Origin of the sequence: Halobacillus hunanensis, from assembly GCF_900166655.1 — a bacterium.
Classification (GTDB): domain Bacteria; phylum Bacillota; class Bacilli; order Bacillales; family Halobacillaceae; genus Halobacillus_A; species Halobacillus_A hunanensis.
In genome coordinates this window covers 1,266,857-1,382,199 of sequence record NZ_FVZB01000006.1, presented here as the reverse complement: position 1 = coordinate 1,382,199, position 115,343 = coordinate 1,266,857, and the positions used below count along the sequence as shown (strand labels likewise).

107 protein-coding genes, 3 tRNA genes, 2 pseudogenes and 1 riboswitch (2 of these 113 running past the window's edge) are annotated in these 115,343 nt (G+C 40.8%); of the genes and pseudogenes, 64 read left to right on the top strand and 48 right to left on the bottom strand.

Going from position 1 to position 115,343, the window contains the following annotated elements; genetic code table 11:
* The 7 genes from gyrA to dnaA form a co-directional block, all read right to left on the bottom strand.
* Positions 1 to 1,933: the 5' portion of a DNA gyrase subunit A gene (gyrA, locus tag B5354_RS12285; RefSeq protein ID WP_079529053.1), read on the bottom strand. Its footprint begins 602 nt before the window's first position; the window shows 1,933 of its 2,535 coding nt (coding positions 1-1,933); its start codon is at positions 1,931 to 1,933; its stop codon lies beyond the left edge, outside the window.
* Positions 1,934 to 2,020: 87 nt separating this feature from the next.
* Positions 2,021 to 3,943 carry a DNA topoisomerase (ATP-hydrolyzing) subunit B gene (gene gyrB / locus B5354_RS12280; protein WP_079529052.1) on the bottom strand — a complete coding sequence of 641 codons (1,923 nt, stop codon included), beginning with the start codon at positions 3,941 to 3,943 and terminating at the stop codon, positions 2,021 to 2,023.
* 54 nt (positions 3,944 to 3,997) lie between these two features.
* Positions 3,998 to 4,282: an extracellular matrix regulator RemB gene (gene remB / locus B5354_RS12275; protein ID WP_079529051.1), complete on the bottom strand. Its 285-nt coding sequence runs from the start codon at positions 4,280 to 4,282 to the stop codon at positions 3,998 to 4,000.
* 9 nt (positions 4,283 to 4,291) lie between these two features.
* Positions 4,292 to 5,410: a DNA replication/repair protein RecF gene (gene recF, locus B5354_RS12270; RefSeq protein WP_079529050.1), complete on the bottom strand. Its 1,119-nt coding sequence runs from the start codon at positions 5,408 to 5,410 to the stop codon at positions 4,292 to 4,294.
* A 14-nt stretch (positions 5,411 to 5,424) separates the two neighbouring features.
* Entirely contained in the window at positions 5,425 to 5,646 is a 222-nt protein-coding gene (gene yaaA, locus B5354_RS12265) for a S4 domain-containing protein YaaA (protein WP_079529049.1), read from the bottom strand.
* A 172-nt stretch (positions 5,647 to 5,818) separates the two neighbouring features.
* Entirely contained in the window at positions 5,819 to 6,952 is a 1,134-nt protein-coding gene (dnaN, locus tag B5354_RS12260; protein ID WP_079529048.1) for a DNA polymerase III subunit beta, read from the bottom strand.
* Between the two features lie 162 nt (positions 6,953 to 7,114).
* Positions 7,115 to 8,470 carry a chromosomal replication initiator protein DnaA gene (gene dnaA, locus B5354_RS12255; RefSeq protein ID WP_079529047.1) on the bottom strand — a complete coding sequence of 452 codons (1,356 nt, stop codon included), beginning with the start codon at positions 8,468 to 8,470 and terminating at the stop codon, positions 7,115 to 7,117.
* A gap of 666 nt (positions 8,471 to 9,136) precedes the next feature.
* Here dnaA and rpmH point away from each other — a divergent pair.
* The 7 genes from rpmH to rsmG all read left to right on the top strand — a co-directional run bounded on the left by rpmH (position 9,137) and on the right by rsmG (position 15,608).
* Positions 9,137 to 9,271 (top strand): 50S ribosomal protein L34, encoded by a 135-nt coding sequence (rpmH, locus tag B5354_RS12250; RefSeq protein ID WP_079529046.1) that lies wholly within the window; start codon positions 9,137 to 9,139, stop codon positions 9,269 to 9,271.
* A gap of 163 nt (positions 9,272 to 9,434) precedes the next feature.
* On the top strand, positions 9,435 to 9,788 hold the full coding sequence (gene rnpA / locus B5354_RS12245) for a ribonuclease P protein component (RefSeq protein ID WP_079529045.1): 354 nt from the start codon (positions 9,435 to 9,437) through the stop codon (positions 9,786 to 9,788).
* A gap of 133 nt (positions 9,789 to 9,921) precedes the next feature.
* Positions 9,922 to 10,686 carry a YidC family membrane integrase SpoIIIJ gene (gene spoIIIJ / locus B5354_RS12240; RefSeq protein WP_425432119.1) on the top strand — a complete coding sequence of 255 codons (765 nt, stop codon included), beginning with the start codon at positions 9,922 to 9,924 and terminating at the stop codon, positions 10,684 to 10,686.
* Positions 10,683 to 11,300, top strand: a complete 618-nt coding sequence (gene jag / locus B5354_RS12235; RefSeq protein ID WP_079529043.1) for an RNA-binding cell elongation regulator Jag/EloR — start codon at positions 10,683 to 10,685, stop codon at positions 11,298 to 11,300. The genes spoIIIJ and jag overlap by 4 nt, the downstream gene beginning before the upstream one ends.
* Positions 11,301 to 11,535: 235 nt before the next feature.
* Positions 11,536 to 12,912, top strand: coding sequence for a tRNA uridine-5-carboxymethylaminomethyl(34) synthesis GTPase MnmE (gene mnmE, locus B5354_RS12230; protein ID WP_079529042.1), 1,377 nt, complete (start codon positions 11,536 to 11,538; stop codon positions 12,910 to 12,912).
* Between the two features lie 67 nt (positions 12,913 to 12,979).
* Positions 12,980 to 14,869, top strand: a complete 1,890-nt coding sequence (mnmG, locus tag B5354_RS12225) for a tRNA uridine-5-carboxymethylaminomethyl(34) synthesis enzyme MnmG (RefSeq protein ID WP_079529041.1) — start codon at positions 12,980 to 12,982, stop codon at positions 14,867 to 14,869.
* A gap of 19 nt (positions 14,870 to 14,888) precedes the next feature.
* Positions 14,889 to 15,608 carry a 16S rRNA (guanine(527)-N(7))-methyltransferase RsmG gene (gene rsmG, locus B5354_RS12220; RefSeq protein WP_079529040.1) on the top strand — a complete coding sequence of 240 codons (720 nt, stop codon included), beginning with the start codon at positions 14,889 to 14,891 and terminating at the stop codon, positions 15,606 to 15,608.
* A 147-nt stretch (positions 15,609 to 15,755) separates the two neighbouring features.
* On the opposite strand, the gene B5354_RS20770 is transcribed toward rsmG, so the two are convergent.
* On the bottom strand, positions 15,756 to 15,911 hold the full coding sequence (locus tag B5354_RS20770; protein WP_245804767.1) for a hypothetical protein: 156 nt from the start codon (positions 15,909 to 15,911) through the stop codon (positions 15,756 to 15,758).
* 33 nt (positions 15,912 to 15,944) lie between these two features.
* Entirely contained in the window at positions 15,945 to 16,193 is a 249-nt protein-coding gene (locus B5354_RS20765) for an alpha/beta fold hydrolase (RefSeq protein ID WP_245804766.1), read from the bottom strand.
* 97 nt (positions 16,194 to 16,290) lie between these two features.
* Here B5354_RS20765 and B5354_RS12210 point away from each other — a divergent pair, with 97 nt between their 5' ends.
* A complete protein-coding gene (locus B5354_RS12210) occupies positions 16,291 to 16,794 on the top strand; it encodes a metallophosphoesterase family protein (RefSeq protein ID WP_079529039.1) in 504 nt (167 codons plus the stop codon).
* Positions 16,795 to 16,815: 21 nt separating this feature from the next.
* On the opposite strand, the gene B5354_RS12205 is transcribed toward B5354_RS12210, so the two are convergent.
* Positions 16,816 to 17,685: an SDR family oxidoreductase gene (locus B5354_RS12205; protein WP_079529038.1), complete on the bottom strand. Its 870-nt coding sequence runs from the start codon at positions 17,683 to 17,685 to the stop codon at positions 16,816 to 16,818.
* Between the two features lie 468 nt (positions 17,686 to 18,153).
* Between B5354_RS12205 and B5354_RS12200 the strand changes: the two genes are divergently transcribed.
* Together B5354_RS12200 and B5354_RS12195 are read left to right on the top strand one after the other, a co-directional pair.
* Positions 18,154 to 18,651, top strand: coding sequence for a hypothetical protein (locus B5354_RS12200; protein WP_079529037.1), 498 nt, complete (start codon positions 18,154 to 18,156; stop codon positions 18,649 to 18,651).
* Between the two features lie 260 nt (positions 18,652 to 18,911).
* Positions 18,912 to 19,973, top strand: a complete 1,062-nt coding sequence (locus tag B5354_RS12195) for a dipeptidase (protein ID WP_079529036.1) — start codon at positions 18,912 to 18,914, stop codon at positions 19,971 to 19,973.
* Between the two features lie 187 nt (positions 19,974 to 20,160).
* Here B5354_RS12195 and B5354_RS12190 read toward each other — a convergent pair whose 3' ends face one another.
* A complete protein-coding gene (locus tag B5354_RS12190) occupies positions 20,161 to 20,460 on the bottom strand; it encodes a hypothetical protein (protein ID WP_079529035.1) in 300 nt (99 codons plus the stop codon).
* A gap of 173 nt (positions 20,461 to 20,633) precedes the next feature.
* On the opposite strand from B5354_RS12190, the gene msrB reads away from it, so the two are divergent.
* The 5 genes from msrB to B5354_RS12165 all read left to right on the top strand — a co-directional run bounded on the left by msrB (position 20,634) and on the right by B5354_RS12165 (position 25,095).
* Positions 20,634 to 21,206, top strand: a complete 573-nt coding sequence (msrB, locus tag B5354_RS12185; RefSeq protein WP_079529034.1) for a peptide-methionine (R)-S-oxide reductase MsrB — start codon at positions 20,634 to 20,636, stop codon at positions 21,204 to 21,206.
* A gap of 507 nt (positions 21,207 to 21,713) precedes the next feature.
* On the top strand, positions 21,714 to 22,595 hold the full coding sequence (gene noc, locus B5354_RS12180; protein WP_079529033.1) for a nucleoid occlusion protein: 882 nt from the start codon (positions 21,714 to 21,716) through the stop codon (positions 22,593 to 22,595).
* A 111-nt stretch (positions 22,596 to 22,706) separates the two neighbouring features.
* Positions 22,707 to 23,480, top strand: a complete 774-nt coding sequence (locus tag B5354_RS12175) for a ParA family protein (RefSeq protein ID WP_079529032.1) — start codon at positions 22,707 to 22,709, stop codon at positions 23,478 to 23,480.
* Positions 23,461 to 24,303, top strand: coding sequence for a ParB/RepB/Spo0J family partition protein (locus tag B5354_RS12170; RefSeq protein WP_079529031.1), 843 nt, complete (start codon positions 23,461 to 23,463; stop codon positions 24,301 to 24,303). The genes B5354_RS12175 and B5354_RS12170 overlap by 20 nt, the downstream gene beginning before the upstream one ends.
* Before the next feature lie 87 nt (positions 24,304 to 24,390).
* A complete protein-coding gene (locus B5354_RS12165) occupies positions 24,391 to 25,095 on the top strand; it encodes a DUF554 domain-containing protein (protein WP_079529030.1) in 705 nt (234 codons plus the stop codon).
* 16 nt (positions 25,096 to 25,111) lie between these two features.
* On the opposite strand, the gene yyaC is transcribed toward B5354_RS12165, so the two are convergent.
* Positions 25,112 to 25,720, bottom strand: coding sequence for a spore protease YyaC (yyaC, locus tag B5354_RS12160; protein ID WP_079529029.1), 609 nt, complete (start codon positions 25,718 to 25,720; stop codon positions 25,112 to 25,114).
* 112 nt (positions 25,721 to 25,832) lie between these two features.
* On the opposite strand from yyaC, the gene B5354_RS12155 reads away from it, so the two are divergent.
* From B5354_RS12155 to rpsR, 7 genes are all read left to right on the top strand, one after another.
* A complete protein-coding gene (locus B5354_RS12155; RefSeq protein WP_079529171.1) occupies positions 25,833 to 26,828 on the top strand; it encodes a YkvI family membrane protein in 996 nt (331 codons plus the stop codon).
* Between the two features lie 54 nt (positions 26,829 to 26,882).
* A complete protein-coding gene (locus B5354_RS12150; RefSeq protein ID WP_079529028.1) occupies positions 26,883 to 27,767 on the top strand; it encodes a mechanosensitive ion channel family protein in 885 nt (294 codons plus the stop codon).
* A 24-nt stretch (positions 27,768 to 27,791) separates the two neighbouring features.
* Positions 27,792 to 27,989: a DUF951 domain-containing protein gene (locus tag B5354_RS12145; protein ID WP_079529027.1), complete on the top strand. Its 198-nt coding sequence runs from the start codon at positions 27,792 to 27,794 to the stop codon at positions 27,987 to 27,989.
* Between the two features lie 227 nt (positions 27,990 to 28,216).
* Positions 28,217 to 29,314: a redox-regulated ATPase YchF gene (ychF, locus tag B5354_RS12140; protein ID WP_079529026.1), complete on the top strand. Its 1,098-nt coding sequence runs from the start codon at positions 28,217 to 28,219 to the stop codon at positions 29,312 to 29,314.
* Between the two features lie 144 nt (positions 29,315 to 29,458).
* On the top strand, positions 29,459 to 29,749 hold the full coding sequence (gene rpsF, locus B5354_RS12135) for a 30S ribosomal protein S6 (protein WP_079529025.1): 291 nt from the start codon (positions 29,459 to 29,461) through the stop codon (positions 29,747 to 29,749).
* Between the two features lie 12 nt (positions 29,750 to 29,761).
* Positions 29,762 to 30,247 (top strand): single-stranded DNA-binding protein, encoded by a 486-nt coding sequence (gene ssb, locus B5354_RS12130; RefSeq protein WP_079529024.1) that lies wholly within the window; start codon positions 29,762 to 29,764, stop codon positions 30,245 to 30,247.
* Between the two features lie 22 nt (positions 30,248 to 30,269).
* Positions 30,270 to 30,497 (top strand): 30S ribosomal protein S18, encoded by a 228-nt coding sequence (gene rpsR, locus B5354_RS12125; protein ID WP_079529023.1) that lies wholly within the window; start codon positions 30,270 to 30,272, stop codon positions 30,495 to 30,497.
* Between the two features lie 87 nt (positions 30,498 to 30,584).
* Here the strand turns inward: rpsR and B5354_RS12120 are convergent, their stop codons facing one another.
* Positions 30,585 to 31,022 (bottom strand): Rrf2 family transcriptional regulator, encoded by a 438-nt coding sequence (locus tag B5354_RS12120; protein WP_079529022.1) that lies wholly within the window; start codon positions 31,020 to 31,022, stop codon positions 30,585 to 30,587.
* 187 nt (positions 31,023 to 31,209) lie between these two features.
* On the opposite strand from B5354_RS12120, the gene hmpA reads away from it, so the two are divergent.
* Positions 31,210 to 32,430 carry an NO-inducible flavohemoprotein gene (gene hmpA / locus B5354_RS12115; RefSeq protein WP_079529021.1) on the top strand — a complete coding sequence of 407 codons (1,221 nt, stop codon included), beginning with the start codon at positions 31,210 to 31,212 and terminating at the stop codon, positions 32,428 to 32,430.
* A 55-nt stretch (positions 32,431 to 32,485) separates the two neighbouring features.
* Here the strand turns inward: hmpA and B5354_RS12110 are convergent, their stop codons facing one another.
* Positions 32,486 to 34,150 (bottom strand): peptide ABC transporter substrate-binding protein, encoded by a 1,665-nt coding sequence (locus B5354_RS12110; protein ID WP_342743008.1) that lies wholly within the window; start codon positions 34,148 to 34,150, stop codon positions 32,486 to 32,488.
* 283 nt (positions 34,151 to 34,433) lie between these two features.
* Here B5354_RS12110 and B5354_RS12105 point away from each other — a divergent pair.
* A pseudogene (locus B5354_RS12105) lies at positions 34,434 to 34,701 on the top strand (phosphoglycerate dehydrogenase); the annotation flags it as partial.
* 76 nt (positions 34,702 to 34,777) lie between these two features.
* On the opposite strand, the gene B5354_RS12100 reads toward B5354_RS12105, so the two are convergent.
* Positions 34,778 to 35,593, bottom strand: a complete 816-nt coding sequence (locus tag B5354_RS12100; protein WP_079529020.1) for a histidinol-phosphatase — start codon at positions 35,591 to 35,593, stop codon at positions 34,778 to 34,780.
* Positions 35,594 to 35,743: 150 nt separating this feature from the next.
* Between B5354_RS12100 and B5354_RS12095 the strand changes: the two genes are divergently transcribed.
* Genes B5354_RS12095 through dnaB form a run of 4 tightly spaced genes read left to right on the top strand, consistent with a single transcriptional unit; the run spans position 35,744 to position 40,539 of the window.
* Positions 35,744 to 36,691 (top strand): YybS family protein, encoded by a 948-nt coding sequence (locus B5354_RS12095; RefSeq protein ID WP_079529019.1) that lies wholly within the window; start codon positions 35,744 to 35,746, stop codon positions 36,689 to 36,691.
* Positions 36,692 to 36,726: 35 nt separating this feature from the next.
* A complete protein-coding gene (locus tag B5354_RS12090) occupies positions 36,727 to 38,700 on the top strand; it encodes a DHH family phosphoesterase (RefSeq protein WP_079529018.1) in 1,974 nt (657 codons plus the stop codon).
* Positions 38,697 to 39,143, top strand: coding sequence for a 50S ribosomal protein L9 (gene rplI / locus B5354_RS12085; protein WP_079529017.1), 447 nt, complete (start codon positions 38,697 to 38,699; stop codon positions 39,141 to 39,143). The genes B5354_RS12090 and rplI overlap by 4 nt, the downstream gene beginning before the upstream one ends.
* Positions 39,144 to 39,177: 34 nt before the next feature.
* Positions 39,178 to 40,539: a replicative DNA helicase gene (gene dnaB / locus B5354_RS12080; RefSeq protein WP_079529016.1), complete on the top strand. Its 1,362-nt coding sequence runs from the start codon at positions 39,178 to 39,180 to the stop codon at positions 40,537 to 40,539.
* A 180-nt stretch (positions 40,540 to 40,719) separates the two neighbouring features.
* Here the strand turns inward: dnaB and B5354_RS12075 are convergent, their stop codons facing one another.
* Both B5354_RS12075 and B5354_RS12070 read right to left on the bottom strand, forming a co-directional pair.
* Entirely contained in the window at positions 40,720 to 41,580 is an 861-nt protein-coding gene (locus B5354_RS12075) for a Cof-type HAD-IIB family hydrolase (RefSeq protein WP_079529015.1), read from the bottom strand.
* Between the two features lie 2 nt (positions 41,581 to 41,582).
* Positions 41,583 to 42,350 (bottom strand): DeoR/GlpR family DNA-binding transcription regulator, encoded by a 768-nt coding sequence (locus tag B5354_RS12070; protein WP_079529014.1) that lies wholly within the window; start codon positions 42,348 to 42,350, stop codon positions 41,583 to 41,585.
* A 226-nt stretch (positions 42,351 to 42,576) separates the two neighbouring features.
* Between B5354_RS12070 and B5354_RS12065 the strand changes: the two genes are divergently transcribed.
* The 16 genes from B5354_RS12065 to B5354_RS11990 all read left to right on the top strand — a co-directional run bounded on the left by B5354_RS12065 (position 42,577) and on the right by B5354_RS11990 (position 60,834).
* A complete protein-coding gene (locus tag B5354_RS12065; RefSeq protein ID WP_079529013.1) occupies positions 42,577 to 43,866 on the top strand; it encodes an adenylosuccinate synthase in 1,290 nt (429 codons plus the stop codon).
* Positions 43,867 to 43,935: 69 nt separating this feature from the next.
* Positions 43,936 to 44,487, top strand: a complete 552-nt coding sequence (locus B5354_RS12060; protein WP_079529012.1) for an LOG family protein — start codon at positions 43,936 to 43,938, stop codon at positions 44,485 to 44,487.
* 100 nt (positions 44,488 to 44,587) lie between these two features.
* Positions 44,588 to 44,664 (top strand) — tRNA-Asp (locus tag B5354_RS12055).
* Positions 44,665 to 44,923: 259 nt separating this feature from the next.
* Positions 44,924 to 44,996 (top strand) — tRNA-Phe (locus B5354_RS12050).
* A gap of 486 nt (positions 44,997 to 45,482) precedes the next feature.
* The gene (locus B5354_RS12045; protein WP_139377116.1) at positions 45,483 to 46,883 is read left to right on the top strand and encodes a peptidoglycan DD-metalloendopeptidase family protein; all 1,401 of its coding nucleotides are present in this window, start codon (positions 45,483 to 45,485) and stop codon (positions 46,881 to 46,883) included.
* A gap of 242 nt (positions 46,884 to 47,125) precedes the next feature.
* On the top strand, positions 47,126 to 47,830 hold the full coding sequence (gene yycF, locus B5354_RS12040) for a response regulator YycF (protein ID WP_079529011.1): 705 nt from the start codon (positions 47,126 to 47,128) through the stop codon (positions 47,828 to 47,830).
* Positions 47,831 to 47,836: 6 nt separating this feature from the next.
* Entirely contained in the window at positions 47,837 to 49,678 is a 1,842-nt protein-coding gene (walK, locus tag B5354_RS12035; RefSeq protein WP_079529010.1) for a cell wall metabolism sensor histidine kinase WalK, read from the top strand.
* Complete coding sequence (locus B5354_RS12030; protein WP_079529009.1) at positions 49,675 to 51,012, top strand: YycH family regulatory protein; 1,338 nt, start codon at positions 49,675 to 49,677, stop codon at positions 51,010 to 51,012. Before walK ends, B5354_RS12030 begins: the two co-directional genes overlap by 4 nt.
* Entirely contained in the window at positions 50,993 to 51,877 is an 885-nt protein-coding gene (locus B5354_RS12025) for a two-component system regulatory protein YycI (RefSeq protein WP_176142475.1), read from the top strand. Before B5354_RS12030 ends, B5354_RS12025 begins: the two co-directional genes overlap by 20 nt.
* 21 nt (positions 51,878 to 51,898) lie before the next feature.
* Positions 51,899 to 52,693 carry an MBL fold metallo-hydrolase gene (locus B5354_RS12020; protein ID WP_079529007.1) on the top strand — a complete coding sequence of 265 codons (795 nt, stop codon included), beginning with the start codon at positions 51,899 to 51,901 and terminating at the stop codon, positions 52,691 to 52,693.
* 78 nt (positions 52,694 to 52,771) lie between these two features.
* Positions 52,772 to 53,989 carry a S1C family serine protease gene (locus B5354_RS12015; RefSeq protein ID WP_079529168.1) on the top strand — a complete coding sequence of 406 codons (1,218 nt, stop codon included), beginning with the start codon at positions 52,772 to 52,774 and terminating at the stop codon, positions 53,987 to 53,989.
* Positions 53,990 to 54,533: 544 nt separating this feature from the next.
* Complete coding sequence (ltaE, locus tag B5354_RS12010; RefSeq protein ID WP_079529006.1) at positions 54,534 to 55,562, top strand: low-specificity L-threonine aldolase; 1,029 nt, start codon at positions 54,534 to 54,536, stop codon at positions 55,560 to 55,562.
* A 379-nt stretch (positions 55,563 to 55,941) separates the two neighbouring features.
* Positions 55,942 to 57,855, top strand: coding sequence for an asparagine synthase (glutamine-hydrolyzing) (asnB, locus tag B5354_RS12005; protein ID WP_079529005.1), 1,914 nt, complete (start codon positions 55,942 to 55,944; stop codon positions 57,853 to 57,855).
* 189 nt (positions 57,856 to 58,044) lie between these two features.
* On the top strand, positions 58,045 to 59,301 hold the full coding sequence (locus B5354_RS12000) for a M48 family metallopeptidase (RefSeq protein WP_079529004.1): 1,257 nt from the start codon (positions 58,045 to 58,047) through the stop codon (positions 59,299 to 59,301).
* A 172-nt stretch (positions 59,302 to 59,473) separates the two neighbouring features.
* The gene (gene rlmH / locus B5354_RS11995; RefSeq protein WP_079529003.1) at positions 59,474 to 59,953 is read left to right on the top strand and encodes a 23S rRNA (pseudouridine(1915)-N(3))-methyltransferase RlmH; all 480 of its coding nucleotides are present in this window, start codon (positions 59,474 to 59,476) and stop codon (positions 59,951 to 59,953) included.
* Positions 59,954 to 60,381: 428 nt separating this feature from the next.
* Complete coding sequence (locus tag B5354_RS11990; RefSeq protein ID WP_079529002.1) at positions 60,382 to 60,834, top strand: helix-turn-helix domain-containing protein; 453 nt, start codon at positions 60,382 to 60,384, stop codon at positions 60,832 to 60,834.
* Positions 60,835 to 61,045: 211 nt separating this feature from the next.
* Here the strand turns inward: B5354_RS11990 and B5354_RS11985 are convergent, their stop codons facing one another.
* The 4 genes from B5354_RS11985 to dapA form a co-directional block, all read right to left on the bottom strand.
* Positions 61,046 to 62,044: a tRNA dihydrouridine synthase gene (locus tag B5354_RS11985; RefSeq protein ID WP_079529001.1), complete on the bottom strand. Its 999-nt coding sequence runs from the start codon at positions 62,042 to 62,044 to the stop codon at positions 61,046 to 61,048.
* Between the two features lie 379 nt (positions 62,045 to 62,423).
* The gene (gene fdhD / locus B5354_RS11980) at positions 62,424 to 63,233 is read right to left on the bottom strand and encodes a formate dehydrogenase accessory sulfurtransferase FdhD (RefSeq protein WP_079529000.1); all 810 of its coding nucleotides are present in this window, start codon (positions 63,231 to 63,233) and stop codon (positions 62,424 to 62,426) included.
* 67 nt (positions 63,234 to 63,300) lie between these two features.
* Entirely contained in the window at positions 63,301 to 63,822 is a 522-nt protein-coding gene (locus B5354_RS11975; protein WP_079528999.1) for a divergent PAP2 family protein, read from the bottom strand.
* A gap of 154 nt (positions 63,823 to 63,976) precedes the next feature.
* Positions 63,977 to 64,864, bottom strand: coding sequence for a 4-hydroxy-tetrahydrodipicolinate synthase (gene dapA, locus B5354_RS11970; RefSeq protein ID WP_079528998.1), 888 nt, complete (start codon positions 64,862 to 64,864; stop codon positions 63,977 to 63,979).
* 123 nt (positions 64,865 to 64,987) lie between these two features.
* A riboswitch (Lysine riboswitch) is annotated at positions 64,988 to 65,166 on the bottom strand.
* 383 nt (positions 65,167 to 65,549) lie between these two features.
* Here dapA and B5354_RS11965 point away from each other — a divergent pair.
* The 4 genes from B5354_RS11965 to B5354_RS11950 are packed head-to-tail and all read left to right on the top strand — an operon-like array spanning position 65,550 to position 68,546.
* Positions 65,550 to 65,936 carry a YwqH-like family protein gene (locus B5354_RS11965; protein WP_079528997.1) on the top strand — a complete coding sequence of 129 codons (387 nt, stop codon included), beginning with the start codon at positions 65,550 to 65,552 and terminating at the stop codon, positions 65,934 to 65,936.
* Positions 65,937 to 65,950: 14 nt separating this feature from the next.
* Positions 65,951 to 66,223: a DUF5344 family protein gene (locus B5354_RS11960; RefSeq protein WP_079528996.1), complete on the top strand. Its 273-nt coding sequence runs from the start codon at positions 65,951 to 65,953 to the stop codon at positions 66,221 to 66,223.
* Positions 66,224 to 66,278: 55 nt separating this feature from the next.
* On the top strand, positions 66,279 to 67,874 hold the full coding sequence (locus tag B5354_RS11955) for an LXG domain-containing protein (protein ID WP_079528995.1): 1,596 nt from the start codon (positions 66,279 to 66,281) through the stop codon (positions 67,872 to 67,874).
* A gap of 27 nt (positions 67,875 to 67,901) precedes the next feature.
* Positions 67,902 to 68,546, top strand: coding sequence for a hypothetical protein (locus B5354_RS11950; protein WP_079528994.1), 645 nt, complete (start codon positions 67,902 to 67,904; stop codon positions 68,544 to 68,546).
* A 151-nt stretch (positions 68,547 to 68,697) separates the two neighbouring features.
* On the opposite strand, the gene B5354_RS11945 is transcribed toward B5354_RS11950, so the two are convergent.
* Complete coding sequence (locus tag B5354_RS11945) at positions 68,698 to 71,385, bottom strand: DEAD/DEAH box helicase family protein (protein WP_079528993.1); 2,688 nt, start codon at positions 71,383 to 71,385, stop codon at positions 68,698 to 68,700.
* A 138-nt stretch (positions 71,386 to 71,523) separates the two neighbouring features.
* On the opposite strand from B5354_RS11945, the gene B5354_RS11940 reads away from it, so the two are divergent.
* The 7 genes from B5354_RS11940 (at position 71,524) to B5354_RS11910 (ending at position 77,928) form a co-directional block, all read left to right on the top strand.
* Positions 71,524 to 72,336, top strand: a complete 813-nt coding sequence (locus B5354_RS11940; protein ID WP_079528992.1) for a hypothetical protein — start codon at positions 71,524 to 71,526, stop codon at positions 72,334 to 72,336.
* Between the two features lie 85 nt (positions 72,337 to 72,421).
* Positions 72,422 to 73,249 carry a YihY/virulence factor BrkB family protein gene (locus B5354_RS11935; protein ID WP_079528991.1) on the top strand — a complete coding sequence of 276 codons (828 nt, stop codon included), beginning with the start codon at positions 72,422 to 72,424 and terminating at the stop codon, positions 73,247 to 73,249.
* Between the two features lie 361 nt (positions 73,250 to 73,610).
* Positions 73,611 to 73,982, top strand: coding sequence for a YbaN family protein (locus B5354_RS11930; protein WP_139377115.1), 372 nt, complete (start codon positions 73,611 to 73,613; stop codon positions 73,980 to 73,982).
* A 242-nt stretch (positions 73,983 to 74,224) separates the two neighbouring features.
* On the top strand, positions 74,225 to 74,542 hold the full coding sequence (locus B5354_RS11925) for a DUF3870 domain-containing protein (protein ID WP_079529166.1): 318 nt from the start codon (positions 74,225 to 74,227) through the stop codon (positions 74,540 to 74,542).
* 102 nt (positions 74,543 to 74,644) lie between these two features.
* Positions 74,645 to 75,811 carry a DUF819 family protein gene (locus B5354_RS11920; protein WP_079528990.1) on the top strand — a complete coding sequence of 389 codons (1,167 nt, stop codon included), beginning with the start codon at positions 74,645 to 74,647 and terminating at the stop codon, positions 75,809 to 75,811.
* Positions 75,812 to 75,829: 18 nt separating this feature from the next.
* Positions 75,830 to 76,894: a dipeptide epimerase gene (locus tag B5354_RS11915; protein ID WP_079528989.1), complete on the top strand. Its 1,065-nt coding sequence runs from the start codon at positions 75,830 to 75,832 to the stop codon at positions 76,892 to 76,894.
* A gap of 23 nt (positions 76,895 to 76,917) precedes the next feature.
* The gene (locus tag B5354_RS11910; RefSeq protein WP_245804782.1) at positions 76,918 to 77,928 is read left to right on the top strand and encodes a C40 family peptidase; all 1,011 of its coding nucleotides are present in this window, start codon (positions 76,918 to 76,920) and stop codon (positions 77,926 to 77,928) included.
* Positions 77,929 to 78,011: 83 nt separating this feature from the next.
* Here B5354_RS11910 and B5354_RS11905 read toward each other — a convergent pair whose 3' ends face one another.
* The 5 genes from B5354_RS11905 to B5354_RS11885 all read right to left on the bottom strand — a co-directional run bounded on the left by B5354_RS11905 (position 78,012) and on the right by B5354_RS11885 (position 85,091).
* Positions 78,012 to 79,340 carry a YjiH family protein gene (locus tag B5354_RS11905; protein ID WP_079528988.1) on the bottom strand — a complete coding sequence of 443 codons (1,329 nt, stop codon included), beginning with the start codon at positions 79,338 to 79,340 and terminating at the stop codon, positions 78,012 to 78,014.
* Positions 79,341 to 79,408: 68 nt separating this feature from the next.
* Positions 79,409 to 80,395 (bottom strand): agmatinase family protein, encoded by a 987-nt coding sequence (locus B5354_RS11900; protein WP_079528987.1) that lies wholly within the window; start codon positions 80,393 to 80,395, stop codon positions 79,409 to 79,411.
* The gene (hutI, locus tag B5354_RS11895) at positions 80,392 to 81,666 is read right to left on the bottom strand and encodes an imidazolonepropionase (protein WP_079528986.1); all 1,275 of its coding nucleotides are present in this window, start codon (positions 81,664 to 81,666) and stop codon (positions 80,392 to 80,394) included. Before hutI ends, B5354_RS11900 begins: the two co-directional genes overlap by 4 nt.
* A 19-nt stretch (positions 81,667 to 81,685) precedes the next feature.
* Complete coding sequence (gene hutU / locus B5354_RS11890) at positions 81,686 to 83,350, bottom strand: urocanate hydratase (protein WP_079528985.1); 1,665 nt, start codon at positions 83,348 to 83,350, stop codon at positions 81,686 to 81,688.
* Positions 83,351 to 83,633: 283 nt separating this feature from the next.
* A complete protein-coding gene (locus B5354_RS11885) occupies positions 83,634 to 85,091 on the bottom strand; it encodes a helix-turn-helix domain-containing protein (protein ID WP_079528984.1) in 1,458 nt (485 codons plus the stop codon).
* A 316-nt stretch (positions 85,092 to 85,407) separates the two neighbouring features.
* On the opposite strand from B5354_RS11885, the gene B5354_RS20760 reads away from it, so the two are divergent.
* Positions 85,408 to 85,611: a thioredoxin family protein gene (locus tag B5354_RS20760; RefSeq protein ID WP_275897933.1), complete on the top strand. Its 204-nt coding sequence runs from the start codon at positions 85,408 to 85,410 to the stop codon at positions 85,609 to 85,611.
* 60 nt (positions 85,612 to 85,671) lie between these two features.
* Here B5354_RS20760 and B5354_RS11875 read toward each other — a convergent pair whose 3' ends face one another.
* From B5354_RS11875 to B5354_RS20510, 7 genes are all read right to left on the bottom strand, one after another.
* Positions 85,672 to 86,268, bottom strand: coding sequence for a polysaccharide deacetylase family protein (locus B5354_RS11875; protein WP_245804765.1), 597 nt, complete (start codon positions 86,266 to 86,268; stop codon positions 85,672 to 85,674).
* A gap of 69 nt (positions 86,269 to 86,337) precedes the next feature.
* Entirely contained in the window at positions 86,338 to 87,093 is a 756-nt protein-coding gene (phnC, locus tag B5354_RS11870; protein WP_079528982.1) for a phosphonate ABC transporter ATP-binding protein, read from the bottom strand.
* A gap of 62 nt (positions 87,094 to 87,155) precedes the next feature.
* Positions 87,156 to 87,911: a phosphonate ABC transporter, permease protein PhnE gene (gene phnE / locus B5354_RS11865; protein WP_079528981.1), complete on the bottom strand. Its 756-nt coding sequence runs from the start codon at positions 87,909 to 87,911 to the stop codon at positions 87,156 to 87,158.
* Positions 87,912 to 87,922: 11 nt separating this feature from the next.
* Positions 87,923 to 88,831 carry a phosphate/phosphite/phosphonate ABC transporter substrate-binding protein gene (gene phnD, locus B5354_RS11860; protein ID WP_079528980.1) on the bottom strand — a complete coding sequence of 303 codons (909 nt, stop codon included), beginning with the start codon at positions 88,829 to 88,831 and terminating at the stop codon, positions 87,923 to 87,925.
* An 80-nt stretch (positions 88,832 to 88,911) separates the two neighbouring features.
* A complete protein-coding gene (selD, locus tag B5354_RS11855) occupies positions 88,912 to 89,961 on the bottom strand; it encodes a selenide, water dikinase SelD (protein WP_176142473.1) in 1,050 nt (349 codons plus the stop codon).
* Positions 89,962 to 90,009: 48 nt separating this feature from the next.
* Positions 90,010 to 91,008, bottom strand: coding sequence for a glycosyltransferase (locus B5354_RS11850; RefSeq protein ID WP_245804764.1), 999 nt, complete (start codon positions 91,006 to 91,008; stop codon positions 90,010 to 90,012).
* 91 nt (positions 91,009 to 91,099) lie between these two features.
* A tRNA-Sec gene (locus B5354_RS20510) sits at positions 91,100 to 91,196 on the bottom strand.
* A gap of 152 nt (positions 91,197 to 91,348) precedes the next feature.
* On the opposite strand from B5354_RS20510, the gene selB reads away from it, so the two are divergent.
* The 3 genes and pseudogenes from selB to selA all read left to right on the top strand — a co-directional run bounded on the left by selB (position 91,349) and on the right by selA (position 94,982).
* The gene (selB, locus tag B5354_RS11840; RefSeq protein WP_079528977.1) at positions 91,349 to 93,253 is read left to right on the top strand and encodes a selenocysteine-specific translation elongation factor; all 1,905 of its coding nucleotides are present in this window, start codon (positions 91,349 to 91,351) and stop codon (positions 93,251 to 93,253) included.
* Between the two features lie 47 nt (positions 93,254 to 93,300).
* Positions 93,301 to 93,489, top strand: a pseudogene (locus B5354_RS11835) (Rdx family protein); the annotation flags it as partial.
* 89 nt (positions 93,490 to 93,578) lie between these two features.
* Positions 93,579 to 94,982, top strand: coding sequence for an L-seryl-tRNA(Sec) selenium transferase (selA, locus tag B5354_RS11830; RefSeq protein WP_079528975.1), 1,404 nt, complete (start codon positions 93,579 to 93,581; stop codon positions 94,980 to 94,982).
* Positions 94,983 to 95,075: 93 nt separating this feature from the next.
* On the opposite strand, the gene B5354_RS11825 is transcribed toward selA, so the two are convergent.
* The 9 genes from B5354_RS11825 to B5354_RS11785 form a co-directional block, all read right to left on the bottom strand.
* Complete coding sequence (locus tag B5354_RS11825) at positions 95,076 to 95,537, bottom strand: GNAT family N-acetyltransferase (protein WP_079528974.1); 462 nt, start codon at positions 95,535 to 95,537, stop codon at positions 95,076 to 95,078.
* Between the two features lie 126 nt (positions 95,538 to 95,663).
* Positions 95,664 to 95,858 carry a hypothetical protein gene (locus B5354_RS11820; RefSeq protein ID WP_079528973.1) on the bottom strand — a complete coding sequence of 65 codons (195 nt, stop codon included), beginning with the start codon at positions 95,856 to 95,858 and terminating at the stop codon, positions 95,664 to 95,666.
* Between the two features lie 137 nt (positions 95,859 to 95,995).
* Complete coding sequence (locus B5354_RS11815; protein ID WP_079528972.1) at positions 95,996 to 96,595, bottom strand: response regulator transcription factor; 600 nt, start codon at positions 96,593 to 96,595, stop codon at positions 95,996 to 95,998.
* Entirely contained in the window at positions 96,596 to 97,729 is a 1,134-nt protein-coding gene (locus B5354_RS11810) for a sensor histidine kinase (RefSeq protein WP_079528971.1), read from the bottom strand. It abuts the gene before it with no gap.
* 156 nt (positions 97,730 to 97,885) lie between these two features.
* A complete protein-coding gene (gene desA / locus B5354_RS11805; RefSeq protein WP_079528970.1) occupies positions 97,886 to 98,938 on the bottom strand; it encodes a Delta(5) desaturase DesA in 1,053 nt (350 codons plus the stop codon).
* A gap of 186 nt (positions 98,939 to 99,124) precedes the next feature.
* Positions 99,125 to 99,904: a TerC family protein gene (locus tag B5354_RS11800; RefSeq protein ID WP_079528969.1), complete on the bottom strand. Its 780-nt coding sequence runs from the start codon at positions 99,902 to 99,904 to the stop codon at positions 99,125 to 99,127.
* Positions 99,905 to 100,026: 122 nt separating this feature from the next.
* Positions 100,027 to 101,394, bottom strand: a complete 1,368-nt coding sequence (locus B5354_RS11795) for a PTS ascorbate transporter subunit IIC (protein WP_079528968.1) — start codon at positions 101,392 to 101,394, stop codon at positions 100,027 to 100,029.
* A 28-nt stretch (positions 101,395 to 101,422) separates the two neighbouring features.
* Entirely contained in the window at positions 101,423 to 101,689 is a 267-nt protein-coding gene (locus B5354_RS11790) for a PTS sugar transporter subunit IIB (RefSeq protein ID WP_079528967.1), read from the bottom strand.
* 23 nt (positions 101,690 to 101,712) lie between these two features.
* On the bottom strand, positions 101,713 to 103,824 hold the full coding sequence (locus B5354_RS11785; protein WP_079528966.1) for a BglG family transcription antiterminator: 2,112 nt from the start codon (positions 103,822 to 103,824) through the stop codon (positions 101,713 to 101,715).
* 402 nt (positions 103,825 to 104,226) lie between these two features.
* Between B5354_RS11785 and B5354_RS11780 the strand changes: the two genes are divergently transcribed.
* Both B5354_RS11780 and B5354_RS11775 read left to right on the top strand, forming a co-directional pair.
* The gene (locus B5354_RS11780) at positions 104,227 to 105,264 is read left to right on the top strand and encodes a TDT family transporter (protein WP_079528965.1); all 1,038 of its coding nucleotides are present in this window, start codon (positions 104,227 to 104,229) and stop codon (positions 105,262 to 105,264) included.
* 270 nt (positions 105,265 to 105,534) lie between these two features.
* Complete coding sequence (locus B5354_RS11775; RefSeq protein ID WP_079528964.1) at positions 105,535 to 105,996, top strand: hypothetical protein; 462 nt, start codon at positions 105,535 to 105,537, stop codon at positions 105,994 to 105,996.
* A 62-nt stretch (positions 105,997 to 106,058) separates the two neighbouring features.
* On the opposite strand, the gene B5354_RS11770 is transcribed toward B5354_RS11775, so the two are convergent.
* The 5 genes from B5354_RS11770 to B5354_RS11750 form a co-directional block, all read right to left on the bottom strand.
* Positions 106,059 to 107,432, bottom strand: coding sequence for a M28 family peptidase (locus tag B5354_RS11770; RefSeq protein ID WP_079528963.1), 1,374 nt, complete (start codon positions 107,430 to 107,432; stop codon positions 106,059 to 106,061).
* A 588-nt stretch (positions 107,433 to 108,020) separates the two neighbouring features.
* Positions 108,021 to 108,671: an ABC transporter ATP-binding protein gene (locus B5354_RS11765; RefSeq protein ID WP_079528962.1), complete on the bottom strand. Its 651-nt coding sequence runs from the start codon at positions 108,669 to 108,671 to the stop codon at positions 108,021 to 108,023.
* A 1-nt stretch (position 108,672) separates the two neighbouring features.
* Positions 108,673 to 109,704, bottom strand: a complete 1,032-nt coding sequence (locus B5354_RS11760) for an ABC transporter permease (RefSeq protein WP_079528961.1) — start codon at positions 109,702 to 109,704, stop codon at positions 108,673 to 108,675.
* A 74-nt stretch (positions 109,705 to 109,778) separates the two neighbouring features.
* Complete coding sequence (locus tag B5354_RS11755) at positions 109,779 to 111,149, bottom strand: sensor histidine kinase (protein ID WP_079528960.1); 1,371 nt, start codon at positions 111,147 to 111,149, stop codon at positions 109,779 to 109,781.
* Position 111,150: 1 nt separating this feature from the next.
* Entirely contained in the window at positions 111,151 to 111,819 is a 669-nt protein-coding gene (locus B5354_RS11750; RefSeq protein ID WP_079528959.1) for a response regulator transcription factor, read from the bottom strand.
* A gap of 148 nt (positions 111,820 to 111,967) precedes the next feature.
* Between B5354_RS11750 and B5354_RS11745 the strand changes: the two genes are divergently transcribed.
* From B5354_RS11745 to B5354_RS11735, 3 genes are all read left to right on the top strand, one after another.
* On the top strand, positions 111,968 to 113,263 hold the full coding sequence (locus B5354_RS11745; RefSeq protein ID WP_079528958.1) for a globin-coupled sensor protein: 1,296 nt from the start codon (positions 111,968 to 111,970) through the stop codon (positions 113,261 to 113,263).
* A 371-nt stretch (positions 113,264 to 113,634) separates the two neighbouring features.
* On the top strand, positions 113,635 to 115,161 hold the full coding sequence (locus tag B5354_RS11740; protein WP_079528957.1) for an alkaline phosphatase: 1,527 nt from the start codon (positions 113,635 to 113,637) through the stop codon (positions 115,159 to 115,161).
* A gap of 75 nt (positions 115,162 to 115,236) precedes the next feature.
* Positions 115,237 to 115,343, top strand: partial view of a class D sortase gene (locus tag B5354_RS11735; RefSeq protein WP_079528956.1) — the beginning only. 448 nt of this gene lie beyond the right edge of the window; the window shows 107 of its 555 coding nt (coding positions 1-107); its start codon is at positions 115,237 to 115,239; its stop codon lies off the right edge, out of view.

The window sequence follows — 115,343 nt, the reverse complement described above, 5'->3', positions numbered from 1 at the left end:
GACCTAGCGCAATCAGACCGCCTTTACGGATATTTGCAAATTGAGAAATGCTTGTCCGTTTGGTTATGCCATTTCTTGTTGTGAAAATGAAATACCAGTCATCGACAAAATCCTCGACCGCAATAACTGCATTGATCCATTCATCACGCTCTATTTCAAGCATATTAATGATGGGAATTCCTTTAGCGGTTCGGCTGAATTCAGGTACCTCATATCCTTTTGCCTTATAAACCTTGCCTTTGTTAGAAAAGAAGAGCAACGTATTATGTGTTGAGGTAGACAATAAATGCTCTACGAAGTCTTCTTCATGGGTACCCATCCCTTGGACTCCCCGTCCTCCACGGCGCTGGGAGCGATAAGTGCTGGCAGGAAGGCGCTTCACATACCCTTGATGAGTTAACGTAACAATCACCGTTTCTTCAGGAATTAAGTCTTCATCTTCAATAAAGTTTGTTCCGCCTAAAATAATCTCTGTACGTCTTTCGTCATTAAAACGCTCTTTCAACTCGACTAGTTCCTCACGGATGATCTCAAGTACTTTTTCCTCATCAGCCAAAATAGCACGAAGTTCAGCGATAAGCTTAATAAGATCCTGATATTCTTCTTCAATCTTCTCTCGCTCAAGACCAGTTAATCGTTGTAAACGCATATCTAAAATGGCTTGAGCTTGTTTTTCAGATAATCCAAACCGCTCCATGAGACCAGTCCGGGCAATTTCAGTCGTTTGGGACTCTCTGATAAGTTTGATGACTTCATCTAAATGATCCAGAGCCACTCGAAGGCCTTCTAAAATATGAGCACGAGCTTCTGCCTTTCGGAGCTCGTAAGCAGTTCTTCGCTTTATAACTACTTTTTGGTGTTCTAAATAATGTTCTAAACATTGCTTTAATGTTAAAACCTTAGGCTGTCCATCAACTAAGGCTAGCATATTAATACCAAAGGTCGTTTGTAAGGCCGTCATTTTATATAAATTATTTAGCAATACATTCGGATTTGCATCACGACGTAATTCTACTACGACGCGCATGCCGTTACGGTCAGATTCATCACGAAGGTCGGTGATGCCGTCAATTTTTTTATCGCGAGCCAGTTCAGCAATTTTTTCAACAAGCCGAGCTTTGTTCACCTGGTAAGGGAGCTCAGTGACAAGCAAACGTGCCTTACCATTAGCTTGTTCCTCTATATCTACTTTAGCTCGAATGGTAATAGAACCTTTCCCAGTTTCATAGGCTTTTCTAATCCCGCTTAGTCCAAGGATTTGGCCATGGGTCGGGAAATCAGGTCCATAAATATAGTTTTCCATCAATTCTTGTACCGTAATCTCTGGATCTTTACTAAGAGCAAGCACACCATCTATAACCTCACCCAATTGATGAGGTGGAATATTCGTTGCCATTCCAACGGCAATTCCCGCTCCTCCATTTACAAGTAAATTAGGAAAACGTGCCGGTAGTACAACAGGCTCCTTCTCTGAACCATCATAGTTGTCGGTATAATCTATTGTATCCTTATTAATATCACGAAGGAGCTCCATGGAAATCTTAGACATTCTTGCTTCCGTATAACGCATGGCTGCTGCTGAATCTCCATCTACTGAACCAAAGTTACCGTGTCCATCAACAAGCATGTTACGGTACGCAAAATCTTGTGCCATACGTACCATTGTATCGTAAACGGCGGAATCACCATGCGGGTGATACTTACCGATAACCTCACCAACAATACGTGCTGACTTCTTATAAGCCTTATCAGAATGCATACCTAAATCATGCATCGCATATAAAATACGACGGTGGACCGGCTTTAAGCCATCACGTGCGTCAGGAAGGGCACGTGCAACAATGACACTCATTGCATAATCAAGAAACGATGTTCTCATTTCCTGATTAATATTTACTTCCTGAACACTCGGGCGTTCGGGTTGATCAACCATTCTATTTACCTCCTAGTAACCTGTGAGGAAAAGAAACGACGTAAAGCCGTTCTAGCGTATTCCCTTAAACAGGAGATCTTTTCACTCTTAAATATCTAAATTTTTCACATATTGAGCATTCTCTTGTATAAAATTGCGCCGCGGCTCAACTTTATCTCCCATAAGGATATCAAATGTTTCATCAGCACCGATGGCATCCTCAAGGCCGACTTGGAGCATGGTTCTTGTTTCCGGATCCATTGTTGTTTCCCACAATTGTTCCGGGTTCATTTCACCGAGACCTTTATAACGCTGTACACCCGGTTTTGGAGAACTTGGAAGTTTCGCCATGATTTCATCAAGCTGTCTATCACTATACGTGTAATAAATCGCTTTTGCCTGTTGAATTTTATACAATGGCGGTTGAGCAATATAGATATAGCCCTTTTCAATGAGCGGGCGCATGTAACGGTAGAAGAATGTTAATAGTAAGGTTCTAATATGGGCTCCATCTACATCCGCATCGGTCATGATTACAACTTTGTGATACCGGGCTTTTGAGATGTCAAATTCTTCACCAATACCTGTGCCGAGTGCTGTAATAATGGTACGGATTTCGTTGTTGGAAAGGATTTTATCTAAGCGGGCTTTCTCTACATTAATAATCTTTCCTCGCAGTGGCAGAATGGCCTGGAAATGTCGATCCCGGCCTTGCTTAGCTGATCCGCCGGCAGAGTCACCCTCTACGATATAGAGTTCAGAAATGTTGGCATCTTTTGATGAACAATCTGCAAGCTTTCCTGGAAGATTAGAAACCTCAAGTGCATTCTTTCGGCGTGTTAACTCTCTGGCTTTCTTGGCAGCCATGCGTGCTCTGGAAGCCATTAATCCCTTTTCCACTACAAGTTTCGCCATGTCAGGGTTTTCAAATAAGAACTTGGATAAACCTTCAGAGAAAAGAGAATCGGTAATGGTTCGTGCTTCACTATTTCCAAGCTTTGTTTTTGTTTGTCCTTCAAATTGAGGATCCGGATGCTTAATCGAAATAATCGCCGTTAATCCTTCACGCACGTCATCACCAGTGAGGTTAGGGTCTGTTTCTTTAAACATATTATTTTTTCTGGCGTAATCATTAATCACACGTGTCAGACCTGTTTTAAAACCTGATTCGTGGGTACCGCCTTCATAGGTATGAATATTGTTGGCATAAGAATAAATATTACTGGCAAACCCGTCATTATACTGAATAGCAATTTCTATTGAAATTTCATCCTGTTCGTCCTCAATAAAAAATGGCTCATGCAATGCCTCACGAGTACGGTTTAAGTGCTCTACATAGGAGACAATGCCTCCTTCGTAATAATAGTGCTGTGGTTCCTCGTCGGTACGTTTATCTTCAATCGTAATCGTCAATCCTTTATTCAAGAAAGCGAGTTCACGAATACGACTTGCCAGTACATCATATTGATACTCTTGAGTTTCGGAGAAAATTTCAGGGTCTGGCTTGAATCGGATTCGTGTTCCTGTAATGTCGGTATCTCCAATTACTTTCAAGTCTTCCTGCGGAACACCACGGTGGTACTCTTGATAATGGATTTTTCCATCACGATGCACGTAAATTTCCAATTTTGAAGACAGTGCGTTTACAACAGAAGCACCAACACCATGCAAACCACCAGAGACTTTGTAGCCACCGCCGCCAAATTTCCCGCCGGCATGTAAGACAGTCATTATGACTTCTACAGCTGGGCGCCCTGCTTTTTCATGCATTCCTACTGGGACTCCTCGTCCATTATCAATAACAGTAATGCTGTTATCCTCTTCAATCACTACCTGGATATGATCACAGTAGCCTGCCATTGCCTCATCGATACTGTTATCGACGATTTCCCATACTAAATGATGAAGTCCCTTTTCATTTGTAGAACCGATATACATACCAGGACGCTTTCGAACCGCCTCTAATCCCTCTAGTACCTGTATTTGGTTTTCATCATAGGACTGTTGTTCTTCTAGTATTTCTTCCTTCATGGTACTCACCTACATTTCTCAAGTGGTTTAGCATATGCTATTTATTGAAACAAACTAGATTCCCTGTTCTTCTGAGTAATCTTCCAATTTATTTAGAGTGGTCATCATATTCGCACGTTTTTTTAACGTGTAAACCGATAAAGGACTAAAATAAATATAATCCTTCGTAATCACAATTGATTTAGCATGATCCTCTTCTGTTTCAACCACTTGTTTATTCTTTCGCTGATTAAAAATCATTTCCTCAATGATAGAGGAAGAAGACATGAGACTGTAATCAATGATGGTCACAACATCTTTAGATTGAATAACATGATCATCACCAATGTGAATAAACAACTTGTCACCTCATTTCTGATTCTCTACCGTTCCGTTTATTACACGAAAAATTTCCGCTTCTTTAAGGGCATCGTGTTCAATTCCTTCAATACTTGTCGTTGAGACAAATGTTTGAACTTTGCCCTGGATTGTATGAAGTAAATGTGATTGTCTAAAATCATCAAGTTCACTTAGGACGTCATCTAAGAGCAGGATTGGGTATTCGCCAACCTCACTATGAATCAGCTCAATTTCTGCAAGTTTCAAAGACAAGGCTGTTGTCCGCTGCTGCCCCTGTGAACCGTATGTTTGAACATCTTTCCCGTTCACATAAAAGATAAGATCATCACGGTGGGGCCCGACTAAAGTAGTGCCTCTCTCTATTTCTTTAGATTCTATTTCTCTAAATTTTTCTTCGTAGTTTATCTTTATTGTTGCCAAATCCATATCTTCTGATACTTTTACACTAGAATCATAAGTGATTTCAAGGTTTTCCAGTTTCCGGCTGATTCCCTCATGAATAGGGGCTGCCCACGAGCGCAGCAATTGAAGGAATTTAAAACGTCGATCTACTAACGTCACGGCATGCTCAATCAGCTGATCTGTCAATACTCCTAACATTGTGCGATCAGCTGATGGTTTTCGCTGCAGTTCTTTTAATAAATGATTTCGTTGACGCAAAACCTTTTGATACTGTCCTAAGTGATAAATATATCTAGGTTGAATCTGACCAATTTCCATGTCGATAAACCTACGACGCACCTGAGGGCTACCCTTTACCAGGTGTAAGTCCTCAGGTGCAAACATAACAACATTTAAAGCACCAATATAATCGCTAAGCCTCTTTTGCTCGATATGGTTTAACTTCGCTTTTTTCCCTTTCTTTGAAAAAATGATTTCCAGTGGGAAACGGCGGTTTCGTTTATAAATACTACCTTTTATTTTAGCATACTCTGCATCCCAATGTATTAATTCTTTATCCCGGGGGGTGCGATGAGAACGAGTAAAAGCTAATGTATAAATAGCTTCCATTAAATTGGTTTTACCCTGGGCGTTTTCACCAATTATGACATTTATTGTATGGTCGAATGTCAATGAAAGTTGTTCATAATTTCGAAAAGATCTTAGAGACAATTCATGAATATACATGGTTTTATCTCCTGCTATTCTTCACGAACGACTTCATAGACACCGAATTCAGGTATATCAACGACGTCTCCCAGGTATAATTTTCTTCCACGCCGCTGTTCCGGCTCTTCATTTACAAACACTTCGAATTCAGATAGAAACACCTTAACCATCCCACCTGATTCAACGACGTTACTCAGCTTTAAAAATTGACCCAGCTGAATATAATTTGTAGATATTTCAATACGTTCTCTCATATATTCACCCTATTTATGTGGTTTGTCTTATCTTTCTATTTTACTAAAAATAAGCCATTAAGAAAAGCAAACAGTAGAATATAACATAATTTAGCTATTTTGTATGCAAATTCGTCATAAAAATGAAAAAACCGTTACGGATTTTATCCATAACAGTTTTTTCATGGCGCTATTAATAAGTACGTACAGGTAGAATCAGTTGTAGTATTTGCTCATCATCTACGGGGCGAATGAGGAATGGCCGCATAGCTCCAGTGAATTCCACATTTACTTGATCATAATCGACAGCTTTTAAAGCATCCATCATATATTTTGCACTAAAGGAAATCTTCAGATCTTCTCCTTCAATAGAATCTGCTACTACTTCTTCTACCACATTTCCTACTTCAGGTGAGTTTCCGTAAATTTCAATCTGATTGTCTTCTTTGGTAATCAGACGAACTACATTGTTTCGATTTTCTTTTGCAAGCAAAGAAGCACGGTCAACCGATTGTAATAATTCCTTTGTATCTATTTTGACAGTCGTTTTACTTTCTTCAGGAATTAATCGGGAAGTTTCTGGATAATTTCCGTCTAAAAGCCGTGATAGGAAATATAAATGCTTCGTTCTAAATAAAACCTGGTTCTCCGTCACACTTAGTTCAATCGTATCTTCCGAATCACCGAGAATTTTATTAAGCTCCGTTAAACTTTTTCCCGGAATTACCACAGGTGGCAAATCGGTTTTGGTTTCTAAAGGGATTTTCCTTGATGCAAGGCGATGGCTGTCTGTTGCAGTAAAGTGAAGTTCTTCCTCTTCAAGTTTCACATGGACCCCTGTAAGTATAGGACGAGTTTCTGACGTGGAGACAGCAAATACAGTTTGACGAATTAAATTTTTAAGAAGATCAATTGGAAGTTCAAAACTATCCTCAGTATGTAATTGAGGAAGCTGAGGGTACTCCTCTGCGTCTTGACCATTTAAATGAAATTCCGCCTTGCCAGAGCGAATGGTAATATTTCTCCGATTATCGCTTTCGATATCTACGGTTTTTTGAGGAAGCTTCCGTACAATTTCAGGAAAATACTTCGCTTGTAGGACAACGCTTCCTGGTTCAATATTTTCAACATAAACAATTCCATCTTCTTCAGCAGGAATAAATGATTCAATAGAAATGTCTGAATCACTTCCTGTTAACTTTACACCTTGCTGGCTTACTTCTAATTTCATTCCCGTTAAAATCGGGATCGTTGTTCTGGATGAAATAGCTTTCATGACATGTTGAACGCTCTCCATTAATTGTTCCCTTTGAATTGAAAATTTCATGGAAGTCACTCCTTTTATATATTAATTATTATTTAAAAGATAGTAATAGAAGTACTAGGTACTGTGAATTTGTGGATAACTTCAAAAGTATCAAGCGCACAAAGTCTATCCACATGTGGATAGACTGTTGATGAATGTGACTATGTTATACACATTATTCAGTTAGTGAGCTTTTAGCTGCTCCTTAATTTCATCCAGTTCCTTTTGCAATTGTTGATCTGTTGCGATCATCTTTGAGATTTTCTCATGGGCATGAATGACGGTTGTATGGTCACGTCCTCCAAATTCTTCTCCAATTTTAGGCAAAGAGAAGTCGGTTAATTCTCTTGATAGATACATGGCAATTTGTCTAGGGAATGCAATAGATTTCGTTCGTTTTTTGGCTGGAAAGTCCTCTAATCTCACATTGTATTTTTCCCCAACCATTTCCTGTATGGCTTCTATAGTAATAACCCGAGGTTTTGAGCTAGGAATAATATCTTTTAACGCTTCAGCTGCTAATGATGCATTGATATCGCGATTGATTAGAGAAGAATAAGCAACAATACGGATAAGTGCACCTTCGAGTTCGCGAATGTTTGTATCAATTTGATTAGCAATATAAAGCATGACTTCATTTGGTATATCGAGTCCTTCAGCTTTAGCCTTTTTACGTAAAATAGCAATTCTAGTTTCTAAGTCAGGGGGTGTAATGTCTGTTATTAATCCCCACTCAAAGCGTGAACGGAGCCGATCCTCAAGAGTTGGAATTTCTTTTGGCGGACGGTCACTGGAGATAACGATTTGTTTACTTTCTTCGTGAAGTGTATTAAAAGTATGAAAAAATTCTTCTTGTGTTGATTCTTTTCCTGCTAGAAATTGAATATCATCTATTAAAAGCACATCTACACTACGATATTTATTACGAAAATTAACTGCCTTATTATCCCGGATTGAGTTTATGAACTCATTCGTAAATTTTTCAGAGGATAAATAAACCACCTTAGCATTTGGATTGTGGTCGAGTACATAATGGCCAATTGCATGCATGAGGTGGGTTTTTCCTAACCCTACACCTCCATATATAAACAACGGATTATAAGCTTTTGCTGGTGCCTCTGCTACAGCAAGAGAAGCGGCATGGGCAAACCGATTACCGGATCCGATTACAAAGGTATCAAAGGTATTTTTTGAATTAAGCATGCTTTGTGTAAACTCTTCTGTTTCATTATTTTTTTCGTTTGAAACCTTTTTAGATGAAAGTTTTACATCTTCTAATGAGTTGTCTTTCGTTTCTGGAATGATAAATTTAGTAATTAATTCAGCACCAGTCACCTCATGAAGTGTTTCGGTAATCAATCCCTCATACTGATTTTCAAGCCAATCACGAGCGAACTCATTAGGAGCTACGATGATTAATGTATTTTCTTTTAAAGAATCAGCCTTGGTGGCTTTTAGCCACGTTTCAAAGCTTGGTTTACTAATTTTCTCTTTCATTTTTTCCAGGGTATTGTCCCAAAGTTCGTGGATGTTTTCCAAAATTTCACCCCTTTCTTTGTAGTAAGTTAGGGAACAAAAAAAGCCTTTCGTTCTCTTTTTCGAACGTAGATTAAAGGATAGAAAGGCAATTGTCTCATAGCTGTATAGAGTTGTTTTGTCTAATCATCTACGGTGAGTGTGGATAATAATTTGTTGGAATCATAGTTTTTGAGATTGTTATTTTCATTATCCACACACTTGTGTAAAAGTCAGTAAACAATGGTGTTAATAACTGTCCACAGTTTATCCACAATCTGTGCATAAGTAATTTTGCCGAGATCAATATTTCACGGTTAAACACAAATATAATATCAGATAAACTGTATTGTTGCAATGGGTTTTGTGAGCTTATCCACAATCTCAACAACTTGTAGATGAATTCTGTCCACAGCACTATATTTTGTGATAAACTTGTCGATATTTGCTGTGGATAGAAAAATAAAGTCGAAAAATTATACACAGGACCTGTGAATGTTCTTTTTTAACGTACAAAACTCGACTATTGTTATGCAACAGTTTCTGTTATATAACGGTGGATAGAGAGGACGTAAATCTTGGAGAACTTAACGAAATGGTTGTTGACACATATCTAGTGATTGATTATAATTATCGGGACTGCCTTTAAAATGTATGTAGTGGAAAATTCCCTCAGGAGGTGTATATATAATGAAACGCACATTTCAACCAAATAATCGTAAGCGTAAGAAAGTACACGGCTTCCGTAATCGTATGAGCACTAAGAATGGTCGTAACGTTCTTGCTCGCCGCCGCCGTAAAGGAAGAAAAGTATTATCAGCATAGGCCACTGAACAAATCAGTGGTCTTTTTTTCTAGTTTAGTGATAGGCCGAATGAGTCTGGGATAAGAGATCGGTCATCAGGGTTCAATCACGTTGTTCCATAATGGAATTTCTCTAAATGCCAGATGAATTCGGGATTTACCTAATCACGGGGGTCATTGTTTCATGAAGAAAACGTACCGAATTAAAAAAAATGATGAATTTCAACAAGTGTTCCAACATGGTCAGTCATTCGCTAATCGACAACTGGTTCTTTATTATTTAAAAAAACAACACCAACCACATTTCCGAATTGGGTTATCCGTAAGTAAAAAGATTGGATCTGCTGTAGTTAGAAACCAAATCAAACGATACTTAAGACAAGCTTTTCATGAGCTTGAGCCGGAATTATCTTCACAGTTTGATTTCGTCATTATTGCTAGAAAACCCACATATAAAATGAGCTACCATGAAATGAAAAGCAGCTTAACCCATGTGTTGACTCGGTCTAAAGTAATGAAGAAGAAGAGCCGACGTTAACCGATTAGGATCGAGAAGCAGCTTGAATCGTTCATCCAGCAATTTTTGACCATTAATATATAGAATTATCATATGAAATAGTGCTACACTATGGGGTAGAGAAAAAGTGAAAGTGATAGAGTTAGGAGGAACGATGTTGCGTAACAAAATGATAGCATTACTTGCCATGACAGGTGTGCTTTTGCTCTTATCTGGGTGTACTCAAGTAAACCAGGAAATAACTCCTGAAAGTGAAGGATTCTGGAATGAATATATCGTATTCCCATTATCCCAGACCCTGCAGTTTTTTGCTGACTCTACTGGAGGAAGCTACGGGTTATCAATAATTATTGTGACCATTATTATTCGCCTTGTGTTATTACCGTTAAACGTTAAACAATTAAAAAGTTCCAAAGCTATGCAGGATATTCAGCCTCAACTTCAAGAGCTGCGTTCAAAGTACAGCTCTAAAGATGCTCAATCTCAACAGAAATTACAGCAAGAAACGATGCAGCTTTTTCAAAAGAATGGTGTTAATCCATTAGCAGGCTGTTTACCGATTGTCGTACAAATGCCTATTTTAATCGGTTTTTATCACGCGATTATGCGTACAGAAACGATTCAGACGCATAGTTTCCTATGGATGGAATTAGGACAATCTGATCCATTTTTAGCTATTTTGACTGCTGCTACGACGTTTTTACAGCAAAAACTTATGATGGCTGGCGGGGCGGCAGGACAAAACCCGCAAATGCAGATGATGCTATATATTATGCCGTTAATGATCGGTACATTTGCTTTCTTCTTCCCATCCGCACTGGCTCTATACTGGATTGTCGGGAACATTGTCATGATTTTACAAACACTATTTATTCGTAAACCAATGATGAAGGATACGACAGGAGGCGCGGCTAAGTGAGAGAGATGACTGCTACTGGAAATACAGTTGAAGAAGCGGTCCAATCAGCATTAGAGCAATTACAGACATCAAGAGACCAAGTAAACATTGAAGTCATTGATGAAGGTAAAAAGGGGTTTTTTGGAGTTTTTGGAACAAAACCAGCGATTGTTAAAGTTTCAATTATGAAAGATCCTGTGCAGGACGCTGAATCATTTATCATACAAGTAGCAGAACAAATGGGTTCACCTGTTCAAGTAAAAACTGAAGCAAAGGGTCGAGATATCTCCATTAAACTTTCTGGTGATAAGATCGCTATGCTTATTGGAAAACGTGGACAAACATTGAATTCATTACAGTATCTAGCTCAACTTGCGATCAATCGTGAGTCCGATCAATTTTACACCATTATGCTTGATGCAGAAGGCTATCGGGCCAGACGTCAAGAAACATTGGAAACCCTGGCAAAACGATTAGCTGATAAAGCGATAAGAACGAATGATGCTGTAAAACTCGAACCGATGCCCTCGTATGAAAGAAAGATTATTCATGCAAAACTGCAGGATCATCAAAAAGTAGAAACTGATTCAGCTGGAAAAGATCCGAAACGACATATTATTATTCGTCCCATATAAGGTTTCAAAAAAACTTCTGTCAAAGAGATTGGCAGAAGTTTTTTTGTCTGCTTTTAAGTCGAGAAAAAACAGATGCGCACATGTGGATAAGTTTATAGTATTTTGTAAGAGAATAGCTGTTGATATCTTTTCAAAACAGGGGGTTATGTGGTAATCTAATAAGTTAGTGACTTCAATAATTCCAACACATGTGGATAACTATAAAATGAATATAAGAAAAAGGAGGTGACCGCGCATGGAAGGTGATACGATTACAGCAATTTCAACCCCAATGGGTGAGGGAGCTATCGCCATTGTCCGTTTAAGTGGTCCTGAAGCTGTATCAATTGCAGCAAGCTTATTTGAAGGAAAAGATTTAAATAACGTAGATTCCCATACGATGCATTATGGTAAAATTATTGACCCTGATACAGGGGAAGTTGCGGAAGAAGTTATGGTCTCAACTATGCGGGCACCGAAGACATTTACCCGAGAAGATATCGTGGAAATCAATTGTCATGGTGGGCTTGTCTCTGTAAATCGAGTGCTTGAGATCGTTTTGGCAAAGGGAGCACGTTTAGCAGAGCCAGGGGAGTTTACGAAGCGAGCCTTTTTAAATGGTCGAATTGATTTGTCACAGGCTGAAGCAGTGATGGATTTAATTCGTGCTAAAACAGACAGGGCTATGAATGTAGCTCTGAAGCAGATGGATGGACGTTTATCAAACCTTATCCAAGACTTAAGGCAAAAGCTGCTTGAAACTTTAGCACATGTCGAAGTAAATATCGATTACCCTGAGTATGATGATGTAGAGGAAATGTCGAATGAGATGATGCGTGACAAGACGAAAGAAGTGCACGCAGAAGTTACACAGCTGCTTGAAACCGCAAGGCAGGGGAAGATTTTACGAGAGGGGTTAGGAACAGCCATTATCGGCCGTCCCAATGTGGGTAAATCATCCCTTATGAATGCTCTCGTGCATGAAAATAAGGCAATTGTTACAGAAGTGCCCGGGACAACACGTGATGTGATCGAAGAGTATGTCAACGTCCGAGGTGTTCCACTACGGCTTGTTGATACAGCAGGAATCCGCGAAACGGAAGATATAGTTGAACGGATTGGCGTTGAACGCTCTAGAAAGGTATTAAAAGAAGCAGATCTCATTCTTCTTGTGTTAAACTATGGAGATGAACTTACAGAAGAAGACAGGAAACTATTTGAGGCCGTCTATGATATGAACATCATTGTCATTGTCAATAAGATGGATCTTGAACCAAAACTGGATCTTTTTGAGGTTGAGAGGTTAGCAGGAGACCATCCTGTAATTACCACAGCCTTGATTCGCGAAGAAGGCATCGATCAACTCGAAAATGCTATTGCTAATACGTTCTTTGAAGGTGATTTGGATGCCGGGGATATGACTTACGTTTCCAATGTAAGACACGTCCAGCTCCTCAAACAAGCAAAGAAAGCTTTGGAAGATGCACAAGACGGTATGGAAATGGGAGTACCGATAGATGTTGTACAAATTGATGTAACTCGAACGTGGGAAATCCTTGGTGAAATCATCGGGGACGCTGTCCACGAAAGTTTAATTGATCAATTGTTCTCGCAATTTTGTTTAGGGAAATAAAGAAATAAATTGTTCAAGAACTACTTATATAGTTATGGACACTTATTTAAAAGGAGAGACAACCAAAATGACTTACGATGCAGGGCATTATGATGTAATTGTTATTGGTGCCGGTCATGCTGGAGTTGAAGCGGCAATTGCCTCCGCAAAACGTGGAGCAAAAACGCTTATGCTTACACTTAATCTTGATATGGTAGCGTTTATGCCATGTAACCCTTCGATTGGAGGACCGGCTAAAGGGATAGTCGTACGTGAAATTGACGCTTTGGGCGGTGCTATGGGTAAAGTGATTGATAAAACGCATATTCAAATGCGTTTGCTGAACACAAGGAAAGGTCCGGCTGTTCGTGCTTTAAGAGCTCAAGCAGATAAACCCCTTTATATTAAAGAGATGAAACAAATACTAGAAAACCAGGAAAACTTAACTTTGCGCCAGGGCATGGTAGAGAAGCTGATGGTGGAAGATAACCAAATCAAAGGTGTTATTACGGAAACGAAGGCAGCTTATTATGCGCCGACTGTAATCGTAACTACAGGTACGTTTATGCGCGGGAAAGTCATCATCGGCGATCTTGCTTACGAAAGTGGACCGAATAACCAGCGTACTTCCGTAACGCTTTCTGAACACTTGGAAGAGCTAGGTATTGAAATGGTTCGTTTCAAGACAGGTACCCCAATGCGGGTGAATAGTCATACCATCGACTACTCAAAGACAGAAATTCAGCCAGGGGAAGAAGAACCACGTTCATTCTCTTATGAAACGACAGAATTCATTACTGATCAAATACCGTGCTGGTTAACGTATACGAACGAAGAAACCCATAGAATTATTAATGAAAATCTTGGCCTCTCCGCTATGTATTCTGGAATGATCAAAGGGACAGGTCCACGTTATTGTCCTTCTATTGAAGATAAAGTGGTTCGCTTTAATGATAAACCGCGACACCAGATTTTTCTTGAGCCTGAAGGCCGTGACACGGAGGAAGTATACGTTCAAGGTCTTTCCACTTCATTGCCGGAGTATGTGCAAAATGAAATGATGAAAACCGTTCCGGGCCTTGAAAATGCTGAAATTATGCGGGCAGGCTACGCCATTGAATATGATTCAGTTGTGCCAACACAACTTTGGCCAACACTTGAAACGAAACAAATTAGCGGCTTGTTCACAGCTGGCCAAATTAACGGTACATCTGGCTATGAAGAAGCAGCAGGTCAGGGATTGATGGCTGGAATAAATGCAGCTGCTAAAGCACTGAACTTAGAAACATTGATTTTAGATCGTTCTCAAGGGTATATTGGCGTGATGATCGATGACCTTGTTACTAAAGGAACAGGGGAACCTTATCGTTTGCTTACGTCTCGTGCCGAATTCCGTCTAATGCTGCGGCACGATAATGCGGACTTACGTTTAACTGAAATTGGCCATCAAATCGGTACAATTTCTGATGAGCGTTATGAACGATTCCTTGAGAAGAAACGTCGAATTGAGGAAGAAAAAAATCGCCTTGAAAAAACGATACTAAAAGCTGAAGAGGATGTACAGGCGGTTGTTAAAGAGTCCGGCGGATCACCATTGAAGGAAGCTGTACGTGCAACCGATTTGTTGCGTCGACCTGAAATGAACTATGATCTGATTGCAAAAGTTGCTCCTAGTGATGCACATCTTCCAGCTGATGTCACAGAGCAAGTAGAAATACAGGTGAAGTATTACGGTTATATTAAGAAAGCTTTAGAGCAAATCGAGCGCATGCGTAAAATGGAAACAAAAACGATCCCAGAAGACATTGATTATGATGATATTCACGGACTGGCTACGGAAGCGCGTGATCGACTAAAAGCTGTATGTCCGCTGTCTGTCGGGCAGGCTTCACGAGTATCAGGGGTGAACCCTTCAGATGTTTCAATCTTGCTTGTCTATATTGAGCAAGGCAAGATTGCTCGTGTTTCTGGTGAATGATAAGTGAAAGGATGGACCCATGGATAAACAAACCTTTCTTACAGCATTACAACAACAAGGCATCGAACTAAGTGAAAAACAGCAGCAGCAATTTCAAATGTATTTTCATATTTTAGTCGAATGGAATGACAAAATGAACTTAACAGCGATAACGGATCAGGAAGGTGTTTATTTAAAGCATTTCTATGATTCGTTAACCGCAGCTTTTTATCACGATTTCAGTAAGCCGCTTCGAATATGCGATGTTGGGGCAGGAGCTGGGTTCCCAAGTCTTCCATTAAAAATCGCCTTCCCTCATTTACAGGTGACAATTGTTGATTCTTTAAAGAAGCGGATCACCTTTTTGAACCACTTAGCCCATGAACTTGAGCTGAACGATGTCGCTTTTTATCATGAGCGCGCAGAGAACTTCGGAAAAAACGCTAAATTTCGGGAAGGTTATGATTTCGTAATGGCCCGTGCTGTAGCTCGAATGTCTGTCTTAAGTGAGCTATGCTTGCCGCTTGCGACTAAGGGGGGCCATTTTATGGCCATGAAAGGCCCAAACTTAGTAGACGAGATGAAAGAAGCACAAGTTGCTATTCAGACGGTTGGCGGGGAAGTGCAAAAGATTCATACGTTCGAACTTCCCGAAGAGGGTAGTGAGCGTAATATTGCTATAATTGAAAAGCGAAGGAAAACACCTAAGAAATATCCTAGAAAAGCAGGGACGCCGAATAAAGCACCTATTCAAAATTAGATATAAGATGGGAAAGTTTGTACGTGTAATTATTTCCGAGGAAATAATTTGCTTATAACTTATGAGCTAACGTATGGAATTCTACTCATCAGGAAAGAGGTCTATTTGCATTGCAAATAGACCTCTTTCTACTTAATTCAACAGATTTTAGCAATTCTTGATGTTCACTTCTGCCTTCTTCATTCCATATAAGTAATTCTCTCGCTGAATAAAGCTTGGGGCAGCTGCTCCAATGAGGATTAATCTGGCTAATTGATCATCTGTAAACTTTGTCGTGTAACGAATCGAAATAGGTACACCCATTGAAAAACATGCAAGGTAAAACCTTTCTAACTGTTAATATTCATCCTTAATATCATGAGCTAAAGTATCATAATCATACCCAAATGCTGGCTTGTCTGATTTTCCAAATCCTCTTAGATCAATTTCGATAAATCTGTAACCTTTTATAGGAAGCTCATTCATTTGATAATAAAACATTTCATGGTTAACAGGCCATCCGTGAATAAAAACTATTAGCTGTCCTCCACCAATGTCTTCGACGAAGAGTTCGACATTTTTCTCAACCTCTATGAAATGTGCCATAATGTAACTAAGATTATTCTTTCTTATCCATCATATAAATCAAATACCCACCACCCTAATTAATAAACTTAAATGGTCTATATCAAGGAGGGAAAATGTGAGAATTATCGTTGTTTCCGATACACACATGCCTAAGAAAGCGAAACAGCTTCCCGCCCGTCTAATACAGGAGCTTCATACGGCAGACCTTATAGTTCATGCCGGTGACTGGCATTCAATCAATGTATATAATCAGTTATCTACTTATGGGGAAGTGATGGGGGTTTATGGGAATGTGGATGATAATGAGATGAAAGAATTGGTGCCACGAAGAGTTGTCACCGAATGGGAGGGCTGTAAAGTAGGAATTGTCCATGGTCATGGCGATAAAAAGACAACAGAAAAAAGAGTGATAGAAGAATTTGAAGGGGAAGAATTAGATCTCATTATATTTGGCCATTCGCATTTACCACTACTTAGATTCGTGAAGAAAACGATGTTGTTTAATCCTGGCTCTGTAACGGACAAGCGCCGTCTCCCTTATTACTCATTTGGGGTTATAACCGTGGATCATCAAGGTATTCGTGCTGACCATATCTTTTATAGTAATAAAGAAACATGAGCTCAGGGCCCATGTTCTTTATTAACTTTGCATAATCATTCCGCCATTTATATGAATAAACTGTCCAGTGATATAAGTTGAATCATCAGAAGCAAGCAACACATAACTTCCGACATGTTCAACAGGCTGCCCGGGCCGCCCCATTGGTGTGTTTGTGCCGAATTGCTCCACTTTTTCCTCGGAAAAAGTTGCTGGGATCAAGGGGGTCCAGATTGGACCAGGGGCTACTCCGTTTACTCGGATGCCTTTCTCTACGAGTTGTTTAGCCATTGAGCGTGTGAAAGCTACTACAGCTCCCTTCGTTGCTGTATAATCGACCAAGTGTGGATTGCCTGTATAAGGATTTACTGATGCTGTGTTAATAATGGAGCTTCCACTTTTTAGATGGGGCAGGGCTGCTTTTGTCATATGAAACATAGAGTATATATTTGTTTTAAACGTACTTTCGAGTTGTTCAGTCGAGATGTCTAAAAGGTCATCTGCAGGATGTTGCTCGGCGGCATTATTGACCAATATATCAAGCTGCCCTAATTCATCAACCGTACGGGTGACAGCTTCTTTACATACTGATTCCTCGCCTACATCCCCAGGAATTAAAATGGCACGTTGTCCTTCAGCTTCAACTTTTCCTTTTGTGACCTCTGCATCTTGATGTTCTTCTAAATAAGAAATGGCAATATCAGCGCCTTCTTTGGCATAGCCAATGGCGACAGAACGCCCAATTCCACTATCACCGCCGGTAATTAAGGCTACTTTGCCAATAAGTTTATCTCCACTCTTATAATCATCGTCTGCTTGAAGTGGCAGGGGATGTAGCTTTTCTTCCATACCAGGCTGTTTGGATTGTTCCTGTCCAGGTTGCCCTTCTGTTTGTCTATCCATTCGTTTCATGAACCCTTCCTCCTCACTCACAAGAAATCATGTGTTATATTGATGTGCATACCACATTCTAATCATTTCAAACAATAAAACCATCCTGGATACTCTATCCCTGACCTGTTAAGGAACAGCCGCTTAATGGATATATTGATATGAATATACCGGTAACAAATGATAAGATGGAATGGAGTTATTTCTGTCATTTAAAGAGCAATAAAATAAGAGCAAAAAAAGGGCTTATTAAGTATTACATAGCTCCATGTTTTCAAACATAGATTTTAGGGTAACTTCTGTGGAAAAGGTGGTCGAGCTGCCTTCTTGAAAAAAAGCAAAGTCCACACCCAACTAGAGATCAATACGGAAATTCCGCCAACTAAAATTTGGAATTATTCACACTAGTTAATAGCGGTAGTGTAACCGCATTGAAAATAAAGGTAAGAAAAATATAATATCAATCCGGAGGGAGAAGATTTAAAAGGTATGACACAACAAACACAGGTACAAACAAAATCACTCACAGGTAAATTAACCTTGGCCATGACAGCCGGGGCAATCATAGGAGGAGCTCTTGTTTTAGTTAAAAATCCGTCTGAGCGTACAAAGTTAAAAGAAAGATCAGGGGCAACGAAAGACACTTTAAGTCAATATGTTTCTAAAGTTAAAGCAGATCCGTCTGGCACTAAAGAAGAGCTTGTCAATCGAATTCAAAGAACTACCTCGGTTACAAAAGAAGCTATTAACAAGATTCAAGATATCCTTGATAACGAAGGCAAGGAATTAAAAGAAAAGGTTCAAGAAGTTAAAGCAGATTCTGAAGAAATCGTCTCTACTGCAAAAGAAGCAAGTGAAGAATTGAAAGATGTGAATAGTAAAGTAAATGAAGCAAAAGAAGAATTAACTGACTCTGAAGATAATGGAAACCTTACGGTAGTTAACGGTGACGAGCATGAAATTAAAAAAACGATCAAACCCAATTAATAAATAGAATCTAGGACAGGATAGATCAGCTTAAATAAAAGCTGATCTTTTTTTGAAAAAAAAGTAGGGAAAAATGAAAAAGTACCGAAATCTAAAGGTAGAGAGGATGTGGGAGATCATTAAGAAAACAACTTTCAGTCTCCCGTAGCACCAGTCTTCGACAAAGAAATTTCAATAGTGTATAGGGATCCTGTCGAAGTTGGGGATAAGAAAGTAATCTCAGTCGCAAAAGTTAGTTCTAATAGAAAGGTAGGAATATCATGAAACCGTTTCCAACTATTGATGGTCATAATGATACGTTGTTAAAGCTTCATCTAGAAGAGCACAGCAGTGATCGTCTATTTTTAAATGAAACATCAGTGGGGCATATTGATTTGCCCAGAGCACGCAAAGGTATGTTGAGTGCCGGTTTTTTTGCCATTTTTTGTCCAAATCCTTCAGGGTCTATGCTTCCAGACTTTGAAGAATACATGAATGAAAATGGATACGACTTTCCTTTACCCTCAGCTGTCGATTATGATTATTGTCATCACATGACAAATGCAATGGTTGCTCAACTTTATCACTTGCAAACCAAATCTAATGGAGTTTTAAAAGTTGTCAAAAGCGCTGAAGAATTGGAAAATCTAGTACATAAAGAAACACTAGGTGCCATACTCCATTTTGAAGGGGCCGAATCCATTGACAGAGATCTTAATGCATTACACGTATATTATCAAGCTGGTCTCCGTTCACTTGGTCTTGTATGGAGTCGTCCGAATATATTTGCTGAAGGAGTACCATACCGTTATCCCTCCACACCTGATATTGGTTTTGGGCTTACAGAGCCTGGGAAAAAACTTGTGCAGGAATGTAATAAACTTGGCATCATGATAGATTTATCACATCTTAATGAGAAAGGATTTTGGGATGTAAATGAACTCTCTGATGCGCCACTGGTGGCGACTCACTCAAATGCACATACCATATGTCCGATATCGCGTAATTTAACTGATAAGCAACTGGATGCCATTGCGGGATCCAATGGAGTAGTAGGGGTGACTTATGCTGTAAATATGCTTCGTCCGGATGGGAAGTTAGATACAGATACTTCTCTAGAAATGATCGTGAAACATATCGATTATATTGCGAGTCGTATTGGTATCGAACATGTCTCCTTAGGGTCTGACTTTGATGGTACAACGATTCCGGACGCATTAGGTGATGTGACAGGTGTGCCTAAGGTGATTAAACTGTTAAAGGACCGTGGGTATAGTGATAATGCTCTACGTAAACTAACGAGCGAAAATTGGATTCGGGTTTTGAAGGCGACTTGGAAATAACTGCTTCAAAGATCTAATTATTCGAGTAAATGTTTCACGTGGAACATTTATTACTCTGGCCTGAAGCGGTAATGTGTTGTTTGGGGCATTTAAGAGAAGGAATAGGGAAGAACCTGTTAATAATGGACTTAACAGGTTCTTTTCCTTTCTATTTGAATTTGTAAGCGGCACTAAGTGGGTAGCCGCTTTACTTTTTTAACTTCTCCATATATTTAGTTACGACAAAAGCTAAATCTTCGTTTCCAAATAAAGATAATACTCCAAGCAATGTCTCATCCGGGATTTCACCAGCTTCTTGTTTAGGAACAGTTAATTCTAATGCTTGATTTAAAGATTCATTACCAGCTTGCTCAGGGTATGCCTCTTTATAGAGATCAACAGGGCTTAAGTCATGGTTGATACACCATTGGGCAAACACATGGATCATCATTTGTTCGTCTTGTTGGTAACTCTGTATAACCTGGTCTTCCATTTCTTTTCGGTTCATCAGGATAGCTCCTTTTCTTCATTTATTTATGATTATAACGAATGACAGACGTTTCTCATAATAAAAAAATGGAGCAAACATATAAATTAGCTATTGCTTACGTAAATGTTAAAGTTGGATTATAGATAACCCTACAGGGTATAGTGACCATGATTTAAAAGGAGGCAGAATAAGTGAAAAAAGTATGGCTAGTTTCGATTGTATCCTTGATTGGTTTGACTGTCTTTCTGGGTCCAGGCGTTTATAATAAGATCTCCGGTGAAGTGAACAACACTGAACGTATAGTAGATGTGAGAACTGAGGGTGGTAAGAAGGTGACATATTCCCAAGCTGAGTTAAAAGAAATGCTGACACCTCTCCAGTATAAAGTTACCCAAAATAATGGAACAGAAAAAGCTTTTGAAAATAAATATTGGGATAATAAGCAGCCAGGGATCTACGTAGATGTTATATCAGGTGAGCCACTTTTCAGCTCCACCGATAAATTTTATTCGGGTACCGGATGGCCTAGCTTTACTAAACCGTTAGTTGAAGAGAATATTGTAACAAAAAAAGATCGTGGAATCTTTGGTACAAGTACAGAGGTTAGAAGTAAAGAAGCTGACTCCCATATTGGCCATATTTTTAATGATGGTCCGGAGCCAACAGGACTACGTTACTGTATGAACTCTGCGGCTATGAACTTTATTCCTAAGGAAAAACTTAAAGAAAAAGGATATGAGGAGTTCATACATCTATTCCAATAATAAATTTTACAATTTAAAGAAACTGCACCCCGATTTAGAAATTACTAATAAAATTGTGGTGCAGTTTCATTATGTCAATAAGAACACTCCTATTTAATTTCTTCGAAAGCAATAAAACACCTAGGAACTTCAAGGATAGTAATGGTAAGATAGTTATTAAGAAAAAGGTGAGTTGTTTTATATCTATGTTTTTGTAAGCTAGGAAAGTGCGATTAGATTCATAGTTATGTAGCTTAGGGTCGAAATTTCGGATTATTCATCATACAATGATAGTGGAATTTTGTATAATGAGTCGTTATTTTGTAATAAAAGTCGATATTAGAAATAATCGATTTGCTAGATACTTTTACTAGCCAAAATATGATAAAATAAATCATAGATTCAAAAAGGCATACGTACGCGCAGCAGCTATTCAGCCTGCGGCGCTTTTTTCTATTTGATAAAATGAATGTTCCACGTGAAACATATTTGATCGTGTGCTTGATCGAAAAAAGGTGGTGTCTGATCGTGTTACATCCTTTTGGTCGTCTGTTCGGACTGGGTGACAAGACAGAGTCGGAGTCAGATAACAGCAGCAACAGCCATAACAATGAAGAAGTAGAGTACAACCCTGATGAAGTCATGCAAGTTCCTGTCGAAAGTGTTCAACCGAACCGTTATCAGCCTAGGGCTATTTTTAACAATGAAAAGATTAGTGAACTCGCCCAGACGATACATACGCACGGGATGATTCAGCCAATTGTTGTGCGTCGTTTGAACGAAGATCATTATGAGTTAATTGCCGGCGAACGCAGGTGGCGTGCTGTCCAATCTCTTGGATGGGAAACTATCCCTGCCATTCTTCGGGAGATGGATGATGCTCAAACCGCTTCTGTTGCTCTAATCGAAAACTTACAACGTGAAGAGTTAACAGTAATTGAGGAGGCTACGGCTTACGCACGTTTAATTGAGATTCATGAATTAACTCAGGAAGCACTTGCTCAAAGGCTAGGGAAGAGTCAATCAACAGTTGCCAATAAAATGCGATTGTTGAAACTTCCGGAATCCGTACAGCGAGCTGTTATGAATAAAGAGATAACAGAACGTCATGCACGTGCTCTGATTGCTTTAAAAGAACCGGAGAACCAGGAAAAGCTTCTTGATGAAATAATCGAAAAGCAGTTAAACGTCAAGCAGACAGAAGAGCGAATTGCCAAGCTGCAGGATCCAAAGCCGAAGAAGAAAAAGCCGAAGCTTAAAGGTGTCAATAAAGATATGAGGATTGCAATGAATACAATCCGACAATCTCTTGATATGGTCTCTGATACTGGAATTGATGTTGAAACAAATGAGGAAGACCATGACGAATATTATCAATTCACAATAAAAATTCCTAAGAAAAAAACATAGCTTACATTTTACCACCCATCTATCCTGCAGCTGTGAAGATGGGTGTTTTTTGAAAAAATAAATTAGCCGATGTAAAAGAAAGTGATGATAAGGAAAGAGGCAGGTGACAGCATGGGTAAAGTGATTTCCATTGCCAATCAAAAAGGTGGCGTTGGAAAAACAACAACAGCCGTCAATTTAAGCGCATGCCTGGCTTATTTAAATAATAAGGTGCTCTTGGTTGATATTGACCCACAAGGTAATGCTACGAGTGGTGTTGGTGTGGAAAAGGGAGAAGTAAGCCAATGTATATATGATGTACTAGTAGAGGGAGTCGATGCTCCTCAAGTTCGTACTGCAACAATGGTGGAAAACCTTGATGCTATCCCAGCTACCATTCAGTTAGCTGGAGCAGAGATTGAACTTGTCCCTACGATTTCCAGAGAGGTAAGGCTTAAGCATGCCATTGATGAAGTGAAAGATGAGTATGATTATGTCATTATTGATTGCCCGCCTTCATTAGGTCTGTTGACGATTAATGCTTTGACAGCGTCTAACACAGTTTTGATTCCTGTTCAATGTGAGTATTATGCTCTTGAAGGGTTGAGTCAACTGCTTAACACGATTCGTCTTGTCCAAAAACACTTGAATAAAGACCTTATGATTGAGGGTGTCTTATTGACAATGCTGGATGCTCGTACAAACTTAGGTATTCAGGTGATAGAAGAAGTAAAGAAGTATTTTCAAGATCGTGTATACCGTGCAATAATTCCCCGCAATGTTCGTTTAAGTGAAGCGCCCAGTCATGGCAAACCTATTATTTTATATGATGCCAAGTCACGCGGGGCTGAAGTATATTTAGACTTAGCGAAGGAAGTGATGGCAAATGGCGAGAGGGTTAGGTAAAGGCATTAATGCATTATTTAATGACATGAATGTTAAAGACAATGAACAGATTCATGAAATTAGGGTAGAGAATTGCAGACCCAATCCTTATCAACCACGAAAACATTTCACTGAAGAGGCAATTAATGAACTTCAACAATCCATTGAAGAACATGGGATTCTTCAGCCATTGATTGTGAGAAAGAGTATTAAGGGGTACGAAATTGTAGTAGGGGAGCGGCGGTTTCGTGCGGCCAAGCAAGCTGGCCTTGAATATGTCCCTGTTTTAGTCCGAGAATTGACGGATGACGAAATGATGGAGCTGGCCCTGCTCGAAAACCTTCAGCGTGAAGATTTAACGCCTATCGAAGAGGCGCATGCTTATCAAAATTTAATCAAGGAATTAGGCGTTACTCAGGACAATCTCTCTAAGCGACTTGGTAAAAGTCGTTCGCATATTGCTAATCTTGTGAGGCTGCTGACACTTCCTCAAGAAGTTAGTGAACGTATTAACGATGGTTCCTTGTCTATGGGGCATGGCCGGGCTCTCTTAGGGTTAAAAGATAAGAAGATGGTTATTCCTGTTATGAAACGCATTGAATCAGAAGGTTTAAACGTACGTCAGGTCGAAAAGCTTATTTTAGAAATAAATGAAGATAAGCCTAAAAAAAACAAGAACGAACCAGTAAAAGATATTTTTATCCGTGAACGGGAAGAGAGTCTTAAACAACGTTTGGGCACTAGTGTCAACATTCAAAAAGGAAAACGAAAAGGGAAAATTGAGATTGAGTTTCTTAATGATGAGGATCTTGAACGGATCTTAAACTGGTTTGAAAGTCAATAAGATTTAACAGCCTGGTCGTTTGGTATCCAGGCCTTTTTATTACGTTTTTATAAGGTTTCACGTGAAACAACCATTGGAGAGTGCATTATGGTATTATTAGGGACTATTGTAAATGGATTATGTATATTCGTTGGTACATTGCTTGGCTTATTCTTCACGAAAATTCCAGAACGTTTTAAAGAAACGGTTATGAGCGGTGTTGGTTTAGCAGTTATTCTGATTGGATTGCAGATGGGATTTGAAACGAACAATATTGTTGTAGTTTTACTGAGTCTGCTCATAGGGGCAATCGTTGGGGAGGCTCTTCATTTGGAGGAACGATTAGAATATGTTGGCCGCTGGGTGGAGAGAAAGTTTTCAAAACCAGAAAAGCAGTCAACTATTTCTCAAGGGTTTATTACAGCTTCACTAATCTTTGTTATAGGAGCACTTTCTGTTATTGGAGCTTTAGATAGTGGTCTTCGTAATGATCATGAAGTGTTGATTACGAAGGCTATCATCGATGGGTTTGTTGCTTTAGTATTAACTTCTACGCTCGGAATCGGTGTTATCTTTTCGGTTATTCCTGTTGTACTGTACGAAGGGGGTATTGCCTTACTTGCCACGCAAATCAATAAGTGGATTCCTGAGGAGATGCTCGATTTATTTATTGTGGAAATGACAGCCACTGGCGGGTTACTGATTGTCGCAATTGGGTTAAATTTACTTAAATTAACAAAAATACGGGTAGCAAATTTATTACCCTCATTATTTATAGTCGGAATTGTTCTTTATGTGATGCAGTGGTTCTAGAACAGCAACGGATGCCTTACCGTTGCTGTTTTTTTGTTGCAGCTACTAAAGGCTGATAAGTATAAAGGCCACTTCCGCGTTGTTCTTCTGCCAAACGGATAGCTGCTGCAATTTTTGCAGCCATATTCATAACGTGATGCAAGCGGGTATTTTGCAGGACTACATATTCCATAAAACCACCCACATTAACCATTCCGCTTATATGCATATCACCTATAGGCGGTAGATCCTTTTTTAAAGCAGCTCCAGGGTTAAGCGTTCCTTTTCCAATAGATACACTTCCAATAGAAGAGTTTTTTCCAAGGCAGGCGTCAATGGCAAGAATGAATGGCGATGGATGGGTATGATAGATAGCTTTTATTGTATCTTTCAGGTTTAGGGCATGTAAAGGATGCTCTAATGTTCCATAGACGTGGAAAGTTTTTAAGGGATGGTCTCGAAGCATTGAACCAACCAATGGTCCTAAAGAATCTCCAGTTGATCGGTCAGTGCCAATACATGCAATAATTACTTGCTTGTCCTTAGGAAGGGACTCCAACAGGTAATGACTAAGCTGTTCACTCATATTTGGATCGTCTACATGGACACGCTGCTCACCTTTTGAAAACTTGTCCTTAACATTCATAGGTACCCCTCCAGACACATATTAGTAACAGTATATAAGGCTTTTCATGTTTCTATACGTGGCAAAATATATCGAGTAGGGAGCGGTTGTAGTGAGAGCAGGTTTTAAATGGATGTGCTTAATCATAGGAACAACAATTGGTGCTGGCTATGCATCTGGCAGGGAACTATGGCAGTTTTTTGGACAAGATAGCAGTCTGGCGATCCTATTATTTTCGTTTATGTTTAGTTTCTGTTGTATGAGTATTATGAGAATCAGCTATGAACAGAAGGCGGGTCATTATTTACCTGTCCTTAGAAAAGTGGTCGGAAGACACCTGACGGGCATTTATGATGGAATGATTATCCTCTATTTATTTACGACAACAGTGGTGATGCTGGCGGGAAGTGGTGCAACATGGCAAGCCTTTCACTTTTCTTACCGATTAGGGGTGCTGGCTATTATTATCCCTTTAATTTTACTGTTTGTTTGGGATGTAAAAGGGATCGTGACGGTTAATAGCTTAGTTCTCCCAGTATTAATTGGTGGATTGCTCTTTGTCTTACTTTTATTTACTCATGACCAGAACTTATCAATGTTCGGGCACATAAAGGAGACAAGCAATTGGAAAGCAGCCTTTCCATTTACAGCTCTTAATGTTGTTCCATTAATAGCCGTTCTTGGTGCGATAGGAAACAAGGTGGAAAGCCGTCGTGAAATATGGGTAGCAAGCATAGGAAGCGGTCTCCTTTTGGGGGTAGTTTCTTATTTATATAATAATAGTTTGATACAAATTTCCGAGGAAATTATTTTATATGAAATCCCTTTATTCGCTATATTAAAAGAGTACCCGTTTGAAATGATGATATTTATGTCGATCGTAATGTGGATTGCTATGTTCACGACCGCTGCTTCAGGGATGCTTGGAATTGTAACTCGGTTCAGAGAATATTTACAACAACCGTTATGGATCCTTTCCATGATTACTATTGTCATCATGGTTCCGTTTACATCCTTTGGTTTCTCTACATTGATCGAATACTTGTATCCTCTTTATGGATTGCTTAACTTATATGTTTTGGGTTCCCTTCTGCTTTCTCCTTTCATACATCGATTCAAAATTCGGTAGAAACCTGTTAAAATAAGTTTCATATTCTAGTACTGAAACTTAGGAGGGTAATTTATGGAGGAGGCTTTAGTAGACTGGGGAAAATTCGTTGACTATATAACAGGTCCTGAATTGTGGGTTGGAATTGGACAGGGGCTATTGCAAATATTGCTGATTCTATTTGTTTCGCTATTAATCATTCGGATCGGCAGTAAAATTATATCACGATTTTTTGAAAACCGTAGACGCGGTCCCTTTCAGATTACTGCACGCCGTGAATCTACTCTCAAAAAGCTTGTGATTAATACCATGACATACATCGTTTATTTCACGGCATTTATCATGATATTAGAAGTGTTTGGTATCAAAATTGGACCGTTGCTTGCCGGTGCTGGGGTGGCTGGCTTAGCGATTGGGTTTGGTGCGCAAAACCTTGTACGTGATATCATTTCGGGATTCTTTATTATCTTTGAAGATCAATTTTCTGTAGGAGACTATGTACTGACATCTGGTGTAGAGGGATTTGTTGAGGAAATTGGTTTACGGACGACTAAAATCAAAAGTTGGACAGGGGAGATCAATATTCTCCCGAATGGGAATGTTACCCAAGTTACCAACTACTCGATTCACAACAGCATTGCTGTAGTGGATGTGAGGATTGCCTATGAAAATAATATTGAATATACAGAACAGATCATATCCGAACTTCTTGAGGAATTACCAGAACGATATGAGCAGATGACGGCTATACCAGAACTGCTAGGTGTAGATAATTTAAATGCTTCAGAAATTATGATGAGGATCATTAGTGAAACAGTCCCTATGGAACACTGGGGTGTGGCTCGTGCGCTTCGAAGAGAAGTAAAACAGCGTTTAGAAGAAAAAGGGATCGAAATACCTTATCCGCGTATCGTGATGTACTCACGCCACGAAGAAGAAACGGGACAGGAACCATCTTAATTATATATCCGGGAGGCAAAAGCTATGGCAGAGAAAACGTATCATTTAAACGATATAGTTCAAATGAAGAAAGCACATCCATGCGGGGAAAACCGCTGGAAAATTATACGCATGGGTGCTGATATTAGAATTAAGTGCGAAGGATGCGGGCATAGTGTGCTAATCCCGCGTAAAAAGTTTGAAACGAAGATGAAGAAAGTACTCGAAGCGAGTGAACAATAACAAGGTTTCCCAGCTTTGTTTAACCCCCTATATGAATGTAGGTTTTAAAATAAACTGAGGTGAGAGGGCCTGACATTTGGATTTTTAAATAGAGTAAACATGAAAAACAGGCTTCCTGAAGGGGCCTGTTTTCTATTTTGCATAGGTTGTTATTTTTTTGTACAGTATCTATAATTGATATGACCGAACATACATGTATGTAAATCCTTAAGGAGTGGAATTTTTATATGGCATTAACAGCTGGAATTGTAGGATTGCCTAACGTGGGCAAGTCTACTTTATTTAACGCAATTACGCAGGCTGGAGCATTGTCTGCAAACTATCCGTTTGCCACCATTGATCCAAACGTTGGGATTGTGGAGGTTCCGGACCCTCGACTAGAAAAGTTAACTGAGCTGGTCAATCCGAAGAAGACAGTACCGACAGCATTCGAATTTACCGATATTGCCGGTATTGTTAAGGGAGCTAGCAAGGGAGAAGGGTTAGGAAATCAGTTCTTATCCCATATTCGCCAAGTAGATGCAATTTGCCACGTTGTACGTGCATTTGAAGATGAGAATATCACACATGTTTCCGGACAAGTAGATCCAATATCAGATATCGAAACGATTAATTTAGAATTGATTTTAGCCGATTTGGAAACTGTTTCAAAGCGTTTGGACCGGGTGGCCAAAATGGCTCGCCAAAAAGATAAGGATGCAGTAGCTGAATATGCAGTTTTAGAAAAGCTTAAAGAAGGTCTTGAGGGTGAAACCCCTGCTCGAGCAATTGAATTCTCAACGGATCAGCACAAGGTTGTAAAAGGCTTGCACTTATTAACTTCTAAGCCGATCTTATACGTAGCTAATGTGAGTGAAGAGGAGATCGGTGAAGGTGACAATGATAAAGTGAAGCAGATCCGGGAGTTTGCAGCCCAGGAGAATGCAGAGGTTATTGTCATATGTGCAAAAATTGAAGCTGAAATTGCCGAGTTGAATGGGGAAGAAAAACAAGAGTTCCTCGAAGACCTTGGTATTGAAGAATCTGGCTTGGATCAATTGATTAAAGCAACCTATAACTTGTTAGGGCTAGCTACTTACTTTACAGCTGGCGAGCAAGAGGTTCGTGCTTGGACGTTTAAAGAAGGAATGACAGCTCCTCAAGCTGCGGGGATTATCCATACTGACTTTGAACGCGGATTTATTCGTGCGGAGACAGTATCTTACGAAGACCTTGTGGATGCTGGAACTATGGGAGTAGCTCGAGATCGTGGCCGAGTTCGTTTAGAAGGAAAAGAGTATTTAGTTAAAGATGGCGATGTTATCCATTTCCGATTCAACGTATAAGCCAAAACCCGGATCTCTCCGTTAACGTATTGTATTTCCGATGTACTTTTGATATAATACAACATTGTGAGTAATTATAGTTAAATTACTCCTTGCTCCTTTCCTGTTAAAGGAGCCGTTAAGTCCATAAGGAGGTGAATACGGATGAGAAATTATGAAATCATGTACATCATCCGCCCAGACATCGAGGAGGAAGCTAAAACAGCTGTAGTTGAGCGTTTCAGCGGTATCCTTACAAATAATGGTGCGGAAATCGAAAATCTTAAAGAAGTTGGCAAGCGTCGTCTTGCTTACGAAATTAATGATTATCGTGATGGGATCTATGTAACGATCAACTTCAAAGGTGATCGTGAAGCGATCAATGAATTCGACCGTCAAGCGAAGTTCTCGGATGATGTTATCCGCCACATCGCTGTACGCGAAGATGACAAATAAGGGGTGGTTCTGATGTTAAATCGTGTCGTTTTAGTCGGCAGATTAACGAAGGATCCGGATTTACGCTATACGCCAAATGGGGTAGCTGTTGCCAACTTCACTGTTGCAGTGAATCGACCATTCTCAAATAACCAGGGTGATCGTGATGCAGATTTCATTAACTGCGTTGTTTGGAGACGAGCTGCTGAAAACCTTGCCAATTTTATGAGCAAAGGCAGTCTTATCGGTGTGGACGGGCGATTACAGTCCAGAAGTTTCGATAATCAAGAAGGTAAGCGTGTGTTTGTAACAGAAGTTGTTGCAGACAGCGTACAGTTCCTAGAATCTAAAGGTGCATCCAAAAACGGAGGCGGCCAACAAGGTTCAGGATTCCAACCAAATCAGAATCAACAGCAACCAGGTAATAACTTCGGTTCAAATAATAATAATAAAGATGATGATCCTTTCGCAGATAATGGAGAGCCGATCGACATCTCTGATGATGATTTACCATTCTAAATAAGTAAAGGAGGGACGCCTCATGGCACGTCGTGGACGCGGTAAACGTAAAAAGGTGTGTTTCTTTACAGCAAACGGAATCACACATATCGACTTTAAAGATACTGACTTGCTTAGACGTTTCATTTCCGACCGTGGAAAAATTCTTCCTCGTCGCGTAACTGGAACTTCTGCAAAATATCAACGTAAATTGACGAAAGCAATCAAACGCGCTCGTCAAATGGCACTATTACCTTACAGTGCTGAATAAATAGCAATAAATAAAGGCCGTTCAGCTAGTTAAACAACTGAACGGCCTTTTTTTCGTTTTTAAAATGGTCTGGCCTCCTGCATCTCTCTAGGTTATATCCATAAGCTCTCTTAAATCATCCTTGTTGGACAATAAATCATGCAGTGTATAGTTATCGACCACCTCTAAAAAAGCACGTAAGGCATCATTTAATACACGCCTTAGCTTGCAGGCAGGTGTAATCACGCAGTAATTGGTGTCATTGTCAAAACACTCTAACAGAAGAAAATCATCTTCCATTGCCCTGACTACATAACCAATGTTAATATCTCTGGGTTCCTTTGCCAGCTTTAATCCTCCGCTTCTCCCACGAATGGTTTCAATCAACTCAAGCTTGTTTAACTGATGAATAATTTTCCCCAGGTGGTTCTCAGAAATATGAAAGACTTCAGAGATTTCTTTTTTACTCGCTAATTGATCTTTTGGAATAGAGGCTGTATAAATTAGTACTCTCAGAGCGTAATCCGTATATTTTTTTAAGCGCATATATAAAAATCCTCATTTTAGTTTTCCATTATCTTATCATATAATCTGCAAGTTGTCTTTCTGCTTTCGATTGTTTAGCTTGTTACAATATTGTCACAAAAGATGTATTTATAATATTGCTTTTATATAGAGATTATTTTTATAATAAAGATGTATTAAAAATACATCTTTTAAAGGGAGTATTTCTATGACTGTAAAAACTCAATTAAATGAAGAGACCGTAAAAATAGTTAAGTCAACTGTACCTGTACTGGCAGAGCATGGGGAAGCTATTACAAAGTGTTTCTATCAGCGGATGTTTGCTGATTATCCTGAATTAAGGAACATTTTTAACCAAACGAACCAAAGGGCAGGAAGACAGCCTAAGGCTTTGGCTAATGCGGTTTATGCGGCTGCACAACATATTGACGATTTAAGTGTGATCATGCCGACAGTTATGCAGATTTCTGAGAAACACCGGAGTTTAAATGTCAAACCTGAGCATTACCCTATTGTAGGTGAGTATTTGCTACTAGCTATTAAAGAGGTCCTAGGTGATGCTGCTACTGATGACATCATCGAAGCATGGGGAGAAGCTTATGGTGTGATTGCAGAAGCATTTATAGAAGTAGAAAAACAGAAGTACTATGATGCTGCCGTACAAAAAGGCGGTTGGAATGATTATCGTGAATTTCGGATTGTGAGGAAGGTAAAGGAAAGTGATGTGATCACATCCTTCTACATGGAGCCAGTGGATGGCGGTGAATTGTCCGACTATAAACCGGGTCAATATATTACGATTAAAGCTGAAATTCCCGGCGAAGAACATACACACCTGAGACAATACAGTCTATCTGATTCCCCTGGCAAAGGCTACTATCGTATTAGTGTAAAAAGGGAAGATGAAATTGGAGGGAATCCAGCAGGTATTGTATCTAGTTTTTTACACAATCAGATAGAAACTGGGGATGTCGTATCAATCAGTGCCCCAGCTGGGGACTTCCACTTGAATACGGAATCAGAAAATCCTGTCGTGCTAGTTAGTGGCGGTGTAGGACTAACACCATTAATGAGTATGCTTAAAACCTCAACTATGAAACAAACAGGTCGTGATATTTACTTTATTCATGCAGCACGCAATGGTAGTGTCCACGCATTTAAGGAGGATATGAGAGAAGTGGTGCTAGATTATCCTTCCGTAAAAGCTTATACCATTTATGAGGATCCATCTGAACAGGATAGTGGATATGATAAAACAGGATATATTGATTTAGAATGGCTTCAGGAAAATGTACCGCAACAGGCAGACTTTTATTATTGTGGACCTGAAGGATTTATGAAGGCTGTACATCATTCACTGAAAGCTTGGGGAATACCGGAAGAGCGAAGAAACTATGAGTTCTTTGGCCCGGAAGGAAGCCTCGATTAAAGCAGCAAAATACCTCTGTTGAGTAAATCAACAGAGGTATTATTTGTGTTTGTGATTATTCCTCTACATATGCCCACTTAAATTCAAATTCTGGGCCGGTAGCTGTAGCGAATGCGTTTTTAATAGATGGCCTGAATAGCATAGCTTTCGCATCCTGGTAAATCGGTGCTACGGCAGCATATTCTTCTAAAAGTAATCTTTCAGCTTCTAGGAAAGTTTCAAAACGCTTTTGCGGCTGTTGAGCATATTCACCATTTGCTTTTGCAATTAGTGCATCATACTCTTCGCTAGAGAAGTTCATGTTATTATTTTGTCCGTCAGTCAAATACATATTTAAATAGGTGTTCGGGTCCACATAGTCAGGTCCCCAAGTAGCGGCAAGGATTTCAAATTCTGATTCTTGTCCTCGGCGCACACGTTCTTTGAAAGGAACTTGCACAAGTTCGATTGTAAGTCCCTCAAGTTTTGTTTCTAATTGATCTTTGTAGTAAGCCATAGCATTTTGTGATGTTCCTGTATCATCACCTAAGATTTCTAATGTTACTTCTTCTTTTCCAAGTGCTTCGAGTGCTTTTGCCCAATGTTCTTTAGCTTTAGCTTCATTAGATTCCACAAGTGATCCCTGTACTTCACGGAAACCTTTGTCGGTACCTGGTTTGTTCACAAAGTTGGATGGAACATACCCTTCAGCTACGATAGAGCCATCGTTTAAGATGACGTCAACTAAAGCTTGGCGATCAATCGCAAGGGAAATAGCTTTACGTGCATGTACATTTGCTAACACTTCATTCGCCTGATTGAATTTGAAGAAGTATAAATACGGCTGCTCTGCTATTCTGAAATCTTCAGAAGTTGAATATTGGTCGACGAATTCAGCGTTAAGTTCTGCTTGGTCAATTTGACCAGATTGATAGAGGTTAACCCCAGTTGAGATTTCTTTAATGACTTTTCCTTCAAGCTTTTGCAGCTTAACGGCGTCTGCATCCCAGTAAGATTCATTTTTAACAAGGGTCCATCCTTCGCCATGGTTCCACTCTGTCATTTTAAAAGGTCCATTCGCCAGGGTAAACTTCGCTTCGGTTCCAAACTTATCTCCATGCTTCTCTACATAATCTTGATTAAGAGGCATAAATGTGATGAAAACCGTCATATTTTTGAAATATGGAACTGGCTTTTCAAGGTGAACTTCTAATGTATGATCATCAACGGCCACTGCACCAAGTTCTGATGGATCCATTTCACCTTCACTAATGGCTGTAGCATTTTTGACTACACCGCCAAGGAAATAAGGTCCATATTCAGATCCAGTTGCAGGGTCTACTGCACGCTGCCAGGAATACACGAAGTCATGGGCGGTTACAGGATCCCCATTAGCCCATTTAGCATCTTCACGCAGGTTAAAAGTCCAAGTTAGTCCATCTTCACTAACAGAACTATCTTTAGCAATACCCGGTGAAAGGTTGCCGTCCTTGTCCAATCGGAATAGTCCCTCCAGTGTTTCACCGGCCCATTGGAATGAAACCGTATCTGTTATTAATGAAGGATCCATACTTGCAATTTCACTTTTTGCTGTGATGGTTATCTCCTGTTTAACATCACTTTCACTGCTGCTTTCTTCTTCTCCACTAGAATTACTTGATGTACTTTCCCCACCGCTGCATGCGGCTAATACGAATGTCATCATTAAAGATAATAATAACCATAAATTGCCTTTTTTCAAAGTAATCCTCCCCCTAATGTGGTAATATTCTAAATTTTTTCTACCTTTTAAATTATACAGACAATTCTATTAATTAACAGCATCTTTACAAAAGAAAAAAAAGAAAAAAACTATTTATTGTTGATCACAGCAGTTGATTGACATTGAATATGCTTTGATAGGATAAATGAATATTAAATTTCTATTTCAGAAGATAAATTGTGCGCGCTGAAAGGACAAGTGGAGTAGTTTTAAAATAGCAGCCTAGGAAATTTATTTGTATGCCATGAAGGAGTTGAAATAAGTGCATCGTATTTTAATAAATGACCCGACAGTAAACTCGTCTTTAAGCCACGGGGAGTTACTTACGGAATTAAGTACTAGTTATGCCATGACTGTTCGTAGTCAAACCGAGGTGACGCGAGAGCTGACTGAGCAAGCAACTGAGCTGAAGGGATCGGACGAGCGGGTGTAAATAATATTGTTTAGAAGCTGCTGCAGAGCATGGCATTGTGGTTGTAAATGTGCCAGGTGTGAATACCATATCAACTGCTGAACATACCATGGCAATGTAAAGGCTTCACCAATCTTGTAACTTACAAAAGAACCCCCAGGCGTAAACAAGCTACACCTGGGGGTTGTGTATTCTTAAGTTATAGGTTCCGTACGTGCTCTACGTTTCTTAAATACATTCACTTCATCATAACCAGCTGATCGAGCTAGTTTAATAGCTTCATCGTAAGCATAACCAATATGGTCTGGCTTATGGGCATCTGAACATAGAACAATTCCAACACCTTTTTCCTTACAAGCCTTCAAAAGATCAGGATCGGGATATAATTCACCGACTGGCTTCCTTAAGCCAGCTGTACTGATTTCGATACAAGTGTTGGTTTTAGCAAGGGCTTGGGCGGCCCGTTCATACTGTTCTTGGAGGAATTCTTTATCATCCGGGCGATAGCCGAATACCTTAATAACGTCAATATGACCGACGAAATCAAATAGACCAGATTCCGCTAAGGTAACGACTCGATCAAAATATTCTCGGTAAACGTTATGTAAGTCGCGCTTCTCATATTCTTCTCGAAATATAGCTAAGTCAATCCCCCATTCATCAATCCAATGTACGGAACCTATGACATAATCAAATGGATGCGCCTCAATAAATTGCTGCATTTCAGTTTCTTTGCCAGGCATATAGTCCATTTCGATCCCCATTTTAATGGGAAGCCCCGCTTCATGCGCTGCATCAAACAGGTGCTGGTACTGATTGAATTCTAATGTGCGGCGGTTTTCTACCCAAGGATTAGAAAGAATGTTGGATGTTTCTTGGAAAAAGTATGCATGTTCAGAAATCCCTAATTCCTCAATCCCTTCTTGTTTAGCTCTTTCAATGTAATTGCGTAAATAATCTACAGACAAATCCCCTGTTTCGGCCATATGTACATGATAATCAGTTCGCATTTTTGATCCCCCTGCCCTGTTTAAAATGGTTTGTCTTATCATATCAGCATATCATCCTAAAGACAAAACGTTATGAAAAGATGAGCTGTTGCCTGGTATGTTAAAATAGGGTAGTTAGCATAGTTTTGAGTAAAGATGAGGTGCACGTGAATGAATGATACGAGAAGAATTACAGAAGGGGCTTTAATGACAGGAATTTATCTGCTAGTGTTATTGTTAATTCTGTTTCTTCCTGGGATTATTGGCTCTATTCTAATCCTTACATTACCAATACCATTTGTGTTTTATACTTACAGGCATGGGTGGAAACCAGGGGGACTCATGCTGATCGCTGTCACTATATTTGCTTCCTTGTTTGCAACGGTCTTTTCACTACCCGTTACTTTACTTACAGGGATTGGCGGAATATTTGTCGGCGCCTCCATGAATAATAAGAGGTCAGCATATGAAACTTGGGCAATGGGTTCAATTGGTTTTATCATTGGTCTTGTTGCCATATACTTGATGTCACAGGTATTGTTTGGAGTCAGCTGGACGGAACAAATTCAGGCGGCTTTAGATGAAGCATTTACGATAACAGAAGGAATGTTAGGTACGCTTGGCGGGGGAGGAATGACCGAGGAACAGCTTGAGGGTTTACGACAGCAAATGGAAACACTTCCTGACTTAATTCCTAGCATCCTGGCTATTTTAGGAATATTTTATGCCTTTATTAGTCAATGGGCAAGCTATAAATTAATTAATCGAGTCGAAGGTAAAAAGTTTCATTTTCCCGCTTTTCGTAATTTTACATTGCCGACTTCTGTATTATGGTATTACTTTTTCGCGTTAATTTTTAACTATATATTTGCAGCCGGTGATGGTATAGGTTATTTGGCTGCGATTAATGTTTTCACTCTGACAGGAGCGCTTTTAGCTGTTCAAGGGATTGCCTTTATTGCTTTCTACTCCCATGTTAAACGGAAAACAAAGGCGCTGCCGATTATCGCAGTCATAGGGTGTGTGCTTTTACCAACAATCCTACTTTATCTTGTACGAATCTTAGGTATAATTGATATAGGATTTTCGTTACGCGAACGTTTACAAGCTAAAAAGTAACGATAGCTCGTACAAAATGGCAGGAGCTGAATGATATGCCGAACTTTTTTAAAAAACCGACTATGAGTGGACATTTATGGGTTATCTATGTCATCTCCATACTGCTTCTTTGCTTTATCTGGTATTACCAGTGGATGCTGGGATTATTGATGACACTGTTTCTCGCTGCATCTATATTCTACAGTGTCCGCACAGAGCAGACCATGATTAGTGAAACAGAGGAATATATATCTACACTTTCCTATCGAGTGAAAAAGGTTGGGGAAGAAGCTTTACTTGAGATGCCTATTGGGATTGTTCTATACAGTGAGGATTATAAAGTAGAGTGGGCTAATCCATATATGAACAAATTTACCAAGCAGGACACAATTGTCGGGGAGTCACTTACAACTCTTTCTGATGATATAATTGCTCAAATTAAGGAAGACCAGGACGAAACCTGGTTAGAGATTGAAGATTATAAACTTCACACATTAATTAAACGTGATGAGCGGCTATTATATATCTTTGATCGTACAAATCAGACAAAGATTCATAATCTATATCAAAATGAGCAGACTGTATTATCCATTATTTTTCTTGATAATTATGAAGAAATTACTCAAGGAATGGATGATACAAATAAGAGTCAAATCAACTCACAAGTGACATCCACCTTAAACAAGTGGGCGGGAGATTATGGGATCTACCTTAAACGTACATCCCAGGAGCGCTTTATTGCTGTTATGAGCCAGGAGATCTTACAAACCCTAGAACGCTCGAAGTTTGAGATTCTAGACGAGGTTAGAGGGCTCATCACGAATCAGAATGTTCCCTTAACGTTAAGTTTCGGAGTCGGAGTCGGGCCAGTGAGCCTGCCAGAACTAGGGGAATTAGCTCAATCAAGTCTGGATCTCGCCCTCGGACGTGGCGGGGACCAGGTGGCCATTAAGGATGACACTGGGAAGGTCCGCTTTTACGGTGGAAAAACGAACCCAATGGAAAAACGTACAAGAGTTCGCGCCCGGGTAATCTCACATGCTATGAAAGAGCTTGTTCAGGAAAGTGAAAGAGTGCTGATTATGGGGCATAAATCTCCGGATATGGACGCGGTTGGTGCAGCTATAGGGATCTTGAAAATCGCACAAGCCAATGACATACCTGCATCTATTGTTCTTGACCCACATGATATCGATACTGGTGTCCAGCGGATGATTGAAGAAATTCAGGGTGACGAAGGGTTATGGTCTAATTTCATTACTCCGGAAGATTCCCTTGAACTTGTAACGAATGAAACCCTGCTAGTCGTAGTCGACACGCACAAACCATCGCTCGTTGCCGAAGAAAAACTTTTAAATAAAACAGAACATGTGGTGGTAATCGATCACCATCGTCGTGCGGAGGAATTCATAGCTGACCCGACCCTTGTTTATATGGAGCCATATGCCTCTTCTACAGCAGAGTTGGTAACAGAGCTGCTTGAGTATCAGCCGAAGAAGCTGAAACTATCCATGCTTGAGGCTACGGCATTGTTATCAGGCATTATTGTTGATACAAAAAGTTTCACCTTACGTACGGGTTCCCGGACTTTTGATGCTGCTTCTTATTTAAGGTCCAAAGGAGCAGACACTGTTTTAGTGCAGAAATTCATGAAGGAAGATTTAGACGTTTACGTAAAACGCAGTCGTTTAATTGAAAAAGCAGATGTGTACCGAGATGGAATTGCGATCTCAGCCGGAGAGCACGGTGAAGCTTATGGTCCGGTGATAATTGCCCAGGCTGCAGATACGTTACTTACCATGACTGGGATTGTAGCTTCATTTGTAATTTCTGAGCGAAAAGATGGTCGGATTGGCATTAGTGCTCGCTCTCTAGGTGATGTAAATGTCCAGATTATTATGGAACGTATGAATGGGGGAGGCCATTTAACTAATGCTGCTACCCAGCTAGAAGATACAACAATTGAAGATGCGAGAGCATTGTTACAAGATATTATTGATGAGTACTTTGAGGGAGGAGAAGAAGAATGAAGGTTATATTTAAAGCAGATGTAAAAGGAAAAGGGAGAAAAGGAGAAATCAAAAACGTTTCTGATGGTTATGCGCGGAACTATCTTTTGAAACATAATTTAGCTGTCGAGGCTACGAGCGGAAACCTCAAGGCACAGGAAGCGAAAGATGCAAAACAAGAGCAGCTTGCTGAGGAAGAAGTGAAGGAAGCGGAACAGCTTAAAGAAAAATTAGCTAATATGGAAGTGAAATTAACAGCTAAGTCCGGTGATAGCGGACGTTTATTTGGGTCCATTACAAGTAAGCAAATTGCTGAAGAGCTGAAGAAATCCTATCAAATAAAAATAGATAAACGTAAAATTGAGTTAGACGAGCCTATTCGTACACTTGGGTACACCAATGTGCCTGTAAAGCTGCACCCAGAGGTTACAGGTAACATTCGTGTTCATATTGAAGGGAAATAAGAGGCCCTTTGCTTGACTAGGGGAGGAACAGCATGTGAGTGAACTATGGAACGACCGTACCCCACCTCATAATATCGAAGCGGAACAAGCGGTGCTCGGGGCGGTTTTTTTGGAACCGGAAGCTATGTCCACGGCCGCTGAATACTTGCTGCCTGAAGATTTTTACAGAGCAAGTCACCAGCGCATTTTTGAAGTGATGCTTACTTTATCTGATCGTGGAGAACCTATTGATCTTGTGACGGTGACCACGGCGTTATCAAATAATAAAGTGTTAGAAGAAGTTGGCGGTGTCTCCTATCTAAGTGATATCGCGAACTCTGTGCCAACGGCAGCAAATGTCGGCTATTATACGAAAATTGTCAGTGAAAAATCGACACTAAGGGGATTGATTCGTACCGCGACGGATATCGTTACAAGCGGATTTGCTGAAGAAGAGAACTTAGAGGATGTTTTAAATGCAGCAGAAAAAGATATTCTTGAAGTGTCCAGCAGAAAGAACTCTGGAGCATTTAAAAGTATTAAAGATGTGCTGATCGATGTATATGACAATATTGAAATGCTTCATAACAATGATGGAAACGTAACAGGAATTCCAACCGGTTACCGGGACCTTGATCAAATTACTTCAGGGTTCCAGCGAAATGATTTGATTATAATCGCTGCCCGTCCTTCCATGGGTAAAACAGCGTTTGCTCTTAATATAGCTCAGAACGTAGCTGTACACACGGAAGAAAACGTGGCTATTTTCAGTCTTGAAATGGGTGCTGATCAACTCGTCTCACGTATGCTATGTGCTGAGGGGAATATTGATGCGCAGCGTTTGCGGACAGGGCGTATGGAATCTGACGATTGGAACAAGTTGACCATGGCAATGGGGAGTCTATCGAATGCAGGTATTTATATCGATGACACACCAGGGATACGGGTGAGCGAGATCCGCTCCAAGTGCCGTCGGCTCAAACAAGAACATGGCCTAGGTATGATATTGATTGACTACCTGCAGCTCATTCAAGGAAGCGCCAATTCTAAAGAAAACCGTCAGCAGGAAGTATCGGAAATTTCCCGTTCCTTAAAAGGGTTGGCTCGTGAGTTGAATGTTCCTTTGATTGCACTATCTCAGTTATCACGCGGTGTTGAATCAAGGCAGGATAAGCGTCCGATGATGTCCGACCTGCGTGAATCAGGCTCAATTGAGCAGGATGCCGACATTGTAGGATTTCTGTACCGTGATGATTATTATGATCAGGAGTCAGAAAACCAAAATATTATTGAAATAATTATATCTAAGCAACGTAACGGCCCCGTTGGCAATGTGGAACTCGCCTTCGTAAAGGAATATAACAAATTCGTTGACCTTGACAGACGATACAGTGACGCCGACGTACCACCGGCCTAAACAACATCCTTTTTTTGCCACCTCAGGTCATCCAATTTATGGATGACCTGAGGTGGTTTTTTGCGTTTTATATGTGTCTAAACATAGTAAGGCGTCTGAGTATTTAATACTCAGACGCCTGATTATATTCATCACAGTTCGTCACGCCTTCAATAAGAAGTTACGCCGAGTGTGTATGAATCAATAGGAAGTAAGCCATTTATCAATGATATGGGCAACCCCGTGTTCATCATTGGACTTTGTTATAAAGTCACCGGCCTTTTTCACTAAATCATGGGCATTTGCCATTGCTGCACTGTGCCCAGCTGCTTCGAACATGGACAGATCATTAGGACTGTCTCCAATTACACCAGTATCTTGCAGGGAAATGCCTTTAAAATCCGCGAGTCTTCTCAGTGCGTTGCCCTTTGAAGCATCCTTATGCTCAAGTTCGAAGTTATGAAGGGAAGAGCTCACTAACGTTAAATCATCGTGAGCTTCAAACTGTCGCCAGCCTGTCGCGAGTTTATCCTGATCGAACGAAAAAGCCAGCACATTGTAAAGCGGAACATCGGCCGCCAGAATTTCTTGATATGATTTAACATGCAGGAATCCTTGCTGTCCAAATTGTTTATTCATAGCTAGCTTTAAATCAGAAATATCTGCTTTTGGATTGGCACTCCGAACCCTATCAAGTTCGATATTGAGCAGTTCCCGCCCATTTTGTGGGGTGAGGATTGCTGAGTCACTGAAGACCTCATAATAGAATTCCTCCTGTTCGAGCCACTGTAATATCTCTTTTCCATCCTTGGGATCAATCGAAGTAGCGTCAAAGTATTCCCCATTAGGCTGATTCATGGTAGCTCCATTTGCTCCTATTACCCATGTGAGCACTCCAGTATTCTTGAAAACTTCCCGCACATCAAATTCAGCACGTCCCGTAGCAATGACAACTTCTATCCCTCTAGCTTGTGCCTTTTTAATGGCTGCAATATTTTCTTTACTGATGGAACTGTGACTATTTAAAAGGGTTCCATCCAAATCAATGGCGATCATCTTCATAGTTATGCCCCCTCCTCCGTTACGACTAACTCGACCTGGTGGGTGCTGAGAAGCTCCTGAAATTCAACACTTGGAGTCCGATCTGTAATCAGCAGGTCAATATCTTCTAAACTTGCATACTGGTAAAAGTCAGTTATCCCTATCTTAGTATGGTCAGCAAGAACCGTAACCTGTTTGGCCTGTTCAAGCATTTTTCTTTTCACCATACCGTCTTCTTCATGAGCAATGGTTAAGCCATGCTCGGAGATCCCTACTACACCGATGAAAGCATGATCAACATAATACTTTGAGAGCCGATCAATGACGGAGGTGCCATATAAAAAACGATGTTCCTTATGCAGCTGGCCACCGAGTAAATGAATCGTTACGTTTGCTTTATTTGAAAGGATTTCTGCCTGGTTAATGGAATTTGTAATAACGGTACAGTCGAGTTCCTTCATTTGATCCGCGCATGACTGAACAGTAGTTGAAGCATCTAATATCACTTTATCGCCGTTCCTGATCAAAGAGGCAGCTTTTCGCCCAATATGGAATTTTTCTCCGGAATCAGTCCGCAGGCGATTGGGATAGTCCTTAATTTTGTTATGAATAGAAGGCAGGATGGCTCCCCCTCTTGTTCGTAAAATCGCTTGCTGTTCTTCGAGCTTTACGAGGTCTCTCCTGGCTGTATCACGAGAAACGTCAAAGAGTTCGCAGATTTTTTCTACTGAAATCCGTTTTTCATTCCTTAAGTAAGTAAGAATTTCAATAAGCCGTTCCTCTTGGTACATCGCAACCACCACTCCTTTATAAGTTATTATAAGTAATAACGTTATTTATATCAAGTAATTTAAGTTAATGTAAGTATATATAAGTATTAAATGAGGATGGTATAATCGAACATTATTAATGAAATGATATGTATTGTTCGGATTTGCGTTGACGGATGAGTGGAATATTGATAAACTGACCATGTATTTAATTTAAAAAGTAAATTTTATTGGCGGAGGTGCCATTATGTCTTCAGTAGTAGTTGTCGGAACCCAATGGGGCGATGAAGGTAAAGGTAAAATTACTGATTTTCTATCACAAAATGCCGAAGTTGTAGCTCGTTATCAAGGCGGAAACAACGCGGGGCATACCATTAAATTTGATGAAGTCACGTATAAATTGCATCTTATTCCTTCAGGGATCTTTTTTGGTGAGAAAATTTGTGTTTTAGGAAATGGAATGGTTGTCGATCCGAAGGCTCTCTTAGAAGAATTGAAGTACTTACATGATCGAGGAATTTCAACGGATAATTTGCGAATCAGCAATCGTGCACATATTATCCTTCCATACCACTTGAAACTTGATGCACTGCAGGAAGAAGAAAAAGGTGCCAATAAAATTGGAACAACACGAAAAGGAATTGGCCCAGCCTATATGGATAAAGCAGCCAGAACAGGGATTCGAGTAGCTGATCTTCTGGACAAAGAAAGTTTCCGGGAGAAGCTTGATCAGAATATAGCAGAAAAAAATCGTTTATTTGAAAAAGTGTATGAAACAACACCATTTACTGTAGATGAAATACTAGATGAATATTACGAGTATGGACAACAAATTAAAGAATACGTTTGTGATACATCAGTCGTCTTGAATGATAGCTTAGATGAAGGGCGGCGCGTTCTGTTTGAAGGAGCTCAAGGGGTTATGCTGGATATTGATCAGGGAACCTATCCATTTGTAACTTCCTCTAACCCTATTGCAGGCGGTGTCACAATTGGTTCAGGGGTAGGACCTTCAAAAATCAAACACGTGGTTGGTGTTTCAAAAGCTTATACGACACGTGTAGGAGATGGCCCTTTTCCTACAGAACTGGATAATGAAGTGGGGAACCAAATTCGTGAAGTGGGCCGAGAATACGGAACAACAACAGGACGTCCGCGCCGTGTCGGCTGGTTTGATAGTGTGGTTGTCCGCCATGCGCGTCGAGTAAGCGGGATTACCGACCTTTCTTTAAACTCTATTGATGTCCTGACAGGAATTGATACATTAAAAATTTGTGTAGCCTATAAATACAAAGGTGAGATTATTAAGGAGTTTCCAGCTAGTTTGAAAGTGTTAGCTGAATGTGAACCTGTCTATGAAGAGATGCCGGGGTGGAAAGAAGATATTACAGGAGCCAAGACGCTTACTGATTTGCCTGTGAATGCTCGCCATTACTTGGAGCGTGTATCGCAGCTGACAGGTATTCCGTTGTCTATCTTTTCAGTGGGGCCCGACCGTTCCCAAACAAATGTTGTACGAAGTGTATATAGCGAATAGTATAATAGAAAGAATAAGCACGTCTCCCTTTTAAGGGGGGACGTGTTTTGTTGAGGAAAGGAGCTTATTATGAACAGAATATGTGTGTATGCTGGGTCAAAACCAGGAAGTAACCAGGCTTTTGCGGCACAATCCAAGGTATTGGGCGAAGTTTTTGCTGAGAAACAAATCGAACTTGTTTACGGTGGAGCTAAAAGTGGACTAATGGGGGAGCTGGCTGACGCCATTTTAGCATCAGGAGGCAGCGTGACAGGTATTATGCCGACACCGCTTTTTGAAAAAGAAATTGCTCACCAAAAGTTGACTTCATTTATTGAAGTCAAAACCATGCATGAAAGAAAAGCTAAAATGAGCGAATTGGCTGATGGTTTTATTGCCCTTCCTGGAGGGTTTGGGACGTTCGAGGAACTATTCGAAACGATAACGTGGGCCCAAATTGGGTTGCACACGAAACCCATCGCGCTATTAAATACCGAAAATTATTATACTCCCTTGCTAAACTTGATTGAGCATGCAATTCAAGCAGGCTTCGTTGCCGAGTCTAATCGGAGCTTGATCTTACAAGCTGCAGAACCAGGAGAGCTTGTAGAGAAGATGGAAAGTTGGCTGAGAGAGAAATAGAGGGGTCCCCCTTCCAATTTCTCTTTTGAAAGGACTATCAAAAAATCTATTGCTGTTTGTATAGCTCTATGATATGATAAATATCGTTGCCGTAAGAAACGGTCCGGTAGTTCAGCTGGTTAGAATGCCTGCCTGTCACGCAGGAGGTCGCGGGTTCGAGTCCCGTCCGGACCGCCATTTTACATAAAACATTCTGAATAGGCATCGAAGCAAAGTAAAGAGCGAGAATTTTATCTTAAATTTTATATTATTATGGCTCGGTAGCTCAGTCGGTAGAGAAGCCGTGAAACATCTTGAATATGCTTCATCGCAGGCTTTGCGAGGAGCGTAGGCATCACCGAAATGACTTGCAACGAGACGAGCACAGGACATCCCTGAATAGGCATCGAAGCAAAGGAAAGAGCGAGAAATGTTATCTTAAATTTTATATTATTATGGCTCGGTAGCTCAGTCGGTAGAGCAACGGACTGAAAATCCGTGTGTCGGCGGTTCGATTCCGTCCCGAGCCACTATTAAACAAACGTCCGTGACTTGCTCACGGACGTTTTTATTATGGAACAATAGTTAGGGACTTACTATTGCCCTCGTCTTTGCCACCTGTAGTGATCGCTTACTTTATTTTTAAGTTTTCTCATTCCTTCATTAAATAAATTAAATGTGGGACATTATGGTTATTTATGTTCCTCAATGGAGCCAGGTGGATTCGATTATGGGCTGCGTAAACCCGACAAAAACACCTATAAGAGAGACTATTTTCTCCTTTTGTCGATTTATGTAACATTAGCGCAATAATAATGGATGAAAAATCCATTAATTTGTGTAAAAGTACACCTTTCGGGAATTTGATTACCCTTTATAAGAGAATTTTGGAAGCAATATTATAAATTGTTTACATCTTTTAAATATCCTGTCGAATCATGTTTAGTTATGATACCTTGAAAAAGGTGTCAACTATAAAAAAAGAGAGATAGAGAATTGATTTGGGGGAAAGGAACGTGAAACAGACGACTGGTATTTGGAAAAAAGTCGCCATAATGACTTTGCTTGGATTTGGTTTGAGCCTTGGGGCTACATCATATGCTGAAGGCAATCTGGAAACTATCTACCACGTATATATGGGGGATAAACATGTAGGAGTAGTGGACGAAAAGGAAGTCGTCCAAAACTATGTAGGTCAACGCTTGAACCAAGCCCAGGAAAATCGTAATCATCTTCAGGTTACAACAAAAAGAGATATCGTTTACGTACCTGAAAAAATGTTTAAACCTTCTCATGATAATAAAGAAGTTATGAATGTTATCAAAAACGATATCACTATTGTGGCCGATGCTGTAGCATTAAAAGTCGGTGATCAAACCGTAGCTTATCTTCCAAGTGAAGAAAAAGCTCAGAAAGCTGTCCAACAGTACAAAGCACAATATGTCGATGAAGAAGTGCTTCGTAACTTAAAAGAGAGAAAAGAGAATGGTGAAGAACTGAAAATTGATGATTCTACTATAATAGACGTTAAACTTACTCACGAGGTTTCAAAAAAAGAAGAAAAAGTAAAACTCGGGGAAGTTGTAACGGTAGATGAAGCCGTGAATATTTTACAAAAAGGGACACCGGAAGAAACTCTTCACACCGTCGAAAAAGGTGAAGTACTTAGTGAAATATCTTCTAAGTATGATCTCCCCAAGGAGAAATTATTTGAATTGAATCCTGAACTAAGTAAAGGGGAACCTTTACAGATTGGACAAGAACTGAATGTGACAGAGTTTAAACCGTTAACAGAGGTTCTTGTTACAGAAGAAGGGATCAAAGAAGAGACAATTTCTTACGAGACGAAGGTTGTTGAAACAGATGACCTTCGCAAAGGTGAAACAGAAGTAAAACAAGAGGGACAGGAAGGGAAAAAGGAAGTCCATTTTTCCTTAAAAGAGAAAAACGGGAATGTAATCAAAGAGAAAACATTGGATGAAGAAGTCATTACAGAACCCGTTAAAGAAATCATTTTAAAAGGAACAAAAGTGACACCATCACAAGGGACTGGAGAATTTGCATGGCCGGCTGTAGGCGGGACGATTACAAGTGAGCAAGGCTCAAGATGGGGCGACTTTCATAAAGGGATTGATATCTCAGGAGTGAGCGACCATACGATTAAAGCAGCTGACAATGGAGTCGTTGTTTCAGCAGGAAATGATGGCGACTATGGGAATAAAGTCGTGATCAATCATAATAATGGCTATAAAACCATTTACGCTCATTTAGCGTCCATTAGTGTAAGTCCAGGGGAAACTGTTGAAAAAGGAAGCGCGATCGGAGTAATGGGAACGACTGGAGATTCAACAGGGGTACACCTGCACTTTGAAGTATATAAAGATGGTTCCTTACAAAATCCTCTTTCATATTTTTAATAGACGAACCGCTATGTGCATCATAGCGGTTTTTTGTTTGTACAAGATAATATCAAAATGTTTACCTATGCTATAAACAGCATACAAGAAGCTCGCCACAACTCAGAGCGCAGTGCCAAGACACTCAAGGCCAGCGCTTTTTTCCTATGCAGGAAGGTTATTTCAGTTGAAGTAAGACATTTGGCTGTAAATAAGTTAAAATAAGGGAAAGAATTGAAGTAGATGAAAAGGAAGTGACTAGTATGGCGCTAAAAATCTTAGTAGTAGACGATGAAAAGCCAATTGCAGATATATTGAAATTTAACTTAGAAAAAGAGGGTTATGATGTGGTCTGTGCTTATGATGGGGATGAAGCCATTCAAAAAGCTGATCAAGAAGACCCTGATTTAATCTTGCTTGATATTATGCTGCCTCATAAAGATGGGAATGAAGTGTGTCGTGAGGTCCGTAAAAATCACACGATGCCTATTATAATGCTGACAGCAAAAGATGCAGAAATCGATAAGGTATTAGGCTTAGAGATGGGTGCCGATGACTATGTGACCAAACCGTTCAGTAATCGTGAGCTGATTGCCAGGGTAAAGGCTAATTTGCGCAGACATCAGCAAGAGCCAGAGGATCAGTCTCAACAATCGAAAGACATTACGATCGGGCGTTTAGCTATTCACCCTGATGCCTATACAGTCACTCGGGATGGGTCCTATATTGAACTTACGCACCGTGAATTTGAATTGCTGCATTACCTTGCCCGTCATATTGGACAAGTGATGACACGTGAACATTTGCTTGAGACAGTGTGGGGGTATGATTACTACGGAGATGTTCGTACAGTTGATGTTACAGTTCGTCGTCTTCGTGAGAAAATTGAGGAGAATCCGAGTAATCCAGCATGGATTGTGACCCGGCGTGGAGTTGGTTACTATTTGAGAAACCCAGAGCAGGAGTAAGGTTATATGAAGAAAGTGAGCTTTTTTCAGTCAGTCAGGCTGAAGCTTATTGTTGTTTATATTTTATTACTCCTGCTAGGTATTCAGGTGATTGGGGCGTACTTTGTTGATAAGCTTGAGGAGCAGCTTACGGATAATTTTACAAATTCCATTGAAGGGACGATTCGCTCTCTTACTTATAGCCTGCAAAATTCCTTTCAATTAGAACGGGACGAAACAGATCCTAGTCTCAAGTCAGACGTGCAAAATTTAATTCAGGATTTTGACAAATCTGACATCCAAAAACTTTTGGTGGTAGATAGTAATGGACGAATCATTGCAGAACAAAATGAAGAGTTAAGAAATTCAAATGTTGGGAAGAAAGTCATTAATCCTCGCATCACCTCTGCTTTACAATTGCCCTCTCCCGATACTTCACCAGTTATGAGGCAGGATGGTGAAACGGGCAACCGCTTATTGGTAGGGGCAACATCTATCCTTAGTAGTAATGAAGAACAAGCACTCGGTGCCGTGTATTATCAAGCTGATATGAGTGAAGTTTATGGACAGCTTCAGACGATCAATAATATTTTTGCTACTGGGGCAGTGCTGGCTATTACGATTACTGCTTTACTTGGAATTTTGGTCGCACGGACCATCACGAAACCTCTGTCTGCGATGCGAAGACAGGCTCTTGTGATGTCTACGGGGGACTTCTCGCAAAAAGTAACGGTGCATGGAAATGATGAGATCGGTCAATTAGGGATAGCTTTTAATGATTTGACGGATAAATTAAAGTTATCTCAAGCCACCACGGAGGGAGAACGAAGGAAACTTAGTTCTGTCCTTTCAAACATGTCAGACGGAGTTATCGCAACAGATCGTTTAGGAGCTGTAACATTAATGAACGCTCCAGCGTCTAAACTGATTGGACAAAGTTTTGAAGAAGTCCAAGGACAATCCTTAATTGATATCCTGGACTTAACAGATCAGATCGGCGAAGTGTCAGAGATTGATTCCATTGGTTCAGTGATTATTGATTTGAGTGAGGAAGATCAGCACCTTCTATTAAAAGCTAACTTCTCTGTGGTACAAGACGAAAATGAAGAGATGAATGGCTTTATTACTGTACTTAGTGATGTAACTGAACAAGAAAAAGTAGAACAGGAGCGACGGGAATTTGTGTCGAATGTGTCACATGAACTCCGCACTCCGCTAACAACAATGCGGAGCTATATTGAGGCATTGACAGACGGTGCGTGGAAGGACGAAGAAATTGCACCAAGGTTCTTAGATGTGACTCAAAATGAAACAGATCGAATGATTCGACTCGTCAATGATTTGCTTCAATTGTCGAAAATGGAGCGTAAGCAAGATACTGGACTATTTAAGGAAAAAGTTGATTTTGTCCCTTTCTTCGGACATATTATAGATCGCTTTGAGATGAATCGGGACGAAAACATAGCTCATCAACGGGAACTTTCCAAGCAACACCTCTATGTATGGATCGATAAAGATAAAATTACACAAGTGCTAGACAATGTGATTTCTAATGCGATTAAGTATTCGCCTGAGGGAGGAACCATTACCTTTCAAGCGCAGCCGGTTAATAAACATCTTCAAGTGTGCATTTCGGATCAGGGACTAGGTATGCCTTCCGACACAGTCGATAAAATATTCGACCGCTTTTATCGGGTCGATAAAGCACGGTCAAGAGAAATGGGTGGTACAGGACTTGGACTAGCTATTGCCCGGGAAATAATTGAAGCCCATCATGGTCAAATTTGGGCGAAAAGCCAAGAAGGTAAGGGGACTACCGTCTTCTTTACACTTCCGCTAATCAGTCAGAAGCGGAGGCGGAAAAAATGAAATTTGAAACACTTAAGTCCATCATTTTATTAATCCTTATTTGTTTTAGTTTGTTATTAACTGTCGGTTTATGGAATTATCAGCCTATCACGGATGAGGTAGGGGAGGACAGTGAAAATGTAGTAGAAGAGACCACAATTGGCGGTAAGGAGGTTAAAATGTCTTCCTTAATCGCTCCTTCTCAGTTTGTATTCCATAGGAACGGAGCTCATTATTCTTTTGAAGATGGAAAAGATCGCGAGAATACTTACAAACTCATGAAAAATTGGACATTGTTTAATATTCACACAGAGGAAAACCGTGATGTTCCTGAAGCGGCCAATATGATGGAGGTTATTTTTCCAACGAATATTCCTGCTCAGGCCATTAAAAACATCTTTACACTTGGTGAACAGGATTTCCCACCTTCTTCAGGTGAATTCAGGAGGATCTTTTTTTCTATTAATGACAATGGCGGTGTAGATGTCTTCTTTAAGCCCGAATCGGAGGACGCTCTCGCATATGGGGCCTCACTTCGAAGCGAAAATATATATCAGCTGGAAAAATTAATCGCCACTACTGAAGGGGTAAGTGAACAAGTTATGTTTACTGGTGATGGAGAAAAGCGAATTTTCTTACCGGAGGGGGAAACTAAAGTTCCTTGGCATATTTTAGATACTACATCTATTCGGGTTGCGCCTTTGAAGAACACTTTATTTGAAGACCCCTCTATCGTTAAGGATATCCCTGCTCCGAGAGTAGAACAAAGACTTACTGATTCTCTTAGTAATCTAGAGGTGATAGAAGGTGGGAAGCGAATGGTTTTTTCTGGGTTGCCCAGGGAGCCTTCTCCTCAGACAGCCATGAGCTCTTATGAGGTATTAGAGAAGAGTATCAGCTTCGTCAATGCACATGATGGGTGGACAGACACGTTCCGAATTGGTGATTTGTCGACAGCGAACACATCGATTACCTATTATATGTATCTAAAACATTTACCAGTTTTGGCAAGTGAAGGTAACATTCATACAATTAAAGTAGATTATCAAAATGGTCAAGAAAAACGATATGCACGACCTTTGGTTCGTCTAGAGCCCTCGATTAATAAATCCGGGGCAAAATATTCACTTTCATCAGGGGATACCATTATTGCCCTTATTAATGAATCACGGAAATATAATGTCAAGCTTATTGAAGATATTGAAATTGGCTATAAGCTTGTCCAGCAAAGTGGGGGATATGGGGGCTATTCCCTAATTCCTAAATGGTTTGTCTTAGAAAATGGCAGCTGGAAAGAGGTCGAAGAATCAATCGAAGGGGAAGGAGGGATAGCTGGTGCAATGGGGACAAATTAAAACGTTGTTCATCTTTAGTTTCCTTGTGCTCGATTTATTCCTTCTTCAGCAATTTCTGGATAAGCAAACGAGTATTCAAACCATTGGAGATTCCCAATATGAAACGAGCTTAAATAACGCAGATATAACCATTTCCAATAATGTACCAGAAGAAGCACCTACAGTAAGTTTAATCACTGCTTCTGCGGATGACTTCTCTGAAGATCAGCTTGACGTGATAAGGGAACTTGAGGGTCAGACGGCTAAAGTATATAACAAGAACCTTTTAACCTCGACTTTAGATGAGCCTGTTGCAGTAACTGAAGAGACAATTGCAGGAGTTGTCAGCAAATATGTGCCATTTAGCAGCCAATATTCTTTTTGGAACTTGAATGAAGAGCTGGGCAGGGCGGTTTTTTTCCAAAAGGCGAATTCACGAACCGTGTATTATAACTCGGGAGGAGTGCTGATTGTTCATATTGAAAGCGGCAAAATGACGGGTTATCAGCTTGTTCATCTGAAAGTACTGAATCAGTCAGGGGAGGAGAAACAAGAATTAATTAACCCGTTGGAAGTGGTAGAACGGTTATATACGGATGGAGTTATAAATGAGGGAGATACAGTTACAGACATGTCGATTGGCTACTATTCAGCATATAGTCTAGATCCTGGGAGAAAAGCGAGTGATCAATTATTCGCTCCTGTATGGAAAGTGACCATTAATGGTAATGACGATGCTTTCTATTCTGCCCTGGCAGCCAAACCCATTTATTTACAACTTGATGAAAATGAGTTTATTCAAAAAACTATGAATGGATTCGAAGAGATTAAATCGAAGAATAGTCAAAGCGTTATAACTAACAAAGGAGAAAACACTGAAGAATAAAGGGAGATGGAGTGTCTAAATATGACATTAAGATTTAGCGTACTAGCATCAGGAAGTACGGGGAATGCTTTTTATATAGAATCTGGAGAAGAGAAGATCCTGGTCGATGCTGGTCTTAGCGGGAAAAGGATTGAAGGGTTACTGGAACAAGTGGATGTGGATCCGACAGAGCTGACCAGAATTCTGGTCAGCCATGAACATAGTGATCATATCAAAGGCCTTGGAATCGTGGCCCGCCGTTATAAGCTGCCTATTTATGCAAATGAAAAGACATGGAATGCAATGGAAGGACAACTTGGCAAGCTATCTGTAGATCAGAAATTTCACTTTAATATGGAGGAAACGAAATCGTTTGGCGGAATAGATGTTGAGTCCTTTGCTGTTTCACATGACGCAGCAGAACCTATGTTTTATACATTTCGCAACAACGGGAAAAAGGTGGCGCTTGTTACTGATTTAGGGTATGTTTCTGAACGAATCAAAAAGACTGTTGAGGATGCTGATGCTTATATTTTTGAATCCAATCATGATGTGAGTATGTTACGCATGGGGCGATATCCATGGAATGTAAAACGGAGAATTTTAGGCGACTCAGGCCATGTGTCTAACGAGGATTCTGCTCTTGCTCTGTCTGATATATTAACGGATCGGACCAAACGGATATATCTAGCACATTTGAGTCTCGATAATAACATGAAGGATTTAGCCCGTATGTCCGTTAAGAACGTATTGGAGGAGCGTGGCTTTGAGATTGGATCACGTATTGAGCTTCACGATACCGATCCGGCACAGGCCACACCAATTTATGAAGTATAGCAGGTTTTAAATGGGTTTGGATAAGGTAACAATAAGATAGGTAGAAGGAAAGCCGAAATGAAAGGAAAGGTGGAAAACGTGGGTTATTATGACGATCATTCACCAGCCAATCAGCGGCAAAAAGGTCGACGTCGCTTTGTTATGCCAACGATCGTTGGAGTCGTTCTTGGTGCAGTTCTCGTGCTGCTCGCTTTACCGGCGCTGGTCCAGACAAACATACTGCCATATAATATTACTCCAAATGAACAACAATCAGCTGAGGATGGGGGTACTCCTAATGAAGATCCCGCACAAACAGTTGAGTTAGATGTAACAAGCCAAATTACTAAAGTGGTGGAAGAAGTATCTCCTGCAGTTGTAGGGGTTATCAACCTCCAATCTCAGCAAAATTTCTGGGAGCAGAGAGGGGATCCTGAGCAGGCAGGAGCTGGATCAGGCGTTATTTATAAGAAAGAAGACGGCACTGCCTATGTAGTGACGAATTATCACGTCATTGAAGGGGCTAGCGAAATCGAAGTCGTTCTTTCCGATGGTACAAGGAAGAAGGCACAGCTGGTCGGCGGGGATGTATTTACTGATCTAGCTGTACTTAAGATGTCGAGTGAAAATGTGAAGAAAGTTGCTGAGTTTGGTTCATCTGACAACTTACAAGTAGGAGAACCAGCTATTGCAATTGGAAACCCTTTAGGCCTTCGCTTTGCTGGATCCGTCACTAAAGGAATTATCAGCGGGAAACAACGGGCAATTCCTCAGGATTTTAATGGAGACGGCCAAAAAGACTGGCAATCAGAAGTTATTCAAACTGATGCAGCCATTAACCCTGGAAACAGTGGAGGAGCACTTATAAACATAGAAGGACAAGTTATTGGAATTAACTCCATGAAAATCGCTCAGTCAGCTGTAGAAGGCATCGGTTTTGCTATACCAATTGAAACAGTTAAACCGATCATCGCAGAGCTTGAGCAGTATGGACAAGTTAATCGGGCATTCATAGGAATCGAAGCCTACTCATTATCGCAAGTTCCAACTTCTGAATGGCGAAACACTTTGAATTTACCTGAAGATGTGAATGGCGGCTTATACATTCGAAGTATTACGAGAATGTCACCTGCCGATAAAGTTGGTTTAGAACCACTTGATGTCATTACAGCGGTCGATGGTGAGCCGGTAGAAGATATCATCGACTTACGCAAGTATCTTTATAAACAGAAAGACCCTGGTGATGAAATGGAAATCACATATTATCGGGATGGAGAAAAGAATACAGTTACTGTAACGTTAGGCTCACAGCAATAAAAATGAGGGCGCATGCATGGATCGATTCAATGCATGCGCCTTTTTTTAAGGTAAGTCATACACATTTATCCACAGTATGTTGATAAAGCTCTGGATAAATAGCATATATGGTAGCGAACATATATACTACTACCATATAGACTTTAAGTTATGCACAGGTGTGGATAAATTCAGGGGATAACTTGTTCATAGCCTAGGACAACCTGTTAGTAAAAGTAAATCAATATTAGTTGTGTATAAGTCTGTGGACAATTGTGGGTAACTATTTTCGTTAGTCTTGCTTTCCACATGTGAATAACAGTGGTGGCGCAGTATTAGCGTTTATCCACAATACCTGCTAGTTAATCACATGTTATCTGAAAAAATATATCCATCCCCCGTAGACATAAAGCCGGCTTTACTAACGACATACGAGAAATGTCTTATAGAGTTCTTCGTTGTGCTCTTGATATAGAAATTATTGTGAATTTAAATGCTGTGGTCAAAGGAATGTTCTGAAATAAATTTATTTCGTACACTGATGGAAATAAGGGAGGAATTACATATGATCGATTTACGAAGTGATACAGTAACAAAACCAACGCAAGCCATGAGAGAAGCTGCCTTTGAAGCCGAAGTAGGAGATGATGTATATGGCGAGGATCCTACGGTTCACCAGTTAGAGGAAATGGCTGCGAAACTTCTTGGTAAAGAAGCCGCTTTATTTGTGACGAGTGGAACACAGGGAAATCAGGTGGCGGTGTTAACACATTGTCACCCTGGTGATGAAGTACTGCTTGAGGCAAATTCTCATCTATTTTTATATGAAGGGGCTTCAATGTCTGCGTTCGCTGGTGTTCAGCCTAGAACTATTCATGGTAACCGCGGAGCGATGGATTCAGAAGAGGTGCGAGCTGCAATCCGTCCAGAGGATATTCATTTTCCAGAAACCGGCCTTATTTGTATGGAGAATACCCATAATAAAGCCGGAGGAGCTGTTGTACCACTTGGAAATATGCAAGCCATTTATGAAGTGGCTCGCGAACGCCAGATCCCAGTGCATCTGGATGGGGCGAGGTTGTTCAATGCGTCAGTGGCGTCGGGTGTATCACTTGAACATTACGCAGCTCAAGCAGATACGGTTCAGTTTTGTTTATCAAAAGGGCTCGGTGCTCCAATGGGCTCAATCATATCCGGCTCTTATGAATTCATTAACAAAGCCCGAAAATGGCGCAAACGTCTGGGAGGCGGTCTTAGACAGGTTGGTATGGTTGCTGCACCTGGATTAGTAGCTTTATCCGAAATGGTTGATCGATTAGCGGAAGATCATGAACATGCCCGGCGACTCGCTGCAGGTCTTGGCCAAATTGGCGGTCTAAGTTTGGAAGGACAGGTAGAGACCAACATTGTTCTAGTCAATGTAGCTGGCCTAGGAAAGTCAGCTGATGAATTTCTGGTCGATTTAAAAGGTGTCGACGTGTTAGCAGTGCCATTTGGGCCTGAAACAGTAAGATTCGTAACAAACTACGATGTGAGTGCGGAGGATATAGAAGCTGTTCTAAATCGTGTAGAGCAATTAGTTTCCAATCGTTAAAGATAAATTCCACCATCAATAGTCACAATTCAAATTTTTTCACGAAAAAATGTAGGATACAAGAAACCTTTTGCCTTCAGCTTCGGTCTAATTAGTGAATAAGCTTTCAACATCACTAAGGCCACTGGATGGTCAGATTTAAGGATAACAGGTATTAGAAAACATGGTACAATATCTGTATAGACAAGCAGCTTCAGATTGCTTGAGTCAAATGTTCTGGGAAACCATTAGACAAAATATGAGGACTGTACACTTTCTCCTATATAAAACAGTATACAGTTATTAGAAATGTGTACATTAGGAGTATAACCATAAGAGAACATGAGTCTAGTGTGTCGAGGCTTCCCGCTAATTTCTCTAAAAGAAAGAAGGATTCCCTATGTGCGGATTTATTGGGATATTACACAAAAAAGGAAATCAAGTTAATCAGGAATATGAACAGCAATTTAGTAAAAAGAATAATTTTATTAAGCATCGTGGGCCTGATGATGAAGGGTATTACCATGATGAATATATCTCACTTGGATTTCGGCGCTTAAGTATCATTGATATTGAAAGTGGCCATCAACCCTTTCAATTTGAAAATGATCGCTATTGGATGGTCTTTAACGGTGAAGTTTATAATTATGTAGAACTTCGTGAGCAGCTGAAGGATAAAGGCTATACCTTCGAAACAGAATCGGACACAGAGGTCATTGCAGTCCTATTCCAGGATCAACAGGAACAAGCTTTCAGTAAGCTGCGGGGCATGTTTGCCATTTTGATTTGGGACAAGGAAACGAAGACACTGTACGGTGCACGTGACCCGTTTGGCATTAAACCGTTGTTTTATACAAAGACAGATGATGCTTTAAGTTTTGCATCTGAGAAGAAGAGTCTGGCTGAAGCAGGCGGTCAAGTAGATACTGAGGCTTTGCAGCACTATTTAAGCTATCAATATGTCCCTGAACCGATGACATTAACGGAAGGCGTTCAGAAACTGGAACCGGGTCATTATTTTGTGAAAACTCCAGATGAGCCGCTTGTCATTGAGCGTTATTTCCATGCTACATTCAAACCCGTTCTTACAGATGAGAATCGTATGATTACACAAATTCAGGATGCGTTATATAATTCTGTCGATGTTCACATGCGAAGTGATGTTCCTGTCGGTTCATTCCTATCCGGCGGGATCGATTCTTCGATCATCGTGGCGATCGCCAGAGAATATAATCCACACATTAAAACGTTCTCTGTAGGATTTGAGCGTGAAGGTTATTCAGAAGTTGACGTGGCAAAAGAAACTGCTGATAAACTAAACGTAACCAATCATTCATACATCATAACACCTGAGGAATACGTTCAGAAGCTGCCTAAAATAATGTGGCACATGGACGATCCGTTAGCAGACCCAGCCTGTGTACCGCTTTATTTTGTTGCTCGAGAAGCGAGAAAGCACGTCACGGTTGTTTTATCCGGTGAAGGAGCAGACGAGCTATTCGGCGGCTATAACATTTATCGTGAATCGGAGTCACTAAAGGCATTTGACTCAATGCCGCCTGTTGTAAAAAAAGCCCTGCAAAAAGTAGCGCATATGCTGCCTGAAGGTGTTCGGGGCAAAAGCTTCCTCGAGCGTGGTACCACGCCGTTGAAGGATCGTTATATTGGTAACGCGAAAATGTATGAAGAACGTGAGAAGGAAAATTTATTGAAGCAATTTTCCAAGGACAATACGTATCAATCATTAACGAAGAGTCTGTATGAAAACGTAGAGAACGATCACCCTGTTCACCAAATGCAATACGTTGATATTCACACATGGCTGCGCGGTGACATCTTATTAAAAGCGGATAAAATGACGATGGCAAACTCACTGGAACTGCGTGTTCCTTTTCTCGATAAGGAAGTGTTTAACGTAGCGCGCGAGTTACCAGTTGCAAGTAAAATTGCTGACGGTACAACGAAGTCCATTTTACGCAAAGCATCCCGTGGAATTGTTCCGGATCACGTACTGGATCGTAAAAAGCTCGGCTTTCCTGTACCGATTCGCCATTGGCTGCGGAATGAATTGTATGACTGGGCGAAGAACCTGATTGTTTCAAGCGAAACAGATCATCTCATTCATAAATCAGTCATCCTTGATTTGCTTGAGGCACACGTTCAGCAAAAAGGGGACTACTCCAGGAAAATATGGACGGTACTCGTGTTTATGCTGTGGCATCAGATCTATGTAGAAGGTGTATATTCCTTCGAAGAGCTGCAGAAAGAAGATGAAACGGAAAGTAAAGTACTTGAACAGATGATAATGGTTTAAGTTTTGAAAGAATATCCTATTTGTAAAGGTCAGCCCATCTTCATATGGGCTGACCTTATTTTGTCATCAGTTATACTGACAGCCCCTATTAATGACTTAAACTACTCACAAAAGAATGAAGGTTCTAAAAAGGAATAGAACTCGTACAAGTAGTATAGAGTGTATTAAAGAACGGAGGCTTAAATAAAGATGAAAAAAAAATTTGTGCTGTGGACGGCTGTTCTTTTCCCGATTTATGCTTTTCTCGTCTATCTTTATTTGTTCCACATAGCTGGTACAGGAGTGCCGGCTGCCTATCAAGGCACAGCAGCCGACCCATCAACCTTTATGACAGCGAAGGAACTTGAACTGAGTCAAGAATTCTCAAGATATAAGGATTTCTTATTTTTTATTGGGATCCCTTTAGAAGCACTGATTTATTTAGGTGTGCTTGTTTTTGGCCTTTCCCCAATTTTTAAGCGGTTTGGTGAAGGAGTTTCACGGTTTTCCATCATTAAAATTCCCATTTATGTATTACTATTGTCCGCGTTTACATGGATTCTTACATTTCCGATCGATTACGCTGAACGAAAGCTTTCTGTAACATACGGCATTTCAACGCAAAGTTTTTCAAGCTGGATGCAGGATCTGCTATTAAGTTTCTGGATCGGGACATTGATCATGACTATTCTCATCACCGTTTTATATTGGTTGATGAATCGCTTTACGAAACGCTGGTGGCTCTATGCCTGGTTCCTTCTTATCCCTTTCTTTATCTTTATGATGTATATTCAACCTGTCGTGATTGATCCGCTTTACAATGACTTCTCCAGATTAAATGATCCGATGTTAGAGGAAAAGATCCTTAATCTTGCGGATGAAGCTGACATTCCTGCTGAACGTGTGTACCAGGTCAATATGTCTGAGGAAACAAACGCTATGAATGCTTATGTAAATGGGATCGGTTCGAACCTGCGCATTGTACTTTGGGATACGACCTTAAATAACCTGAAGGATAAAGAAGTGTTGTTCATTATGGCACACGAAATCGGCCATTATGTGATGGACCATCTTTATTTAAATCTAGCGGCTGTCATTTTTTCCAGTCTGATTGGTTTGTACATTGCCTATCGAGTTCTTCATGTAGTTGTTCGTAAATGGGGAGCAGGCTGGGGTGTGAAACATGTGGCTGATATTTCTTCACTGCCCGCATTGTTTATCATCTTATCTCTATTGTCCTTTGCATCAAGTCCAGCTGAATTAGCTATCTCACGCGGAGCTGAAAAAGCAGCTGATCAATACGCTATCGAGATGACCGAGGATCCAAAAGCAGCAGTAGGCTCTTTTCAAAAATTAACCGTTAATGGCTTAAGTGACGTGAATCCGCCCGCTCTCGTCAAGTTTTTCAGGTACGGCCATCCAACGATGATGGAGCGGATTTCGATGCTTGAGGAGTATAAGGAGTGAGATGGCTGGGGGGGGTTGCCCTGGGAATTGTCCTGTAGCTTCATGGGATTATTCCGCTTCTCAGAGGATTGTTCCCGTACTCAACATGATTGTTCTTTAACTCAAATTATGAAAGGTTCTCCGGCAACATGGTACACTAAGGGTAACCATTTATCTTAACGGAGGACGCTACATGAAAATCACCATCATAACCGTTGGAAAACTAAAAGAAAAGTACTTGAAACAAGGCATCCAAGAATACGTAAAACGAATTGGCCCTTACGCTAAAGTTGATTTGATCGAAGTTGCAGATGAAAAGGCTCCCGAGAACTTAAGCGAGGCGCAAATGCTTGAAGTGAAGCAAAAAGAAGGGGAGCGGATTCTGAGCAAAATCAATACGGATAGCTATGTTATAACGCTGGAAATCGACGGCCAGCAGCTGACATCGGAGAAATTTGCCAAAAAAATGGACGACCTTGCTACGTATGGTAAGAGCAAGGTCGCCTTTGTCATTGGCGGATCACTGGGGTTGAGTGATGAAGTTTTGCAGCGAAGGGACTTCGGACTTTCGTTTTCTAAAATGACGTTTCCTCATCAGTTGATGCGGCTGGTGCTGGTGGAGCAAGTTTATCGGGCTTTTAAGATTAATCGGGGGGAACCGTACCATAAATAAATGAGGTTTAGGTGTCGCCGTGGAGTTTAGTATAATTAATGAAAATTTTTACTGTTTTAACTAATTAATTGGTTCGATATAGATGTAAAGTTTTAGTAAACCAGAAGGAGACTGGGTACGCCCAGTCTCCTTCATTCTATAAAAATATAATTGTGTAGGATACTTGTAAGGTCATAGTGGCTTCTGTTCAATTTATATCTATCGTTGTATAATTTGTGAACTGTTTTACATATTTGTATCAATTTATTCAATCAGTATATAAAGAGTATGTACTGTAAATTTAATATGATTAAATGCCTGTAGCCCTCAATATATATGGGTGCTTTTTAGGCGGCAACTAGGGGTTGCGCCTTGATGCGCCTAGAACTCGCTTTACTTCACCTCCTAATTCTTTAATACTGAAATTGTAAGGAAAGGCGATGAGAAATATGTTTTTTAGTGAACGATTAAAAAGAGAAAGGGAAAAAGAGGGGTGGTCTCAAACAGAGCTTGCTGAAAAAATGCATGTTAGTCGCCAATCCGTTTCAAAATGGGAGACGGGCAAAAACTATCCAAATATCGAAGTGATCATAGATTTGAGTGATTTGTTTGGTATTACGATAGACGAACTATTAAGGAGCGATGAAGAGTTGAAGGAGAAAGTGATTCAAGATGGTAAGAAGTTGGAGTACCCAAAGTGGAAAGTTTTCTTCGATAGTGTCTTTTTGTTAGGTGCTTTTTTATTAGTTTCAAAAATAATCATTTTCGCATTACATTATTTTTTCGGAACAAATATTCTTATGTTAGAAGATTTACCAGAAGTTGTATCCAACTTTTTACCATTAACTTTAATGTTGATTGGTGGCGTTGGCAGTGATCAATTGAAAGATAAATATATTTAATTAAAAAAATTATTTCACTAAACAGAGTTCACTATGATTGGACTTTCATTATTTAAATTCAATCTCTAGCTTGTTTCTCGTCAACTTAAGTGTAGTAGATTTAGTGTGTTTTCATGCCAAATCTAAATATTGGAGAGCTTAAAAAAGAGAGGAAAGCACAAATGGCTCTCCTCTCCTTTAAGAATAATTCAATCAAACAAAACGGCTTTACTTATGAAATAGAAAAACCTTCCTCTTCTTTCACTCCATCTTTATCGGTAAACTCATCAAGCAACGCACGCACTTCATCGGTGGACTGGGTGCTCATCAGCTGATTTCTTAACTCACTCGCTCCCCGGAATCCACGGACGTAAATCTTGAAAAAACGTCGAAGCGGTTTGAATAGCCGTGGCTCTAGTTCTGCGGAATATTTATCATGAAGGTCGAGCTGCAGCCTCAGGAGATCGAGCAGTTCTTCACTGGTATGCTCTTTCTTCTCTGTTTCGAAAGCGAACGGGTTATGGAAAATCCCCCGTCCGATCATCACTCCGTCCACGCCATGCTTTTCTGCTAGTTCAAGTCCCTTCTGACGGTCAGGGATATCACCGTTGATCGTCAAAAGCGTGTTAGGGGCTATTTCGTCGCGAAGCTTCTTGATCTCCGGAATCAGCTCCCAGTGAGCCTCAACGTTACTCATTTCTTTTTTCGTACGAAGATGGATGGAAAGATTGGCAATATCCTGTTCCAGGAGGTGCGTAAGCCAGTGGCGCCATTCCTCTACTTTCGTATAACCAAGACGGGTCTTCACACTGACGGGCAGCCCTCCTGCTTTGGCTTCCTGGATGATTTCCGCTGCGACATCCGGGCGCCGGATCAGGCCGCATCCTTTCCCTTTCGGTGCGACATTCGGCGCAGGACATCCCATATTTATATCCACGCCGCGATATCCCATTTCTGCCATACCGATACTCATTTCCCGAAAGTGTTCGGGCTTGTCTCCCCAGATGTGGGCAACGATCGGCTGTTCATCTTCCGTGAACGTCAAACGCCCACGAACGCTGTCTTTTCCTTTTGGATGGCAGTAGCTTTCTGTATTCGTAAACTCTGTAAAGAACACGTCAGGTCTCGCTGCTTCACTCACGACATGACGAAAAACGACATCTGTCACAGCTTCCATCGGTGCCAAAACAAAAAACGGTCGTGGAAGCTCATGCCAAAAATTTTCTTTCATAGTATATCTGAACCCTTTCCTTAAGGGAAAACATGTTCCCAAAATTAAAAAGTGAAAATGTTGTTGTTATCTATTCCTAGATAGGCTGGATTTCAACCATTATATACTTTAATAGCATCAAACGAAAAGTGCAAGGGAACGAATGGTCTTATTTTAACGGAAATCCTCATTTCTTCGGAGCTAATATTCTTATGTTAGAAGACTAACCAAAATCAGTATAAGTGAGCTCTTTTTATAAAAATATACTTTCATTATTCATGAAATTCCCGAATCCGATAAAAGATAGAGTGAAGACACCCCATCCTCTTCATAACAGGGTGTAGAATTAACCCTAAGTGATAAAAAGGAGCCATCCATTATACAAACATGGATGGCTCCTTTACTCCTGTTCAGCCGTACTATAATTTGATATTCTCTCCGGGTGAGAATACACGTTAAATGATTCCCCGCGGATAAAACCGACCATTGTAATATTGAGGTCATCCGCGAGTTGAATGGCAAGATCAGTTGGAGCAGATTTTGATAAAACAACACCTACGCCAATTTTAGCTGCCTTTATGAGGATTTCGGATGAGATCCTTCCACTGAAGACAATTACTTTATCTCTGACTGGTATTTTGTTCAGAAGACTATGGCCGTATAATTTATCAATTGCATTATGTCTTCCGATATCAGCACGCCCTGCTATGATCTTAGAAGGAGTACATAGGGCGGCATTATGTACACCGCCGGTATTCTTAAAAACAAGACTACCTTTCTGCATCATCTTCATGAGATTCAAGCAATCTTCGGGTTTGAGTCTAGTCTTCGTCATTGATGTTTTTGCAGTTCGAACATCATTTTGAAAATAAAATTGTCTGCTTTTCCCGCAACAGGAGCCAATGAAACGTTTTGAATGCTGCTGCTGGTCCGTCTTAATTTCAGATTTCAAAGTGACATAGGCAAAGCCGCCGCTCTCATCAATCATGAGGTCTGTTACGTCATCTCTAAATAAGATGGCTCCTTCAGACGCTAAAAAGCCAATAATAAGTTCTTCCAGATGAGTTGGCGTGCAAACCATCGTGGCAAACTCTACGCCGTTAATATGAATGGTAATAGGAAATTCAGTTACAATTTCATCCTCTACTTCTTGTAACTGCCCATTTTTATATGTAACGATGGGTCGTTTTTGGCTCATATGTTGAACCATATTATTCACACCCTATTTATCGTAATCATTCGTTCAGGATCAAAAACTATCATCAAAGTTGTGATAGCTATGCTTCTCTTTTGTCTTCTACTTTTGCAGAAATTAATCCAAGCAGGATACCAAACAATCCTCCTGCTAGAACTTCGGCTGGCTGATGCCCTAGAACTTCTTTTAATTCATGTTCCTGCTTTACATATTCTAAGCTGGGAAAATCACCAGAAATGGCTTCGAAGTGATCTTCGAGGTCGTTTACAAGCTGCGCAATCTCACCAGTATGGCGTCTAATTCCCTGGGCATCATACATGACGATTGATCCGAACACAACTGCTAAGGCGGTTTCGATATGTCTCGTGCCGCGATTGGCAGCTACATAGGTAGCGAGTGAGGCAACTCCTGCAGAGTGGGAACTTGGCATGCCGCCGGTTTGAAAGATTGGTTTCCATTCCCACTTCCCCGTTACGTTTTTATGTGTAAGTATTTTGAGCCCTTGTGCGATCCCAATTGCTGATAAAGCTGTCACGATTCCACGGTTCACCACAGATCTCCTCCGTTTGCTTTTCGATTTCGTTTCTACTCTATTATGATTCATACCCTTTTGAGGAGATTTTATTCGACCTCTTGAAAAATTCAAGTTCGTTAATCTTCATCTAGACTATGACATGCCAAAAGTGAGTGGTGAGTAGAATACTTTAAGTTGAAAAAAAGTTCACATTAAGATTATCCTAATGTGAACTTTTGCCGTGTCAGCCAACGGCTTCAATTTTGTTAGGCGGCATTATTCTTTGAAGAGTATCTCTTTCTTCCTTGGTTAATGGTAACATTGGTAAACGAACATCACCCACATTAATCCCTCTTATAGATAAAGCGGCTTTTACTGGGGATGGACTAGGTGCTGCAAATAATGCATTCATAACGGGCAGCAGGTTGCGGTGAGTAGCAGCTGCATCTTGTACGTGGCCGTTAAAGAAGTTTGTCACCATACCCTGCATTTCATTGCCAATAATATGAGAAGCGACTGACACAATTCCTGCTCCACCGATGGATAGAACAGGTAATGTCATACCATCATCACCGCTGTACACCGAAAAATTATCGGAAGAATGACTAATGATCTCTGAAACGGCATCTAAATCACCACTTGACTCTTTAACTGATACAATATTATCAATCTTGCTTAGGCGAATGATCGTCTCAGAAGCCATGTTTACAACACTTCTCCCTGGAATGTTATAAAGCATAATAGGTAACGAAGTAGATTGAGCAATAGCCTGGAAGTGCTGGAACAAACCTTCCTGGGATGGTTTGTTGTAATAAGGGGTCACGAGCATAATGCCATCGACTCCTGTTTCCTCCGCTTGTTTTGTTAAACGGATCGAAGCATTTGTGTTATTTGATCCCGTTCCGGCGATGACGGGAGCCCTCCCATCGACCACCTGAACAACAAATTTAAATAAGTTCAACTTCTCTTCTGTTGTTAAAGTAGGAGACTCACCAGTTGTACCTGCTATCACTAATCCGTCAGATCCATTCGTCAGTAGATGGTTTACTAAAGCTCTCGTTGCGTTAAAATCAATTTCCCCGTTTTGGTCAAATGGGGTAACCATAGCGGTTAGTACTTGGCCAAAATTCATACTGTCACACCCTTTTTATAAATTTAGAAATATTGTGGTGTTGGGCCATTCGGTCGTAAACACAAAAAAACAACAACGAGGGTTCGCTGTTGCCGTAGAAACACATTTAGAAAAGTCGTTCCTGCGTAAGATAGCCCTCCATATAGTTCCCTATATGACAGTCCTGCATTTATTAAATAACAGAACCAGCTTCCTGAACATGAGATTCCTTCCGCTTCGGCAAATTCCCCTTTCCACAACCTTCTTAGGGTCTCATGCCCCTCACATTGCGTACTAATGGTCTTTGCACCTCTATCCTTACTTCAAATGATATTGAAATAAGAAATATTTAATTGAGTGTACTATAACAAAAATTACTTTTGACTACAAGTATATGAGTAGGATTTTTTGAAAAAGGAGTAATGAGAACTAAATTATGCCGGGGATTAGGTTTTAAGTTGGGGGTGCTCTCTTACTAATAAGGGCTTTTGTGAGAGTCTAAAATCATGGTTCAAATTTACTGTTAAGTGAGGCGAGGTTACGATGTTATAGCTGAACACTCATGAAATACCTAGGTAAAAGGTGGCGAATTAACGGGAGGCAATTTACTGGAGATATCATCTGCAGTATAATCAATATTCATATGGGTAATTTTCCAAATAATGTTTTAGGATGCAGTACTTTATAACCAAGAGAGGTGAATAAAGTGATAGAAAGTGAGTACATGATTAGGTCTTTAACAAACGACATTTGGTCGCTTACTAATAGGATCCAATCCAATGCAGAAGATATCAACAGATTAGAACAAGCTAAGACCAACATTTTAAAGGAACAAGAGGAACTGGCGGTGCAAAAAAAGCTCGTTTTTGACCCGGAGTTGTCATCTGATTCTTGGGCAGGCAAGCATGCCGCAGAATTTCTAAATATAAGAAGCGACATAGAGCAGGCTTATACAACTATATCGAACCAAAAGGTAGAATCTCTACTTGAAAGAATAACAAGTGAAATAACTCGGCTTCAGAATCTTAATTCAAGTTTGTCCCAATCGGTAGAATCAAAAGAAAATCATATGAATGCTATAAAAAGCAAGTAGCGGGGTGATGAAAAATGTCAGAAATAAATATTAGACCCAATGAAGTGGAACCCGTTTTTAAAAGTTTAAAGGAACGAACTACAGAGTTGAATACAACTAACCCTCAACCTCAATTTCCAACATCTACACTTAACCTCATCGAAAGAATACACACCATCGAAGAGAAATATTACCAAACGTTAGACACGTATAAGACAGCACTTATAAGAGTAGAAGACGATATCAGTTCCAATATTGATTCTTTTATTCAGACTGAACAGAGATTGTCAGAGCAGATGAAAAAATAGAGATAAAGGTCTTTATAAAGAATCGTTAATCAGATATAGGTAAGGAGTCGGACGGATGAAGGTATTGAATGTATCCGAAGTGATTCAGGGGATAGATGAAATCATTCAAAAAAAGGAGCAGGAAAAGGAACAAGTTCTTACTTTAAGAGACGAAATGAATAAAGTAATTAGTTTAGGCGATGCCCTTAAAGGGGAAGGCGGGGAAGCTATAAAGGAACATTTCATTACCTTGCACTTTCCGGCCATTATCCTATTCAATCAATTCCAGCAACAATATATAGATGTGCTCAAAGAGATCCAGCGGGCAATTGGCGAATATGAAAGTCAAGATGGGTTAGTAAGGGAAGGCTTTATCGAAAGTGATATTGAAAACGGATTGAATCGATTAGAGAACGTAACCCACGATATTGTGAATGATATAAGGAACCATTATGACTCAGTAGGGGATTTAATTAACCCTATGAGTCTATCTACTTCTCGTCTTGACCAGTCCATCTTTCAGGCAAGACGGCAAAACACGGAGACTGTTAATGGTTTAAGGGAGCTTGATGAAACAAGTTCTTCACAACTGGAGTCTCCTGAGCAATCCATAGATCAGATTCAACAATTTGTTTCGAAACTAACATCGTGGACGAAAAATGGGGTATTTCTGACTGAGGCTCAAATCAATCAAGTGGAGAATTATTTTGGAGAATCGGACACCATTCAGGATATGATTGATAGTGCTATGAAGCTATCTGTAGAACAAGGAGATTCTACCCCTAAAGGTGACGTAGCCCAATGGCTTTCTGATTTAGGAAAATTAAACGGTGCCTATAATGTTGCGAAAGGCATCATTGCAGCAAGTGTGCTAAGCAGCGGAATGCTGAAATTGACCCAGGATGGGAAAGGCAATTTTATTGTGACGGCTTCTTCAGCGTGGAAACAAGATATCAATAAGAAATATGGATCCAACTTAGCTAGCAACCTTCACAAACTATTAAAGACAGGAAACAAGTCTGCCAACCCAGTACTTAATAAATACTTAGGAAAATATAACAACGCTCCAAGCGGTGTACTCAGGGAAATGATAAATCTAGAGGGGGGAACGACTCGGATTAGTTTTGGCAAAGTTGCGAACAAATACACGAATGTGTTAGTTCTTGACGAAGATATGCTTAAAAAGTACAAATGGGATGTAGATATGAAAGCAACGGCAAAACAATTCTCGGATGCTAAGACTATTTCTAAGTTTGCTAAGCGTATTCCTTATGTGGGGATAGGGTTCTCTGTGATGACTAATTCCGGGGAATTTTACAGTGATACCAATAAGCATAAGTCAGGATTGGAAAAAACGGGTCGGTTTGCTGCAGGTCTCGGATTAGATGTCGGGGTTGCAGGTCTGACAACCGGTGGAGCTGCCATTGGTACGATGATTTGTCCAGGTGTAGGAACCATTATTGGCGGAGCAGTGGGAGCTGGAGTTGGTATTATTGGGTCCTGGATCGTTGAGGATACTGTGAAAGACTGGGGCGAGGATGCCGGAAGATGGCTGGATGAGCAAGTAGAAGGAGCTATAGAATGGGGAGAGGAGACAGGGAAAAAGTTAGAAGAGGGGATAGATGATCTTATCTCAGGTTCTGGAAAGTTCATCTCAAACTTTTTCAATTAACCATATAAACAGAAATGGGGAGATACAATGAGCAATTCATCTCTAGATAAACAAGGTGAGATCATTCAAGAGCCAAAAAAGTTCTCTCTCAAAAGTGGCTTCAAATTCTTTCTAAAGGCTAACCTTCTAATGATTTTTATTTTGTTGTTGTTCGTAATCAATTATGGAGTGTGGAGAGGTACAGGTGGATCTGCTTTAGGTATGTTCATCTTTACCCTTGAGCTTTTCCTTATCCTTATAGGCGTAACAGCTTGTGTAAAGCCAACGACAAGGAACAGGAAATTCAGCATGCAGCAAAAAAATAAGTGGCTCGGCTTAGGTATAGCAACTATTTTATTTTCGTTAATGTCGTTAATATTCACAGGCATTCATATTCCTTATCCAAGCACACTTGTTCTTTTAACTATCTTCACAAACGTCATGGTGGCTTTATATTCAATTATTTTCCATAAACCAGCAATAGCTTTGTATGAATCGAATGTATATGGAGAAGCAGAAAGTGTCATGGATTACACATTTAAGTTTATAGCTGTTCTTTTCTCAGGAATCAATTATCATATTCAAATTATTTTAATGAGGTTACCGCTAATCTTAAATAAATTAATTGCAATAGTATTTGTCTTTTTCTTATTGTGGCAAAGCGCAGTACTTATTAATGTTTTTGAGCAATAGGTAGTAACCGGCAATAGTAAGATGGATAGCTGTCAACGATAGAAAGAAGATGAAACGAGAAGCAAAGTTTCCGGTTGGCGGTATTTTTGACTAAATAGCATAAAAAGCCAAGGCTCACCAACGTATTACTTCTGTTGGGCCTTGGCCTTTATTATCTCCAGGCACTTATCCGTTCAGATTTAGGAACAAATGCTGCCGACATGGATTTCATTCTTGCTGTTAACAATTTGTTGCGCCCTTCAGGAGTCCTTGTGTAAATAAGTTCTGCTTTTCCTACACGTTTTTCCCACTCCTTTGTGAAAAATTCCGCATTTTCCTTCCTGCGTCCAATTTCTTGTGGTATAGCATGGTAATCATAGCGTGGTATGAAGAATAAACGGGATTTTCTAAGCAATATATATCTCGGGTTTTCAATAGGGTCAACTAGTTCTTCCATCGCTTTGAGGAAGACCGTTTTTTCATGGGTAGACCCTTTCTCCATCCAGCATGTAACAAATCCAAGTTCATTTTTTTCAGCATGAATTTGATTGTGTTCAAGATTTGTTTGGATTAGGTCCATATGATGCAATGTGTTGTAGACAACCTCGCCAACTTGAACCATACTGGATTCGATCGAGGAATGGCGAAAGGAAGTTTTGATTGCTTTTAACAATGGCAATGCAGAAAGGATCGCGATGATCCCCATTCCGATTAGGAAACCAATGTTGATATCGTCCTCATCATAGGCTCTGCTTGATTCCAATGCACCAAAGAAGAGTTGCACACCATTAATAATGGCAAAGATAAACATGGCCTTAAGGGTGTTTCTGAAAATAAAAGGACGAGGAACTGCTCGCTTATCCGAAATGATCTCTTCCGTAATTTCTCCATCCTGTTCTACAGCCTCTTTCCAACGATCGAAAAGTTCCTTACGATTACTTGCTCTTTCAAACATTTTCTTGTTTGCGGTATGGATTTTATCCTGAGAATAAGGAGGCGGCTGTAGATTCATTCGTTCGATGCCGGTTTCAATCGTTTCTCGTTGCACTGCGATTCCGATTAACGAACGGAACCTTCTAGTAAGCGAGTTAAAATCATGGCCTCCATCTCGTTGGTCAGGGTCAAAACAAACAAGGTGCCATATATTGGCTGTTTTCTTAGGATTACCAGTTTCTGTCCGGATTGCTCGACCGCGCATTTGATTGGACAGCATGAATGTTCCCACGTAGGAGGCGAGTATCAAGGAGTTAATACTCGGTGCATCCCACCCTTCCCCTAGCAATGCAGTTGTCCCCACTAATACTTGAATCCCGCCTAATGAAAACACTTCTGTCATAACACTTACCATCTTTTGGCGTGAAGCTGCTTTCATCTCTACACGGATATATGCTTCGTCATAAGCAAGGGGACTGGATTGGAATTCTAAATGTTGTTCGTCCGCACATGTTTGCAAAAGCGGAAGCGCTGAACTTGGAATAATGACAATCGATCCGGTTAATACACCTATTTTCACTTGAGTTCCTAATTCTCTGCGGACCTTTTCAAAGATCGGAATTACCCCGAGACGAACAAGTGGTTTTTCATCGCCTGTTTTATTTGGCATATCTTTCATTCTGATATAATCGGCAAGGATTACCAGTCGTAAATCTTTGCCTAATTCTTTTTCCTCAAATGATACAATCTGGCTGATGCTTGAGAGTTTTGAAACACTATTTACTAATGTTCGGTTAATCATATCGGTAGATTGCAGCATCACTTTTCTTCTTTCGACAGCGCCTATCTGTGAAAGTTGTTTATGAATGTCTTTAATAATCGCTTCTCTAGGTGCAAAGTAATCATCTTTAAACAGCACACCTGTAAGCAATTCTTCAAGCCATTCCAAATCAAAATCAGGAATATCCTTTTCGTTGGCTTCAATTGTTTTTATAGCTTTCTTCCATGCCGTACTGCCTGATTTCTTCAAGTAAATGATCAGGCTTGAGAAATAAGAAGGTGATGATAGCATGTTTTCTATATGATCTTTGGAAGAAGCAATCCAAGGGTGCTGTTCAATCAATGCTTTAAATGCGTCGTTATGTATGATTTCTTTTTGAAACGCCCTTACCTTCTCCTTGAAGGCATAAATTGGCTCAGCTTCCTCATGAGAGGGCGCTGAAGCATAGATATAATCTTGATGAGGGCATAATTCTGCTTCTCTCACAAGTTCAGGGACACTTATTTCAGCATCTATATGTCCGCATAAATCCACATACTTCTTCCACTCCGACATGCTAGTGTCATAAGGCGGGGTAGCCGTTAAAGCAACGATCGCCGGATGTCCAAGGCTGTCGCGAAAGTCAATCGTACTCTGCCACCAGGCTGTTCTTAAATGGTGGGCTTCGTCTAATATGAAGGTCTTAAACCCAATCTTATGTAAATGGTCCGTAGCCAGTTCCACATCATTTTGACTTTCTGCTTCTTCATCCGTCGCTGAATCAGCAGGTTCATCCAGTTCTTCTTCCTCGTCCTTCTCTTGTTCTCCTCGATAAAGACTATGTAAGGATTGATAGGTGGTTATGGTTAAAAATGTCGGCTGACGGATATCAGTGGAAATCCAATCAGGTCTTGTTTTAGTTTGCAAGAATAACTCTTGAAATCTATCAGCCCACTGATTACGAATGGCAATCGTCGGTGCAACAATGAATGTAGGTTGATTCAGTCGAAGCATGACTTCTAAACCTAATACAGTTTTACCGGAACCAGGCGGAGCTACCAGATGAAAATGCTTATCTTTCAAGTGTTTGTCTAACTGATCGAGGGCTTTTGCTTGGTAGGAACGCCAATCATAGCAAAAAGATATCCCATCCGGAAATGCTTCCATTTTCTCCCCTCCTTCTTTAAAATTCTATGTTGAATGGTATATACAGTATAACAATATTTGCACAAGCTAGCGTAATTGAAAGTGGAAAAATTGAGGAAATTTCATGTATAGTATGAAGTATAGTTAAGGAGGGATTGCATGATCGATAAAGGGACAATCAAGCTTACTGTAAATGAGTTAGTGTCAGCATTAGTGATGTGCGGTTACGAACAAGTTGCTAGTCAGATTCTCAATGACCATAAGTTAATTCAAAACGAGGCAGAGTTTGACCGCTTTGTATATGAAGCGGAAACGTCTTTAAGACAAAAGGGGTACTGGGATGATGATAAGCCAAGCAATATTGCTAGTGGATTAGAAGATTTGCTGCATTTGTTAGTCCAATCAACGAAAAAAGTACGATGTGTAAATATAGAAAGAGAACGTGTTGCGCTTATTCATTCTATCAATCAAGAGCATTCACTAATACAGGAAATCCATAGCCATGAGCATACGTTCTGGGTTCATAAAAACTATGAGGGGTTTGAGTCCATTTTGCGCAGCCACTATGGTTTAGAGAGTGCTAATCATGGCAGGAGTGATTTACAAACGATCCAGTTATCAGATGATATGTTTGATGGGTTACATGCTGCAGAAACGGTAGTATTGGAGAGAATGGTTCAGGATGAAGAAGTAGATGTTTCCTTACGAAGCTTTTTAAAGGATTTCTTACATAACGAACAGGAGTTAGATAATCTGGCTTTTATGGTTTCCAATTTTGTGGAGGATCAGTCCAAGTTTGATCAAATTGTTTTCTTACTACCTGGTGAGGGACTGATCTGGCACATTGATTATGAACAAGTAAACAACCATGAAATTTTCATTCATCCTGTTGAAATAGGGGAGTACTTTCAAAAGATAGAGAAAACCTTACTGGAATTCTTTCATAACTCGAACAAGGCCGAGAATAAATAGGCCAAAGCAGTCTTTCTATCATTTTAAGGTTATCGACTAGGAAAAACAGGGAAGTATTTATATAACTAGTTTGAGGAGGCCTTTTATGAAGAAAGTGATTAGTTATTCGAAAGAGATTCTGGATGAATTCCAGAAAGATAATGTTCCGATATTAGGTGCGGCTCAGGCCTATTATTACTTACTTGCAATTGTTCCTATGCTTATCCTGCTATTATCTATCCTGCCTTATTTAAATATCGATCCTGAAACAGCCATAGATTTCTTGCAAAATGTGGCGCCAGGAGGCACGGTGGAGACGTATCGTGAAAATATTGTCAATCTTGTCGCGCAGCCTAAAGGCGGGTTACTGACCATTGGTATTATTGGTACATTATGGTCAGCTTCAAGCGGCGTTAACGCATTTATACAATCATCAAATATGGCTTATAATGTAGAAGAGACGAGATCGTTTATTAAGATCAGATTACTATCCATCTTGCTTACACTAGGGATGATCATAGCGATTGTCGTCGCTCTTACTTTGCCGATCTTTGGTGATGTGCTTATTAATTTCTTACAAGCATTCTTAGGACTCCCCGAGGCCACAGTGATCTTATTTCAAGTACTTCGCTGGGTAATTAGTATAGTTGTAATGAGTGTAGTGTTAATGGCGTTATATCATGTTGCACCAAACAAAACGTTACCCTTTAAAGAGATTTTGCCCGGAGCAATAATTACGGCAGTTCTGTGGCAGCTTATTTCCCTTGCCTTTTCCTTTTATGTCAGCAATTTTGGTAATTATTCGGCGACGTATGGCAGTCTAGGAGGGGTCATTATTTTAATGCTTTGGTTCTTTATTACGGGGATTATATTAATGATTGGCGCAGAGATCAATGTGGTCCATCACCGCAGGAAAAAGGCGAACGTGAAGTAAAAATAATAATGGGTTGGACAAAAGTGATTTTACCAAGTAAAAGTCCGAACTAAGTAAAAATTATGAAGGGTGCCTATAATCCGCTACGGAAATATACTTCGCTTTCCGCGGTCCTCGCGCGTAGGGGGGTCGTCCGGTGTTGGCACAGGACAGGCCGGTTTTAACCGAACTTCCTTATTTTTACTGCCTTCCTTGTGCTGACACACTGCGGGGTCTCATCTAGGTCTTTCCTCCCGCAGGAGATTCCGGGTATTTTCTCCGCTAAAAAGTACATTGTTCGTCTTTTTACTTAAGAAGTTTAGATTGTCTCAGCCTCTTTATGACAAAATCAGCTACTTCTAAAGAAACGAAGGACTTGATTATGAAATTAGTGATACAAGTTAGTTTGATTATTATTGGCAGTCTATCTCTGGCCTTAGGTATAATAGGGATCGTCCTGCCTTTAATACCGACTACACCATTTTTATTACTTTCAGCTGCATGTTTTGTACGAAGCTCGAATAGACTTTACCAATGGCTTATCCATAATAAGTGGTTCGGTAGCTATATTCAAAACTTTCGTGCAGGAAAGGGAATTCCATTAAAAGCGAAGGTGCTCGGAGTTGCCACATTGTGGATTTCCATTATCTATTCTGCCTTTTTTATTGTACCGTTGGTGTTCGTACGAATCATCATGATGTTAGTAGCGGCCTACTTTACGTGGTTCATTCTGTCTCAAAAGACTTTGAGGTGATGGCTTTTCCAGAAAGGTTAAATCCGCCTCGGCGGTCTACGCTATTTAGCTTTGGTTTGGGGATAAGGAGAAAGTCACATTTTTCAATAATTTTCAACAATTATTTGAAAGCGAATTCATTTCATGGTACTATTTTTTCAAAACTACCTCCGAGAACATCTACATTTCGTAACGGCTGCCCGTTCCCTATCGAACAGGTAATCCGTGCGGAAGATGCCGGATTGATCTGGAGAGTGAATAAAGTGTATGCCAGTGGAACTTGTTATGTAGTCGGGGAGGCAAAATCCCCAGGTAATAACCCTATCACGAAAAAGTATGATGGTTTTTTCATAGGGTTCGTTATTGATCCAGAAACAGATCTCATTGTGGATGTGGAGTGCACTGCCATGATGGGAATTACCGTTAAGTTTGTGCAAAGTCTTTTTGCAGGGCGGAGTATATTGGATTATGACGGGGCTGCTAAAGAGGTACAGGCACGCTATTTTGGCTCTTCTCAAAAAGCATTAATTGTAGCTTTTAAACAAGCCTATTATAAATATAAAGAAGCACTAAATAAGTAGAGAGCTGCTTTATCTAACTTCTCGTTGATAAAACCCAGCTGACAAGAATACGATTCTTGCAGCTGGGTTTTTTATATTTAAATTAAAATAGGGGGAATGAACATGATTGAAGGAGGATTTTTGTACCTTGGTGTGGTCGTTGGACTGGCGGGTTTGATCGCCTACTTCGAATCGAGCACCAAGAGCAAATTTTTTAAGTATGTGCCAGGTATTGTACTGATTTATTTTAGCGGCGCAATCTTGAAAACCAGCGGCATTATCGGAGAGACGGAGTCGATTGATTCGACGTATGGTTCAGTAAGAGATGCTTTATTACCAATGTTAATTTTATTAATGTTATTAAACTGTGACTTAAGAAAGCTAGTTAAACTGGGGCCTAAAATGCTGATTGGCTACGTGGCCGCCTCATTTAGTATCATCCTCGGTTTCGTGCTCACTTATTTAATGTTCCAGGGGTTATATGCACCTGAAACTTGGCAGGCTTTCGGGGCGCTGGCAGGAAGCTGGACGGGCGGATCAGCGAATATGGTGATTATTCAGGGGATCCTCGATGTGCCTGAGAACATATTCGGTTATGCCTTGATCATGGATACAGTCAATTATTCCACATGGGTCATGATTATGTTCTGGCTTGTTCCTTTTGCTACGGTTTTCAATAAATGGGCAAAAGCCGATACATCTCATCTTGATGAAATTACAGCTGATTTGAAGGAAGAATATGAGGAAAAACAGCAAAAGTCCATTTCATTTGTGCACATAATGGGTTTGATCTCTATCGCCATTTTTACTTCAGCCGTAGCTGCTAAATTTGGGGAGCTGCTTCCTGAATTCGGAACAGTAGTCAATGCAACAACGTGGACGATTTTCATTGTGTCTATTGTCGGGGTATTGCTTGCCATGACTCGAATTTCGAAGGTCCCTGGTTCAATGGATATAGCAAATGTATTGCTTTATATTGTGATCGCATTAATTGCTTCCCGAGCTGACTTCTCCCAGTTGTTCCAAGCGCCGATCTATATCGTATCTGGCTTCGTCATTTTAGCGATTCATGGATTGGTCCTTATGCTGGTAGCTAAGTTGTTTAAGATGGATCTCTTCACATTAGGTGTATCGAGTCTTGCGAATATCGGCGGTATGGCTTCAGCACCATTGCTTGCGGGGACTTACCACAGGTCTTTAATTCCTATTGGAGTATTAATGGCTCTTGCTGGTTCTTTCCTTGGTACCTATTACGGATTACTTGTAGCAAAAATTCTATCATTCTTGTAATAAAGAGGAGACATCGTTGTGAAGATTATTAATCTAGGCTGTAAGAGGCGTTCAGTTCAACTGAAACAGCCGTTTAAAACGTCCCTAAGAAGCGTTACAAAAATTGATGTAGTAGATGTGCATGTTGAATTGGAGAATGGAGTAACCGGGGTGGGTTCGGCTGCTTCTACCTGGCAAATTACTGGTGAATCCTTGGAAGGAATCATGACAGCTGTTAACGGGCCGCTCAAGGAGGCTGCACTAAATAAGGATATTCTTTTCCTAAATAAAGTGAATATGGAGCTGGAGAAAAGCTGTGCGGGCAATACCAGTGCTAAAGCGGCAGTAGATATCGCTTTACATGATGCCTATTGCAAACTGTTTAACTTGCCGCTTTACGCCCTGCTTGGAGGTTATACAAACAAGCTGGAAACAGATATGACTATCAGCATCGATGATCCCCAATTGATGTATCAATCTGCCAGGGAAAAAGTGGCGGAAGGATTTAATGTATTAAAAATCAAGGTCGGCAATGATGAGAGACTAGATCTCCTTCGTATTGAAAAAGTACGAGAAGCAGTGGGTGATGATGTCCTGCTGCGTCTGGATGCAAATCAAGGCTGGATTAGTAAGCAAGCTGTTCATATTATTCAATTTATGGAGCGGGAGAAATGGGGGATTGAACTTGTAGAGCAGCCTGTTCCTGCCAATGACCTGGAAGGGTTGAAATTTGTCAGGGACCATGTTTCAACTCCGATTATGGCAGACGAAAGTGTCTTCACCCCAAGAGATGCATCAAGGCTCGTACAACTTGGGGCAGTAGATCTCATAAATATTAAGCTAATGAAGTGTGGCGGGATACGCCGCGCCTGGCAGATCGCTGATATGTGTGAAGCGGCAGGGATTCAATGCATGATCGGAAGCATGATGGAATCGGTGGTTTCTGTAACAGCTGCAAGCCATTTGGCAGCCGCTCATCCAAACATTACGTATTATGATTTAGATGCTCCTATATGGATGACTGATGAAAACATGAAAGGAGGTATGCAATTCGAAGGAAATAAAATTCGCTTATCAGATGACCCTGGGATTGGTTTTAATTAAAAATTTGGAGGTGTTTTATCTTGATTAAGAAATGGTCTATGTTTGTGCTAGCTCTCATTCTCGTATCCTGCTTGTCTGCTCCGTTAACGTCCCAAGCAGAGGAAGGTGTGAAGGGTGAGACTGCTTATGTCGATGTTTCCGTAGCAACTCTATGGTCTGAACCTGATATTACCCGCCCAGTTGATGAACCGTCTGTAGGAAATCCGGTAGACATGTGGAAATGGACAGAAAGTATGACCCTTGATCAAAAGCTTTGGCTGGTAGGTAATCTGCAAACACAGGCTTTATATGGGCAGGAAGTTACAATCCTTGAAGAGAGTGGCGATTGGGTTAAAGTAGCTGTTCACGGTCAGCCGACACCGAAGAACGAACTAGGCTACCCTGCGTGGATGCCAAAAGTTCAACTGGCAGATGAAAACTATTTTGCTGCGTTAAAAGAGACTAAATCATTTGCTCTTGTTACAGATACGACCGCATGGCTTTATGATGGTAAACAACGTCAAGGTAAGTTTAAGGAAATCAGCTTTAATACGAAACTTCCGGTTGTTGCTCAAGTAGGGGAGATGACTCTTGTCGCAACACCGAGTGATGGAATGAAATGGATTGCTTCAGACGCTGTTTCTGTTTATAATTCACAGCAAGATATTCCTGCTCCAACTGGGCAAGACCTAGTAGAGACAGGGAAGCAGTTTTTAGGATTGCCATACCTGTGGGCAGGAGCATCTGGCTTTGGTTTTGATTGTTCCGGGTTCACCCATACGATCTATAAGGCAAACGGCATAACAATTCCGCGAGATTCCTCTGTACAGGCAACACACGGAACACCTGTTGCTAAAGAGGACTTACAAAAAGGGGATTTGTTGTTCTTTGCTTATAATGAAGGAGAGGGATCCGTGCACCATGTTGGTATGTATATTGGCGATGGAGAAATGATACATTCTCCGAACTCCAGCAGTACCGTCGAGATCATTGAAGTATTTGAATCAGACTACTACTCTTCTGAATTTTCCGGAGCCAGAAGATATATAGACTAACCTTGTAGAATGGAAAAAACCCCCACCTCAGGTCATCCAATATTTGGATGACCTGAGGTGGGGATAATTGGTTTAATTGGTTTTTAAAGTAATAGGTAAGCGATGGGTGTTACGATAATGATGGTTAGGATGGTGCGTTCGATCCAGATCACAAGCAGTTTAGGGATACTTACTGGTATGTCTGTTGATAAGATACAGGGAATGAGAGCTGAAAAGAACAGGATCGCCGAAACGGATACGGTAGCAATGACAAATTTTGTGATTAATGGAGCATCTGCTACTAATAAGGAAGGCAGGAACATTTCAGCAATCTCAATGGCTGATGCTTTGGCAGCCAGCATAGGTTCGGGTACTTGCATGATCCAAGTAAATGGATAAAAGATATAGCCCAGGACATCAAATACTGGTGTGAATTCGGCAAGAATTAACCCTAACAAACCAACGGAGAGGATAGATGGCAGAATGGCCATCGTCATGATAAAGCCATCTTTTAAGTTCATCCATATATTTTTGCCAAAGGAAGGGGATTGTTCAGCGGCCTCCATGGCTTGTGCCCAAGCTGCTTTAATACGTTTTTCCTTGATAACTTTCTCTGGCTGTCCTTCTCCATCAAAATATTCATCGCTAATTTTATTTAAAGGCCAAATGCGTACCGTTATGGCGGTAACTAAAAAGGTTACGAAAAGAGTGACCCAGAAATAGATGTTCCAGAGATCCATCAGGCCGAGTGTCTTCGCTACGACAATCATGAAGGTCGCGGATACGGTAGAAAACCCTGTAGCGATAATCGTTGCCTCTTTCACGGTATATTTGCCTTCCTTAAACACACGATTCGTAATCAACAGTCCGATCGAGTAGCTGCCTACAAACGACGCGACGGCATCAATCGCTGAACGCCCCGGTGTTTTCCAAATCGGACGCATGACAGGCTGAAGCAGAACACCGATGAATTCCAGCAGCCCATATCCAACGAGCAAAGCGAGGAATACAGCACCGATCGGTACGAGCAGGCCGACTGGAATAACGAGTTTGTCAAAAAGGAACGGTCCCATGTTTGGTGTGAATAACCAGGCAGGGCCAAAATTGAAAATCAGCATGGCAGCCACAGCGACACCGAACACTTTAAATAATGATAGAACGATAGTAACAGCGTCTTTATTCCACGTACGATTGATAAAAGGGTAGACAGCCCCGAGAATAATGACGATGAATGCATAAAAAGGGACGAGGGACGTAAAGGTGCTCTGAATATATGTGACTATATGGTCGAGCGGAATGGAAGAAGTACCATTGATTGTAATGGGAATGAAAAAGGTGAAAATACCAATCAGGCTGAATACAAAAAACTTAATGACATGAGCCTTCGAAGGACCTGATGATTCGCTGTGAAAATCTTTTTGTAAAGACTCCATTCTTCTGCCTCCTATTATTTAATTATTCTGACAGATGATGTTAAAAAAAGGCGAAGTCACCTTCGCCTTCAGCGCTTGCAATAGCCTGTCAAAAAGGACAGCATCGTATGCACAGCACTTTTAACGGCCATTTCTCCCACGTCTTTACGCGGGTCAAGGCAGACCATATCCATTGCCTTCACCTTTGGATGTTCCCCGGCGATTTGCACCGCTTCAAATAACTCCTCTGTGTACATTCCTCCGGGAGTTGCTGCAGGAGCAGCGGGATTATGAGTGATGTCCAAAACATCCATGTCGACTGTTAAGTAAATCGTGTCGACTTGGTCATTCAACTTCTCCAATGCTCGTTTGATGACAGTGTCTACTCCTTTTTTCCGTGTTTGTTTCATCGTTGTATAATGAACACCTGTCTCATCTGCGTAATCCTTCAATTCTTTGGCATTGAAAAATCCATGCAAACCAATATTGTGAACGTGTTGGCCTTCGACGGTACCACTTTCGATTAAGTTGCGGATTGGTGTACCATTTGCTGGACCAAATACATTCAAGTCACGCAAATCAAAATGGGTATCGAGCTGTAGAATACCGACTGTTTCATCCGGATGGGCTTGTTTCCAGCCTTTAATCAACATCGCTGTAATTGAATGATCCCCACCCATCACAACAGGAAATGTATGGGGATGATGTTTTCTCATAGCAGTCATTGCCTGCCCGATTTGCTGGTGAGTATAAGAAATATCTGTTGCGTGCTGCTTCACATTTCCGAGGTCAATCGCTTTTAATGTGGCTAAATCAATATCCTCATCAAGGTTGTACGTGCCAAACGATTTCCATACTTGACGCATGGCATCGGGATTATCACTGGCAGCAGATGTGCTGATTGATGATTTTGACAGCGGTACGCCCAGAATTGTCACATCGTAATTCTGCCAGTTGGGGAGGGAATCCCCAACTGTTTCAATCCATTCATGTACTTTCAGGTCTGTTGTTTTATCCGTTTGCTTCGTCCAGATCATGCTGGGCCGGTCTAACAGTGGATAAGGGTAGTCCGTCATTGCAACTGGCCTCCCACGACAAGGGGTTTCCCAGCTTTAATGACTGTATCTACGTGATTCATGCCGTACTGATAAGAAAGGGTAAGGTAGTTTGGTACATTAAAGATTGTTACATCTGCCTTTTTCCCTTTTTCTAAACTTCCTGACTCGTCAGCACAACCGATTGCATGTGCTGCATTAATCGTTGTTGCCGTTAACACTTCTTCCGGTGTCATGCCCATTTTCAAGCAGCCCAGGTTCATGATGAAAGGCAGGGAAATGGTTGGGGATGAGCCAGGGTTTGCATCTGTTGAAAGGGCGACAGCAACTCCTGCATCAATCATTTTTCTTGCCTGAGCAAATTCTGCCATTAAGAAAAAGGCTGTACCTGGAAGCAGCACACCGACAACCCCTGCTTCCGCCATCTCTTTTATCCCTTGTTCAGACGCTTTCAAAAGGTGATCGGCTGAGATTGCCCCAACGGACGCAGCTAATTCCGCACCGCCATACGGTTCAATTTCATCTGCATGGATTTTAGGAGTTAGTCCGTGTTCCTTGCCTGCCTCTAAAATGCGTCTAGATTGCTCTGGTGTAAAAACTCCACGTTCACAAAAGACATCGTTAAAGGTGGCGAGATTCTTTTTAGCGACCTCAGGGATCATTTCATTAATCACACGGTCGACAAATGGCTCTGGGTTTGCTTTTTCATCCATGGGAATCGCGTGGGCTCCCATAAATGTAGAAACGAGGTCCATTGGGTGGCTCTCAGCAAGTTGTTGAGCCACTTCAAGCTGTTTCAATTCATGTTCAAGCGTCAGTCCATAGCCGCTTTTTGCTTCCACTGTCGTAACTCCGTGCAGCAAAAATTGATCAAGCCGTTTTCGCGATTGTTCATACAAGTCTTCATGACTTGCCGCCTGCGTAGCACGAGTTGTTGCATGAATACCGCCGCCAGACTCCATGATTTCCATGTAGGTCTTACCTTTTAAGCGCATGGCATATTCATTTTCCCTTGTTCCAGCGTGGACGAGATGTGTATGAGGATCAATCAAACCTGGTGTGACGACTTTTCCTGATGCATCAATATGTTGATCAGGATTTACAGAGTTCTGATATTTATCGTGTATTTCCTCGGTGGACCCTGCTTCTACAACTACCCCATCTTCCATATAAAGGGCGCCGTTTTCAATCACCTCTAATTGAGACATGGCTTCTTTTCGTGCTGGCTGTCCGGAGTGTCCAGCCATGGTTATTAATTGTGCAGCTTTTGTTATAAGCAGTTTTTGTGTCATATAAAAAATCTCCCTTCGATTATTTCTTCAGCATCGGTACTTGAATGCCTTTTTCCTTAGCGGTCTGTTCAGCCAGCTCGTAGCCAGCATCTACGTGACGCACGACACCCATGCCTGGGTCTGTCGTTAAGACACGTTCCAGACGCTGTTCGGCATCTTTCGTTCCATCAGCAACAATGACCATTCCAGCGTGAAGGGAATAGCCCATACCGACACCCCCGCCATGGTGGACGCTAACCCAACTGGCTCCGCCTACACTATTAATCATTGCGTTTAAAATGGGCCAGTCAGCTACTGCATCACTGCCGTCTTTCATGGCTTCTGTTTCCCTGTTCGGTGAAGCAACAGAACCAGAGTCAAGGTGGTCGCGGCCGATTACAATCGGTGCACTTAACTCACCGCTTGCTACCATGTCATTGATAATTTTACCGAATCTAGCACGCTCCCCGTAGCCGAGCCAGCAAATTCGGGAAGGCAGTCCCTGGAAGCTGATTTTCTCACGTGCCATTCGAATCCAATTACATAAATGTTCATTGTCACTAAATTCTCGTAAGATTACTTCATCCGTTTTATAGATATCTTCCGGGTCACCAGATAAGGCTACCCAGCGGAAAGGTCCTTTTCCTTCACAGAATTGTGGACGAATGTAAGCTGGGACGAAACCTGGGAAATCAAAGGCATTGTCTACTCCTTCATCTTTAGCGACTTGTCGGATGTTGTTGCCATAGTCAAACGTAATGGCGCCTTGTTCTTGCATGTCGAGCATAGCCTTAACATGGGCAGCAATACTGCGTTTTGACAGTTTAATATATTCCGCAGTGTCAGCGGCACGCAGTTCATCAGCCGCTGAAAGGTCCATATCCACCGGAACATAACCGTTCAATGGATCGTGGGCTGAGGTTTGGTCTGTTAAGGCATCTGGAATGAATCCTTTGGCAATCATTTCAGGCAAAAGCTCCGCCGCATTACCTAGCAGACCGATGGATAGGGCTTTACCCTGATCTCGGGCCTCTTCAGCGAGTTTGATCGCTTCATCTAGGTTGTCAGTGGACGTATCCAAGTACTTTGTATCTAATCGCCGTTGGATCCGCTGCTGATCGATTTCAATCGCAATACATACACCGCCATTTAACGTAACCGCTAATGGCTGTGCACCGCCCATGCCGCCAAGGCCAGCTGTTAAGGTTATTGTGCCTTGCAAACTGCCGTTGAAGTGTTGTCTAGCGCATTCTGCAAAGGTTTCATACGTACCTTGCACGATGCCCTGACTGCCGATGTAAATCCAACTTCCTGCTGTCATTTGGCCATACATCATTAACCCTTTTTGATCAAGTTCGTGAAAATGATCCCAATTTGCCCAGGCAGGGACCAGATTCGAGTTCGCAATCAACACTTTCGGTGCATCTTTATGTGAACGAAAGACAGCGACCGGCTTCCCAGATTGAATCAGTAAGGTTTCATCTTCCTCGAGCTTCTTCAAAGAGTCTACAATGGCTTCGAAAGATTCCCAGTTACGAGCTGCTTTGCCGATCCCGCCGTAGACAACGAGGTCTTCTGGTTTTTCCGCTACATCTGGATGCAGGTTGTTGCTCAGCATGCGTAAAGCTGCCTCCTGTATCCAGCCTTTTGTGTGTAATTCTGTTCCGCTATATTGTTTTACCTTTCCTGATTTCGTTTCAGACATAATTTTCATCCTTTCGATTTGAGTTTTCTGATAATTTTATGGTACCAACAGTTTGCGTATGAAAATAGGTGGCTGCCTTTTGAATTAGTGCAATAATATTCGATAATTGTAAAGATATTATTTAAAACGCTTTCATTTAATGATAAATATCTTTGAATCTATATAAATATTAGATTTGAGTAAAAGAGAGCTGCTTTACGTTATCCATTTAATATACAAAACAAAGACTCCACGAGGCTGAGGAGTCTTTGTCATAGAAATTTGTGTATGTCGGGGAAGCCATTTAATGCATTCTTCGATATTCACGCGGCGTCTGGCCCGTAGTTGATTTAAATACTCGACTAAAATAATTTGGATTAGTAAACCCAGTTGCCCGAGCAATGTGCTGAATAGAATCGTCTGAGGAAGCCAGCATTTCTTTCGCCTTTTGTATACGGATATAGCTTAGTATCTCTCGGAAAGATCGCCCGTACTTGCTCGATAAAATATGGCTGAAATAAGAAGGACTGCGATGAACGTGCTTCGCAACCTCTGTTAGAGAAAGGGAAGGATTATCAAAGTGGTCTTCCATATAATTAATCGCTTCTTCAACAACATCAACATTTGTCGTTAACGATTTTTCTGACATGGATTGTATTAAGTCATTTATAAATAAGATCATATCCTGAACAATTCGATAAAGGACCGGACTGTATAAAATAATATCAAACACTTGTCTGTATTTTTGCTCGCTAACAGAGTCCGTAATTCCTTTTCGGATCATAAAGCGGCGTACTTGAGCGAGTATGCTTGTTAAACGCGTCCGCAGCAGTCCAGGATCAGGGAAAGGTGGTTCCATATCAAAGAATTGATCGTACATCCATCTTTTGATTTCATCTCTGTACCCTTCGTCAAGCATATATACCCAATTTCGCTGCTCTTCCATGGTGAGGAAAGGGTCCATATCCCGCCAATCATGATGGAAGGAACTTAATACTTGTTGGTAACCTGTGAAAAAGGTAGTTTCCATGATTTTTCGCAGCTTCATATAGATTTGATGAAGAGATTCTGAGCCTTGTTCTGAGTGGACAGCGATCACTAGCGGCTTACCGGCGAAGAGATCCCATTCTCGTAAAAAGCGTTGCGCCTGCTCGATAGGTTCCGGTAAAGTCTCACGGAAAACGAGGGCAATTTGTTCACTCGTCGAAAATACAGATGGTTCATAAAAAAAGTCGAATTGTTCAATGAATATTCGTAAATCAGCTAAGTCAGACATGTACTCTGGCTTAATTAAATAAACAGGATGATGAAATGGAAGGTTTTCATCAATGAATAATGATTCGTAACGAACAGCCTTTTTTAATTCAGTGTCAGTTGATTGCGAAGTTGGTCTGGAAAGGTTCCGGAAAGCCTGTTGCAGTGAATGTTTCACTTGTGATGGAGACAACGGTTTCACCCATAGGTCTACTGCGGCGATTTCCATTGCCTGCATGGCCCGTTCAAAAGTAGGTTCGGCAGTTACAGCAACGACCCGTTCTGCATACCGTTCGATAAATGCTTTAACCATTTCCCACTTATCTTCTGGAATCATATCAAGCTCCAGACAAAATAGATCAGGCTGTTGATTCTCTAATGTGTTTAATACATCTGTCAGCTGACCGGCTAATTTAGTATCTGTAATAGGGAAGGAATATTTAGTAATCAGCCATTCTAACCCAACAAGTTCTTGCCTGTCTCGATCTGCAATGAGCAGTTTGTACATAGAGAACGCCGCCTTTCCAATCTACTGCATCCCCATTTTAACGCATCTCAGCTATATTCACATCTATGGAAATTACTGCCACCTCAGGTCATCCAATATTTGGATGACCTGAGGTGGCAGTATTATCCAAAGATCAGCATAAATCAGTAAGTTTGATAGCAGGATGTTAATTGATCTAAAATGAAATAATACTACTAAGGAGGTTTTATTAATGGCTAAAGCAATTAATGCCGAAGAGTATGCAGAACTCACTAAAAACATGAGCCAGCCGATTGTACTTGAATTTGGTGCGGATTGGTGACCAGGCTGTCGTCAATTGGGGCCGGTGGTCTCAAGCGTATCTGAACAGCTCGATGATGTTGACTTTTACTACGTGGATGTAGATCAAGCATCAGATCTAGCTGGACAGTTTGGAGTACAAAGTATTCCAACCTTAATATTGATTAAAGATGGAGAAGAAGTGGACCGTTCAGTCGGTTTTGCCCCGGAAGAACAGGTAAAAGAGTTCGCTCATTCTTAATAAAGGTAAAAAGCAGACACCCCCATTCCTACTTGGGGGTGCCTGCTTTTTCGTTTCCTTTCAATGATCTAGCAAGATAAAAGTGTATCCCTTTTCTTTTATCGCCTTGATCAATTCCGGTAAAACTTCAACCGTTTGTTTTAGCTCATGCATAAGAAGAACTGCTCCGTCTTCGAGATGATCGATGACGTTTGTCATGATTTGCTGAGGGTCTTCTTTTAGTTCCCAATCAATTGAAGCAATTCTCCACATCACTGGTGTTACGTTCAACTGCTTGGCGGCTTCAATCGTATCAGCGTTATATTGGCCGAACGGCGGGCGAAAGTACTCGATTTTACTCCCTGTAATCCGCTCAATCTTTGTTATACTGTTTTGAATTTCTTCAAATTGCTTTTCATAAGGGAGCTTAACCAAATTAGGGTGCTTTGTAGTATGGGATCCAATCATATGTCCATCCTGTAACACTCGTTTCCAGGGCCTTTCTGAATAAAGGAGACGAGATTGCCAGAAGAAAGTTGCTGGCACGTCTTCGGCCTCTAGGATATCAAGTATTTGTGTCAATACTTTGCTTGGACCATCATCAAAGGTTAACACCACTGACTTTTCAGCTTTACTTCGGACAGAGGTGATAACATCTGTATCTTGAGAGTCGTACACGACCCTTGAACAGTCGACTACTCATGGACTCTTAATCATAGATTGGTCCTCCTTTTGTATAAATCGTTATCATGTTAAAAGGTTATCTGGTGATTCGTATGTTTCCTCATAGTAACTCTCAGTAAATTCCTCAGGATTGCCATCGAAAATAAGCTTCCCATCTTTAAGTGCTAAAAGCCTTGTCGCATACCGCTTGGCCAGGCCAATATCATGTACGTTTATGATGGTGAGTAAACCAAGCCGTTGATGCATCTCTTTCAGCAATGTGAAAATGTGATTAGATGTGCCAGGATCCAGACTGGCTACAGGCTCATCCCCTAGTAAAATTCTTGGCCGCTGCACGATCGCACGAGCAATACCTACCCTTTGTTTCTGGCCGCCGCTTAATCGTTCTACCCTTCGGTCCATCATGTCAGAGAGTCCGACTTCGGAAATGACACGTTTGGCTTGTTCTAGTTCGTCAGCTGAAAATAGCCCGAGCAGGTTCTTAACATTACTGCGGTATCCAAAGATTCCGGTTAAGACATTTTGGATGACGCTCATGCGCGGGATCAGGTTAAAATGTTGAAAAACCATCCCCATTTCCAACCTTACCTGACGCAATTGTTCTTCACTCATATTGGATATCTGCTTTCCATCTAACTTAACTTCACCCTGTGTAAGCTCCTGTAATCCATTTATGCAACGAATGAACGTAGACTTCCCAGCGCCGCTCTTACCAAGGATGCAGATAAAGTCTCCTTTTTCAAAGGTTAGATCAATATCTGAAAGTGCATCATGCTTAGCTCCTGGATAGCGGACGGAAACGTTATTCATCTCAATCATTAGCCGGCCTCCTCTCTAAATAGACCGTACCCATCTAACTATCATAATGAGCAGGTAATTCTTTAAATAACCTTGTTTCTAATGTACCCTCCAAAGAAATCAACGATGATCACCATAATCATGATGATCAGCACATCAAGGGAAACGGATTGGTATTGAAAGGTCTTAAAATCGTTAAATAAACGTTGACCAATCCCTCCACCGCCAATAAACCCTAAAATGAGTGACGTGCGGATGGCGACTTCAAATCGGTAGAAATAATGGGATAACACATTAGGCCAAATTTGCGGCAAGATGCTGAAGAGTGAAACAATCCACCCCTTTGCTCCCACGGCCTTCATAGCTTCCTGGGGACCAGGGTCAGCGGCTTCGATTAATTCTGAAATGAGCTTCCCTAATACACCGATGTTATGAAGCATGATAGCAATAACAGCGGGGAAAGGTCCCAGTCCAAGCGCTGTCAATAAAATCAGTCCAAACACAATTTCAGGTATAGACCGAATGAAACTTAAGAATACCCGCCAAAAGTGATAAATAATAGGAGAGGGTGATGTGTTACGGGCCGCTATGAAGCTTATAGGCAAGGCAATTAATAAACCCAATAAACTACCTAGAAATGCCATAGCTAAGGTTTGCAATGTATCCATTACTATTCCAGATAGGTTCGAAAAGTTAATCGGAAACCATTGTGCCATGAAATCAATCATATTACGGAAGTCTCTAAATTTGGTAATATCAAATTCTGTCAGCTTCATACTGAAATAAATAAATATACTAAGAAGTATAATGGTTAGGATGTTGCGTTTTTTAAACCACATGATGATCAACTCTACTCTTCAATAATTCCTTGTTTAAGGGCAGCTTGCCTGATGTTCTTATAATCGTCATTGCTTGCTTTAGTAAAACCAGTGGCACCGAATGCGTCAAGAATCTCTTGATCCTCTATGGAGAGAAAAGCTTCTTGGAGCTTCTTGATCGTTTCTTGATCTGTATTCTTATGGACAGCCCAAGGGTATTGGAAGATCTTGTCGGATTCCCAAATGACTCGGAGCTGTTTATCGTTTATTTTCCCTGATTCAACCAACTGATGGAAAATGGCGCTATCTATAGCAGCAGCGTCTACTTGCTTGTTTTGGACAGCTAGAGCAGATGCATCATGCGAACCTGTGTAACGAACAGATTTAAATTGATTTTTTTCCATGCTTTGATAAACCCCTCGCTGCTCTAATTCAATAGATGGGATTAAGGAGCCAGATGTTGAATTTGGGTCACCAAAGGCAAAGGCGACTTCTTCAGGATTTTGCAGCATTTCATCTAAGGAATTCCATGGATGGTCGCTATGTGTGATGATATAGGAATGGTAAAAAGGCTCTCCGTCAATTAGTTGAGTAATAATGGCCTTTGCACCGCTCTTTTCATGGGCAATGACATACGTTAACGGCCCTAGATAAGCCATATCAATTTTATCGTAGTTCATGGCTTCCACGACACCGTTATAGTCGGGGTAAACTTCAATATTTACCTCACGATTTAATTTCTCATTTAACAGGGATTGAAGCTTATTCATAGCATTATCCATTGCCCCTTCTGTCTGGGCAGGAATAACACCGATCGTAAAGGTCTTTCCAGACTGATTTTCTTCAGATTGATCTTGGCTGGTTTGGTCGCTGTTCTCACCACATGCGGTTATGAGCAGCACTAGACTAATTAAGAGAACTGCCATAATCCATTTTTTCATTCTGTTCACCTCACTAAGTAGAAATAAGTTCTGATTGAAATTCTGCATTTTAAAATAAGGACTCGATGTGAGTCCTTATTTTAAATAACATGGATTCTTCCTTTTTTTTCACTAGTCACTTCCCCAATAATGGCGGACTGGACGTGGTTATCTTTTAATTCTTGTTGTAATGATTCAGCTTCGCCTTCAGGTACGGAAATAAGGAGACCGCCGGATGTTACAGCATCACAAAGAATCAGCTGATCGATTTCACTGACAGATGGCTCATAATCAATACTCTCAGCAAGCCATTGGTGATTCTTCCGAGTACCGCCGGGGATGATATTTTGTTCAGCAAGCTCTCTTGTCTTGGACAAAACAGGAACATCCTTACTTGAGACAGTGACTCCAACCCGGCTTCCTTTGGCGATTTCAAGCGTGTGGCCGAGCAGTCCAAAACCAGTAACATCTGTACAAGCATGTACAGTATAGCCTTCCATGCTCTCGGCAGCTTTTTTGTTTAACTCTGCCATGACGTTCATCACTTCATTCAATTCATCATTGTTCAGTAAATCTTTCTTTATGGCAGTAGTTAAAATCCCTACACCGATCGGCTTGGTTAAAATAAGACGGTCGCCTGGCTGAGCCCCAGCATTGGCCCGTACACGTTCTGGATGAACGGTTCCGGTAACGGATAGACCAAACTTTGGTTCCTGATCGTCTATAGAGTGTCCACCGACTAAGACGGCTCCAGATTCTCTTACTTTGTCAGCAGCTCCAGCCAGAATATCAGCTAAAATACTTTTATCTAACGTGTTGATAGGGAATCCAACGATGTTCATGACAGTGATCGGCTTTCCGCCCATTGCGTAAACATCACTAAGTGCATTAGCTGCTCCAATTTGGCCAAACATATATGGGTCATCTACTATAGGAGTGAAATAGTCTAAAGTTTGAACTAAGGCCGTTTCCTCATTTATTTTATATACGCCTGCGTCATCGGATGTTTCAAGTCCAACAAGTAAATTAGGATCAGCTACAGATTTTGGTAAGTGACGCAAAACTTGCGTCAGGTCTTCAGGACCAATTTTGCAGCCTCAGCCACCTTTACTAGATAAAGAAGTTAGTTTTACGTTTTCTTGTCCAGCCATTGTACACGCTCCTTTCCCATATAAGTGAACAAAGATGGGCATGTTGCTCTATTCGATAATATTTTTATAAATTTTCACGAAAGCGTTAGCTTCATTTGTGTTTGAATGATGTTTGATAATATACTGTTTAGCTTGCTGCCCAATCTTTTGTTTTATCTCGTTATTATTAATGATTTGCTCACTATAATCAAGGAATTCGTTTGGGTCGTTATAAACAAAACCCGTTTCTAGATGTGAGACAATACTTTGGTTCCCCGGATTGTTCGAGACTAAAACAGGAAGACTATATCCCATTGCTTCTATAAGGGAAGATGGCTGGCCTTCTGAGTGGGAAGTGTTGATCACGACATCTGCACGTTGATAAATGGAGCCCATAGTTGAGTGAGGTACTTGGCCCAAGTATTGAACCCAATCATATTGGCAAACGAGTTCTTGTACAGTTTTCCCTTCTTCCTCCTCAATTATCGGCCCAACTAGCCAAAGCCTCACCCTCGGAAACTTATCGTGAAGTTCCTGCATCATATGAATAGCCGCAGGCACATTTTTAACCTTTCTAATTCCTGCCGGCAGCACAAACAGAAATGTGTCTTCTGCTTTCTCGACAGGAGGAGTCTCGCCAGGAAAATCACTGTTTCCTTGGGCAATGGTAAAAATTTTATCCTCTATTTCTGGTAATTCATTAATGATAATGCTTTTTGCTTTGTCATCAAATACGTGGATGGCCTCAGCCCCTCTTAATGATGCAAACACATCTTTCCGCTTTTTTTCATCAAACAAATCATGATTAAGATCAGTGCCCGTAATCGTCACCATATACGGATCCGGTTTATGGTCTAATTTTTGCATAAACTTGTAAAAGTGATAAGCGTGGAAGCCGTGGACAAGATCAGCTGTCGGGAGGGTTGTCCATTCCTTCTCGGTTGTTGAAATGATCTCTGTATCAATGGCTAGTTTCTCTAAACTGTTGGCAATTCTCTGAACGGTTACGGTGTTGCCCCGGGGTTGATGAAAATTTGGCGATGCCAGCAAGATTTTCACGTGTATCATCCTTTAGTCTTTTGAAGAAAATCAGTCCTCTTTTATCTTTCCTTAGATCATAAAAAAAGATCGCCTGCGTGACGATCCATTTTGTTATGTATGGCGGGACTGTGTGGGAATCGAACCCACCGGAGACGGCACGCGCCTCCCTCAGGGTTTTGAAGACCCAGGGGAACACCAGTCACCCATCCAACCCCATATAAACCACATTATACATAGAGATCCCTTTAGAATTCAAGAAAATGGTCTGAGGGTGCAGGAATTGGTAACACAAATCGAAGAACTTGAACCCGTGGGCGTTCCTTATTAAGATAGAATTATTAGGTAAATACAGAAACGGGTGACGCAGATGAGTGACACGTATTTTACGATTGGCATGGCAGGGCATATTGACCATGGAAAAACGACATTGACCAAAGCATTAAGTCACATAGACACAGACCGTTTAAAGGAAGAAAAGGAACGGAGTATTTCGATCGAACTTGGCTATGCTCCCTTACGAATTGAAGAGGGGATAAACATTTCAATCGTTGATGTTCCGGGACACGAGCGGTTTATCCGGCAAATGATTGCGGGTGTTGCTGGTATTGATCTAGTCGTACTCGTGATTGCAGCAGATGAAGGAGTTATGCCGCAGACAAAAGAGCATTTAGAAATACTGGAGTTCCTTGGTATTGAGCATTGTATTGTGGCTATATCAAAAGTGGATCGTGTGGACGATGAGATGTTGGAGTTCGTCACTGAAGACATTAAAGATGGGCTTACAGGGACAATTTTTCATAAAGCTCCTTTCGTTTATGTGGATGGTATTTCAGGTAAAGGGATAGATAACCTGAATCAAAAGATTATCAGTGAATTAAAATTGGTCGAGAGTCGGGATGCTTACGGCTCATTTCGGCTGCCCGTTGATCAAGTCTTTACCGTACAGGGACAAGGTACAATTGTCAGGGGGACGATCTATGAAGGGATTGTTCAACAGGGAAGTCAATTAAGGCTGCTTCCTAAGGATCACAAGGTAAGAGCTCGACAAATACAGGTTCATCATGAAGACCAGAACGTGGCGCGAGCTGGACAGAGAACGGCAATCAACCTTAGTGGAGTGGATAAAGAGGACGTTCATCGCGGAGATGTGCTAGTCGCCTCAGATCACTTCCTCGTAACAAAAACGATTGATGTGGCTCTTCAGTTTGTAGAGGCATTGCGTGTTCCGGTTAAACAACGCATGCCGGTCAAAATTCATGTAGGAACGTCAGAGGTTATGGGGAGAATTGTATTCTTTGACAGAAATGAAGTGAAACAGACGGATGGAGAAGTTCTCTGCCAAATTCAACTGGATGAAGAAGTGGTTGTTCGACGCGGCGATCGTTTCATCTTGAGGCGGCCGACTCCTGTAGAAACGATCGGAGGAGGCTGGGTCATTCAGCCTGAGGGCGGCAAATATCGTTTTGGCAAAGCAACCATTGATAGGCTGCAAAACAAGAAGCAAAGCACCCCTGAAGATTTAATTGAGGATGTACTAAGCACGCATACTTTACTAGATGTGAAACAGCTGATCCAGTATACGTCGCTTGATGAACATGTTGTAAAGCGTACGGTTGCTGAAGGGTTGGAAGAGGGGTATTTATTCGAGGTTAATAGGCAAACATATGGGGTAACGAAAACATTTAATAAGGTTAAAGACGAAATCATATCCCAGCTTGAAAACTATCATCAGGATTACCCTATGAGATTAGGCATTAGTAAGGCAGAGATTCTCCAAATGTTAAGCGGAATGTACTCAAAGGTGTTGGTTGAGTATAGTTTAGATCAATTAGTTAAAAAGGGTAACCTGGAAAAGAAAGACCAATTTGTTTCCTCGGCAGAGTTTCATCCGCATTTGCCTAAACAATGGAAACAAAGAATGCTTGAGGTGATCCACAGCCTTAAAAAAGATGGGCTGACCGTAAAGAAGTGGGAGGATTATCTAACTAATACCCCGTTCTCGAAGCATGATGCAAACGAGTTTGCTGTGTATCTTGTGCAAACCAAACAAGCTTTTCGAATTCTGGATGATAGGCTTATCCATCGATCAGCACTCGACGCGGCTTTATCAAAATTGAAGCGGCAAACGGGAGAGACCTTCGATTTAAAAGAAGCAAAAGATACTCTCGATGTATCGAGGAAATATTTAATCCCATTTTTAGAACTGCTTGATCAGTTGAAAATAACAACCCGTCAAGATAATGAACGAAAATGGATGGAGGGAAAATCATGAGTTACAAGGTTACGATAGAATTTTGCATGCAGTGAAACTACTCACCAAAAGCCGCAAGTTTTGCGGAACAATTGTTTACTCATTTTCGCACTGACATTACTTCAATGGAGCTGATCCCAAGTTCGGGTGGGGCTTTTGAAATTACCGTTAATGGCGAAAAGATTCATTCAAAGCTTGAAACGAAAGAATATCCTGAAGTTAATCAAATGATAGAAATGATGGAGAAGCAAGCATAACCGTCAACAAGGTGCCTCATGAAGACTAGTTTGGGGCATCTTTTTTTAGATTTTGGTTCTCGGGAATGTTTACTGGAGGCCAGAAAAATATGAATCACTATTTAAGGCAGTTGCCGCCTGTTCACGAATTGCAAAAGGATGAACGGTTTGAGAGCCTTCTATCTTCTTTTGCCATAACGAAGGAACAAATGACAGCATTTGTTCAACAAGAAATTAATGACATAAGACAAAAGGTATTAGACGGCCATTTGTCAGAAGAATTCTTTAATGAGGATATGGAGAACGTTATTTTTCGTAATGTCGAAAAAAGAGCAGATCAATGGACGAAGGATCGTTTGACACGGGTTATCAATGGGACGGGTACAGTGTTACATACGAACTTAGGTCGATCCCGACTTAGTGAAAAGGCGGTGCAGCATGTAGCGGACGTAGCTCGTAATTATTCTAATCTCGAATATCAGGTAGAGGCAGGCAAGCGAGGATCTCGGCATGATATTATTGAAGATTTGCTCAAAGAGGTAACGGGGGCAGAGGCGGCCATGGTGGTAAATAACAATGCTGCTGCCGTCTTCCTCGTATTAAGTGCGTTAGCTAAAGAACGGGAAGTCATTGTTTCCCGCGGCCAGCTCGTGGAAATCGGCGGATCATTTCGTGTCTCCTCGATTATGGAAGAGAGCGGGGCTCGCTTGGTAGAAGTAGGCACAACGAATAAAACCCATTTGTTCGATTATGAAGAAGCCATACATGAAGAAACGGCAATGATTATGAAAGTTCACACGAGTAATTTTACGACAGTTGGTTTTACAGAAAGTGTAGCTACTGAAGATATATTGGCCTTAAAAGATGAGCATGACTTCGTTTTCTATGAGGATTTAGGAAGCGGTTCGCTTTTTGACTTTAAAGAGCACGGAATAGGTGACGAACCTGTTGTGAAGGAAGTGATGAACTCGGGTGTTGATGTGATTTCTTTTAGTGGCGATAAATTGTTAGGTGGACCACAGGCAGGAATTATCGCAGGAAAGAAAGACATCATTCAAAAGTTGAAAAAACACCAATTAGCGAGGGTTTTGCGGGTAGATAAAATGACGTTTGCTGCATTAGAGCAAACGTTAAAGGCCTATGTATCAGGAAATTCGGCGACCAATGAACTCCCGACCGTGCGGGATGTTACAAGGAAGGCTGAGGAAATAAGAAAGCAAGCGGAAGTTTTTTTTAATGAGCTTCAAGCGAGAACATCCTCCTATCAAGTAGATATTCGAGAAAGCACGTCCCAAGTAGGAGGGGGAACAATGCCTGGTGTCCATCTTCCTACCTTTATCGCCGCTCTCCAGCATGATTCTCTTTCTGCTCACGAACTGGCCGCTAAATTAAGAGCACATACACCTGTCATCGTTACTCGAATTCAAAATGAACGAGTATGTGTTGACTTTCGAACCATTGTAGAAGAAGAAATGTCAGAGCTTATCGAAGGATTCGCTGCTATAGAGAAATAAACCTAAATTTTGCACATTCTATTCATTTCCACTTTATTTCCACCTCAGGTCATCCAGTTTCTGGATGACCTGAGGTGGAAGGGGGGTTCCATTTTATCTTACCGGAGTTTTTTCCATAAACAGAAATACGGTGTCTTCACGTGGTAATTGCTCGGTTTTATAACCTGAATATCCCAATCTTTCATATAAAGTTATATTTTTGGTGCTTTTACTTCCTGTAAACAGCTCAAAGCGAACATTGCTATACAAGCTTTCCATTTCATGCATCAACTCTTTAGCAATTCCTCTTCCCTGAAATTCTGGATCGACCATTAACTTACCGATGTGGCACGTTCCATTCTCCTCCAAAGCCCTGACTGAACCGACAATTTTGCCATCGAGTACATATTTTAAAATGAAATTGTTCTCAAAATCTTGTTCGACACTTGATAGAGTTTGTTGTAATGGTTGGATATTATAGTCGTTATAAAGTTCAGCTTCACTTCTGTATGCTAGCTGCTGTATGCGCAGGATCTCTCGTGCATCCTCTGTTTTTGCTTCAATGATTTCCTTCACTTTTACGCGCTCCTTTTCAGATATGTATTTTCTATTATCTACTCATTTTTGAGGGGAATGGACAAGAAAAATGCCTGTTTGAAGTGCTTCAATCGAAACACCAAACAGGCTTATAAACAGGAACCTTTAATTTCTGATACGCAAAGAATCTAACGTACTTGTAGAGGGATATTTCACCCGGTACTTTCGATTAACTGCGTCGATAATGGCTTTTTTAGATTCAGGGTCAGGGTTAGATTCATTACTCACCTCTTCATGAGGGAGCTTCACCTCAAAATCTACATGATTATGGTTGTAACGAATGGTACCTGAAACAATCATGATGAAATCCTCCAGTGCATAGCAAACTTCTCTTAAATGGATACCTTCCCTCCACTAAAGCAAAGCAAACATACTAAATATGTGTGAATTAGTGTACAGCTAAAGAGCTAATGAACTCTGAAGTTTTCTCAGAAAAATTATTTAAACCATCCTTTTTCCTTAAAACGAGAAATGGCTTCAATTCGATTACTTACCTCAAGCTTATCAAGAATGACCGAAATATAATTCCGTACAGTACCAGGTGTAATATAAAGCTGACTCGAAATTTCCTTTGTATTTTTGCCATCAGCCATCAGTTGAATGACTTGCTTTTCACGTTCAGTTAATGGATTTTCATCACCAAACGCCATATCAACCAGCTCTGGGGCAAAAATACGTTTACCTTCCATTATGATTCGAATAGAGTTTGCCAGTTCCTCACTGGGGCTGTCTTTTAATAGATAACCACTGACACCGGCCTGTCGAGCTCGAGAAAAATACCCTGCACGGGCAAAGGTGGTTAAAATAATTACTTTACAAGGGTGCTCTTTCAGTTCTTCTGCGGCATCAAGGCCACTCTTTAATGGCATTTCTATGTCCATAATACAGATATCGGGGTTGTGTTTTTTTACTAGAGTACATGCTTCCTCACCGTTCTTGGCCATTCCTACAATTTGCATATTTTCTTCTAGATCCAGAAGAGAGCCTAGAGCCCCTAACAGCATTTGCTGGTCTTCGGCAATAACAATGCGAATCAATTACAACCCCTCCTGTTTAGTTTGTTTAATAACGTTAGGAACACGAATATGAAGCGTTGTTCCATTTGATGATGACAACTCCAGGCTGCCATTTACAAATTCAAGACGCTCTTTCATCCCTTGAAGTCCATGCCCCTTAGAACCGCTTTTCTTAGTTGAAACCCCTACGCCATTGTCTTTGACAGCAATCACTGTTTCCTTGGGGTTTTGTGTAACTGTCACGCTGCAGGAAGTAGCCTTACTGTGTTTAACCACGTTGGTTACGGCTTCCTTCAGACTCATACTTAGTACGTTTTCAACTAATAAAGGGGTGTGAGTAAGCTCTGGGTCCCCTTCAACATGAAATTCTATTTGTGCAGCTTCTAAAATCTGTTGCACACGGATCATTTCATCTTCAAGTTTGGCTCCTTTCATGTTGGAAACCATCTCTCGTACTTCTTTTAGCGCTGTCCGTGCCGTCTGGTGGATATCGTGAATTTCATTTCTTGCTGCGTCAGGTTTGGCCTCTACTAATTTACCGGCCAAATCACTTTTTAATCCTATGAGAGAAAGTTTCTGGCCTAAAGTATCATGCAGGTCCCGAGCAATGCGCTCTCTTTCCTCAATAACTCTTAATTGGGAAATACGCTTATTAGCATCCTCTAATTGACCTTCCAGCTTTAACCGCTTGTTACGGTTGTATATCGTGAAAGGAAGCAGGATCACACCGATCACACTAATAATGATAAAAGGTAATTGAGCAGATAGTACTGTGCTTTTTGTAAAAAAGACAAGTGTAGTTACCGCAATTGTAGTAACAAGATGAATGACGTATAACGTAAGAAAGCCGGCTTTACTTTTGATATTTCCGATAAAAAAGGCAATAAACAATGAAAAGTAAATGTAGCCGAAAAACATCGTCATAATCATACTGATGGCCATTTCAATGCTAACCCATAAATAAACAATTCCGCTATTTGAAATAAAAGATAGACGATAGGAAAGGAAAAATAATAGGATCATAAAAATGCCAAAAATAAATTCGACCATGGATGACGATCGGAAAATGAAAAAGAAAGGCAGTCCGCAGAAAATAATCCAAATATACGAACTTAACCCCGTGTTTTTCGGGATAATGTGATACCAATGCTGCATAACTGTCTCCTCCAGTGTTTTCAATAGAAGGTGCTTCCCACAATAGTACACCAATGATGCTCGATCTATTATACTCATGTTACTACATAGTGAGCCTTTATATAAACAACGAAAAATCCCATCCAGTACGTGGGGGATGGGATTTTCGCATGGATCTTATTTTTCTTGCAAACTAGGTTGTTTATTTGGGAGCGTATTTCCTGACTTTGGGTTTCGCAGAAGAGGTTTAACCTCTTTAAAGCTGATAAATGTTTTGTTGTTTGTATCATATAGACGAAACCGAATCGATTTCAAACTAGAAAGAAGTGTAATCGTTGTAGCTTTTTGAAGAGGAGGCGTGGCATCATGGGCCTCTTCCAATTTATAATTAGGAACTCTAGGACTTAAATGGTGAACATGGTGGAACCCGATACTCCCTGACACCCATTGCAGGATTTTCGGAAGCTTGTAGTAGGAGCTTCCGTCAACAGCTGCTTTAACAAAATCCCATTGGTCTTCTTCTTCAAAATAAGAATCTTCGAATTGGTGCTGAACATAAAACAGCCAGATTCCAAGTGTACCTGATACATAAAGGATCGGAACTTGGATGATTAGAAACGCCTGCCATCCAATTGCCCAAATTAAAAGGCTGTAAAGGATAGCTACTGATGCATTCGTTACATACGTGTTCAGTCGCTCCTTACGTTTCGCTCCTTTACGATTAAAGCGGTTTGAGATCAAGAACAGATAGATCGGTCCTAACCCAAACATCACAATTGGATTGCGGTAGAGACGATAGGCCAGTCGACCCCAGAACGTTGCGGCAACATATTCGTCTACTGTCATTACCCAAACATCACCCGTACCGCGTTTATCTAAGTTACTACTCGTTGCGTGGTGAATGGAATGATCTCGTTTCCATTTCTCGAAAGGGAACAGAGTAAGGATTCCGGTAATGGTGCCAATCACGCGATTGGCTTTTTTATTTTTAAAAAATGACTGGTGTGTACAATCATGAAAAATGATAAAGATTCTAATGACGAATACTCCGGCTATCATGGCAATCGGAATCGCCAGCCAAAGGGAGACGGCCAAACTCTGATAGGCAAGAAACCAGAGTAAGAAAAAAGGCAGGAGGGTGTTAATCAATTGACGGACTCCGGCTATCGTATCTGGTTTAGCAAAAGAGGCTACATTCTTTTTTAACTCTTTCTGTTTTTGCATACTCATGGGATTACTCCTTAGTGGTACAAACTTTTAATTATATTAATCTCCATTAATCATAGAAAAAACAAAGGAGTATTGTAAGACATAAACGTCAGGTAAGATATATGACAAATGTCATGTATAGAGAAAAAGTGTCTGCCCCTAATAGTAGGTCAGACACTTTGTAAATTTGTTTGATTTAAATGATAACTAGGAAGTACTAGCCTCTCCCTCTTTATTCGATCCCTTTTTGGAAAATATAATTGCAATAATGACAATCAGAGCCATTACACCCCAAAAAGTGATTTTCCACCATGTGTGATGGGTGAATCCTTCTGGTATCAATCCCCATTGAACATCAGGGTGACCCAAAGTATGAATAGCAAGTTTCACTCCTACCCATGCCACAATAATGAATGCGGCCTTTTCTAACACGGGATATTTCTTCATATATTTAACAACGTGGTTTGCAGCGAAACGAATGAAAGCCAGTCCAATAGCCATCCCAATGAAAACAACTAAGAACTTCCCGCCATCCATACCTCCAAATCCTGGGAGCGGTGTGTTTGGCAGGGCCACTGCGATAGCTACGGCTGCAAGAATCGAATCGATAGCAAAAGCGATATCTGTAAACTCTACTTTAGCAATAACCTTCCACAGACTTTGACTGCTATCGAAATGCGAATTGGATTTAGAATTCTCTTGATCCTCTTTCTTCTTCTGTACCACATTTTTGACACCTAAATATATTAAGTAAGCTGCCCCAATTGCTTGGATTTGCCATATATTCACCACGAAGGATATAGCAAATAAGGCCGCGAATCTAAAAATATACGCCCCGAAGATTCCATAGAATAATGCTTTTTTTCGTTTTTTCTCCGGGAGGTTTTTAACGAGCACCCCCATGACTAGGGCGTTATCAGCGGATAGCAGCCCTTCGAGAGCAATGATTACGAGAAGTGCCCATCCGTATTCAAGCCATAATTCCATTGGAAGCCACCTTTCTACTCTTTAGACATGATGAACTTTTCCCTTCTGGAAAATGGTATAAACACTCTATTAAAGAAGGAGATTTCGAATCCTGAACAGGGTCCGAATCTCCTCAATTCCATCTAAGCTGCATTGACGTCATTCTTATTATCATTTGCTTTGGTTTTCCAACCTAATAAAAATAAGAGAACAAGTAATCCTAGTATAGCGAGACCAACAATCAAGTTTGACTCAATTAATCGAATGATATTGCCGAGTACAATACCTACGACACCAAAGTCAGCATCTCCAAAGGTTGTTCCTTGGAAACCGAGGGAACCAAGTACAGGAAGTAATAATGCTGGTAAGAAACTAATCATGATACCATTTGCCATGGAACCAAAAACAGCTCCTCGCCGTCCTCCTGTTGCATTTCCGAAGACTCCCGCTGCCGCACCTGTGAAGAAGTGAGGAACCAGCCCGGGAACAATTACGCTTAACCCTAATAGTGGGAGGAATAGCATACTAATAAGTCCTGCAATAAAGCTGCATAGAAACCCAATAATCACAGCGTTTCCAGCAAAGGGAAAGATAGCCGGGGCATCAAGAGCAGGTTTAGCATTAGGGACAACTTTATCGGCAATTCCTTTAAAGGCCGGTACAATTTCCCCTAATAGCATACGAACACCAGCTAGAATAATATACACCCCTGCTGCGAAAGTAAGACCTTGCATAAAAGCAAACACAAGGAAGTTTTGCCCTCCGCTTAATTCTGTTTCAACGAATGAAGGTCCTGCAAACCCTGCAACTACGAAAAATAGGATAACCATTGTTAAGGATACGGATACTGATGTATCACGTAAGAATCCTAACGATTTTGGAACCTTAATTTCCTCTGTAGATTTAGAGTCTTTCCCTACTGATTTTCCAACAACTGCTGATACAAAATATCCAATAGAGCCGAAATGTCCAACTGCAAAATCATCAGAACCTGTCACTTTACGTGTGAAAGGCTGAAGCATAGCTGGTGAAAGCACCATTAAAGCTCCTAAAATAATGGAACCCAGAATGATTATAGAGGCTCCGGAAAATCCGCCCGTCGTTAAGATAACGGCAATTAGACATGCCATAAACATTGTATGATGTCCCGTTAGGAAGATATATTTGAAAGGACTGAATCGCGCTAAGAGAATATTAACGATCATACCGAAGAGCATAATCATTGCCGTCTCTGTTCCAAAGTTTTCTTGTGCTAGGGCGACGATTGCCTCATTATTTGGAATGACGCCTTCGACAGCGAATGCTTCATCAAACATACTGCTGAATTGACCCAGGGATTGAACGAGTACATTAGCACCTGCATTAAGAATGACGAAACCCATCACTGTTTTAAGTGTTCCTGAAACGACATCTCCTGAGTTCTTGCGTTGAACAAGCAGTCCTATTAATGCGAATAGACCGACTAGGATGGCGGGAGTACCTAAGATATCTTTCATGATTAAATCAACCATTTATAGCGCCCCTTTAGTACAAATTTGATTACAAATTGTTTTCTAATGCCTCGCGGAGTTCGTTCTTATCCATTAAGTTTTTGAGCTTGACCACATTTTTGTTTCCATCTTCAAGGCTTTCAACAATGTCCTCTGAACCTAAAAATAAGTCAGCTTGTTCCGTTTTGGCTGTTGTGAGGTCAGTATGAGATACATCAGCCTCCTTACCCATGTCTTGTAATGCTGCCTTTACGTTCATTTCAACGATCATGCTGCTTCCTAATCCATTTCCGCATACCACTAATACTTTTTTCATTTTCAAATTCCTCCTTTTATTTTTTACGCTTGAACATATTGATTGATTAACTGAATTACACTATCGCTGTCATTCGCTGCAATTAAATGATCAACATTTTCTTCATTTGATAAAACTTCTGTGAGCTGTGCTAGTGCTTTCAGATGAGTTTGGTTATCGATTGCTGCCAGTACAATAATCAACTGTGCGAAATGTTTTTCTTTTTCGGAAAAATAGACGGGTTCTTTCAGCCGAAGTAAGCTCATCCCTAAACGTTCCACACCTGTTTCTGGGCGGGCATGTGGAATTGCAATTCTTGGAGCAATTACGATATAAGGTCCTAACTCCTTTACATTTTCAATCATTGCATCAACATAATGGGAGTGTATGGAATGCTGATCAATCAATGGTTGAGCAGCAAAGGTAATTGCTTCTTCCCAATTCGCCACAGAGTCTTTAAATTGAATGGTCTGATCTGTTAATAATTCGTTGAGCATTGGTTTTCGTAACTCCTTTGTCCCGGGGGTTTTGTTATCCAATAACTGGTGTAAAGCTCTCCTAAGTCCATCTTTTTCATGTACAGTTGCATGAAGTTCTATAACATCCATTAAATGATCAGTTGAATTTTTAGGGAGACCTTTAGAATAGAAAAGCTCATTCATCCTCTGCATGACATGCTCCTTTTCCAGATTCGTCAAAATAGCTGGAACATGTATAACAGGGGTGTCCTTCGGTTTAATAAAGTTTGTAGAAAATATAATATCCGACTGATAGTGGCCTGACTGATACTCCCTCATAGAAAGCGTGGCTGTTACATCCAGTCCTGCAATTAAATTTTCTAATTGAGATTTCAGCATGTTAGAAGTACCTATCCCATTTTCACAGACTATAATGGCTTTGAATTTCGTTTCTACTTTCTTCTTTTCTTTTGTAAGCCAGCCGCCAAAGTGTAGGGTGATATAGGCGACTTCTTCGTCTGGAATTGGTTCACCGACATAATATTCTAAGTGCATCATGACACGCTTCGTTAAGTGGTAAATATCCTGGTAGTTCTCCTGAATACTATCTGCGAGCTCATTTGCAATCTGTACGCCGTATTTCAAACGATAGTAAGTTGGTTTAATATGGGAGATCAGATTCTCTTCGAGTCCTTTCCTATCGTCAAAGATCACACAGGAATAGGTTTGAAAATCCGAGATCATACGTTGAACAACGTGTCTTAGTCCCGTCATTTCTTGTTTGGTATATCTACTAAAGTCGTCATGTTGTACCTTCGACCCCAGAATGTTCATCGTAATGAAACAAACTTCATCGTCTGGGAATAATAAATTCCATAAATATTCAAGTTTTTGAGTGATAAGCAAAGAAGCTTGGTAGGCTTCTGTTTGCTTCAGGATTCCTTTTTCCTCTGGGTCTACATGGATAAAACTCTCTGACTGAATTCGTCGAGTGATAATCAAAATTTGCAGAGACAGCATTTCAACCATCTCATCTGTGAGTGTTAAACCCATTTCTTTTTCTGCCTCATACAGCAGGCTCTTTACATTGTCTCTTCGATCTGTTTTTTGAGAAGAGTCGTTAGAATCGGGCTGAACCATCTTATAAATCTCATGACGGGCATTATGCCACTCCTCATTTGAGAATATGGTCGACAAGAGATCTGAAAGTATTTTTCTCTTTACTTCCTCTGCTCCAGTCAGATGGTAGCCCTCCGCTTTTTTATAATGCAGAATTAATCCGTGCTGCTCAAACTCTTGTTTGATAATCCGAAGAGCCTTAGCTATAGTTCCCCGGCTCATCCCTGTAATTTCCATGAATGTTTTCATGGAAGCATTGTCTTCTTCTAATAAGATTTTAGCTTTAATGATGAGTTCGCGTTCAGGCTTGGATAGTTGGTATTGCCAAACATCAAAACTTTCTTCGTTAGAAATGATAATTTTGTTTTTAGAAGTTTCAGGTAGAAAAACTCCCTTGCCATGCTTATTTTCAATTGGATCCAACCCCTGGTCATCAAGCCAGCTATTTATATGATCAAGATCATAATAAATGGTTCTTTGAGACACTTTCAGTTTATCAACCAAATTTTTAGTTGGAATGGGAGTCGTGGATTGTCGAATGATGGATAACAAGTGTGCACGCCTTTTATCCAGGACCATGGAATTCTCCCCTTTACCGGTAATTTCCTATTTTAAATTTGCAAAATTATACTTTAGGTAAATAGATGATCATCGTATGCTGTTATTGTAATGCCTTTAACCCAAATATGTAAGTGATTTCATTGTTCAAAATTTGTATTAGTCAAATTTGCAAAAATGAACTCTTGAACCTTTTAGGATTATGGGGAAATATTCTTTAGAACATCTCTAAGTCAGGCATCCTATTGTGGAAGGTAGGGCGAACGATGGTGAAAAGGCCAATTTGGCCTTTTCGAAGAGTGAGCGCTGATAAACACAAGAGATAGCTCGCGTTATAACCTGGGAAAGAATACAGCTTTTTTCCTTGTGAAAAAAGGCGTATAATATAGAAATGGATTAAAGACAGAAGCGGGTGTAACGGTCATGGTTCGCAGAAATAATTTTAAAACAATAAATCCGGCATCTGGGGCAATTGTCATGGCGGTCGGGATCTTCTTGTTTGCCCCCATCAATGCTTTTCCTTTTTTACATCAAGTGCTTGGAGGGATACTTGCAGCAGGACTTGGAGTAGTAGGGATTACCATTTATCAGGGTTTGACGAGGCAGTTTTTTGATCGGCGTTTCTTGATTCCTTTTTTGAGGAACCCGATAAACTCTTTTACGATGGGAACGTGGATCGCAGGGGTATCAGTCCTATGTAATGTGATTGAGAAGTATTACCCCGCAACGATCCTTGTCGTGCAAACGATCGCAGCTGTGAACACTCTACTATGGGTCGTTTTTCTCCTAAGCTGCGCCTTAAATTTTAAAGAATTAATGGCTCGTCCTACGAAGCATGCTATTCATGGTGTTGTGCTATTATCAACAGTGGCTACCCAGTCGGTTGTCATTGCCTGGATTAACTTGTATCCTTTTATGCCGCAGTCCTTAATTAGTGTAGTGATTGGGCTTGGGTTTATTTTTTATATGTGCGGTGTAGTGTTAATTGTTGTTCGTTATGGAAATGAAGTGGAATGGACGTTAGCTGATCATTGGACGAATACGAATTGTATCATTCATGGGGCACTATCCATTACAGGCCTGGCTCTTGTCTCTGCTAATATCGGGACTTCCGTGTTTTTGATGATCTTTTGGTTAGTTGTGTTTCTCCTTCTTATTGTAGTGGAATCGGTGGAATTAATACGGGCGGTAAAGCGAATTCGCCAATTAGGCTGGAGAAAAGGTTTGTTTACGTACAATATTAGTCAATGGTCCAGAAACTTTACATTTGGTATGTTCTACGCCTTTTCTATGACGATGCATCATAATCCCCATTATATGAATGCTATGTATAATTTCCACGAGTCATTTTTAGCCATTTGGGCATGGATTGTCTTAATTGCTCTCATCATAGAAATGGTCCTCTGGGCTGATTCAAAGTGGGATATTTTTAATGAAAAAATAAAAGAAAAGGCGATTTAAACTTCCAATTATTTGACTTAGGGTCCTTATACAAGGGCCTTTTTAATATGGGTTAAACCTGAGAATAAATCTTTCTAGGTTGCAGCAGACTATAAATATCTTGAATTGTATCGTCAGTATGGTTTGGGGATAGCGACGGGAGTTTTAATCTGAACATACTCTTGAGACTCACAGTTGTGTAACGACTTGTCTTTATTGGCTAAGTTATAAGATATGTAATGGAGGGGGATTATAAGAAGGGGAATGAATGACGAGGGAGGATGCTTATGAATGGGGAAAAATTCTATTGAAAAACTATTCTGGAGTATTGCCTTGCCTGGGTTTGGTCAACTGCTAAATGGAAAATATGTAAAGGGGATTCTCTTCATAGCCCTTGAGTTTATCATTAATGTGCAAGCTAATTTTAACCAAGTGATTCTGTTAAGTTTCCGCGGCCAAATTCAACAGGCGATAGAGCAAGCCAATTACGGGTGGCTGATGTTCTATCCTTGTTTATACTTTTTTGCAATGTGGGATGCCTATAAGGATGCGGGAGGCGGCAGAACGTCCTTCTCCTTTTTCCCCTTTGTATTTGCAGCATACTTTGTTACGGTCGGATTAATGTTTTCAGGGACAAGAGTTCTAGGAGTGTTGTGGGGACCGATCTGGCTGCCTATCCTTTCTGTGGTTCCTGGAGTGACAATCGGATTTCTAATAAAAATCATAGTAAGGAAGTGGGTGGGTAGTGAATAATATCCACCCTTTTGTCATGTGAAAAGCCAATCTCCCAAGCAGGAAGATTGGCTCGTTAATTGTTATAGAGGCCGGTCATCGAATTCATAATGAACGGGTCCGGGTGCTACCTCGGCATTTTCCAGTGCGGGTGTATTTGGCCGAGCAATTTGATAAACAGCGGCGCCGACAATTTCCGTTGTTTCTTTAAGTTTTTCTTTACTAATTTTATCTAAAGTATCTTGTGGAGAATGATACCATGGTTCAAGTGGTGCATGAATGAATAGAGCTGCTGGAATCCCACGCTGGAAGAATGGAACATGGTCGCTTCGTCCGAGCTGGCCGTATTCCACGACTTCTGCAACTCTGGCTCCGGCTGCAGCGCCTAAGTCTGTAACAAGGTTCTTCTGTCCATCAGGTGTAAACATGATTAAGTCGCCTGCATCACGGCTTCCCACCATATCCATTTGGAACTGGGCTACCGTGCGATCGACTTCTTCTTGACTAAGGGAATTCGCATAGTGATAAGAACCGACAAGGCCCTTTTCCTCCGCTCCGAATGTCATAAAACGAAGTTCTGTGTCTGTTGGCGTTTTAGCCATAATTTTGGCAAGTTCTAAAACGGCGGATACACCTGATGCATCATCATTGGCTCCCGGCCCGCCTGCTACAGAGTCATGGTGTGACCCGATCATCACAATCTGGCCGTTATCTTTTTTCTTATGAGGTTCTTTCGTTGCAATCACATTGTATGACGTTTTATCGATCGTTCCTGCATTTTTCACAGTTAAGGTTGTGGTTACCTGTTCCGTTTTCAACCTTTCGACAAGTTTGAGACCTGCTTCCCGGGTAATCGCGACAGCTGGGATGTCTTGTTCATCATAAGTATAGCCGAAGTGGTTCCCTGATTGGTTCTCGCCATTAAACATGATGACACCGACAGCACCTTTATCCATTACATTTTGTACTTTGTCATAAAAAGTATAAGATCCTCTTTCGATTAACGCTATTTTCCCCTCGACATCGCTTCCCACTTCTTCAGAAGACCCTAAACCTACATACTCAAGAGGGGCTTGTACACTGGCATTTACAGAACCATTGAACGTATGAGGATCACCTGAAAACGCCTGATCGTTAAATGAGAGAGTGGAGGTGCCTCCATCCCATTCTTGGAATGTAAAAGGCTGTAATTCCGTATCGTATCCATAACTCTCGAATTCATTCTTAATGTATTGAACAGCTTTATATTCGCCCTGTGTGCCTGCTTCGCGTGGGTTTTCCGAAAGTAAGGCAATATGGTTGTACATTCGGTCCGCATCAATTTTTTTAATCACCTTGTTGTCAAAAGCGTGATCAGCATTCTCGTTGGGTGTGTGGTTATCAGCAGTTGCCGTTAAAGGTACTGAACTTGCTACCAGCCCGGCAGCTAATACAAACGTAAGTATTTTTCGTGACACCGTAACTCCTCCTTTATGTAATGGAACATCTATTACTGTCATTATTCCATTTTTTCAAAATTTGGCAAATCCATGAAAAGAGAGGGTTCAGCCTGGACGTGTGTAATTTTTCCTAAATTTGGTTGTAGAGGTTCATAAGGATATGTCGAATAGGTAAGACAATAGATTTGGAAAACTTTACATAATAGAAGCGGGAACGAAGATGATGTTACTTATGGATCATTTTTGTGGTTAAGGACAAGTTAAGAAAAAGAGGTTGGGACAAAAGTATTTTTATCAATTGAAAATCCGAACGTAAGTAAAACTGTAATTGGTGCATATAACCGCTGCGAAAATATACTTCGCTTTCCGCGGCCCCAAACGACGTGGGGTCGTTCGACGTTGGCACAGGACGTGCCGAACTTAGTCGAACTTCCTTTTACTGCCTTCTTGTGCTGACGCACTGCGAGGTCTCACCTAGGTCTTTCCTCCCGCGGGATTCTCCGTATATTTTCTCCGCTTAAACAGCACTTCGTTCGTCTTTTTACTTTAGATATTCAATTATGTCCCAGCCTCTTCTTTTGAATTTTTGATTCATCATCAAGAAATTTACATCTGGTAAACCCAATCACAATTCTCAATCATGGCTTCATCATGGGTCACCATAATGGCAGCGATGTTACGTTTCCTTGTTTCATTAGCAAGCAAGTTGACGACTGATTTCCCTCGATCACGGTCGAGGCTTGCGGTCGGTTCATCTGCCAGAATAAGGTTAGGCTGGTTCATCAAAGCACGAGCGATAGCGACTCTCTGTTGTTCTCCTCCTGATAGCTGCTCAGGGTAATGACTGCTGCGGTCGGTTAATCCAAGGTGTGCCAGCAAGTCTTCCGCATATTTTGTGATTTGATTTTTCTGATGAATGAGTTTTCCAATGAGCTGCAGTTGCTCTTCCACGGTAAGGAAAGGAACTAAGTTCGCACCTTGAAAAATAAAGCCAATTTCCTCAAGGCGCAAATTGGTTTGTTCCTTTTTTGAAAGGTAATGGACATTTCGCCCGTTTAATCTCACTTCGCCGGCTGTGGGGTTTGTTAACGCTCCTATGATCGACAACAGTGTACTTTTACCAGATCCCGACGGTCCTAAAATGGCCCCGAATTCACCTGGCTTCACACTCATAGACACATCATCCAATACTGTAATGGTTTCGCTTCCCTGTTCATATTTCTTATTTATATTCTCCAGTTCTAAGATGTTCTTCATATTATTTCACACTCCCGATAGCTTCTAGCGGATCAACGGAAACGATGCTTCTAAAGGATAAAAGAGATCCAATCCAAGCCATTATTAAAATGAGTCCACTATTGAACAAAATCATTCCAACCGACAACTCAAACGGTACGCCGCCTGGGATAACTACGGTTAACCCATAGGTAAGAGCGACACCTGCAGCAATTCCAAGCACTGACAATAAAGATATTTGAGCAAAAAGTGCACCAAGCAGGATTCGTACTTTAGTTCCGATCGCTTTCAGCACACCGTATTGATGAAGCTTCTGCAAGGTCATCACATAGAAAAAGGTGGCAAGGACGATAGCTGCAATGATGAGTAAAAATGTTACCATCATCGTCAATGATCCTTGTTCAGCTGAATAGCCAGGGACATTAGATAGGATATCTCCTTTTTGGACAACGTCGAGTGATGAGGGAGGATCGATGGCTGTATCCTTTTCTGAAAACAAGACTGCCTGATACGTGTCGGTTAGTGAATGCCAGGTGTTTAATCCCGTGATCAGTGCGGGTGTATGTCCGTAGCTGTATCGTTCGTCCGTAAAGCCTTTCACTGTCCAGGTTGTGTCGTTGTAACGGAATGAATCACCTATCGTTAGTCCCTGTTGCTTGAGGCTGGGGTCTGCCAGCACTTCGTAGGGTTCTAAATGAGCAACATCGTTGGATGCGGGCATGAATTTACTCGATTGATCGAAGGCAAATAAGCTGATGTTCAAAGGTTCACCATTGTGCGTAATTTCGACCATCTGCATGCCGAGCGGGGAACCACCTTGAATGGCTTCAACATCCGCTTCGGTCAGTTGTGATCGTTCCAGCTGGTGTTTGTCATCAGCCTCAACCACATAAGTCTCAGTTGGCATATTTTTTATGGCTGAGGCATTATCGACAGCCAGGCCATTGGCAAGTCCTGAGATCGAGAGAACAAGGGCTGTAATAAGCGTAATAATGCCGATAATTAATACATATCTGAGTTTCGCATAGCGCATTTCTTTCCATGCTAGAAACATAAAAAAGTCACCTTCCTTTTCATAACTTCTCTTTTATCATAAAAGAGAAGTATGAACGGAAGATGAACAAGTCATTAAGGAAGGGTCACAGTAATAAACGTTCCTTTATGAAGGAGGCTTTTGACTGTAATGTCACCATCATGTAGGGTGATAATCTGTTTCACAATGGACAGGCCGAGTCCACTGCTGTCTTTTTCCTGGCTGCGTGATGCATCAGCTTTATAAAAGCGATCAAACATTTTTTCTTGATCTTCAGGCGAGATACCTATGCCGTTATCTTCAATGGTAAATTGAAGTACTTCTTTATACTTGGTTAAGGTCATCGTTATTTCGCCTGCTTCTGATGTGTACTTGATGCTGTTTGTTAAAAGGTTTTCGAAGGCCTGGTAAAGCAATTCTTCGTTCCCGTTGTAAGACACATCGTCAGCCTCAATACTGACGGCGATCCCTTTGGATTCCCACAGCCACCGTGTTTGCTTTAGTAGTTGCTGCAATAATGGAGCTGCCTTGAAAGATTCATGCTGATCGATGCTCGTATCTTTATCTAGCGCAGCCAGTGTGAGCAGCTGTCTGCTCAATTTCGACAGCCGTGTGCTTTCCGACTCGATGATCTGTAAGTAATGATCTCGATCTTCCGCTGATAGAGAGGACGAGCGCAGTAATTTCGCATAGCCTTTCATGGATGAAAGGGGCGTACGGATTTCATGCGAAACATTTGAGACAAACTCCTGACGCATATTTTCTACACGTTTTAGCTTGCGGCTCATAGAGTTAAACGATTTCGCAAGAGTGCCAATCTCATCTTTACGATTCTGCTTTAATTGAATTGAATACTGTCCGTTTGCAATCTTCTCCGTCGCATCCGTTAAGTTTTTCATAGGACGAACAATGTAACGGGTACTGAACAACACAAGAATCATACTCAACAGAATCGTAAATACGAGCAGCACGGCAAGTAATATGTGAATTTCATTGAACTGCTGCTCAATGTCCGGTCTCATAAATAAAGCATGCCTCTCACCATTGATCTCGACCGGCACCCCAATGCTGTTCGTTAATTCGTTAGAAAAAAATCCAGTAACGAAGGTTTGGCCAGGATAATTCTCCATCCCGTGGTACGTTTCTCCGCTGAGAACCTTGTTAACAGCTTGAGCAGATAGCGATTGATCACGAAAAGGAGCTCCGTAAAAGGTGCCGCTCCCTTCTCCATCCGTTAAATAAAATTGGTAGCTGAGTTCAGCGGTTTGTTTAAAAAAGGTATCTGGTCCCAAATTAGTATCGTTGTAAAGCTGAACAATGTCTTTTGCAATTTCAGTGTTTTTAGCGTCATTGGCAGGCTTGAGAATCTGCTGGTAGTAAATGTTTGCCCCGATAAAGGCGATCACACTGCTTACCACCATAATAACTAACGTAACAACGACAATTCGTAAGTATAATGTCTTCATTTTACGATTCCTCCAACTTGTAGCCAACTCCACGAACCGTTTTGATCGAAAAGTCATCAGAGTCTTTGAATCTTTGACGCAGTCGTTTGATGTGGACATCAACGGTGCGGTCGTCCCCTGCAAATTCAAGTCCCCAAACCTTTTCGATGAGCTCTTCTCTTGTAAAGGTTCGGTTCGGAAAGCTTGCGAGTTGATAAAGGAGTTCAAACTCTTTCAGAGGGAGTACGGTAATCTTTGAACCTTGTTTTACCTCATAGGAACGTTTGTCGAGTTTTGTTCGGTTTAGCTCAATCACTTTTGAACTGACGCGGTTAAATCTTCTAAGAATGGCTTGTACACGAAAAAGCAGCTCATCCTCTTCAAACGGTTTTACCATATAATCATCTGTACCTGCTTTATAGCTTTTCGCTTTATCATCAAGACTGTCCTTCGCTGTCAAAATAATGATCGGAATATCATAAACCTCTCTGATCTCTTTTGACAGTTGAAAGCCGTCTTTATTCGGCATCATCAAATCAACGATGGCTAAATCGATCTTATGGTTCTCGAGCTTGAAGGAGGCATCTGCTCCATCAGCCGCTTCAAGAACGTTGTATCCATTCTGTTCTAAGTGTACGTGTACAAGTTTACGCAAATGGGGGTCGTCGTCAACGACGAGTATTTTGATCATCGAATCACCTCAATTCTTAAAGCCCAGCTGTTACGTAGATTATATCAGAGCTTGTCATGCCGTTTCACTCTTCCTTTTATTAACTCATTAAATAGATAGGGACTTTGGCCGATATAAGAGATAACATAGATACAATAGGAGGATGAACATGTTCCAACTTTTCGCCATAAAAACAAAACCAAAACAGCCATCTTTTTCATTTGATGAGGACGTTAAAGGATCGATTCAGCTTGAGAGAGGATCTGATCTTGAGAAACAGCTTAAGATGGTTGATTTAACAAACAATGATCTAGCCATATTGAAAGCCCTGCAGCCGTTCGTTTCAGCAAACATTGATACCATCGTCGGGCAATTCTATAAAAACCTCGAATATCAGGAATCACTCATGACGATCATTGGCGAGCATAGTTCAGTTGAGAGACTGAAGCAGACACTAACGGTACATATTCAAGAAATGTTTAACGGTGTTATTAATACTCAATTTGTGGAAAAAAGAAAGCGTATTGCTGCTGTTCATGTTCATATTGGTCTGCAGCCGAAGTGGTATATGTGTGCATTTCAAGATTTGCTGCTGTCGTTAATCGGAATTTTTGAGAGAGAGATAACGGATCAGCTTCAGTTTAGTAAAGCAGTCCGTGCGACAACGAAGATTCTAAATTTAGAGCAGCAAATCGTACTGGAATTATTCGAAGAAGAGAACTTGCGATTAAGAGCCCAGGATGCGGAAGAGAAAGAGCGGTCTTACCGCAGAATTGAGCAAATGTCACAGGAGTTAGCGGCGATCTCCCAGCAAGCCAGTGCTTCTACGGAACAACTAACCGGTCAATCAGAGAAAATTTTAGCCGATTCAAAAAAAGGAACAGAGGTTGCACAAAACGTTGAGCTTCAATCTTCTGAGGGAAAGAAACAGCTTGAACTTCAACAACAGCAAATGAACCATATTAAAGAAAGCATTAAGAATATTTCAACCGAGATGGAATCTTTAAAGGGTGTTGCGGAAGAAATTAGTAAAATCGTCACCATCGTTTCTTCCATTGCTGAGCAAACAAACTTGCTTTCCTTAAACGCATCGATTGAAGCAGCTCGCGCAGGAGAACATGGGGCAGGGTTCACAGTGGTTGCGAATGAGGTGAGGAAGTTATCAGAGCAAACAAAGTCCTCTGTATCCGAGGTTTCTAAGCTTATTCAATCAACAAATGGACAGATTCATAATGTATCCCACAATGTGCTTGATATTGATCAATTAATTACAGATGGTACTGATAAAATGGATCAAACCAACCACTTTTTCACAGAAATTGTAGGGGCGATGGCTAAAAACAAGCAATATAATTCAGGCATAGAACAGGAGCTCGAAAGTTTCTCCCAAGTGATACAGGAAATTAATGATGCGGTATCACAAGTGGCTGCCTCCTCTCAACAGTTAACAGAACTAACTGAATAACATGAGCGTTTTTATCAGCTGAAAATCCGAACTAAGTGCATTTAAACCTACGAAAATATACATTGCTTTCCGCGGCCTCACAACGCGTGTGGCTATGGAAAGCGAAGTGTATTTCAACTGCGGTTTATAGCAAGAACTTTTAGAAAAACACCTGAATTTTAATAGAAGCTATTATGAAAATGATTCGTCTGGGAAATTGTATAATATTTGGGTCAATCTTCCTAAATAATGATTTTGCTTAACTGAATATTGAAACAATTATACCGTAACAAAATAACGATTAGTAAATTTTTAACTGTTTCTTATTCTCCAGTTTACAAATGAGTGATACGTTAGATGTGGTTAGATCATATCATTGGGAGGGAGAAACGATGAAAAAGAGTATTTGGAGAAAGATATTGTCGATGACGGTGTTATCATCGATGATCTTTGGGACAACCACTGGTATGTCTGCTAAGCCAGTTAAGGCGGAAGAAGGACAGAGCCCTGAGATTAAGAACGTTATTTTTTTAATTGGGGATGGTATGGGTCCAGCCTATACGACAGCTTATCGATACTTAAAAGATGATCCAGACACGAAGAAAATGGAGCCGACTGCCTTCGACCCACATTTGGTAGGCATGCAATCAACATATTCATATGATCCTCACTTTGATGGCGGTCCTGACGATGAAAAAGAAAATATCCCTGACTCTGCTGCTACGGCAACCTCTATGTCTTCCGGAGTGAAAACATATAACGGTGCAATAGCTGTGGACTTACAACAGGAAAATACACAAACAGTGCTTGAGGTAGCAAAGAAAAAAGGAAAGGCTACCGGACTTGTTGCAACTTCACAAATTACACACGCTACACCAGCAGCCTTTGGTTCACATGAAAATTCTCGTCAAAGCTATAATAAAATTGCAGATGATTATTATGATGATTTAATTAATGGAAAGCATAAAGTAGACGTTCTCCTTGGGGGCGGTACCGACTATTTCGTTCGTGATGACCGTAACCTTGCGAAAGAATTTCAAGGGGATGGTTATAACTATGTAACTTCTACTGAGGAATTAATGAGCAACGACAGTGATCAGTTGTTAGGATTGTTTGCCCCTGTTGGCCTTGATAAAGCAATTGATCGACCTGAAAAGCAACCTTCTCTGCAGCAAATGACCTCAGAGGCATTGGAAACGTTGAGTCAAGATGAGGATGGTTTCTTCTTAATGGTAGAAGGAAGCCAAATCGATTGGGCGGGTCATGATAATGATGTGGTGGCTGCTATGAGTGAAATGGAGGATTTTGAGAAAGCTTTCCAGGAAGCGATCGAGTTTGCTAAGAAGGACAAACATACTTTAGTTGTGGCTACTGCTGACCATTCTACTGGTGGTTTTTCCATCGGAGAAGGGGGAGTGTACAAGTGGAATAAGGATGTCATCAAGGCAGCGCAGCACACTCCTGATTACATGGCTCAACAAATCGTAGAAGAAGGAGCGGAAGTTGAGGCCACATTGAACGAGAACATTGATTTTGACTTAAAACAAGAGGAAATTCAAGCTGTTAAAGAAGCTTTGGAAACTTCCTCTGAAGAAGATCGATTGCTTGAAGTAGATAACGCCATTGAGAACATATTTAATGAGAGATCTGGGACTGGCTGGACAACCAGTGGCCATACGGGTGTGGATGTTCCCGTTTATGCGTTTGGGCCTGGGTCGGACATGTTTGCAGGACGCATTGATAATACGAAACAGGCGGAGAATATTTTCAAAATCTTAGGGGCAAGCCCTTCAGGAAGTGAAGGTGAAGGTGGGGAACTAGCTGATACAGCGACAAATTACCCTGCTGGCATAGCCCTCGGAGCACTTCTCCTAGGTGCAGGTGGTGTTCTTCTTTACCGAAAAAGGTCCGTCCGCTAATTTTCAGTAAAAAGGTGATCTTATGATGAAAAGGATCGGAGTCTTGATAAGTATTATCGGACTTGGGCTAGTGCTGTGGAACGGTTATCAGTGGTAACTCATAATACTTCGCTGGCACAGTCCGTAAGTAAAGAATGGTCCCAAACAACTGAACAACCTACTTTACAAGTGAAGAATGTGGA

Excerpts from the sequence above, each read along its gene's own strand:
- B5354_RS11760 (WP_079528961.1), bottom strand. The coding sequence starts at position 109,704 with ATGTTTCTAGCATGGAAAGAAATGCGCTATGCGAAACTCAGATATGTA.
- ssb (WP_079529024.1), top strand. The coding sequence starts at position 29,762 with ATGTTAAATCGTGTCGTTTTAGTCGGCAGATTAACGAAGGATCCGGAT.
- selB (WP_079528977.1), top strand. The coding sequence starts at position 91,349 with ATGAGTGACACGTATTTTACGATTGGCATGGCAGGGCATATTGACCAT.
- B5354_RS11975 (WP_079528999.1), bottom strand. The coding sequence starts at position 63,822 with ATGAATCATAATAGAGTAGAAACGAAATCGAAAAGCAAACGGAGGAGA.
- B5354_RS11920 (WP_079528990.1), top strand. The coding sequence starts at position 74,645 with ATGATTGAAGGAGGATTTTTGTACCTTGGTGTGGTCGTTGGACTGGCG.
- B5354_RS11900 (WP_079528987.1), bottom strand. The coding sequence starts at position 80,395 with ATGACGGACTACCCTTATCCACTGTTAGACCGGCCCAGCATGATCTGG.
- B5354_RS11800 (WP_079528969.1), bottom strand. The coding sequence starts at position 99,904 with ATGGAATTATGGCTTGAATACGGATGGGCACTTCTCGTAATCATTGCT.
- B5354_RS12120 (WP_079529022.1), bottom strand. The coding sequence starts at position 31,022 with ATGCGCTTAAAAAAATATACGGATTACGCTCTGAGAGTACTAATTTAT.
- phnC (WP_079528982.1), bottom strand. The coding sequence starts at position 87,093 with ATGATTGAGATGAATAACGTTTCCGTCCGCTATCCAGGAGCTAAGCAT.
- B5354_RS12175 (WP_079529032.1), top strand. The coding sequence starts at position 22,707 with ATGGGTAAAGTGATTTCCATTGCCAATCAAAAAGGTGGCGTTGGAAAA.
- B5354_RS11810 (WP_079528971.1), bottom strand. The coding sequence starts at position 97,729 with ATGCAGCATTGGTATCACATTATCCCGAAAAACACGGGGTTAAGTTCG.
- desA (WP_079528970.1), bottom strand. The coding sequence starts at position 98,938 with ATGAGTATGCAAAAACAGAAAGAGTTAAAAAAGAATGTAGCCTCTTTT.
- phnD (WP_079528980.1), bottom strand. The coding sequence starts at position 88,831 with ATGAAAAAATGGATTATGGCAGTTCTCTTAATTAGTCTAGTGCTGCTC.
- yycF (WP_079529011.1), top strand. The coding sequence starts at position 47,126 with ATGGCGCTAAAAATCTTAGTAGTAGACGATGAAAAGCCAATTGCAGAT.
- hmpA (WP_079529021.1), top strand. The coding sequence starts at position 31,210 with ATGACTGTAAAAACTCAATTAAATGAAGAGACCGTAAAAATAGTTAAG.
- yaaA (WP_079529049.1), bottom strand. The coding sequence starts at position 5,646 with ATGAGAGAACGTATTGAAATATCTACAAATTATATTCAGCTGGGTCAA.
- selA (WP_079528975.1), top strand. The coding sequence starts at position 93,579 with ATGAATCACTATTTAAGGCAGTTGCCGCCTGTTCACGAATTGCAAAAG.
- B5354_RS12155 (WP_079529171.1), top strand. The coding sequence starts at position 25,833 with ATGTGCTTAATCATAGGAACAACAATTGGTGCTGGCTATGCATCTGGC.
- B5354_RS11955 (WP_079528995.1), top strand. The coding sequence starts at position 66,279 with ATGAAGGTATTGAATGTATCCGAAGTGATTCAGGGGATAGATGAAATC.
- B5354_RS12000 (WP_079529004.1), top strand. The coding sequence starts at position 58,045 with ATGAAAAAAAAATTTGTGCTGTGGACGGCTGTTCTTTTCCCGATTTAT.
- mnmG (WP_079529041.1), top strand. The coding sequence starts at position 12,980 with ATGACTTACGATGCAGGGCATTATGATGTAATTGTTATTGGTGCCGGT.
- B5354_RS12195 (WP_079529036.1), top strand. The coding sequence starts at position 18,912 with ATGAAACCGTTTCCAACTATTGATGGTCATAATGATACGTTGTTAAAG.
- B5354_RS12165 (WP_079529030.1), top strand. The coding sequence starts at position 24,391 with ATGGTATTATTAGGGACTATTGTAAATGGATTATGTATATTCGTTGGT.
- B5354_RS11935 (WP_079528991.1), top strand. The coding sequence starts at position 72,422 with ATGAAGAAAGTGATTAGTTATTCGAAAGAGATTCTGGATGAATTCCAG.
- rpmH (WP_079529046.1), top strand. The coding sequence starts at position 9,137 with ATGAAACGCACATTTCAACCAAATAATCGTAAGCGTAAGAAAGTACAC.
- B5354_RS11945 (WP_079528993.1), bottom strand. The coding sequence starts at position 71,385 with ATGGAAGCATTTCCGGATGGGATATCTTTTTGCTATGATTGGCGTTCC.
- B5354_RS11765 (WP_079528962.1), bottom strand. The coding sequence starts at position 108,671 with ATGAAGAACATCTTAGAACTGGAGAATATAAATAAGAAATATGAACAG.
- B5354_RS11940 (WP_079528992.1), top strand. The coding sequence starts at position 71,524 with ATGATCGATAAAGGGACAATCAAGCTTACTGTAAATGAGTTAGTGTCA.
- B5354_RS12100 (WP_079529020.1), bottom strand. The coding sequence starts at position 35,593 with ATGCGAACTGATTATCATGTACATATGGCCGAAACAGGGGATTTGTCT.
- B5354_RS11885 (WP_079528984.1), bottom strand. The coding sequence starts at position 85,091 with ATGTACAAACTGCTCATTGCAGATCGAGACAGGCAAGAACTTGTTGGG.
- B5354_RS12145 (WP_079529027.1), top strand. The coding sequence starts at position 27,792 with ATGGCAGAGAAAACGTATCATTTAAACGATATAGTTCAAATGAAGAAA.
- B5354_RS12020 (WP_079529007.1), top strand. The coding sequence starts at position 51,899 with ATGACATTAAGATTTAGCGTACTAGCATCAGGAAGTACGGGGAATGCT.
- walK (WP_079529010.1), top strand. The coding sequence starts at position 47,837 with ATGAAGAAAGTGAGCTTTTTTCAGTCAGTCAGGCTGAAGCTTATTGTT.
- B5354_RS11750 (WP_079528959.1), bottom strand. The coding sequence starts at position 111,819 with ATGATCAAAATACTCGTCGTTGACGACGACCCCCATTTGCGTAAACTT.
- B5354_RS11740 (WP_079528957.1), top strand. The coding sequence starts at position 113,635 with ATGAAAAAGAGTATTTGGAGAAAGATATTGTCGATGACGGTGTTATCA.
- hutU (WP_079528985.1), bottom strand. The coding sequence starts at position 83,350 with ATGTCTGAAACGAAATCAGGAAAGGTAAAACAATATAGCGGAACAGAA.
- B5354_RS11745 (WP_079528958.1), top strand. The coding sequence starts at position 111,968 with ATGTTCCAACTTTTCGCCATAAAAACAAAACCAAAACAGCCATCTTTT.
- spoIIIJ (WP_425432119.1), top strand. The coding sequence starts at position 9,922 with ATGTTGCGTAACAAAATGATAGCATTACTTGCCATGACAGGTGTGCTT.
- B5354_RS11785 (WP_079528966.1), bottom strand. The coding sequence starts at position 103,824 with ATGGTCCTGGATAAAAGGCGTGCACACTTGTTATCCATCATTCGACAA.
- ychF (WP_079529026.1), top strand. The coding sequence starts at position 28,217 with ATGGCATTAACAGCTGGAATTGTAGGATTGCCTAACGTGGGCAAGTCT.
- yyaC (WP_079529029.1), bottom strand. The coding sequence starts at position 25,720 with ATGAATGTTAAGGACAAGTTTTCAAAAGGTGAGCAGCGTGTCCATGTA.
- hutI (WP_079528986.1), bottom strand. The coding sequence starts at position 81,666 with ATGACACAAAAACTGCTTATAACAAAAGCTGCACAATTAATAACCATG.
- B5354_RS12090 (WP_079529018.1), top strand. The coding sequence starts at position 36,727 with ATGCCGAACTTTTTTAAAAAACCGACTATGAGTGGACATTTATGGGTT.
- rplI (WP_079529017.1), top strand. The coding sequence starts at position 38,697 with ATGAAGGTTATATTTAAAGCAGATGTAAAAGGAAAAGGGAGAAAAGGA.
- B5354_RS12065 (WP_079529013.1), top strand. The coding sequence starts at position 42,577 with ATGTCTTCAGTAGTAGTTGTCGGAACCCAATGGGGCGATGAAGGTAAA.
- B5354_RS12070 (WP_079529014.1), bottom strand. The coding sequence starts at position 42,350 with ATGTACCAAGAGGAACGGCTTATTGAAATTCTTACTTACTTAAGGAAT.
- asnB (WP_079529005.1), top strand. The coding sequence starts at position 55,942 with ATGTGCGGATTTATTGGGATATTACACAAAAAAGGAAATCAAGTTAAT.
- B5354_RS12030 (WP_079529009.1), top strand. The coding sequence starts at position 49,675 with ATGAAATTTGAAACACTTAAGTCCATCATTTTATTAATCCTTATTTGT.
- mnmE (WP_079529042.1), top strand. The coding sequence starts at position 11,536 with ATGGAAGGTGATACGATTACAGCAATTTCAACCCCAATGGGTGAGGGA.
- rlmH (WP_079529003.1), top strand. The coding sequence starts at position 59,474 with ATGAAAATCACCATCATAACCGTTGGAAAACTAAAAGAAAAGTACTTG.
- B5354_RS11795 (WP_079528968.1), bottom strand. The coding sequence starts at position 101,394 with ATGGTTGATTTAATCATGAAAGATATCTTAGGTACTCCCGCCATCCTA.
- B5354_RS12200 (WP_079529037.1), top strand. The coding sequence starts at position 18,154 with ATGACACAACAAACACAGGTACAAACAAAATCACTCACAGGTAAATTA.
- rpsF (WP_079529025.1), top strand. The coding sequence starts at position 29,459 with ATGAGAAATTATGAAATCATGTACATCATCCGCCCAGACATCGAGGAG.
- B5354_RS11985 (WP_079529001.1), bottom strand. The coding sequence starts at position 62,044 with ATGAAAGAAAATTTTTGGCATGAGCTTCCACGACCGTTTTTTGTTTTG.
- B5354_RS11905 (WP_079528988.1), bottom strand. The coding sequence starts at position 79,340 with ATGGAGTCTTTACAAAAAGATTTTCACAGCGAATCATCAGGTCCTTCG.
- dnaN (WP_079529048.1), bottom strand. The coding sequence starts at position 6,952 with ATGAAATTTTCAATTCAAAGGGAACAATTAATGGAGAGCGTTCAACAT.
- B5354_RS12205 (WP_079529038.1), bottom strand. The coding sequence starts at position 17,685 with ATGAAACGAATGGATAGACAAACAGAAGGGCAACCTGGACAGGAACAA.
- B5354_RS11930 (WP_139377115.1), top strand. The coding sequence starts at position 73,611 with ATGAAATTAGTGATACAAGTTAGTTTGATTATTATTGGCAGTCTATCT.
- B5354_RS11755 (WP_079528960.1), bottom strand. The coding sequence starts at position 111,149 with ATGAAGACATTATACTTACGAATTGTCGTTGTTACGTTAGTTATTATG.
- B5354_RS11950 (WP_079528994.1), top strand. The coding sequence starts at position 67,902 with ATGAGCAATTCATCTCTAGATAAACAAGGTGAGATCATTCAAGAGCCA.
- B5354_RS12190 (WP_079529035.1), bottom strand. The coding sequence starts at position 20,460 with ATGAACCGAAAAGAAATGGAAGACCAGGTTATACAGAGTTACCAACAA.
- rnpA (WP_079529045.1), top strand. The coding sequence starts at position 9,435 with ATGAAGAAAACGTACCGAATTAAAAAAAATGATGAATTTCAACAAGTG.
- B5354_RS12170 (WP_079529031.1), top strand. The coding sequence starts at position 23,461 with ATGGCGAGAGGGTTAGGTAAAGGCATTAATGCATTATTTAATGACATG.
- B5354_RS20770 (WP_245804767.1), bottom strand. The coding sequence starts at position 15,911 with ATGGGTGTACCTATTTCGATTCGTTACACGACAAAGTTTACAGATGAT.
- gyrB (WP_079529052.1), bottom strand. The coding sequence starts at position 3,943 with ATGAAGGAAGAAATACTAGAAGAACAACAGTCCTATGATGAAAACCAA.
- rpsR (WP_079529023.1), top strand. The coding sequence starts at position 30,270 with ATGGCACGTCGTGGACGCGGTAAACGTAAAAAGGTGTGTTTCTTTACA.
- B5354_RS11850 (WP_245804764.1), bottom strand. The coding sequence starts at position 91,008 with ATGATACACGTGAAAATCTTGCTGGCATCGCCAAATTTTCATCAACCC.
- rsmG (WP_079529040.1), top strand. The coding sequence starts at position 14,889 with ATGGATAAACAAACCTTTCTTACAGCATTACAACAACAAGGCATCGAA.
- B5354_RS12095 (WP_079529019.1), top strand. The coding sequence starts at position 35,744 with ATGAATGATACGAGAAGAATTACAGAAGGGGCTTTAATGACAGGAATT.
- B5354_RS20765 (WP_245804766.1), bottom strand. The coding sequence starts at position 16,193 with ATGGCACATTTCATAGAGGTTGAGAAAAATGTCGAACTCTTCGTCGAA.
- B5354_RS12150 (WP_079529028.1), top strand. The coding sequence starts at position 26,883 with ATGGAGGAGGCTTTAGTAGACTGGGGAAAATTCGTTGACTATATAACA.
- phnE (WP_079528981.1), bottom strand. The coding sequence starts at position 87,911 with ATGTGGTTTAAAAAACGCAACATCCTAACCATTATACTTCTTAGTATA.
- B5354_RS11775 (WP_079528964.1), top strand. The coding sequence starts at position 105,535 with ATGGGGAAAAATTCTATTGAAAAACTATTCTGGAGTATTGCCTTGCCT.
- recF (WP_079529050.1), bottom strand. The coding sequence starts at position 5,410 with ATGTATATTCATGAATTGTCTCTAAGATCTTTTCGAAATTATGAACAA.
- ltaE (WP_079529006.1), top strand. The coding sequence starts at position 54,534 with ATGATCGATTTACGAAGTGATACAGTAACAAAACCAACGCAAGCCATG.
- B5354_RS12060 (WP_079529012.1), top strand. The coding sequence starts at position 43,936 with ATGAACAGAATATGTGTGTATGCTGGGTCAAAACCAGGAAGTAACCAG.
- B5354_RS11960 (WP_079528996.1), top strand. The coding sequence starts at position 65,951 with ATGTCAGAAATAAATATTAGACCCAATGAAGTGGAACCCGTTTTTAAA.
- B5354_RS11990 (WP_079529002.1), top strand. The coding sequence starts at position 60,382 with ATGTTTTTTAGTGAACGATTAAAAAGAGAAAGGGAAAAAGAGGGGTGG.
- B5354_RS11780 (WP_079528965.1), top strand. The coding sequence starts at position 104,227 with ATGGTTCGCAGAAATAATTTTAAAACAATAAATCCGGCATCTGGGGCA.
- B5354_RS12075 (WP_079529015.1), bottom strand. The coding sequence starts at position 41,580 with ATGAAGATGATCGCCATTGATTTGGATGGAACCCTTTTAAATAGTCAC.
- B5354_RS11790 (WP_079528967.1), bottom strand. The coding sequence starts at position 101,689 with ATGAAAAAAGTATTAGTGGTATGCGGAAATGGATTAGGAAGCAGCATG.
- dapA (WP_079528998.1), bottom strand. The coding sequence starts at position 64,864 with ATGAATTTTGGCCAAGTACTAACCGCTATGGTTACCCCATTTGACCAA.
- B5354_RS11820 (WP_079528973.1), bottom strand. The coding sequence starts at position 95,858 with ATGATTGTTTCAGGTACCATTCGTTACAACCATAATCATGTAGATTTT.
- fdhD (WP_079529000.1), bottom strand. The coding sequence starts at position 63,233 with ATGGTTCAACATATGAGCCAAAAACGACCCATCGTTACATATAAAAAT.